The sequence below is a fragment of the Microvirga aerilata genome, from assembly GCF_016743775.1.
GTDB lineage: Bacteria > Pseudomonadota > Alphaproteobacteria > Rhizobiales > Beijerinckiaceae > Microvirga > Microvirga aerilata.
In genome coordinates, this window is sequence record NZ_JAEQMY010000014.1 from 57,672 (window position 1) to 141,388 (window position 83,717).

General features: G+C 64.3%; 80 protein-coding genes and 3 tRNA genes (1 of these 83 only partly in view). 24 read left to right on the forward strand and 59 right to left on the reverse strand.

The window, feature by feature from the left end; translation table 11 throughout:
• Positions 1-2,404, forward strand: partial view of a type ISP restriction/modification enzyme gene (locus JKG68_RS12005; protein ID WP_202059632.1) — the 3' portion only. The gene continues 755 nt to the left of window position 1, outside the view; 2,404 of the gene's 3,159 nt are visible here — the last part of the coding sequence; the start codon falls outside the window, past its left edge; its stop codon occupies positions 2,402-2,404.
• Positions 2,405-2,705: 301 nt separating this feature from the next.
• On the opposite strand, the gene JKG68_RS12010 is transcribed toward JKG68_RS12005, so the two are convergent.
• A tRNA-Ser gene (locus JKG68_RS12010) sits at positions 2,706-2,792 on the reverse strand.
• A 121-nt stretch (positions 2,793-2,913) separates the two neighbouring features.
• On the opposite strand from JKG68_RS12010, the gene JKG68_RS12015 reads away from it, so the two are divergent.
• Both JKG68_RS12015 and JKG68_RS12020 read left to right on the forward strand, forming a co-directional pair.
• A complete protein-coding gene (locus JKG68_RS12015; RefSeq protein ID WP_202059634.1) occupies positions 2,914-4,182 on the forward strand; it encodes a tyrosine-type recombinase/integrase in 1,269 nt (422 codons plus the stop codon).
• A gap of 102 nt (positions 4,183-4,284) precedes the next feature.
• Entirely contained in the window at positions 4,285-4,887 is a 603-nt protein-coding gene (locus JKG68_RS12020) for a hypothetical protein (protein WP_202059636.1), read from the forward strand.
• A gap of 8 nt (positions 4,888-4,895) precedes the next feature.
• On the opposite strand, the gene JKG68_RS12025 is transcribed toward JKG68_RS12020, so the two are convergent.
• The 5 genes from JKG68_RS12025 to JKG68_RS12045 form a co-directional block, all read right to left on the reverse strand.
• Positions 4,896-5,660, reverse strand: a complete 765-nt coding sequence (locus tag JKG68_RS12025; RefSeq protein WP_202059638.1) for a recombinase family protein — start codon at positions 5,658-5,660, stop codon at positions 4,896-4,898.
• A 794-nt stretch (positions 5,661-6,454) separates the two neighbouring features.
• Complete coding sequence (locus tag JKG68_RS12030; RefSeq protein ID WP_202059640.1) at positions 6,455-7,813, reverse strand: AAA family ATPase; 1,359 nt, start codon at positions 7,811-7,813, stop codon at positions 6,455-6,457.
• On the reverse strand, positions 7,806-8,705 hold the full coding sequence (locus tag JKG68_RS12035) for a DUF7146 domain-containing protein (RefSeq protein WP_202059642.1): 900 nt from the start codon (positions 8,703-8,705) through the stop codon (positions 7,806-7,808). The genes JKG68_RS12030 and JKG68_RS12035 overlap by 8 nt, the downstream gene beginning before the upstream one ends.
• Positions 8,706-8,853: 148 nt before the next feature.
• Complete coding sequence (locus JKG68_RS12040) at positions 8,854-9,054, reverse strand: hypothetical protein (RefSeq protein ID WP_202059644.1); 201 nt, start codon at positions 9,052-9,054, stop codon at positions 8,854-8,856.
• Positions 9,055-9,280: 226 nt separating this feature from the next.
• On the reverse strand, positions 9,281-9,772 hold the full coding sequence (locus tag JKG68_RS12045) for a hypothetical protein (protein ID WP_202059646.1): 492 nt from the start codon (positions 9,770-9,772) through the stop codon (positions 9,281-9,283).
• A gap of 80 nt (positions 9,773-9,852) precedes the next feature.
• Here JKG68_RS12045 and JKG68_RS12050 point away from each other — a divergent pair, with 80 nt between their 5' ends.
• From JKG68_RS12050 to JKG68_RS12060, 3 genes are all read left to right on the forward strand, one after another.
• A complete protein-coding gene (locus JKG68_RS12050; protein ID WP_202059648.1) occupies positions 9,853-10,203 on the forward strand; it encodes a hypothetical protein in 351 nt (116 codons plus the stop codon).
• Positions 10,200-10,796 carry a hypothetical protein gene (locus tag JKG68_RS12055; protein WP_202059650.1) on the forward strand — a complete coding sequence of 199 codons (597 nt, stop codon included), beginning with the start codon at positions 10,200-10,202 and terminating at the stop codon, positions 10,794-10,796. The genes JKG68_RS12050 and JKG68_RS12055 overlap by 4 nt, the downstream gene beginning before the upstream one ends.
• Before the next feature lie 300 nt (positions 10,797-11,096).
• Positions 11,097-11,519 carry a terminase small subunit gene (locus JKG68_RS12060; RefSeq protein ID WP_202059652.1) on the forward strand — a complete coding sequence of 141 codons (423 nt, stop codon included), beginning with the start codon at positions 11,097-11,099 and terminating at the stop codon, positions 11,517-11,519.
• A 111-nt stretch (positions 11,520-11,630) separates the two neighbouring features.
• Here the strand turns inward: JKG68_RS12060 and JKG68_RS12065 are convergent, their stop codons facing one another.
• The 4 genes from JKG68_RS12065 to JKG68_RS12080 all read right to left on the reverse strand — a co-directional run bounded on the left by JKG68_RS12065 (position 11,631) and on the right by JKG68_RS12080 (position 14,884).
• The gene (locus JKG68_RS12065; protein ID WP_202059654.1) at positions 11,631-12,140 is read right to left on the reverse strand and encodes a helix-turn-helix domain-containing protein; all 510 of its coding nucleotides are present in this window, start codon (positions 12,138-12,140) and stop codon (positions 11,631-11,633) included.
• An 89-nt stretch (positions 12,141-12,229) separates the two neighbouring features.
• The gene (locus JKG68_RS12070) at positions 12,230-13,495 is read right to left on the reverse strand and encodes a porin (protein ID WP_202059656.1); all 1,266 of its coding nucleotides are present in this window, start codon (positions 13,493-13,495) and stop codon (positions 12,230-12,232) included.
• A gap of 432 nt (positions 13,496-13,927) precedes the next feature.
• Positions 13,928-14,737: a hypothetical protein gene (locus JKG68_RS12075; protein ID WP_202059658.1), complete on the reverse strand. Its 810-nt coding sequence runs from the start codon at positions 14,735-14,737 to the stop codon at positions 13,928-13,930.
• 70 nt (positions 14,738-14,807) lie between these two features.
• Positions 14,808-14,884 (reverse strand) — tRNA-Arg (locus tag JKG68_RS12080).
• A gap of 180 nt (positions 14,885-15,064) precedes the next feature.
• Between JKG68_RS12080 and JKG68_RS12085 the strand changes: the two genes are divergently transcribed.
• The 5 genes from JKG68_RS12085 to JKG68_RS12105 all read left to right on the forward strand — a co-directional run bounded on the left by JKG68_RS12085 (position 15,065) and on the right by JKG68_RS12105 (position 18,140).
• Positions 15,065-15,277, forward strand: coding sequence for a sugar phosphorylase (locus JKG68_RS12085; RefSeq protein ID WP_202059660.1), 213 nt, complete (start codon positions 15,065-15,067; stop codon positions 15,275-15,277).
• Positions 15,278-15,445: 168 nt separating this feature from the next.
• The gene (locus JKG68_RS12090) at positions 15,446-15,592 is read left to right on the forward strand and encodes a hypothetical protein (protein WP_202059662.1); all 147 of its coding nucleotides are present in this window, start codon (positions 15,446-15,448) and stop codon (positions 15,590-15,592) included.
• Positions 15,589-15,810: a hypothetical protein gene (locus JKG68_RS12095; RefSeq protein WP_202059800.1), complete on the forward strand. Its 222-nt coding sequence runs from the start codon at positions 15,589-15,591 to the stop codon at positions 15,808-15,810. The genes JKG68_RS12090 and JKG68_RS12095 overlap by 4 nt, the downstream gene beginning before the upstream one ends.
• Before the next feature lie 64 nt (positions 15,811-15,874).
• Positions 15,875-16,663 (forward strand): thermonuclease family protein, encoded by a 789-nt coding sequence (locus JKG68_RS12100; protein ID WP_202059664.1) that lies wholly within the window; start codon positions 15,875-15,877, stop codon positions 16,661-16,663.
• Between the two features lie 55 nt (positions 16,664-16,718).
• Positions 16,719-18,140 carry a M48 family metalloprotease gene (locus JKG68_RS12105; RefSeq protein ID WP_202059666.1) on the forward strand — a complete coding sequence of 474 codons (1,422 nt, stop codon included), beginning with the start codon at positions 16,719-16,721 and terminating at the stop codon, positions 18,138-18,140.
• Positions 18,141-18,240: 100 nt separating this feature from the next.
• Here JKG68_RS12105 and JKG68_RS12110 read toward each other — a convergent pair whose 3' ends face one another.
• The 6 genes from JKG68_RS12110 to JKG68_RS12135 all read right to left on the reverse strand — a co-directional run bounded on the left by JKG68_RS12110 (position 18,241) and on the right by JKG68_RS12135 (position 25,173).
• Complete coding sequence (locus tag JKG68_RS12110) at positions 18,241-19,113, reverse strand: RNA polymerase factor sigma-32 (RefSeq protein ID WP_202059668.1); 873 nt, start codon at positions 19,111-19,113, stop codon at positions 18,241-18,243.
• 181 nt (positions 19,114-19,294) lie between these two features.
• Positions 19,295-19,879 carry a CarD family transcriptional regulator gene (locus JKG68_RS12115; RefSeq protein ID WP_202059670.1) on the reverse strand — a complete coding sequence of 195 codons (585 nt, stop codon included), beginning with the start codon at positions 19,877-19,879 and terminating at the stop codon, positions 19,295-19,297.
• A 356-nt stretch (positions 19,880-20,235) separates the two neighbouring features.
• Positions 20,236-20,574 (reverse strand): ferredoxin FdxA, encoded by a 339-nt coding sequence (gene fdxA / locus JKG68_RS12120; protein WP_202059672.1) that lies wholly within the window; start codon positions 20,572-20,574, stop codon positions 20,236-20,238.
• A gap of 57 nt (positions 20,575-20,631) precedes the next feature.
• Positions 20,632-20,934: an RNA-binding S4 domain-containing protein gene (locus JKG68_RS12125; RefSeq protein ID WP_202059674.1), complete on the reverse strand. Its 303-nt coding sequence runs from the start codon at positions 20,932-20,934 to the stop codon at positions 20,632-20,634.
• A 12-nt stretch (positions 20,935-20,946) separates the two neighbouring features.
• Positions 20,947-24,126: a helicase-related protein gene (locus tag JKG68_RS12130; protein WP_202059676.1), complete on the reverse strand. Its 3,180-nt coding sequence runs from the start codon at positions 24,124-24,126 to the stop codon at positions 20,947-20,949.
• 195 nt (positions 24,127-24,321) lie between these two features.
• Positions 24,322-25,173: a DUF3108 domain-containing protein gene (locus JKG68_RS12135; RefSeq protein WP_202059678.1), complete on the reverse strand. Its 852-nt coding sequence runs from the start codon at positions 25,171-25,173 to the stop codon at positions 24,322-24,324.
• 233 nt (positions 25,174-25,406) lie between these two features.
• On the opposite strand from JKG68_RS12135, the gene rpmB reads away from it, so the two are divergent.
• Both rpmB and JKG68_RS12145 read left to right on the forward strand, forming a co-directional pair.
• The gene (gene rpmB / locus JKG68_RS12140; protein WP_202059680.1) at positions 25,407-25,697 is read left to right on the forward strand and encodes a 50S ribosomal protein L28; all 291 of its coding nucleotides are present in this window, start codon (positions 25,407-25,409) and stop codon (positions 25,695-25,697) included.
• Positions 25,698-25,791: 94 nt separating this feature from the next.
• Complete coding sequence (locus JKG68_RS12145) at positions 25,792-26,415, forward strand: queuosine precursor transporter (protein ID WP_202059682.1); 624 nt, start codon at positions 25,792-25,794, stop codon at positions 26,413-26,415.
• 21 nt (positions 26,416-26,436) lie between these two features.
• On the opposite strand, the gene JKG68_RS12150 is transcribed toward JKG68_RS12145, so the two are convergent.
• The 8 genes from JKG68_RS12150 to JKG68_RS12185 all read right to left on the reverse strand — a co-directional run bounded on the left by JKG68_RS12150 (position 26,437) and on the right by JKG68_RS12185 (position 35,404).
• Positions 26,437-27,186 (reverse strand): proteasome-type protease, encoded by a 750-nt coding sequence (locus JKG68_RS12150; protein ID WP_202059684.1) that lies wholly within the window; start codon positions 27,184-27,186, stop codon positions 26,437-26,439.
• Positions 27,187-27,239: 53 nt separating this feature from the next.
• Entirely contained in the window at positions 27,240-28,058 is an 819-nt protein-coding gene (locus tag JKG68_RS12155; protein WP_202059686.1) for a transglutaminase family protein, read from the reverse strand.
• A gap of 3 nt (positions 28,059-28,061) precedes the next feature.
• Positions 28,062-29,006, reverse strand: coding sequence for an alpha-E domain-containing protein (locus JKG68_RS12160; protein WP_202059688.1), 945 nt, complete (start codon positions 29,004-29,006; stop codon positions 28,062-28,064).
• A gap of 16 nt (positions 29,007-29,022) precedes the next feature.
• A complete protein-coding gene (locus JKG68_RS12165) occupies positions 29,023-30,420 on the reverse strand; it encodes a circularly permuted type 2 ATP-grasp protein (RefSeq protein ID WP_202059798.1) in 1,398 nt (465 codons plus the stop codon).
• A gap of 206 nt (positions 30,421-30,626) precedes the next feature.
• Positions 30,627-31,631 carry an esterase-like activity of phytase family protein gene (locus JKG68_RS12170; RefSeq protein ID WP_202059690.1) on the reverse strand — a complete coding sequence of 335 codons (1,005 nt, stop codon included), beginning with the start codon at positions 31,629-31,631 and terminating at the stop codon, positions 30,627-30,629.
• Complete coding sequence (gene cobT / locus JKG68_RS12175; protein WP_202059692.1) at positions 31,628-33,529, reverse strand: cobaltochelatase subunit CobT; 1,902 nt, start codon at positions 33,527-33,529, stop codon at positions 31,628-31,630. Before cobT ends, JKG68_RS12170 begins: the two co-directional genes overlap by 4 nt.
• A 140-nt stretch (positions 33,530-33,669) precedes the next feature.
• Positions 33,670-34,659 (reverse strand): cobaltochelatase subunit CobS, encoded by a 990-nt coding sequence (gene cobS / locus JKG68_RS12180; RefSeq protein ID WP_202059694.1) that lies wholly within the window; start codon positions 34,657-34,659, stop codon positions 33,670-33,672.
• A gap of 115 nt (positions 34,660-34,774) precedes the next feature.
• Positions 34,775-35,404, reverse strand: a complete 630-nt coding sequence (locus tag JKG68_RS12185; RefSeq protein WP_202059696.1) for a J domain-containing protein — start codon at positions 35,402-35,404, stop codon at positions 34,775-34,777.
• Between the two features lie 89 nt (positions 35,405-35,493).
• Here JKG68_RS12185 and JKG68_RS12190 point away from each other — a divergent pair, with 89 nt between their 5' ends.
• Entirely contained in the window at positions 35,494-35,760 is a 267-nt protein-coding gene (locus JKG68_RS12190) for a BolA family protein (protein ID WP_202059698.1), read from the forward strand.
• Positions 35,761-35,888: 128 nt separating this feature from the next.
• Here the strand turns inward: JKG68_RS12190 and JKG68_RS12195 are convergent, their stop codons facing one another.
• The gene (locus tag JKG68_RS12195; protein WP_202059700.1) at positions 35,889-37,055 is read right to left on the reverse strand and encodes an acetyl-CoA acetyltransferase; all 1,167 of its coding nucleotides are present in this window, start codon (positions 37,053-37,055) and stop codon (positions 35,889-35,891) included.
• A 210-nt stretch (positions 37,056-37,265) separates the two neighbouring features.
• Here JKG68_RS12195 and JKG68_RS12200 point away from each other — a divergent pair, with 210 nt between their 5' ends.
• Positions 37,266-37,844, forward strand: a complete 579-nt coding sequence (locus JKG68_RS12200; protein WP_202059702.1) for an LOG family protein — start codon at positions 37,266-37,268, stop codon at positions 37,842-37,844.
• Positions 37,845-37,854: 10 nt separating this feature from the next.
• Here JKG68_RS12200 and JKG68_RS12205 read toward each other — a convergent pair whose 3' ends face one another.
• Together JKG68_RS12205 and JKG68_RS12210 are read right to left on the reverse strand one after the other, a co-directional pair.
• Positions 37,855-39,009 carry a redoxin domain-containing protein gene (locus tag JKG68_RS12205; protein WP_202059704.1) on the reverse strand — a complete coding sequence of 385 codons (1,155 nt, stop codon included), beginning with the start codon at positions 39,007-39,009 and terminating at the stop codon, positions 37,855-37,857.
• A gap of 70 nt (positions 39,010-39,079) precedes the next feature.
• The gene (locus JKG68_RS12210; protein ID WP_202059706.1) at positions 39,080-39,982 is read right to left on the reverse strand and encodes an EamA family transporter; all 903 of its coding nucleotides are present in this window, start codon (positions 39,980-39,982) and stop codon (positions 39,080-39,082) included.
• 191 nt (positions 39,983-40,173) lie between these two features.
• Between JKG68_RS12210 and JKG68_RS12215 the strand changes: the two genes are divergently transcribed.
• From JKG68_RS12215 to JKG68_RS12225, 3 genes are all read left to right on the forward strand, one after another.
• Entirely contained in the window at positions 40,174-41,565 is a 1,392-nt protein-coding gene (locus JKG68_RS12215) for a D-alanyl-D-alanine carboxypeptidase family protein (protein WP_202059708.1), read from the forward strand.
• A 121-nt stretch (positions 41,566-41,686) separates the two neighbouring features.
• Positions 41,687-42,592 (forward strand): DMT family transporter, encoded by a 906-nt coding sequence (locus JKG68_RS12220; protein WP_202059709.1) that lies wholly within the window; start codon positions 41,687-41,689, stop codon positions 42,590-42,592.
• 4 nt (positions 42,593-42,596) lie between these two features.
• Positions 42,597-43,739, forward strand: a complete 1,143-nt coding sequence (locus JKG68_RS12225; protein ID WP_202059711.1) for a CobW family GTP-binding protein — start codon at positions 42,597-42,599, stop codon at positions 43,737-43,739.
• A gap of 152 nt (positions 43,740-43,891) precedes the next feature.
• Here the strand turns inward: JKG68_RS12225 and JKG68_RS12230 are convergent, their stop codons facing one another.
• The 3 genes from JKG68_RS12230 to JKG68_RS12240 are packed head-to-tail and all read right to left on the reverse strand — an operon-like array spanning position 43,892 to position 46,552.
• Positions 43,892-44,659: an ABC transporter permease gene (locus tag JKG68_RS12230; protein WP_202059713.1), complete on the reverse strand. Its 768-nt coding sequence runs from the start codon at positions 44,657-44,659 to the stop codon at positions 43,892-43,894.
• A gap of 7 nt (positions 44,660-44,666) precedes the next feature.
• Positions 44,667-45,458, reverse strand: a complete 792-nt coding sequence (locus JKG68_RS12235) for an ABC transporter ATP-binding protein (protein ID WP_202059715.1) — start codon at positions 45,456-45,458, stop codon at positions 44,667-44,669.
• Positions 45,459-45,514: 56 nt separating this feature from the next.
• Positions 45,515-46,552 carry an ABC transporter substrate-binding protein gene (locus JKG68_RS12240; RefSeq protein ID WP_246515368.1) on the reverse strand — a complete coding sequence of 346 codons (1,038 nt, stop codon included), beginning with the start codon at positions 46,550-46,552 and terminating at the stop codon, positions 45,515-45,517.
• Positions 46,553-46,851: 299 nt separating this feature from the next.
• Between JKG68_RS12240 and JKG68_RS12245 the strand changes: the two genes are divergently transcribed.
• Positions 46,852-47,859, forward strand: coding sequence for a TerC family protein (locus JKG68_RS12245; RefSeq protein WP_202059719.1), 1,008 nt, complete (start codon positions 46,852-46,854; stop codon positions 47,857-47,859).
• Between the two features lie 111 nt (positions 47,860-47,970).
• On the opposite strand, the gene JKG68_RS12250 is transcribed toward JKG68_RS12245, so the two are convergent.
• On the reverse strand, positions 47,971-48,432 hold the full coding sequence (locus JKG68_RS12250; RefSeq protein WP_202059721.1) for an Lrp/AsnC ligand binding domain-containing protein: 462 nt from the start codon (positions 48,430-48,432) through the stop codon (positions 47,971-47,973).
• A gap of 112 nt (positions 48,433-48,544) precedes the next feature.
• Here JKG68_RS12250 and putA point away from each other — a divergent pair, with 112 nt between their 5' ends.
• The gene (gene putA / locus JKG68_RS12255; protein WP_202059723.1) at positions 48,545-51,643 is read left to right on the forward strand and encodes a bifunctional proline dehydrogenase/L-glutamate gamma-semialdehyde dehydrogenase PutA; all 3,099 of its coding nucleotides are present in this window, start codon (positions 48,545-48,547) and stop codon (positions 51,641-51,643) included.
• Between the two features lie 169 nt (positions 51,644-51,812).
• Here the strand turns inward: putA and JKG68_RS12260 are convergent, their stop codons facing one another.
• From JKG68_RS12260 to JKG68_RS12305, 10 genes are all read right to left on the reverse strand, one after another.
• Positions 51,813-52,346, reverse strand: a complete 534-nt coding sequence (locus tag JKG68_RS12260) for a 2'-5' RNA ligase family protein (protein ID WP_202059725.1) — start codon at positions 52,344-52,346, stop codon at positions 51,813-51,815.
• Between the two features lie 37 nt (positions 52,347-52,383).
• Entirely contained in the window at positions 52,384-52,785 is a 402-nt protein-coding gene (locus tag JKG68_RS12265) for a F0F1 ATP synthase subunit epsilon (protein WP_202059727.1), read from the reverse strand.
• A gap of 118 nt (positions 52,786-52,903) precedes the next feature.
• Positions 52,904-54,346, reverse strand: coding sequence for a F0F1 ATP synthase subunit beta (atpD, locus tag JKG68_RS12270; protein ID WP_202059729.1), 1,443 nt, complete (start codon positions 54,344-54,346; stop codon positions 52,904-52,906).
• A 23-nt stretch (positions 54,347-54,369) separates the two neighbouring features.
• On the reverse strand, positions 54,370-55,242 hold the full coding sequence (locus JKG68_RS12275) for a F0F1 ATP synthase subunit gamma (protein WP_202059731.1): 873 nt from the start codon (positions 55,240-55,242) through the stop codon (positions 54,370-54,372).
• Positions 55,243-55,296: 54 nt separating this feature from the next.
• A complete protein-coding gene (atpA, locus tag JKG68_RS12280; protein WP_202059733.1) occupies positions 55,297-56,826 on the reverse strand; it encodes a F0F1 ATP synthase subunit alpha in 1,530 nt (509 codons plus the stop codon).
• A complete protein-coding gene (locus JKG68_RS12285) occupies positions 56,826-57,398 on the reverse strand; it encodes a F0F1 ATP synthase subunit delta (protein ID WP_202059735.1) in 573 nt (190 codons plus the stop codon). Before JKG68_RS12285 ends, atpA begins: the two co-directional genes overlap by 1 nt.
• Before the next feature lie 209 nt (positions 57,399-57,607).
• Entirely contained in the window at positions 57,608-58,168 is a 561-nt protein-coding gene (locus JKG68_RS12290; protein WP_202059737.1) for a histidine phosphatase family protein, read from the reverse strand.
• A 47-nt stretch (positions 58,169-58,215) separates the two neighbouring features.
• A complete protein-coding gene (locus JKG68_RS12295; protein WP_202059739.1) occupies positions 58,216-58,716 on the reverse strand; it encodes a hypothetical protein in 501 nt (166 codons plus the stop codon).
• A 240-nt stretch (positions 58,717-58,956) separates the two neighbouring features.
• A complete protein-coding gene (locus tag JKG68_RS12300; protein WP_202059741.1) occupies positions 58,957-61,119 on the reverse strand; it encodes a primosomal protein N' in 2,163 nt (720 codons plus the stop codon).
• 40 nt (positions 61,120-61,159) lie between these two features.
• Positions 61,160-61,780 (reverse strand): class I SAM-dependent methyltransferase, encoded by a 621-nt coding sequence (locus JKG68_RS12305; RefSeq protein ID WP_202059743.1) that lies wholly within the window; start codon positions 61,778-61,780, stop codon positions 61,160-61,162.
• A 99-nt stretch (positions 61,781-61,879) separates the two neighbouring features.
• On the opposite strand from JKG68_RS12305, the gene JKG68_RS12310 reads away from it, so the two are divergent.
• The gene (locus JKG68_RS12310) at positions 61,880-62,860 is read left to right on the forward strand and encodes a tyrosine recombinase XerC (RefSeq protein ID WP_202059745.1); all 981 of its coding nucleotides are present in this window, start codon (positions 61,880-61,882) and stop codon (positions 62,858-62,860) included.
• Between the two features lie 335 nt (positions 62,861-63,195).
• On the opposite strand, the gene JKG68_RS12315 is transcribed toward JKG68_RS12310, so the two are convergent.
• The 15 genes from JKG68_RS12315 to sdhC all read right to left on the reverse strand — a co-directional run bounded on the left by JKG68_RS12315 (position 63,196) and on the right by sdhC (position 79,753).
• The gene (locus JKG68_RS12315) at positions 63,196-63,819 is read right to left on the reverse strand and encodes a thymidine kinase (protein ID WP_202059747.1); all 624 of its coding nucleotides are present in this window, start codon (positions 63,817-63,819) and stop codon (positions 63,196-63,198) included.
• A gap of 9 nt (positions 63,820-63,828) precedes the next feature.
• Positions 63,829-65,226: a dihydrolipoyl dehydrogenase gene (lpdA, locus tag JKG68_RS12320; protein WP_202059749.1), complete on the reverse strand. Its 1,398-nt coding sequence runs from the start codon at positions 65,224-65,226 to the stop codon at positions 63,829-63,831.
• Positions 65,227-65,347: 121 nt separating this feature from the next.
• Positions 65,348-66,592 carry a 2-oxoglutarate dehydrogenase complex dihydrolipoyllysine-residue succinyltransferase gene (gene odhB / locus JKG68_RS12325; protein WP_202059751.1) on the reverse strand — a complete coding sequence of 415 codons (1,245 nt, stop codon included), beginning with the start codon at positions 66,590-66,592 and terminating at the stop codon, positions 65,348-65,350.
• Positions 66,593-66,658: 66 nt separating this feature from the next.
• On the reverse strand, positions 66,659-69,619 hold the full coding sequence (locus tag JKG68_RS12330) for a 2-oxoglutarate dehydrogenase E1 component (protein ID WP_202059753.1): 2,961 nt from the start codon (positions 69,617-69,619) through the stop codon (positions 66,659-66,661).
• Positions 69,620-69,679: 60 nt separating this feature from the next.
• Positions 69,680-70,567, reverse strand: coding sequence for a succinate--CoA ligase subunit alpha (gene sucD / locus JKG68_RS12335; RefSeq protein WP_202059755.1), 888 nt, complete (start codon positions 70,565-70,567; stop codon positions 69,680-69,682).
• Between the two features lie 11 nt (positions 70,568-70,578).
• Positions 70,579-71,778 (reverse strand): ADP-forming succinate--CoA ligase subunit beta, encoded by a 1,200-nt coding sequence (gene sucC / locus JKG68_RS12340; protein ID WP_202059757.1) that lies wholly within the window; start codon positions 71,776-71,778, stop codon positions 70,579-70,581.
• 71 nt (positions 71,779-71,849) lie between these two features.
• Positions 71,850-72,812: a malate dehydrogenase gene (mdh, locus tag JKG68_RS12345; RefSeq protein WP_202059759.1), complete on the reverse strand. Its 963-nt coding sequence runs from the start codon at positions 72,810-72,812 to the stop codon at positions 71,850-71,852.
• 229 nt (positions 72,813-73,041) lie between these two features.
• Positions 73,042-73,671, reverse strand: a complete 630-nt coding sequence (locus JKG68_RS12350) for a TetR/AcrR family transcriptional regulator (protein WP_202059761.1) — start codon at positions 73,669-73,671, stop codon at positions 73,042-73,044.
• The gene (gene zapE, locus JKG68_RS12355) at positions 73,668-74,861 is read right to left on the reverse strand and encodes a cell division protein ZapE (protein ID WP_202059763.1); all 1,194 of its coding nucleotides are present in this window, start codon (positions 74,859-74,861) and stop codon (positions 73,668-73,670) included. Before zapE ends, JKG68_RS12350 begins: the two co-directional genes overlap by 4 nt.
• A gap of 328 nt (positions 74,862-75,189) precedes the next feature.
• Positions 75,190-75,768 carry an AprI/Inh family metalloprotease inhibitor gene (locus JKG68_RS12360; protein WP_202059765.1) on the reverse strand — a complete coding sequence of 193 codons (579 nt, stop codon included), beginning with the start codon at positions 75,766-75,768 and terminating at the stop codon, positions 75,190-75,192.
• 183 nt (positions 75,769-75,951) lie between these two features.
• Complete coding sequence (locus JKG68_RS12365; protein ID WP_202059767.1) at positions 75,952-76,734, reverse strand: succinate dehydrogenase iron-sulfur subunit; 783 nt, start codon at positions 76,732-76,734, stop codon at positions 75,952-75,954.
• Positions 76,735-76,764: 30 nt separating this feature from the next.
• Positions 76,765-77,076 carry a hypothetical protein gene (locus JKG68_RS12370; protein ID WP_202059769.1) on the reverse strand — a complete coding sequence of 104 codons (312 nt, stop codon included), beginning with the start codon at positions 77,074-77,076 and terminating at the stop codon, positions 76,765-76,767.
• A gap of 17 nt (positions 77,077-77,093) precedes the next feature.
• A complete protein-coding gene (gene sdhA / locus JKG68_RS12375; protein WP_202059771.1) occupies positions 77,094-78,917 on the reverse strand; it encodes a succinate dehydrogenase flavoprotein subunit in 1,824 nt (607 codons plus the stop codon).
• A gap of 11 nt (positions 78,918-78,928) precedes the next feature.
• Complete coding sequence (sdhD, locus tag JKG68_RS12380; RefSeq protein ID WP_202059773.1) at positions 78,929-79,345, reverse strand: succinate dehydrogenase, hydrophobic membrane anchor protein; 417 nt, start codon at positions 79,343-79,345, stop codon at positions 78,929-78,931.
• 12 nt (positions 79,346-79,357) lie between these two features.
• Positions 79,358-79,753 (reverse strand): succinate dehydrogenase, cytochrome b556 subunit, encoded by a 396-nt coding sequence (gene sdhC, locus JKG68_RS12385; protein ID WP_202059775.1) that lies wholly within the window; start codon positions 79,751-79,753, stop codon positions 79,358-79,360.
• A 203-nt stretch (positions 79,754-79,956) separates the two neighbouring features.
• Between sdhC and JKG68_RS12390 the strand changes: the two genes are divergently transcribed.
• Both JKG68_RS12390 and JKG68_RS12395 read left to right on the forward strand, forming a co-directional pair.
• Positions 79,957-80,844 (forward strand): LysR family transcriptional regulator, encoded by an 888-nt coding sequence (locus JKG68_RS12390; RefSeq protein ID WP_202059777.1) that lies wholly within the window; start codon positions 79,957-79,959, stop codon positions 80,842-80,844.
• Between the two features lie 132 nt (positions 80,845-80,976).
• Positions 80,977-81,645: a hypothetical protein gene (locus JKG68_RS12395; RefSeq protein WP_202059779.1), complete on the forward strand. Its 669-nt coding sequence runs from the start codon at positions 80,977-80,979 to the stop codon at positions 81,643-81,645.
• Here the strand turns inward: JKG68_RS12395 and folD are convergent, their stop codons facing one another.
• The 3 genes from folD to JKG68_RS12410 are packed head-to-tail and all read right to left on the reverse strand — an operon-like array spanning position 81,646 to position 83,161.
• A complete protein-coding gene (folD, locus tag JKG68_RS12400; protein WP_202059781.1) occupies positions 81,646-82,545 on the reverse strand; it encodes a bifunctional methylenetetrahydrofolate dehydrogenase/methenyltetrahydrofolate cyclohydrolase FolD in 900 nt (299 codons plus the stop codon).
• Entirely contained in the window at positions 82,542-82,856 is a 315-nt protein-coding gene (locus JKG68_RS12405) for a DUF167 family protein (RefSeq protein ID WP_202059783.1), read from the reverse strand. The genes folD and JKG68_RS12405 overlap by 4 nt, the downstream gene beginning before the upstream one ends.
• A gap of 14 nt (positions 82,857-82,870) precedes the next feature.
• Positions 82,871-83,161: a YggT family protein gene (locus JKG68_RS12410; protein ID WP_202059785.1), complete on the reverse strand. Its 291-nt coding sequence runs from the start codon at positions 83,159-83,161 to the stop codon at positions 82,871-82,873.
• A 178-nt stretch (positions 83,162-83,339) separates the two neighbouring features.
• Between JKG68_RS12410 and JKG68_RS12415 the strand changes: the two genes are divergently transcribed.
• Positions 83,340-83,415, forward strand: a tRNA-Ala gene (locus JKG68_RS12415).
• Positions 83,416-83,717 lie beyond the last annotated feature (302 nt).

Genomic DNA, 83,717 nt, shown 5'->3' on the forward strand with positions numbered 1-83,717 from the left:
CACCATCGCGGGCGCCGATCTCGATGAAAGGATCGCCTGGGCGGTCGACGACCTTTCCGGGCTCCTGGCGAAGGCCGACATGGCGGCGATCCTGGAAGACTTCGGCCACGCCACGCAGCAGACGGACCCGGTCGTCCACTTCTACGAATCCTTCCTGAAAGCCTACGACCCTAAGCTCCGTGAGCTGCGCGGGGTCTACTATACTCCTGAACCAGCCGTGGGTTACATCGTGCGCTCGGTGGACGCTCTCCTGAAACGGGAGTTCAAGCTTGCGGACGGCATCGCCGACAGCAGCAAGATCAGGCTGAAGCGCAGAAAAGCAAACGGCAAGGGTGAGGAAGCCTGCGACAGTCACCGTGTGCAGATCCTCGATCCGGCCTGCGGCACCGGAACGTTCCTGCACGCCATCATCGCCAGCATCCATGAACAGTTTTCCGGCAATCCGGGCTTTTGGCCCGGATACGTCGCTCAGCACCTGCTGCCGCGATTGCATGGGTTTGAGCTGCTGATGGCTCCGTATGCGATAGCTCACATGAAGCTTGGGCTGCAATTGAAGGAGAGCGGCTACGACTTCGCGACGGATGAGCGGCTGCGCGTGTTCCTGACCAACACGCTGGAGGAAGCGCATGAGATCGCAGGGCTTCCCCTCTTCACGCAGTGGCTTGCGGAAGAAGCCGCGGCCGCAAGGGACGTCGGGAAGAACGCCCCGATCATGGTTGTGGTCGGCAATCCGCCGTATTCCGGGCACTCCGCGAACAAAGGAGAGTGGATAGAAGGCCTGCTTGAAAGCTACAAACAAAGCCCGGAGCTCAAGAAGCCGGCACAAGCCAAGTGGCTGTCCGACGACTACGTAAAGTTCATCCGGTTCGCCCAATGGAGGATCGAGCAGACGGGCCATGGCATCCTCGCCTTCATCACGAACCACAGCTATCTCGACAACCCCACCTTCCTCGATATGCGCGCGAGCCTGATGTCGAGCTTCGACGACATCTATGTTCTCGACCTCCACGGCAACGGCAAGAAGAAGGAAAAGACCCCGGGCGGCGGCAAGGACGAGAACATCTTCGACATCCAGCAAGGCGTATCGATCGCACTTCTCGTCAGAAGAACCAAGCGGGCGAGCCGCTGCACCGTTCGGCGCGCGGATCTCTGGGGCGGCAGGACCGGGAAGTACGCCTGGCTCGCCGACCACGATGTACTGGATACGGATTGGGAGGACGTAACCCCGTCTGCCGCTCCCTGGCTGTTCGTGAAACAGGACGAGAGGCTCGCCGTCGAATACAATCAGGCCTGGAGCGTCGCCGATATTTTCAAGCCCAACGGCGAGCCGGCTCCTGGCTTTGCCACCCAGCACGATGAATTCGCGATTTCCTTCACCTGTGATGAAGCGCGCCGGAAGGTGGAGCAGCTTCTGGAGACGAGGTCGGAGGCTGAGGCAAGGGAGCTGTTTTCCCTCTGCGCCCAATCCCAATGGTCCTATGACCGGGCGAGGGCTCAACTGCCCCTGGTCGATCTCGATGAGGCCGCCATCGAGGTTCTTTATCGTCCTTTCGACACGCGCTTCAGCGTCTATGATCGAAACGTTCTGGTTCACCGCCGCGAACGGGTCACGGCCCATTTGCTGAGGGACAACCTGGCGCTTTGCATTCCCAAAAATCAGGAATCATCCGGGTCCGCTCACTTTGACGGTGTCTTCTGCGCCGATCGTCCCGTCGAGCTGAACCTGTTCAGGCGCGGCGGCGCTTTCGTCTTGCCGCTGTGGCTGTATCAGGCAGAAGACCTGCGCAATAAGGGCGCAGCCGAGCGCACGGCAAATCTTTCCCCGGCTTATCTCACCGCCTTGAAGGGCGCTGTCGGGAGCATGAGGCTGAAGCCTGAGGACGTATTCGCCTACATCTACGCGGTCCTTTACGCGCCGGGCTACCGTGCGCGTTATGCGGACTTTCTGAAGCGGTCGTTTCCCCGCATTCCAATCCCCCGGAGCGCCGACGCTTTCAAAACCGTTGCGGCCTTGGGGCATGAGCTCATCGCGCTCCACCTGATGCGGGAGACCACCCCGAGCATCACGAAATTCCCAAAAGCCGGAAGCAACAGGGTCGAGAAGGTCGAGTTCGTCCCCGACCCGAAGCACCCCGAGATAGGCCAGGTCGCCATCAACGACGAGCAATTCTTCCAGGGCATGCCCAGGTCTGTCTGGGAGTTCACCGTGGGCGGCTATCCTGTGGCGCACAAGTGGCTCAAAGACCGGAAGGGACGCTTGCTCACCTTCGATGAGTTGAAAGCATACGGACGGATCGTCGGCGCGATCGATGAAACCTTCCGCATCCAGGACAGGATCGACGAAGCCCTTCAAGACACGCTGGGCATCAAAGCACGCGGTGCCCGCCGGGTCGGGGCGCGCTGAAGGAGAAGCTTTGAGGGGGCGGAGGCAGGGCTTTGCCGTCACCTCATGCTTCCAAGCGTAGCCCGGTTTCGGTTCATGGCGAGGAATATGCGACGCATATCGGCCTCTCCCGAGGGGCCGGACCTACAACAGATTCGCAGCCCTATACCCTCTTGCCATTCAGAAAGTTCTGGAGGGGTGGGAGCTTCCAACTTCCGAACCGGCACGGTCAGGGGCCAAGCCAGCCTGAAAACTCAACCCGGAGACTATCGGAGCCCCCTGAATGCATGCTGAAGCACGGCATGCATCCTTCTTGAACCTGTGGCGATCCCGGGAAGACTCGAACTTCCGACCTTCGGTTTAGGAAACCGGTGGTACAGGCTTTCTCGGGATTTCTGACCCTTACATCGCCACCCTGTGAAAGCCTTGTGTCTCCTCGTTTTTGGGCCATTTCCGACCTCGATTCACTTTAACACCATTTCTGGATATAACAGGGCTCTTGTTTACCCCAAGTTTACCCCGAGGCCTCTGTGACCAAGAAACTGACCGCCGCCGCCGTCGAGAAGCTGAAGCCCACAGACAAGAGGCAGGAGATACCCGACACCGGATCGGACGGCTTGCGCCTCATCATCCAGCCTTCGGGTGCGAAGTCCTGGGCCATGCGGTTCCGCCGTCCCGATGGCACGCACGCCAAGCTGACCCTCGGCCCCGTGGATCTCTCAGGCCGCGAGGGAACGGGAACGCCCGTCATGGGAGCGCCCCTTACACTCCGCGAGGCTCGGTGGCTTGCGACAGAGGTCACCCGGAAACGGGCAGCAGGCGTGGACTTCCGCAAGCAGGTCGGAGAGACGTTCATTGAGGTCGCGGCAGACTTCATCAAGGACCACAAGGACCGGAGGACTTGGGCCGACATCGCCCGGATGCTCGGACTGGCCGAGGACCTCTCCCCCGTTCCCGGCGGCTTGGCGGATCGGTGGCGAAACAAGCGCATCGGGGAGATCACGTCCAACGACGTTCACGCGGTCATCGCGGAGTGCATCAAGACAGGAGTTCCCGGGATGGGTGCCGCCCCGCGCACGAGCAACAACCGGGGCAGGAAGATGGGGGATGCCCTCGGGGCTCTCTTCAGGTGGGCCACGAGGCACAGAAGGGACGCGATCCACGTCAACCCGATGGCCGGGGTCTGGCGCCCTGCCCCGCCCTCTCAGCGGCAGCGGGTCCTGAACGCGAGGGGAGAGATCAGACAGGCCGACGAGCTTCGGCAGTTTTGGGCCGCGACCGGGATCATGGGCCAGCCTTTCGGGCCGCTCTTCCGGCTCCTGCTTCTGACCGGGTGTCGCCTCAGCGAGATCGCGGAGATGACCCGCAGTGAGTTGAGCGACGATCTCTCCACGCTCCACTTGCCGGGAAATCGCACGAAGAACGGGCGGCCGCACGTCGTCTATCTCTCACCGCTGGCGCGGGAGGTTCTCAAGAGCGTAAAGCCCATCGAGGGATGCCCCTACGTCTTCTCCACGAACGGCAGGACGCCTGTGTCAGGTTTCAGCAAGGCGAAGGCTCGGCTCGATTCCCTTATGACCGTCCAAGACTGGCGTCTCCACGACCTCAGAAGGACGGCGGCAACCGGAATGGCTGGCCTCGGCGTCCCTCCTCACATCGTCGAGGCGGCGCTCAATCACGTCTCGGGAGCGAAGGCAGGAGTGGCCGGAACTTACAACGTCGAGGCGTACACGGTGGAGAGGAAAGAGGCGCTGGAGAGGTGGTCCTTCCACGTTCATAGCATCGTTTCGAGCAAATGAATTTGTCAGAGACAAGCTATTTACCCGAGAGGATAGTTGCACATTCCTATAAATCTTGATCAGCTTTTGTCTTGTAAATCAGTTCACGTGCATCTGAGGAAAATGATGATCAGAGTATCTACCACTGCCTTATTGGCGAGTGCGTTAATTTTTATGGCACAACATCATGAGGCTCAAGCCCAAGGGGTGATGGACATACTTCGCGACAATGCAAAGAGTGCAACTGATACAGCTGGCTCTCTCGTTCCGTCTCTTCCAAGCATGCCTGTGTTACCCGAAATGGCAGAGATCACAAAACTCGCAACGGGGACACTGGACGAGTTCACCGAACAGGTATCTGCCGCGGCCCCAGTACTTGAGAAGCTAGGATTTGAGATCGCTACATTCCGCGTTCAAATGGCTCTACCGCCCAAAGCGAAACTAAGATTTCGCTCAAAAAATGTCGACTTAGACGAGGCAACCATCTCGGGTATTTCCGCGACAAACCGAGGTGGAGCTCTTAGTACGGCTCTTATTTCCAATGCTGTTCTTGCGAAACGGATGCAAAAAGCGATGGCAATGGGAACAGCGGTCCTCGATGTCACCTTAGGGCTCCCCCCAAAAGTCAAAATGTCATTCCTAAAGGGAGGTAGCGGGGATCTCTCTGATCTAGGCAACAGGTTTGATGACTTAGACCTCGTGTGTGAGCAGGCGCTCGATCCGTGACGACTCGCTTAAAGGCCAGTGTGCACATCGCCTAACCAGATGGCGCTAGTTTCTGACGGTACATCCGCGCCCGTCTGCTTTATGGGAGAGTACCGATCCGGCATGCGGGTTCTCAGGACCCTGCTGACCTGCGTAGCGGTCCACTTCCCGCCGCGTGGGGTCTTATATCCCCTCTCCTCGAACGCAGTAGCAATCCCACGAAGAGAGACGCCCTGTGCCTGTAGGTCCTTGATTTGAGGAGCAAGGTCGCGGGCTCGGGCCTCGGCGTCAGTCTTCCGCCTTTCTACAGCGGTCCTTCGGCCCTCCTGGGCCATGGCTCGAATGTTCCCCCTATCCCCGCCGAGCTTCACCCCTCTAGCCTTCGCTGCGGCAAGAGCGACCCTCGTCCGATCGGAGATCATGTTCCGCTCCTCCTCAGCCAGTACAGCCATAATCCTGACCGTGACCCGGTTCGCAGAGGGTATGTCCGCGGCAACGAAGTCCACGCCCGCCTTCTCCAGGCCCAAGAGGAAGTGCGCGTCTCGGGAGAGGCGGTCCAGCTTTGCGATAATCAGGGTCGCCCTGTAGAGGCGGCAGAGCATCAGCGCCTCCTGGAGCTTCGGGCGGTCGCTGTTCTTTCCACTCTCAACTTCCACGATCTCGGAGCAGAGATCCCAAGCCCCGCCGTTCAGATAGTCTCGAACGGCCTTCTGCTGGGCCTCTAGGCCAAGACCCGAGCGGCCCTGCTTCTCTGTCGAGACGCGGTAGTAAGCGACGAACTTCCCCTCGGTCATAGGTGTCTCTCCACTAGCAAGGTCCCTTGCTCGTGAAGAAACTACCTTAAGTTGTGGAGCGCATCCAGTGGTTAGCCTTCCAAGGCGATCTCCGACGAAGAGTAAGCGTCCAGAGCGTCCTAAACATCCCTAAGCATTGGACCTCTGCCCCACCTCTGCCCCACCTCGCATCTCTGAGTAGGGCAACCCCGGCTCCTGCCCCTCCTCTAACTGCCTCTTTCCCCTATCCGTAAAAAACGGTCACTGGCACACTTTCTGGGCTTCTCGGGTCTACCCCCTCCCGTAGCCCCACAAAGCGTGTCAGCGGCTCGTTTGCTGCGATCCTCGGAGCTTTCCAGATCTCCCACGAGGGCGGGAGGGGCTTTCCACCGCGCTTCGGAATGGTCTTTCTCCTCCCGCGAGGGAGGAAATTTCGGGAGAAACTCCCTTGCCCCACCAGGACCCCCTAAAGGGGGTCTTTCTGGGTAGGGCAGACGAGTGGTCTGTTTGGCTGCCCTACCTTTGCCCCACCTTAAAAGATGTAAGTGGGGCAGAGAAATACGCTAAATATTTCAAAGACTTCTCTCCCTCATAGGAGAGAATTTGCCCCACGTCTGCCCCACCTCAAAAGGATCCGGTGGGGCACCCGTGTCCATTTTTGCGGTGGGGCAGACTGAAAGGTTAACAAACTCAAGGGCTTAGGCACTTTTCGGAGGGAAAGTTGCCCCACCTCTGCCCCACCTGGAAAAGAGAGGTGGGGCAGAAGGGGTTGCCTCACCTCTGCCCCACCTAAAAAGGGTTCGGTGGGGCACCCGTCAGAGGGCGGAGTTCCAGCGGTAGTAGGGGCGCTTGTTCCGGTTCTCGTCCGTGCCCTCGTACTCTTCGAGCTTCTTGTCCTTGACCAGCTCCGCGACGATCTTCTTGACCCGCCCCTTATCCTCCTCGGGGTCGAGCCCGAGGGCCTCTGCGATTGGGACGCCGATCCACTTGTCTTTGGCCTGATCGGACTTCCTCCACGGCCCTCCGGTTCCGACCTCCCGTTCCATGCGCTCCATGTTCTCCTGGGTCAGACCCGCCATGACGGTCGGCATCTCCCAAGGGACCGGGACGCCCACGAAGTCCCCGTTATCCAAGGGGACGGATCGGAAGTAACGCCATGTCGCCTTCTCGGAGGGAGGGGCGAGGTTGGCCTTCCCGTTATCGACGCGGAAGTATCGCCCGCGCTCGTCCGTTATCCCCGCCCTGGTCGCATCGTCCTTGGTCATGGTGTTGACCGTCCGAGCAGACCGGACCGCCGCGAGAAGGGCAGAGGCCCCGCGACCGTCCTCGACCGAGACTTCCTCCCCGCCCGTCTTGCGGGAGTGGTGGACCAGATCGATGGCGCACTTGGTCTGCTCTGCGATGTGAGCCCACTTCTTGACCACCGTCTCGATGGCGTTGTTGTCGTTCTCCGTGACCCTGTGACTGGAGACGAAGGGATCGACGATCACCACATCGATCCGGTTCTCCTCGATCGTCTCGATCATGGATTTGACCGTCACGTCTGCGATCTTCACTCCCTCGCGGGTCTGCTCTGCGATGATCATGGGCGCAGTCCGACCGCTGTCGATGAACAGGCGATCCCCTATGTCCTCGGGCGTGATGCGATACTCCTGCATGGTGGCGACCACGCGCCGCTCGATCTCCTCCATTGGGTCCTCGCCGTTCCAGTACCAGACCCGAAGAGAGTGGGACGGCTTTTCTCCGAGGAGAGGCTTTCCGTTAGCCATAGCTAGAGCCTCCGCGATGGCGAGGGCCGACTTGCCACCGCCGCCGTGACCGATGGTCGTGGACACGAAGCGCCGGATCAGGTGGGTTCCGTAGATGAACTGCCTCCGAGGGATCTCCGACGCAGGCCGGAACACGAAAGCGGATGCCTTGACCTTCTGGGCCTCCGCCTCCTTCTCCAGCTCCTCCTTCCGCTTGACGATCTCCGGGGAGATCTCCCGAGCAGCGACTGGAGCCTGTGGAGCGTTCTCCGCCTTAGCCTGAGGAGTGTCGTCGGCCTTGGGTTTGGCGACGAAACTCTCCTCCTTCGGCTCTGTAGCAACCTGTTCCTTTCGAAGCCTACCGAGTTCCACCTGTCTGTGACGCAGGTAGGCGGGGATGCTGCGCTCTAGTGCCACGTCATCCATCGACGCCTCCCTTTCGGATGAGGTCGTTGAGATCCTCACCTTCGTTCGGAGGAGTGAGCGGATTGACCTCTCTCTCGGCTGCGACCCACCGCTTGAAGAGGCTGGCGACCGCCTTCCTTCCGGCTTCGTCGTTGTCCTCCGCGACCCAGAGGGTCTTGATCCCATCGAGGACAGGGAAGCCTGAGACGCCGTTGGCACTGATGAGGCTCCAGACCGGCATGTCCGCGAGGCCCTTGAAGGCTCGAAGGCTCAGAGTACTCTCCAGGCCCTCTCCGATGCCGAGCGTATCGGTCGGCTTGCCGATCTTGATCGCCCCATCGGAGCCGGAGCCCATGATCATCCGGTCCTGCGGACGCTTCCCGTCCCCGATGGTGTGAAAAGCCTTCTCTCCCTCGTGGGTGATGGCCGTCCGATGGATCCCCAAGGGAATGTCCTCTCGGACGTGCCGAATGAGGCAGACCATCGCCGGGACGAACTTGTCTGGACCGAACGGGCAAGCGGGAACCCACCGGATGGCGGAGTTAGCCTCAGGAGGAAGGGAAAGCCTTCTCCGGTTCAGGTACTTCTCGACAGGCGTTCCCTTGGGATCGAAGCTGTGCGCCCAGATCCTGAGGGCGCGCTGGAGCTTCTTCTGGTCATCTTCTGGGGTCCCGCGAGGGGCAGGCGTGAAGGTAACTTCACCGCCTAGAACCTTCTCGACGTGCCTCTTCAACTCCATGTCCGTCGTGTCCGGACTGTAGCTGTGAACGATGAAGCCCTCTTTCCTCTCAGGGGCAATCATGAACCTAGCCGAGCGATCCTTTGCGGAATGGCCTGGACCGGGGAAAGATACTTGGTCACCCACGATCTCTCCATTGAAGAGATACGCGATGTCGTGGAGGTCATAACTCATGACTGACCTCCTGCCTGGAAAGTGCTGGAGGACTTATCTAAATTACACTCTGCACTTACTCTGCTGCCTTGTTCTGCCGACCAAAGTGAACTTGTTTCCAAGCCCTCGACATCCTGGCCGATGTCGAGGGTTTTCTGTTCCTGACCCATCACACGACCTCCTTGGAGGAGGCCATGCGCTGCTTGAACGCTTCGAGCTCTGAGCGCTTGCGGTAGTTCCTGCCGTTGATCTTGATAGCGGGTGGAAAGCCCAGCTCCTTCTTCTTAGACCAGCGCCATAGGGTAATCAGGCGAACGCCTCCCATTTCCTGGGCGACGCGGGGATCGGGTACGAGGTCATCGGGTTGCATGTTCATCTTCCCGACCGTGCGCGGATGTGCTTGTAGAGCGCACGGCAAAGAGATTCCTCAAACGAGGGATCTTGATTGCTGCGCTCCCTACGACGCCGTTCCAAGGCCGGGAGTTATGGCACCCCACTGTATGTCGGAGGTGTGCCCGCTGTGCGGGGCGGTCAGGGCTTATGCACTTGCGCTGCCTGGAGATCAGAAAGGTATGAACCCTTCTGTAATCACTAATCTAGTACTCGGGACTACTTGTTTCCAGGGGCCTGCCATCACTTGTGGCGGTAGCTTCCTCGTCTTTGAAAGCGCTGATGATGCGGGAGAAGCGAACGACGGTCTTCACGTGGTCGTCTGACTCGCCGGTGAGGGCTTGGATCAAGGCTTCCTCTCCGAAGCATACGCCGAACCTGATCGCTGTTTCGTCCTTTCGTAGGTCCGCAGGCGGCGTGTAGAGGATCAGGAACGGCTCTCCCTCTCCCTCGTCGAAATCCTCGGAGGCGACCGCAGCGGCGTTCGCTGCCCGAGAGATCGGGATGGCGTGTTCCACGAGCCTCGCCGCGACCGTCAGTGCGAAAGCTGTCCTGCGGGTCACGAGACGGATGCCTTCTGCCTTATCCTTCGGCCCCAAGGGAAAGGCCCCTCGGTTGACCCACTGGCGAAGGATGCCGAGATCGATCCTTGCCGCCTTGGCTACGTCGGAGAGGAGAAGGGTTGGAACGTCGATCATCAAAATCTCCTGATATAACATGAACTAAACCTTGCTCATAGGAATTAGTTCATTGTCATAGGACGCACGGAGAGCGAGAGATGAAGACGATGATCAGACTTCGGGATGGAACGGTCATCCCATGGGAGGACGGCAAGCCCCTTCCTGACGGGGCGTTCGCGCACCTGACCTTCCGGTTAAACGACAGGGCCGAAGGCCCTCGCCTCCTGCTGAACGACAGCGAGACGGAGACGCAGAAGATCCTGGCCAGGATGAACGAGCACTACAGAGGGACGCTCGTCTATCTGGAAGGCCAGTTGAACCACCCCGATTCCTTCGTGGTGGAGAACGCCTCTCGAAACCTGATCCAGCTGGCCCAGATGGTCGGCGGGAAGGCTGGCGATTACATCCTCGGGCTGGCGAAAGCCGCACGCGCAGAGGCAAAGAAATGAGCGACCTATTCGAGATCGTCGCCGCCCTGCTTGCGGCCGAGAACCATCCTTCCTCGAAGGTGAGGGAAGTCCTCTCCGGCGTTCGGACCAGGATCTCCGAGGTAGAGGCCATCGTCTCCAAGGCCAACGCTCAGATGCTCGATCCTCGAACGGACACGGCGCTGGCGAGTGATCTGCGGGTCAGCTCGGATAACGCTCTCTTCCTCGTGGAGCGCCTGAAGGCCGGCCTTCCTATGCTGGAAAAGGCTCTAGCCGATGCGGAGTACCGCGAGGAGCAGGAGCGCCGCCTGGAAGCTTATGAGACGGCCTCCCGTCGCATGGATGACGTGATAGCGGCCCTGGAGACGCGCTACCCGCAGTTGGCGAAGGAAATTGCCCTGCTGTTCAAGGTCAGCCTGGAGACGGTTCTGGAAGTCCAGGTGGTCAACGCCAATCGGCCCGATGGAAAGCCCCCCATCGCGATCCCCGCGGCGCTCGCTGGAGATGACCCGCTAACCCTGCGCGTCTCTCTTCCCGGCCACTGGCGGACGAAGAGCCAATCGCTGTTCGAGGGAGGACGGTCGCCTGCCGATCTCCTCTCTCTCAACCGTTGAGGCTCCTTGGTGGCGACGCATCAAGGGATCTCGGGTGCCGGAGGAGTTCTCCCTGTCCTCCTCCGGCCACTCTCTCCCATGAAGGAATAGACCGATGAACGTACGCCAGGAGTGTCCCTGGATCTTGGAGCAGGCGTCAGGAGTGTTTCTGGAACGCTGCCCGAGGAAGAACTGCCATTGCAGCTTCACGCCCATTCCGAAGAACTGGCCGTGGCGCGTCGTTCCTCCCCTCGTGGGAGAGGACAAGAGCGGCTGGACCTATGAAAATGACCCTCCCCGGTTCGTGGAACGAGGGGCACGATGACCCCGAGGCAGGAGAGGTTCGTTCAGGAATACCTGATCGATTTGAACGGCACGCAGGCTGCGATCCGTGCGGGCTACGCAGTGTCAGGCGCTCACACCGAAGCGAACCGCCTGCTCGACGATCCAGAGGTCAAGGCGATGGTGGAGCAAGGGCAGAAGGCCCTCCAAGAGAGGGCGGAAGTCGATCAGGAATATGTGGTCAGGGAGTTAAAGGAGATCGTCAGGCGGTGCACGACGGGAACCGTCTACAACCCGAAGGCCGCGACGAAGGCCCTGGAGCTTCTCGGGAAGCACCTCGGGATGTTCAAGGACGAGCCGACCACGCTGATCCAGAACAACGTCAACGGGGAACCCAAGGTCACGATGATCACCCGACGGATCGTCGATCCCAAGGAGCAAGAGGACGACGAGCACCGCTGAAAAACGGTGGCTGGCAGGATTTCAGGCTCCGGTGGATCCTACCTTACCTGAAGCCTCTTCTTTGCGTTCAATGACCGTTTTTTCGGCTTTCGGCGCTCACTTAGGACCGTTTCACCCGACCCAAAGCAGCTCGGCCTCCTCGGAGGCGATGCCGAAGTATGTATGCTTGGCGAGCAGTTTACAGTTAAGAGTAGCCCCAGGCTTCAAGTTCTCTCGGAACCCGTCGTTTGTCCGGAGCTGGAAATAGCCTCTCAGAAGGATAGCCATCTCATAGCCGTTGCTGGCCGCAATCCTGCTCAGGTCGCGGCGTCTTCCTCCCCGAAGGATCGTGTGTCCTAGCTTTCGGTACTCTACTAACTTTGCAGGTGTGTCGTGCGCCCTGTTGATTTCTCCAACCGCCGGTTCCGTTTTGTAAGGTGTGGATGCAGGGGTAGCGGGTAGCTCTAGGTTCAGCGCCGTCGCCAGCTTTGTCGCAATGTCCAAAGTAGGCGACAAGAGTCCATTCTCGACGCGGGAGATCGTGGACGCCGCAATGCCGGTGATACGCGCGATTTCTCGCAGCGAGAGCCGCATTTCCTTGCGTCGCTGGTAAATCTTCCGCGCAAAGATTGTCTCTGACACTTGGATCCCTCGGTTTACGAAGTTCTAGCGGGCAAAAGAAAACCCCGGTGTTTCCACCGGGGTCTCCTTATCCAATCAGGACAAGCCGATTAGAAGTCGCGCTGGATGCGCAGACGGCCTTCCCAGCGGTCCTCGGCCTCAAGCTCAACACCTTGGACGTCGATGTTCGCGTAGAGAACTTCAACACCGATGTTAAGACCAGAAACCGGGGTCCAGAAGGTGTTGACACCAACGCGCCACTCGTCGAAGTCGGACAGCAGCGTGCCACCGCTGTACTCAACGCTCGCATACGAGCCATGGACGTTCGAACGCACGGTCGGGGTCCAGTAGTGACGCAGACCACCGGCGACCTGCCAGCCGCGGCCCTTCTCGATATCACCATCAACATCGAGATAGGCATCAACGACCGGAACCGAGCGGACGGTGCCGGTAGCGCCGGAGAGACCAACGCCCGTCACATTCGAGCCGAAGCCGAGGTAGCCGAGAGCGCCGTCAGCGTAGGCAGCAGAGAACCAAAGGGCGTCGCCTGCACCGAGAGCCGGCAGGTTGAAGTGGCCCATGACGCCAACGGACCAGCCGAGTTCATCCGAGAAGTCGTCTTCGAAGTCGCCGTCCACGAGAACGTTGGAACGGGTCTGGTGCAGAGCACCGGAGAGCTGCACGGAGCCCCACGTACCAGCGTACTTCACGTTACCAACGAGGTCGGGCCAACGCTGTCCAGCGGCGACGCTTACTGTCGGGTCGAAAGCGCTGGGCCCAGTCAGGCGGTTACCGGCGAAGGCGCCTTCTTCGAGCGACAGGGTGGCCGAGAAGCCGTTGCCGAACGAGAAGGTGTAGGCGAGCAGGTTCACGTCCGGATAGTCGTAGAAGCGGAGCGTGGTGATGTTTTCGTTCGGAATATCGCCGTTCGTGAAGAACGAGGTCGTGCGACCAGCGGTCAGGCCGCCGAACTGGATGTAAGCCTGAGCGATGTTCGGCGAGGTGCCGAAGCCGCCAGCCTGGCCGTTGTACACGCCGGTGTTACGGTCCATTTCCATGCGGATGTAGGTGCGCAGGAGGCCGTAAGCCGTGGCGGTGCGGGCGTCGAGAGCAACACGGGCACGAGCACGGAAGCCGATCGAAGCGTCTTCGCGGAACTGCGGCTCGAGGTACTGGTACTCGGCGCGGACGCGGCCACCGACCTTAAGGCAGGTTTCGGTGCCGGGGATGTAGAAGAAGCCTGCGCCGTAGGTGGAGCAGACGCGAACGTATTCGACGGCAGCAGCCTTGGCCACGGGAAGATCGGCAGCTTGAGCCCCGGCAACAGCCGCGAGACCCGCGACCGATCCGAGGAAGAGGCTCTTAGCGAGCTTCATGGTTAAACCTCCAAAGTGTTGAGACCCTGGGGGGCCGGGTTTTTGTGCCTCGATAGCTTCAACGAAGCCCTAAACACGTCCCTTTTCCCCTAGTACCCGACAAGTCCGCCTTTTCGGCTGAACCCGCCGGATCACGACTGGGGAGCCCCCGTCGCTGCAGCCACATTATCCAGCACGAGTTCGTGATCAAGCGAATAGACGTGCTTCCGTCCCGAGTCGCGTCCGATCTCCGCCCCAGTGTGACCAAAATTCAACACTTCGCCGCGTGGATGGGCAAAGACCTTAAAAAGGGGTTAATGGAAAACCGTCAACATGCAGGGAAAATGAAGAATAAAAGTCCAGATATTCGAACCAAGAAAATAAAGATTCGATCATCTCGTGAAAGGCTCACTGTTTGTGAGGTTCTACGTGGCTGTTAACGATGGCTCATGATCATCTAATAACCTCAAGAAGGTTGTCGCGAGCGGCTTCGAAACTGGGATCCAGAGCATTAACGCTCTCGCCCATAGCTTTTGAGAGCCTTGCCCCTTCATTAAGCGCAGCGACGAGGCTCTCTAAGACCTCTCGATTGTCTATGACATCACGGAGAGGTTGAAAGTTGAACCCTGGCTCCTCGACACTGGCACGACCTTCGGCCAGCGGACGGAGCAAGGCATTACTTATCCGCTCCACTTCGAGGAGCACGATGGTGAACTCGAACCAGTTTGGACGGATCGCGGCCCGCAGGGCATTGTCTAGGACTTTCTCCGCATACGTCTCCTGAAACGCCTTGATGCGCGGGGCTATCTGGAGGTCCATCGAGAAGTAATGCCGCGCTGAGACCAGCATGTTGTCGAAGTCGATCCCATCTGACTCATCGGCCGAAAACTCCTTCAAGATGGTCTCAACGGCATCGCGCATTGAGTTCAGGCCTACTACGGCTCCAAAGAGGGCTCCGCTGATCTGCCGCGCCTCAAGGAGGGTAGCCTCAGCGATGGGGAGGCGAGCGATAGCGGTCTGGCGACGTGCCTCCCTATACTGCCTGTATGCGAACACGGCGGCTACGAACGCTCCAACTACCGCGAGTAGGTTGCCAGCGGCGTTCACCCAATTCCTTGCGCAGACGGCGAGATTGATTCGCTCGTCGGCCCCACAGAGGGCATTGGCGTCGCTCAGGGCCGAGCCCACGAAGAGAAAACTGAGGAAACCGAAGCAGGAGAACAGGAAGATCACCGGCCAGTGATCACGATGGATCTTGTGCAAAGTTTACCCCCAGGTTTACCCCGGAAGCTCGACAAGGTTCGATATGGAGGGGCTAAGCATCTGATTTAACTGGCGATCCCGGGAAGACTCGAACTTCCGACCTTCGGTTTAGGAAACCGCTGCTCTGTCCTGCTGAGCTACGGGACCACACTGGGCTTGAGATAGCACGCTCCATGGCGGTGGACTAGACCCTCTTCGGGGGCCTGCCGGATCTGCCCCTGGAAGCCCGCCCGGCCTTTGCGGGCCAGCAGATTCGGGGGCGGCCTCGCCCCTCCAAAGGAACCCACCGCCACCCGACCGGTTTGTGATTTGAACCGGAGGCATACCATGGCTCAAACGCTTCGAGACTTTCTGAAACAGGTTGAAAATCTCCCCCCCGACACCCTGGTCTGCGTGGCGGAGGTGGACGAGGCGTTCGCCGCCCATGTGGCGGAGGTCGAGATCGTGGAGGATGCGAGGGCGGAGGATCTGAAGGCGGAAGGTACCGAGGCGGTCGAGCTTGGCAACGGCAGTCAGAGGGTGGTGGTGGTTCGCTGGTAGGAGGCCGAGGGCGGCGGGATTTCGCCCGAAAAATCTGCGGATCTTGGCCGCAACGCTTTGTCCTTCCTGCCATTGACTCCCCTGAGAACGGCCACAGGGCATGCCGCGGCATCCCGGGGGCCGCAGTCATTCCTCGATGCCGGCAACGGACATAGTCAGGATTTCACCATGACGAAAAACATCCCAGGCACCCGCACCAACCCGGAAGGCATTCCGCAGGAAGGCCATGGCGGATCGAACACCCGCGGCACCCAAGCTCAGCAGGGCAACGACGGCAACGGCGCCCAGAAGCGGCAGCAAGAGAAAAAGTCATGAGCAGCAAGGGCAACAGAAGCAATCCGAACGATACCCGTATCTCGGGCCATCCGGACAAGCAGGACGATCAGGCCCATGCCAATGCAAGCGGCACCCCCGAGGTCGGCCGCCAGGGCGGCGAGACGCATCAGGAGAGCCGCGACCACAACAAGCACAACGATGCGGGCCAGAGCGGTCACAAGCCGCAGCAGCACAGCCCGGCACAGGAAAAGCATTAAGCCAGGGCATCAGTCCCTGGCTTAAGCATGGCTGTTGCCTGCGGAATGGTTATGATCCTGTCCCATGACGGGATCGGCCATTCGGGTTTTCTGCGCCTTCAGCATCGGGGCTGCGCTGGCGGTCCTGCCCGTGGCAGGCCGGGCGCAGTCCGCTTCCCCCGCCTCCTCCCCGGCAAAGACTAGGCCGGGTTGTGCCATCGAGGCGCAGCCCGACCGCCTCCAGGACATCGGCCCTGAGGGCGATCTGACCTTTGCATCGGGTCGCATGGCCAAGCTGGCAGGAATCAGGCTTCCCGACAGGCCGCCCTACCGGGATCTGGCCTTGGCCTGGCTGCGCGAACAGGCCGGCCGATCCATCCTCGTGCAGGCGAAAGACAGCCGCGACCGCTGGGGCAGGGTATCGGCGCGGGTTCGTATCCTGGCCGCCTCGAACCACCTCGATCTCGGCCACGGCTTGGTCGAGGCCGGGCTGGCCCTGGTCGATCCGGGGCTGGAGCCGGCGTTCTGCCAACCCGAATTGCTGGCTTTAGAGGCAACGGCCCGCGAACGACGCCTTGGTCTTTGGGCGGATGACGGCTATAACCCCATCGATGTTGGTCAAGTCGATCACCTGAAGGACCGGGTCGGCAGCTTTGTGCTGGTCGAAGGCCGCGTCAGGAGCATCGGCGAGCGCGAGCAACGCACTTATTTGAACTTCGGGGGGGCTTTGGGCAGAAGACTTCACGATCATCATTCCCCGAAAGACCTGGAAGCTGATGGCCGATCGCGGCTTGGGCGCCGAGGCGCTCAAGAATCGCTGGATCAGGGCCCGAGGCATTTTGCAGTCTTGGCAAGGGGCAGCTCTTTCCATTGAAGTGCCGGAGATGATCGAACGTCTTGAGGGCAACCGCCCGCCGCGATGAACGAGCATGAGCACAACACGTCAAACAGGTCGCATCCGAATCCTCGGCAGCCTCATGCTCGCAGCCTTTCTGGCAGGCTGCTCCGGGCTGAGCGGGGATGTGTCCCTGCCGCCCAATGCCCCGCGGGTGATCAGCCCCGACCGGGATCGCGATCACGTTCGCCTGGTCAGGGCCTTCGGCGGTGAAGGCCGGGCGCCTCAGCTCCAGCAGATCCTGACCGATGTGACGAACCGGCTCGTCATGGCCACCGACAGGCCGGACGAGGCCTTCCAGGTGACCATTCTCAACTCGCCGGTGGTCAACGCCTTCGCCCTGCCGAACGGACGCCTTTACGTGACTCGTGGCCTGCTTGCCCTCGCGAACGACACCTCCGAGGTTGCGGCGGTGCTCTCGCACGAGATCGCTCACGTGACCCTGCGCCATGCATCCCAGCGCAGCGAGCTTCAGGCCCGCTCGCAGCTGATCGAGCGCGTGGCCGAAAACGTGCTCAACGATGCCGAAGAGGCGGCCATGGTCCAGAGCCAGGCACGCTCGACGCTGGCGAGCTTCTCGCGCGCCCAGGAGCTCGAGGCGGACCAGACTGGCGTCAAGGTTCTGGCCCGGGCGGGCTTCGACCCCTTCGGCGCGCCCCGCTTCCTGACGGCCCTGGGGCGCTCGGGAACGAGCTCGGACAGCTCATCCGCGGATCGAACGGCCTCGCATCCCCGCACCAATGACCGGGTGGCGCGGGCGCTCCAGGCCGCCCGGCGCGCGGAGGTTTCGGGAGGCGAGACGGGACGCCTTGCCTATCTGACGGCCCTCGAAGGCCTCGCCTATGGGGACGATCCGGCCGATGGAGTGGTCAAGGGCCGCCGCTTCATTCATTCGCGTCTTGGTGTGGCGTTCGAGGCGCCCGAGGGCTTTTCCCTGGAAAACACCTCGCAGGCCGTGCTCGGCTCGTCCGCCGATGGGGAACGACGGCTGCTGTTCGACGCCGCCGACACGCCCGATGGGCAGAGCCTGGAAGATGTGCTGCGCTCGACCTGGACCGATACGATCGAGCCGGGAAGCCTCACCACCGGCACGGTGAACGGCCTGCCGTTGGTGACCGCTCTGTCGAACGGCAAGGAGTGGACCTTCCGCCTTTCGGCGATCCGGATCGGCAGCACCACCTATCGGCTGATCATGGCCACCCGCGGCAACAGGGGCGATCTCGAAGGAATTTTCCAGCAGACCCTGAACAGCGTGCGGCAGGTGCAGCCCGAGGAGGCACGGCGGATCAGGCCGTTGAAGCTCCACATCGTAGCAGCCCAGAGGGGCGACACCGCTCAGACCCTGGCCGCCCGCATGCCGGTCGACCGCGCCCTGGAGCGCTTTCTGCTCCTCAACGGGCTCGAAAGGAACGAACCTCTGAAGCCGGGCGAGCGCTACAAGATCGTCGTGGAGTAGCGGCTCGAAACCCAAAGCCCCAATGCAATATCGGCGAAGCATGCTTCGCCGATATGAGAGACTGCCTGAGATTTGAAGGGGATTCCTCCCCGGGGTTGCCTTACACGAAGGCGCCCGAGGCCTGGGGGTAGCGCTCCATCAGGGCGCGCTTGAGCTTTTCCAAGGCGCGGTTCTCGATCTGACGAACACGTTCCTTGGAGATCCCGAGCCTGTCGCCCAGGAATTCCAGGGTGACCTGTTCGTCGTCCAGGCGACGGGCGCGCAGGATGCGCAGTTCACGCTCGTTGAGAACCTCGAGGGCCTGCTGCAGCCAGCGCACGCGGCGTTCCGTGTCGATCACGTCGGTGACGCTTTCGTCCGGCAGGGGGCTGTTGTCGACGAGAAACTCGACCCGCTCTGCGGAATTGGAGGGGTCCGCGTCCAAAACCGGTGCGTTCAGGGAGGTGTCGGGCGCCGAAAGGCGGGCGTCCATGAGGGCAACGTCGGCTTTCGAGACGCCGATGGCCTCCGCGATCTTTGCATGCACCTCAGAGGAGATGCGCTCCTCTCCGCCACGGGTCAGACGGGCACGCAGGCGGCGCAGGTTGAAGAAAAGCGCCTTTTGGGCGGAACTCGTTCCGCCGCGGACGATTGACCAATTACGAAGGATGTAATCCTGTACGGAGGCACGGATCCACCACGTTGCATAGGTCGAGAAGCGAACCTCCCGCTCGGGCTCGAACCGGGCCGCCGCCTCGAGAAGACCCACATGGCCTTCCTGGACGAGATCGGCCATCGGTAGGCCATAGTGACGGAAACGGGCTGCCAGCGCGATGACAAGGCGCATATGAGCAGCAGTCAATTGATGAAGCGCCGCCTCATCGCGGTTCTCTTTCCAGCGCACAGCAAGAAGATGCTCCTCTTCTCTTTCAAGAAAAGGTGCATTCATGGCTGCGCGGACGAACCGGCGGCGAACCCCTGAGATTTCTCCCATTGTGTGCTCTCCCTTGGCAGAGACACAACGAGCGAGGCCGCAAAAAGTTCACTTCTTACAGCCAAGTTCTGCCAAATAGATTTTGGGCACAGGAAAACAAGGCTCTGCGATACAAAAAAGCCCGGCGCGGGGCCGGGCTCTTGAAAGGCTTGGGCGAGTAGCCCGTGCAGGGGTCCCGCGATCAGGCCGCCTCTTCCTGGAGGTCGTCGCCTTCGCCATCGCCTTCCCCTTCGGCGCCCTTGGCGCGGCGCGGGGACTTGGCGAGGCTCTGCTCGATGAGCTTCAGGGCTTCCGTATCGGTGATCTTGTTCACGGCCGCGATCTCGCGAACCACGCGGTCGAGGGCGGATTCGTAGAGCTGGCGCTCGCTGTAGGACTGCTCGGGCTGAGCCTCGGAGCGGTAAAGATCGCGCACGACCTCCGTCACGGCGATCAGATCGCCGGAATTGATCTTGGCCTCATATTCCTGCGCCCGGCGCGACCACATGGTGCGCTTCACCCGTGCCCGGCCCGTCAGCACGTCCAGAGCTTTTTGGATCAGAGCCGGCTCGGCAAGCTTGCGCATGCCGACGCTGGAAGCTTTGCCCGTCGGGACTCGAAGAACCATCTTGTCCTTGTCGAAGGAGACGACGTACAGCTCCAGTTTAAAACCCGCGATTTCCTGCTCTTCGATGGCCGTGATGCGGCCGACGCCGTGAGCGGGATAGACGATCGCTTCGCCGGACTTGAACCCAAGGCGCTGGGCGGACTTCTTGGCGGTTGTCATGCGAGAGAGGCCTCCTTGCATGGTCCTCGCTTGCAGCGAGGGGAGCTGTGGTTCCACTGGGCAGGGTCCCAGGGGAGCGAGATGAGATGAGTGTCACGGAACTTGACTATTCCGCTCGTCTCCCTGATGTAAGCCAGCGGCTAAAAACGCTCATGCCCTTGACCTAGGCAGCGACGCTCCCTTAAGTCAAAGGACGTGAATATCTGCTTCATCGTGTGAACCGCCGGTCTGCGGAGACGGTGCACGGCTTGAGCGCAAGCGACGGCATTCACGGACCCTATCACAGTCCGGCCGAAAAAGCAAAAATATTTCAAGGAATAGCGTAAAGAAGCTTCGTTTCTGGCCGAGCTTGCCGCTTAATCGCCGTCACCCGGATTGGGCGAGAAGTACGCCTCGAACTTGCCGGCCACCCCGTCGAATTCCTTCGCGTCGGCAGGTGCGTCCTTCTTGAGGGTGATGTTGGGCCAGCTCTTGGCCATGTCGGCATTGAGCTTCAGCCATTGCTCGAGGCCCGGCTCCGCATCGGGCTTGATCGCCTCCGCGGGGCATTCCGGCTCGCAGACGCCGCAATCGATGCACTCGTCGGGATGGATGACGAGCATGTTCTCACCCTCGTAGAAGCAATCCACCGGGCATACCTCGACGCAGTCCATGTATTTGCACTTGATGCAATTTTCAGTGACGACGTAAGTCATGAACGGTCCTTCTGAGGGTCTGTTCGAGAGGATGAGCAAAGGCGATGCGCCGCCGCTCTAGCTCTTGTCGGGGTCGCTGACAAGCGCCCCGTTGTCCTGGTTGAGATCCATGTAGAGCTGCCTTGCTTCCGGTGCAGGGCCGCGGCGCTCGCCAAGATCCTCCACCCGGACCACGAGGGTGGTCCGGGGAAGCGCGATGGTGACCACGTCGCCGACGGCCACCGCCTTGGCGGCATTGTCGGTGCGCTGGCCGTTGAGCCGCACGAAACCGCTCGCGACCAGCTTGGCCGCGAGCGTCCGGGTTTTCGCGAAGCGCGCGAACCACAGCCACTTGTCGAGACGCTGCCGGTCCTCACGCATGGGCTCAGGGCCTCACTTCTTGCTGTCCTCAAGCTGGGCCTTGAGGGCCATGAGCTTGGCGAAGGGCGAGTTCGGATCGGGCTGCTTCTCGCGTCGCTCGTGCCCGCCGTCGCGGCGGTTGTCCGGGCGCTTGTCGGGGCGAGGCCCGCGACGGTCGTCGCCACGGCCCGGGCCGCGCGGCGGCCGGTTCTGCGGACGTCCGCCCTCCCCTTGCGCCTCTCGGCGATCCTGGCGCGGGCGACGGTCGCCGCCCTGGTGCTCGCCTTGAGCTTCCCCCTGCCGGGGACGACGGTCGCCGCGGTCTTGCCGCTCGCCGCGATCGGGCCGCTCGCCGCGGTCGGACCGCTCCTGGTGACGGCCTCCGCGGGCATCCCGCTCGCGGCCGTGGCGGGCCTGCCCGCCTTCGTGCTGGCGGCGGCCCTGGCGCCACACCTCGATCATCTCAGGCTCGGCCGGCGCCTCAGTGGGGGCTTCGGCGGCGGTTTCAGCCGGAGCCATGGCCTGGCCCTCGGGCGAGGCAACCGCCTCGGCAGCGCTCGCCTCGATCTCCTGCTCGGATACTGATGCCTCGGGAGCCTCCACGGCAACGGCGCCGATCTCTTCCGAACCGGCCGCCGCATCGGACGCTTCAACCGGCGCCACCTCGGTCTCGGCTGGCGCGGCAGTCTCGGCCTGCGCTGGCATGGGCTGCTCGACGGCTCTCGGCGCCTCGACGAGCGGCACGGTGATGGCAGGGCCGGGGCGGCGGTCCACCACATAGCCCAGGGACTTCAGGATCATGGCGAAATCCTCGCCGGCGCAGCCGACGAGCGATGTCATGGACACGGTCGGAACGAAACCCTCGCCATCGGCGGCGCCCGCCGGCGGCTCGCCGGGGGTGATGCCCGGGCGGTAGGCGATGGCCGGCCGGATCAGGTCGGCCAGCCGCTCCAGGATGTCGACGCGCACGGCCCGGCCGCCGCAGACGCGGAAGCCCGCGGCCCGGTAGAGGCCCGGGGCGATCTCGGGATCGACCGGGATCGAGGTGCGGCCGGACTGGGCCAGATGCGCGATCTCGTCGATGCCCTTCTGGTCGAGGCCGCCGTTCTGGAGCGCCCAGAGCTGCGTTGCCAGAACGCGCGGGGCGGGCTTCAGGAGGGCCGGCAGATAAAGATGGTAGGCGCCGAAGCGGATGCCGGCCTTGCGCAGGGCGCCGCGGGCATCCTGGTCGAGGCTGCGCACCTCGTTGAGAACCTTGGAGCGCTCCAGGACGCCGAGCGCCTCGCCGATCTGGAAGCCGATGCCCCGGGCAAGGCCCGTGAGCTCGGTGCTGTCTTCGAGCTGAAGCAAGGGACCCAGCAGGCGCACCACATAGGCCTTCAGCCAGGCGCGCAGGCGGGTCTCCACCTTGTCGCGGGCCGGACCCGTGAGATGCTCGTCCGAGAGAATGCGCAGGCGCGGATCGAACAGCTTGTCGCCGGCGTCGAGCTTGGCCACCGGGTCGCCCATCCAGCGGATGGTGCCGTCGTTGGACAGCACGAGCATGGCGTCGGGGGTTTCGGCGAACCGGTCCGCCCGCGCCTCGATCTCGCCGGCCAGCGCCTTGCTGGCGGCATTGCGCAGGGTTTTGGTCTCCGCCGTGTCGGCCTGGGGATCAGGCACGAAATGGAAGCCGTGCAGGTGACCGATGTGCTGACCCTCGACGGTGACGTCGCCGGTGGTCGTGATTTCCGCTTCGAGCATCGTTTTCTCTCTCAAGCGCCGCATGAGAACGCTCGTCCGCCGGTCGATAAACCGCTGGGCGAGGCGTTCATGGAGCGCATCCGATAGCTTGTCCTCTACCTGACGCGCAACATCCTGCCAATGCTCTGGATCCTTCAACCAGTCGGGACGGTTAGCGACGAAGGACCAGGTTCTGACCTGGGCGATGCGGTTGGAGAGGGTGTCGATATCGCCGTCCGTACGGTCCATGGCCGACAGATGGCGGGCAAACCAGTCCGCCGGGATGGCTCCGTCCTTCATCAGGAATCGGTAGAGCTGGCCGACGAGATCCGCATGGGTTTGCGGGGAAACTTTCCGGTAGTCCGGCACCTGGCAGATCTGCCAGAGCCGCTCCACGGCATATTGCGAGCGGGCATAGGCCTGAATGTCGTCGTCCCGCACCAGAACCTCGAGGGCCGCAACATCCTCGCCGGTCGGCGCCCGCACGAGGCCGTGCTCCCGGGGCTGCTGGCCCAGCGAATCGCGCAAGCGGGCCAGCGACGAGAAGTCCAGGTCGGGATTGCGCCACTGCAGGATGCGAACGGGGTCGAAGGTGTGGTTTTCAAGCGCCTCGACGGTTTCGGCGTCGAAGGGCGGGCAGCGGCCCGAGGTACCGAAGGTTCCGTCGCGCATGTAGCGGCCGGCGCGGCCGGCGATCTGGGCGAGTTCCGGGTTGTTGAGCTTGCGGAACTGGAAACCGTCGAATTTCTTGTCGGACGCGAAGGCCACATGGTCCACGTCGAGGTTGAGACCCATGCCGATGGCATCGGTGGCGATCAGATAGTCCACGTCGCCGTTCTGGTAGAGCTCGACCTGAGCATTGCGGGTGCGGGGCGAGAGCGCCCCCAGAACAACCGCGGCGCCGCCGCTCTGGCGGCGAATCAGCTCGGCGATGCCGTAGACCTCCTCCGCCGAGAAAGCGACGATGGCCGAGCGGCGGGGCAGGCGCGACACCTTCTTCTCGCCCGCAAAGGAGAGATTCGAGAGACGCGGCCGGGTGACCACGTGAACACCGGGGATCAGCGCCTCGATCAGGGGCCGCATGGTGGCGGAACCGATGAGGAGGGTTTCCTCGCGCCCGCGCTGGTTCAGGAGGCGGTCGGTAAATACGTGGCCCCGGTCGAGGTCGCTCGCGAGCTGGATCTCGTCCACGGCCACAAAGGCGGTATCCAGGTCGCGCGGCATGGCCTCGACGGTGGAGATCCAGTAGCGCGGGCGGTCGGGCTTGATCTTTTCCTCGCCCGTGATCAGGGCGACGTTGTGGTGTCCCGCCTTCTCCACGACCCGCTGATACACCTCGCGGGCAAGCAGGCGCAGGGGCAGGCCGATCATCCCGCTCTCATGGCCGAGCATCCGCTCGATGGCCAGGTGGGTCTTGCCGGTATTGGTGGGGCCGAGCACGGCTGTCACGCCGCGCGCGCGCACTTGCGGAGGAAGGGAACGGCGAGGCATGCCTTGATGTCGGGTGATGCGGAAAGGATCCCGGATTGAGAAATTCGAGACGCTCCAGGACCGGACGCCGGTGCAAGCAGCCTTCTCACAAAGCAGCCGGAGCCAGGGCAACCGGTTGCAGGCTAACCTCTTATATGGGGCGGCCTGTAGCCTTCGCTACCCGGCGGCACGCAGTTTCCTAAGGAATTTCAAGGCTTATTGCGACGCCTCGGCCTTGACGGCCTCCTCCGCCTTCACGGCCCGGCGGGATGCCTTGGCGTCGCCCTCCAGGGACCAGAGCGAGGCATAAAGCTCGCCCATGCCGATCATCGTGCGCACGGAAACCTTGAGGGGAAAGAGCAGGCGCGGGCCCTCCACGGGCGCCAGCCACACGGACATGTCCCGGTTCTCCTGCATGAACTTGGTGGCCGGGCGCTCGCTCCGGTGGCCGGAAATCGGCACGTAGCGGGCGTTGCAGACGAGGACGGGCCCGGAATAGCCGGGCACCTCGACGGTCTTCGTCTCCGCATAGGTGAGGATCACGTTCATGCGGGATGCGCCGTCGAAAACCGGGATCGTGCGGTCGCAATTGGCCGGATCGGTGAGGCTCTTCGACGCCAAGGCCGGCATGAGGAGCGCGCTCATGGGGTCGACGACCCCTCTCTTGTCGGCAGGCTTGACGGGAACGCGGTCGGGCCGGGGCTCGAGGGGCGGATCGATCTCGACCTTGGCCACCCGGCCCCCTTTCAGGCCCATGCGGACGCTGCGCTGGTTGTCGGATGTTTTCGACACGACCTCGAAGTTCGCCGAGCGGGGCGTCGCTCCGGCGAGCGAGCCCGAGGCCGCCGCTTCGCCCTTGCCGCCGGTCAGCACCATGGCGAGCCCCGTCAGCTTCGCCTTCCCGGTCATCTGGTATTTCGAGCCGTTGAAGGACGAGGACAGGTCCGCCGTGCCCAGGGGAAGGCCGGCCAGGGAGATATCGTATGTCACCTTGAGGGTCTGCGCTTGCGCAGGCGAGCCCGCACCGGCAAAAGCCAAGGTTACAAGAGCAGAAGCGATGAGGCGCATTAAGGCTTTCCCGTTAGTCTATTCTGTTGCATCGCATGCGATTCAGAATAAATCATGACCATGATGATGCAAAAAAACGAGGTGCGACGCCGCACTATTCTTGACGCGCTCCCCTTTTTTGGCCTATAGGCTCGCACCTTCCAAGGACTTCTGGTGTCCGGCCCCGTGGGATCTGCGATGAAGCAAACCCGCGAAATCGAGGCCGCGACCCTTTTTGATATAGGATTGAACCCATGTCGCGCCGTTGCGAACTGACCGGCAAGGCCGTGCTGAGTGGCCACCTGGTGAGCCACTCGAACCGCAAGACGAAGCGGAAGTTCCTGCCGAACCTCTGCAACGTCACGCTCCAGTCCGATGCCCTGCAGCGCTCCGTGCGCCTGCGCATCTCCGCCAATGCGCTCCGCTCGGTCGAGCACCGCGGCGGCCTCGACGCCTTCCTGGCCAAGGCCAAGGCGGATGAGCTGTCCTCGACGGCTCTGGGCGTGAAGCGCGAGATCGAGAAGAAGCTCGCTGCCGCGAGCTAATCTCAGGTCTCTGACAAATTCTGCACGGCGGGCGGCCCTGGGGCCGCCCGTTTTGCGTTGCTTTTAAGGCTCAGCTGCAGCCACGAGGGCCGATATGACCAAGCTCGACCGCCGCGACTTCTTCATCGCCCTTGTGGCCATGACCCTGGTCGTTCTCTCGTCGAACATCCTGGTTCAGCATCCCTTCACCCATTGGGGTCTGGGCGACTACCTGACCTGGGGCGCCTTCAGCTATCCTTTCTCGTTCCTGGTCACCGATCTGGCGAACCGGCGCTTCGGCACGCAAGGCGCCCGCCGGATCGTTTATGTCGGCTTCGTGCTGGCCGTGGCGCTGTCCGTGGTTCTGGCCACGCCGCGCATCGCCATCGCGTCGGGAGCGGCCTTCCTGACGGCTCAGCTGATCGACATCGGCATCTTCGCCCACCTGCGCGATAAGGCCTGGTGGATGCCGCCCTTCGTGTCCTCGGTGATCTCGTCAGGCCTCGATACGGCGATCTTCTTCTCGGTCGCCTTCTATTGCGGACCGGTGCCGGGCGTCGGTCTCACGGTCAGCGACATGCTGGGGCAGGCAGGCATCGCGGACGCATGCATCGCCCTGCCCTGGGTCAATCTGGCCGTTGCCGATTACGGGGTGAAGCTGGCGCTCGCCGCGATTGCCATTGCGCCTTATGGAGCCGTCATGGCGCTCATGCGCCCCAGGCTCCAGCGAGCCGCCTGATCGGCGGCTCCTTCTCCCCCGTCAGAGAGCTTCCTCCACATAGGGAGGATGGGGAATGGCCTGATGCGCCGCGCGCAGGGCGGCGGACCAGCGCTCGCGCAGATCCCGGAAATAGGGCTCGTCCTCCTGGATCCGGTAGGTTACGCCGGCCCTGAGGGCATCGCGCTTGGCCATCACGATGTCGATGGGCAGGCCGACGCCGAGATTGGATTTGAGCGTCGAGTCCATGGAGATGAGGCCGAGCTTCAGGGCTTCCACGAGGCTCGTGCCATGGGAGATCGCCCGGTCCAGAATCGGCTTGCCGTATTTCGGCTCCCCGATCTGCAGGAACGGCGTGTCGAGGGTGGCCTCGATGGCATTGCCCGCCGCATAGACCTGATAAAGCCGCATCGGCGTTTCCCCGATCTGGCCGCCGAGCAGCATCGTAACGTCGAAGGTCATGTGGCGCTTTTCCATCTCGACCCCGTCCATCTCATAGACGTGGCGGATCGCCCGGCCCACGAGCTGGGCCGCCTTGTACATGCTGGAAACGGTCAGCAGCGTCTCGGCCTCGCCGGTCTCGGGATTCTCGATCCCCTCGGACAGAAGCGACATGACCGACTGGCTCGCCGACAGATTGCCGGCGGTGGCCAAGGTGATGACGCGCTCGCCCGGCTTCTCGAACAGGTGCAGCTTGCGAAAGGTCGCGATGTTGTCGACGCCCGCATTGGTGCGCGTGTCGGCGACCATGACAAGGCCGTCGCGCACGAGGATGCCGACACAATACGTCATGGGGGTTCCTCCAGGAGCCTTCTGGTCGAGTTGCTGCGTTGTCGAGGCCATACTCACGCCTGTGCTTGACGGGCGCTTTCGATCCTCAAACGAACGTCGAGCGCTTCACGGGTGATCCCGTAATAGCTTCCTCGAACGGGGGCTGCATCAAGATAATCGAGCCCGATGGCCAGCCGGACGTAATGTTCCGTTGCGGAAATGGCGTTGGCAGGGTCGAAACTCACCCATCCCAGCCCTGAAATGTACGCCTCGGCCCAGGCATGGCCCGCCCCCTGCTCGACCTCGCCGGGCTTATGCAGATAGCCGGACACATAGCGTGCCGGGATCCTGAGATGGCGCGCGGCGGCCAGAAAGATATGCGTGAAATCCTGGCAGACCCCGTGCCCCGCCGAGAAGGCATCGCAGGCAACCGTGGTGGCGCTCGTGGCGTCCGTGTCGAAGCGCAGGCGCTCCTGGATTCCGGCCATGAGCGCATGGCTCTGCTCCAGGGGGCTCGTCAGATGGCCGGCCATGGTCTCGGCGAACTCACGGATCGTGGGATCGGCCCGGCTTAGGTGAGTCTCCCGCAGGTAGAAGACCTCCGGAAACCGCTCCACCCCTCCCTGGATGACGCCGGACGTGTCCGTGGTCTCGATCTCGCCTGCGACCTTCAGGACGATCTGGCTGACGGGGCCTGGAACGGAAAGACTGTGGATAATGTTGCCGTACCAGTCCTCCTGGCGCATGAGCCGGGCGTCGCCGTCCATGTCGATGGCCCAGGACAGGACCGTCTGTCCCTCATGGCCGCGGGGCGTGAGACGCAGGAGCTGGATCGCCGACTTGGCGGGCTCGCTGTAGCTGTAGACGGTTTCGTGGGTGATCCGGATGCGCATGGGTCAACACAGGTACTGGCTGGTGATGGCAAGCCCAAGGCGGTTGTTGTCGGCGAGAAACTCCTCCAGGAACTCGTGCAGCCCGTGCTGGAAGATGTCGTCGATGCTGCGGTTCGTCAGGCGGGCATGGGTTGCGCGCGCCTGGCGCTGCGCCGCGCCGGCCTTGCCGTAGCGATGGGAGATGTCGTCCAGGTGGCGGGAGAGCGCGCCGTAGCAGGCGGCGAGCGAGCGCGGCATCTCCTCGCGCAGGATCAGGAGATCCGCCACGAGCCAGGGCCTCAGGTTCTGGTGATAGACCCACTGATAGCTCACCAGCGCCGAGACCGAGCGGAGGATGGCGGCCCATTGGTAATAATCGATGCCGCCGCCCACCGCCGCATCCTGCGGCAGGAGCACGTGGTACTTCACGTCGAGCACACGGGCGGTGTTGTCGGCCCGCTCGATATAGAGGCCGAGCCTTGAGAACCAGTAGGCATCGTTGCGCAGCATGGTCCGCATGGCGGAGCCGTCGTAGCGAAGCGAGGCCTCCTTCACGAGGTTCAGGAACCGGGGCAGGTCCTCCACCTTGATCTTTCGCGCCTTGTAGCGGCGCAGATCGAGCCAGGCGGAGTTGATGGCCTCCCACATCTCCGAGGTGAGCGCGCTGCGCACGGAGCGGGCATTCTGCCGGGCCGTATCGATGCAGTTCTGGATGCTCGACGGGTTGGCCTCGGAAAAGGCCAGGAACTCGATCACGTTCTCGGGACTGACCTCACCGTACACCTCGAGGAACCCATCGAGGGCGCCGGCCGTGATGAGGGCTGATTCCCACTCATTGGTCTCGACGCCGTTATAGGAGATCGGCATGGATGCCATGCGGTAGGCGACATCGAGGATGCGGGCGGTGTTCTCGGCCCGCTCCACATAGCGGGAGAGCCAGAAGAGGCTGTCAGCATCACGGCTCAGCACGACAAAGGCTCCCTGCTCATTCGCTCAACACCCAGGTGTCTTTCGTTCCGCCGCCCTGGCTCGAATTGACCACGAGGGAGCCCTCCGTCAGCGCCACGCGGGTGAGGCCGCCCGGCACGAGCCGAACGCCGTCCCGGCCCGTGAGGACGAAGGGGCGCAGGTCCACATGGCGCGGTGCAAGGCCCTTTTCCGTGAAGACCGGGCTTGTCGAGAGGGCGAGCGTCGGCTGCGCGATGTAGTTGTCGGGAGCTGCCAGGACCCGGGACTTGAACTGCTCGCAGGCCTCCTTCGTCGCATGAGGCCCCACGAGCATGCCGTAGCCGCCCGAGCCGTTGACCTCCTTGACGACGAGCTCGTGCAGGTTGTCGACCACATAGGAAAGCGACTCCCGCTCGCGGCAGCGCCAGGTGGGCACGTTTTTCAGGATCGGCTCCTCGCCCATGTAGAAGCGCACGAAGTCGGGCACGTAGGAGTACATGGCCTTGTCGTCGGCAACCCCCGTCCCCGGCGCATTGGCGATGGCCACATTGCCGGCGCGGTAGGCGGCGATCAGGCCTGGCACCCCAAGAGCCGAATCGGGGCGGAACACCAGGGGGTCGAGGAAGTCGTCGTCGATGCGGCTGTAGATCACGTCGACGCGCTTCGGCCCTTCGGTGGTGCGCATGTAGACCATTTCGTCGCGCACGAAGAGATCCCGCCCCTCGACCAGCTCCACGCCCATGCGGTCGGCCAGGAAGCTGTGCTCGTAATAGGCGGAGTTGAGGGCGCCTGGCGTGAGAAGAACCACGGTCGGGTCCCAGGGGCTGCTCGACGGAGCCACGGATTTGAGGGTGCCCAGCAGCTCGTCCACGTAATTCTCGATCGGCCGGATGCGCTGCATCCCCACGAGCTCGGGGAAGAGGCGCATCATCACCTCCCGGTTCTCCAGCATGTAGGAGACCCCGGAGGGGGTGCGCAGGTTGTCCTCGAGCACGTAGAAGTCCTGGTCGTCGACCCGGACGATGTCGATGCCGGCCACCTGCACGTAGATGTCGCTGTTGAGCGACAGTCCATGCATCTGCGGCCGGTAATAAGGATTGAGATAAACGAGCTCCGGCGGAACGATCCCGGCGCGCAGGATCTCCCGGGGCCCATAAATGTCCTTCAGGAACATGTTCAGCGCCTTGACCCGCTGCTCGAGCCCACGCGAGAGGCGGGCCCATTCCTGTCCCGACAGAATGCGCGGGATGATGTCGAACGGGATCAGCCGTTCCTCGGCTTCCGTGTTGCCGTAGACCGCGAACGTGATTCCCACCCGGCGGAAGAAAAGCTCCGCCTCCTCGCGGCGGTGCTCCAGCAGTTGCGGCGGCGCGGATTTCAGCCAGTCCTGAAGGACCCGGTAGGCATCCCTGCTCTGACCGTCATGGCCGTTCATCTCGTCGAAGATCGCACGTGCCGCCACCGGGTCTCCTCAAGCTTCTTTTAAGCAAACACCCGGTGCAAAGATTTGTGCCAGGCCCGCTTCATGAAAGCTTAGTTGCCTAAAACGTGGGACTTCAAGCGATACCAAGGGATACCGGCGGCAGGTGACGCTGAGAAAAGGGGCAGATGCGCAGGAAAGAGGCAGCCTCGCCCGCAGAGCTATTCGACGAGCGAGAACTCCAGCAACAATGTTCTTTGCAGCGCGCTGAAATTGTTGTCCGAGATCAGGCTGAGAACGATCTCGCTCCCCTCCCGATGAACCGCCAGGCCTTCCATGTTGTCCATCTGATGGGAGGCCTGGCTCTCGTAGATCACCTCGCCGTCCACCCCTGCATTCGGCTTGATCGAGGCGGCCTCGATCCGGCGAAGGCGGCATCCGAAGCCGCCGAACAGCGAGAAGCGGCGCTCCAGGATCACCACGTCGCCCCCGGGCAGGAAGGCCAGATCCGTCGTATCGAAGCCACCGGACCGAACCACCTCGAAGACGCCGGCGCGGGGACCGGTGAGGATGAAGCCGCGGCCGCCTTCCGCAAGCCCGACGAGGGCGCCGGCCAAGGCCGAGCGCTGAGGTGCGATGCCGATGGCCTCCAGGCCGCCATTGCTGGGCAGATCCTTCAGCTTTTCCGGAACCGGAATGGGAACGCCCCGCACCAGGCCGCCTGCTCGGCTGCGCTCGAAGCGGATGATGGCGTGGTTGCGCTCCACGCCGATGAAGGCGGCATTCGCCGAGAGGGCGAGGCTCTCCGTGTCGTAGAAGCGCGAGCGCCGCAAAGGCGTGCCGCTGCTCAACAGCAGGGGCGACAGCACGGCGCCCGAAAGGCCGGCGAGCCGCCCGTCCGCGGTCTCGATCCTTGCCTTCAGCCATTGGGCATTGTCCGCAAGGGCGATGATGTCCCGACCGTCGCCCGACCGCCACAGGCCGGAAAAGCCCCCGAAGGCCGAGACCGGCGATCTCAAGTCGACTCCTGAGCGGAACTGCAGTGCCCCGAAGCGGGTGCGGTCCGGGTCTGTGGTGGAGAGCTGGCTGATCGGCTCCGCCTCGACCTTCACCGCCGTTGCGCTGCCGAAGGCCTGCGGGCGCTGCGCCAGGGCAACCCCCGCGCAGGTGAGGGCGGCGGCGGCGGCACCGCCGCCGATCAGGACGTTGCGCCGGCTGAGCCTCAAGCGTGAACCTTGCGCCGGGGCGCCGCGCCCCGGGTCGGGGGTGCCGCGTTTTCCTCGAAGAGCTCCGCCAGCTTCTCGGTCATGACGCCGCCGAGCTCCTCCGCATCCACGATGGTCACGGCGCGGCGGTAATAGCGCGTCACGTCATGGCCGATGCCGATGGCGATGAGCTCCACGGGCGAGCGGGTCTCGATCTCGTTGATGATGAAGCGCAGATGCCGCTCGAGATAGTTGCCGGGATTGACCGACAGGGTCGAGTCGTCCACCGGCGCGCCGTCCGAGATCACCATCAGGATGCGCCGCTGCTCGGGCCGCGCCAGGAGGCGCTTGTGCGCCCAGTCGAGGGCCTCGCCGTCGATGTTCTCTTTCAGCAGGCCCTCGCGCATCATCAGCCCGAGATTTTTCCGCGCCCGCCGCCAAGGGGCATCCGCCGACTTGTAGATGATGTGGCGCAGATCGTTCAGGCGGCCCGGATTGGCGGGCTTGCCGGCCTGCAGCCAGGTCTCGCGCGCCTGCCCGCCCTTCCAGGCGCGGGTGGTGAAGCCCAGGATCTCCACCTTCACGCCGCAGCGCTCGAGCGTCCTGGCCAGAATGTCGGCGCAGGTGGCCGCCACGGTGATCGGGCGTCCGCGCATGGAGCCCGAATTGTCGAGGAGCAGCGTCACCACCGTATCGCGGAAATTGGTGTCCTGCTCCTGCTTGAAGCTCAGGGGCTGGTATGGATCCATGATGATGCGCGGCAGCCGCACGGGATCGAGCGTGCCTTCCTCGAGGTCGAACTCCCAGGACCGGTTCTGCTGCGCCATCAGGCGGCGCTGCAGGCGATTGGCGAGGCGCCCGACGACGCCCTGGAGATGTGCGAGCTGCTTGTCGAGATAGGCGCGAAGCCGGGTCAGCTCGTCCGCGTCGCAGAGATCCTCCGCATGGATCATCTCGTCGAACTTCTGGCTGAACGCCTTGTAGTCGGGCCCGCGCGCCTCGTTGGATCGGGACGGCGGACGCCAGGACTCGCCGGCATCTTCGGAATCGGCCTCCTCGGACTCCTCGGGCAGCTCCCCGGAGGGGCCGTCGGATTCCTCCGTGGCGCCGTCCTCGATGTCGTCGCTCGCGTCCTCGCTGACTTCCACCTCGGCGCGGTCGCCCTGGCTCTCCTGCTCCGATTCGCCCTCGCCCTGCTGCTCCTGCTGCTCGGATTCGTTTTCGTCCTCGTTCTCCTCGTCCTCCGAGTCGAGGGCTGCATCGTCGGCCATGTCGAGGGAGGAGAGCAGCTCACGGATGGAGCGGGCAAAGCTGCGCTGGTTCTCGATGTTCTTGAGCAGTCCATCGAGGTCGCGCCCGGCGCGGTCCTCGATGAAGTCGCGCCAGAGATCGACGATCTTGGCGGCGGCCGCCGGCGGCCTGGCGCCGGTCAGGCGCTCGCGCACCATGAGGGCGAGCGCGTCTTCGAGCGGCGCATCGGCCCGGTCCGTGATGTCCTCGTACTTGCCGCCGCGATGGTAGCGGTCCTCCAGCATCGCCGAGATGTTGGACGAGATGCCGGCCATCCGCCGCGAGCCGATAGATTCCACACGCGCCTGCTCGACCGCGTCGAACACGGCGCGGGCGGCCTGGCCTTCGGGGGCGAGCTTGCGGTGAAGGGTGGTGTCGTGGCAGGCGAGCCGCAGGGCCATGGCGTCGGCATTGCCGCGCAGGATCGCCACGTCCTGCGCGGTGAGCCGCCGCGGCGGCTCCGGCAGGCGGGCCTTGTCCTGGCCCATGAGCACCGGACGGTCGGACGCGAAGGCCACCTCGAGGTCGGGCTTGCGGGCGATCGCCTTCATGGTGCCGGCGATGGAGCGCTTCAGCGGCTCCGCCGGCGCTTCCTTCTTCTCACCTGGCTTGCGGTTCGAGATGGACATCTCACCTCTCCTGTCATTCCCGCTTTGTCATCCCCGCGAAGGCGGGGATCCATAAACACGGGCCGTATTCCAGCCCTTCGGCGTTAGCGGTTATGGATTCCGGGCTCGGCTTTCGCCGCCCCGGAATGACAGGGTTCGTGCTACGACAGCACCATGTTCACGGCGCTCTCCGGCAGTTCCTTGCCGAAGGAGCGCTGGTAGAACTCGGCCACCAGAGCGCGCTCGAGCTCATCGCACTTGTTGAGGAAGGTGACCCGGAAGGCAAAGCCCGTGTCGCCGAAGATCTCGGCGTTCTCGGCCCAGGTGATCACCGTGCGCGGGCTCATGACGGTGGAGAGATCCCCGTTCATGAAGGCCGAGCGGGTGAGATCCGCCACGCGCACCATCTTGTTGACGATGTCGCGGCCCGCCGGATCCTCCTGGTAGTGCCGGGCCTTGGAGAGGACGATGTCCACCTCCTTGTCGTGCGGCAGGTAGTTCAGGGTGGTGACGATGGACCAGCGGTCCATCTGGCCCTGGTTGATCTGCTGGGTGCCGTGATAAAGGCCCGAGGTGTCGCCGAGACCCACCGTGTTGGCGGTGGCGAACAGCCGGAAGGCCGGGTGGGGCCGGATCACGCGCTTCTGGTCGAGAAGGGTGAGCTTGCCCGACTGCTCCAGCACGCGCTGGATCACGAACATCACGTCGGGGCGGCCGGCATCGTACTCGTCGAACACGAGGGCCACGTTGTTCTGGAGCGCCCAGGGCAGGATGCCGTCCTGGAAGGCGGTGACCTGCTTGCCCTCCTGGAGAACGATGGCGTCCTTGCCGACGAGGTCGATGCGGGAGACGTGGCTGTCCAGGTTCACGCGCACGCAGGGCCAGTTCAGGCGGGCGGCCACCTGCTCGATATGGGTCGACTTGCCGGTGCCGTGGTAGCCCGTGATCATCACGCGGCGGTTGCGGGCGAAGCCCGCCAGAATGGCCAGGGTCGTGTCCCGGTCGAACAGGTAGTCGGGATCGAGATCGGGCACATGCTGTTCGGCTTGCGAAAAGGCCGGGACCTCCAGATCCGAGTCGATGCCGAAGACCTGTCGCACGGACACCTTCATGTCCGGCGTAAGGGTCGCAGTCTCGGTATGTGCCGTCATAGGGGCCTCTCGGTCTTGTTCAGTGTCGTGACGATGTCATGGGCTTCTTAAACCCCATGACTAGATGGTGCAATTTCCTAATAAGCCTAGCGAGCCTGTCTGAAAGGATATGCTTTCAGCACAGGCCGGCGCTTTTGAGGGTGTCGTGCGCCTTGATGATGTCGCGCAGGCGCTCCTCGAAGGAGCGGTCGCCCCCGTTGGCATCGGGATGGAACCGCTTCACCAGGGACTTGTACTGGGCCTTGATGGCCGGCCCGTCGGCGGTCTCGTCGAGGCCGAGGATGTCGAGGGCGCGGCGCACCGCTCCCGTGTAGCGCGGACGCTTCGGCTCGGCCGGCGCCCGGCGCGCCTTGGCCTGGGTGAAGTCCTCGCCTTTGAGAATGCCCAAAGGATCCACATAGGCCCAGTCCCGGGTCTCCTGCTGGGCGCTCTGCCCCTCGCCGTTCCCGGCGGCGTTCACGCCCATGGCCCAGGTCGGACGATGGCCGATGATGGCATCCTTCTGGTAGGCCGCCACGGCCGAGTCTGACATGCCGGTGAAATAGTTGTAGGAGGCGTTGTACTCGCGCACGTGCTGCAGGCAGAAGCGCCAGTACTGGCCCTCCCGGTCCCGCCCCTTGGGCGCGCGGTATTCGCCCGCGGCCTTGCAGGAGGGGTGCTCGCAGACGGGTCCCTTGGCTTCCTGCGGCTCGTCCGAGGAAGGCTTGATGCGGATGCTGTCGAAAAGAGGCGAGTTGAGATCCATGATTCAGCGATTATGAGTGGCTTGAGGCCTTGCGCCAAGGCCTGAGAGCTTTTCGCCGCAGACCCGTTCAAAAAGGTTTACAAATCAGCATGACCCTCGCCCGCTGGATCACACAAACATTGCAGGAGCGCCTGCAGCCGACAGAGCTGACCGTCACCGACGAATCAGAGCAGCATCACGGCCATTCAGGATGGCGGGAGGGCGGTGAAACTCACTTCCACGTTTATATCGTGTCCGAGGCCTTCTCCGGCAAGAGCCGGGTCGCCCGTCACCGCCTCGTGAACGAGGTGTTGAAGGAGACTTTCGACAAGGGCCTGCACGCCCTGGCGATCCAGGCCAAGGCGCCGGGGGAGTAGAGGCGAAGGCCGGTGTCATTCCCGGAAGGACGCGCAGCGGAGCGGAAGGGAATCCACTCACACGCGCAGCAGCATGGATCCCCTTCCCGGTCCTGCGGACCGCCGGGGATGACCAAGCCCCTGCCTGGTCACTTGATCCGCTCAAGCACGCTCACGTAGTTCGCCACCGCGGCACCACCCATGTTGAAGATGCCGCCGAGCACCGGGTTCCTCACCTGGATGCCGCCGGCCTCCTCGCAGAGCTGCATGGCGGAGAGCGCGTGCATGGAGACGCCTGTGGCTCCGATGGGATGACCCTTGGCCTTGAGGCCGCCCGACGGGTTGACCGGCAGCCTGCCGTCGCGGTTGGTCCAGCCTTCCTTTACGGCAATCGCACCCTGCCCCCGAGGGGTCAGGCCCATCGCTTCGTACTCGATGAGTTCGGCGATGGTGAAGCAGTCATGGGTTTCGACGAAGGAGAGGTCGGAGAGCTGGATGCCGGCCTGGGCCAAAGCCCGCTGCCAGGCTTCCGCGCAGCCTTCGAATTCGATGATGTCGCGCTTCGACATGGGCAGGAAGTCCTGCGCATGGGCCGAGGCCCGGAACGCCACCGCGCGGGGCATGCGCAGCGCCGTCTCGGTGTCCGTCAGCACCAGGGCGGCGGCACCGTCGGACACCAGGGAGCAATCGGTGCGCTTCAGGGGACCTGCCACGAAGGGGTTTTTCTCGCTCTCGGCCCGGCAGAACTCGAAACCCAGATCCTTGCGCATCTGCGCGTAAGGGTTGTCGACCCCGTTCTTGTGGTTCTTGGCTGCGATGAGGGCGAGCGCATCGGATTGGTCGCCGTAGCGCTGAAAGTAGGTTCCGGCGATCTTGCCGAACACGCCGGCAAAGCCGCCCGGGGTCTCGCCATCCTCCGGAAGGTAGGAGGCCTTCAGCAGGTTCTTGCCGATCTCGGCCCCCGGCGTGCGGGTCATCTGCTCGACGCCCACCACCAGCACGGTCCTGGCGCGCTTGGCCTCGATGGTCTTGATCGCCTGATGCACGGCAGCCGAACCGGTCGCGCAGGCATTCTCGACCCGGGTCGCCGGCTTGAAGCGGAACCGGTCGCTGGCCTGGAAGACCAGGGAGGCGGTGAAGTCCTGGGCCGAGAAGCCGGCGTTGAAATGGCCGAGCACCACCTCGTCCACATCCTCAGGCCCGATGCCGGCATGCTCCAGGGCCTCGGCCGTGACGCGGACGATCAAGCTCTCGACGGTCTCGTTCTCGAGCTTGCCAAAGGGGGTGTGAGCCCAGCCGACGATGCAGGCGGTCATGGATGTCTCCTCGAAGATATGTTGTTGACCTTAAGGTGGCCCTCTTTTGGGCATTCAGCAAGCCGCACCAGCGCAGGTCAGGCACGCTTTAAAGGCGTGGGGCCAAAGGCTTGAGCTTAGGGCTTGAGCTTGGGGGTTGAGCTTGGGGCTTGAGCCCGACCTCGTCCTGTCGTTCATCGATGGATGACGCGAATCACGAAGGATCCCCCCATGCGCCTGTGTGTCTTCTGCGGCTCGAATGCCGGCCAGGATCCCGTCTATCTCCAGATGGCGCGGTCCCTGGGCGAGATCATGGCCGGCCAGGGCATCGAACTGGTCTATGGCGGCGCCTCGGTCGGCCTCATGGGAGCGGTGGCCGATGCGGCTCTCGCGAAGGGCGGGCACGTGATCGGCGTGATGCCGCAGGCGCTCGTCGAGAAGGAGATCGCCCATCGTGGATTGAGCGACCTGCGGGTGGTGGGCTCCATGCACGAGCGCAAGGCCCTCATGGCCGAGCTCGCGGACGGGTTCATCGCCCTGCCCGGGGGCCTGGGCACCTTCGAGGAACTGTTCGAGGTCTGGACCTGGGCGCAGCTCGGCTATCACCGCAAGCCCTGCGCCCTGCTCAACGCGGGCGGCTTCTACGACAAGCTCACGGACTTCCTCGACGACGTGGTCGAGCGCGGCTTCGTCAAGTCGATGCACCGGGCCATGCTGATCGTCGAGAAGGAGCCTGCCGCGCTGATCGAGGCGATTCGCGTCTACGAGCCGCCCAAGGTCGACAAGTGGATCAAAGCAGGCGAGCGCTGATCCGGTCCCGTCAGGCCTTATAGGCTCCGACACCTTCTCCAAGATTGGGGTTGTTCGCCTCCCGGATCTTGGCGGCCTCCTCGTCGTAGAGGAACGGCAGGAAGGCAAAGCGCCGGCCCGCCGTCACCCGCGAGACCGCATGGAGAAGCGGGCACGAGAACACGATCGCGCCGCCGGCCGGAGCCTTGTAGCCCCGTGGCCCGTATTCCGGGAAGCTCACCTCCCTGCCCTCGAACTCGCTGTTGAGGTTGATCGAGACGGCAAAGCGGCGATGGGCCGTGCCGCTCGTGGTGTTGTCCCGGTGCGCACGGAAGTGGCCGCCATCCTCCGCCGCGTAGCAGGAGACGATGTAGCGCTCCATGCGCGAAGGCTTGAAGAAATGCACCCGCTCGATCTCGGGATTGATGCGGCGGATGATGCGGTGCTGCACCTGCCGGATCAGGTTCGGGTCCGTGATCGTGTAATCCTTGCGCCGCTTATGGTTCGGATCGTGCGCCGCAACGGTCTTGCCGTTGACCTCCCGCATGAAGCCCGATTCCTCTCCGCCATGCTGCTCGTAGAGGCCGATGAGGTGCCGGCGGAATTCGGGCTCGAACACATCGGGGATCACCAGAACGGGAGCCGGAATCTCGAAGCCCGCAAAGTGGCTGACCGGCGGCAGAGCCCGCAGATAGGCCATGACCTCCTCACGATCGCCGCCATCGTCCCTGAACGGGAAGACGGCCCGCACGCGCAGGGTGGGATTGAGCACCATCCAGAAGCGCCGGATGGGAACCGATCCCTGGCCGGGCGAGATGTTGCGAGGCAGCGCGCCATAAAGGCGCCCCACGCTTCCGTCGAAATCCCAGAAATGGCGGATGCCGGGGATGATCTCCCTGGCGCGCATCTCCGACCTGTCTGAAGGATCGACGCTTACGCCGAACAGCGCGATCTTGTCGTCGTCGAACAGGGAACGGTGCTGCTCCTGGAACGACGCAAGGGTCGCGCGCCCAACCTCATCCGAGCCCATTCCGTAGAAGCACAGCACCACATAGCGGCCCGCCACCGTGTCGAAGCTGAACTGCGGGTTGCTGGTTGAAGCCTGCTTGAACCAGGGAACCGGATCGCCAACCTGAAGAACACGGTAGGCAGGTTGCATGGATGCAGGGGCAGCAGCGTCTGTCATGGGAGCGGGTCCGAAACACGTTCATGTTATGTAACGTTGTTCGTTATCATGTGACTGCCGCAGCGACAAGCTAACGTTGCGCCAGCAGCAACAGGCCCACTCCGGCCAGGATCAGGAGCATTCCAGCAAGCTCGCGCCGGCTCGTCGCCTGCGCCAGGAACCGATGGGAGACCGCCTGCGCCATCAGCACCTCCACGAGCGCGAGGGTGCGCACATTGGCGGCCGTCGTGAGGGCAAAGCCGATGAACCAGAACTGGGACGCGAGGGCTCCAAGAAAGCCTGCCCCGAGAGACGGACGCCAGGCCGCAAGGCTTGCCATCAAGGCTCTCCGGTCGAACGCGCCAAGCCAGACGAGCAGGATTGCGGTCTGCAGGCCCAGCCCCCAGACCAGGGTGGTGGAGGCCCGGATCAGGGGCGAGCCCTCCTCGAGCGACAGGATCGCGCCGCGAAACCCGATCGCCGCCAGGGCGAAGAAAGCGCCGGACAGGAGGCCGAAAACGACGGGCCGGATCCCCGAGGCTGCCAGGCTCGTGCCGGGCTTCACCGACATGAGCAGCACGCCCGAGGTGGCAACCGCGATGGCCAATCCCATGGCGGGCGTCAGGGGATCGCCCAGAAGCGCCAGCCCGAACAGGGCCACCTGCACCGGTTCGGTCTTGGTATAGGCTGTGACCACCGAAAAGGCGCGCTCCCGCATGGCTGAGAGCATGAGGGCCGTGGCGAGGATCTGCGTGACGGCGCCGATCAGAACATAGACGAGGAACGTTGCATTAGGCCCAGGGATTGCTTCCTGGGTGACAAGGCTCATGCCGGCCAAAGCCAGGAGCGCGAAAGGAAAGCCGTACAGGAACCGCACCTGGGTTGCCCCCACGGTCCCGATGGTTTCCGTCAGCCGGCGCTGGGTAGCATTGCGGGCGGTCTGAGCCGCTGCGGCCGCCAGAGTGACTGGAATCCAGAGGAGAGATGCACCCATGACCGATCTTTAATCCGCGCGGCTCTTGCCACTCTATTGCCACGGATTTCCTTAAGAAGGGTGGCTTCGATAAGCAATAAGTTGCCGAACCTAGCCAAGGCCAAGGTTCTGGGATAACAATATGGCCCAGCTGACCGGCGGGCTTTCGAGATCCCCTCCGATCGTCGAACGAAGACAAGGAGTCGTTCCGTATGAACGTTAGCCGAGCCCTCCGCGTGACAGCCTTTGCCCTTGCCGCCTTGACGAGCGGTTCGGCTTGGGCCGCTGGCGGTCCTGCTCTTGTGGTCGAACTCGAGTCCGGCCGTGTCCTGCACGCGGAGCGGGCGACCGACCCCTGGTTCCCGGCTTCCATCACCAAGCTGTTGACCGCTTACGTGGCGCTCGACAAGGTGCGCTCCGGCCAGATGTCCATGGACACGCTGCTCATCGTGTCCGAGTCCGCGACCGCCCTGCCCCCGTCCAAGATGGGCTTCAAGCCCGGCACGGAGATCCGGCTCGACAATGCTCTCAAGATGATGCTGGTCAAATCGGCCAACGACATGGCAGCGGTCATTGCGGAGAACATCGGCGGCTCGATCGATGGCTTCTCGGAGCTGATGAACGCCCATGCCCAGCGCCTCGGCATGGTCAGCAGCCGCTTTGCCAACCCACATGGCCTGCCCGACGAGCGCAATCAGACCACGGCCCGCGACATGGCAATCCTCGCCCGCGCGCTGCTGACGGAGTTCCCGGACCACAAGGACCTGTTCGACATCGGCGCCGTCCAGCTCGGTCGCCGCATCATGCGCAACACCAACGGCCTCATCGGCCGTTACCCCGGCGCCGACGGCATGAAGACCGGCTTCATCTGCTCGTCCGGCTTCAACGTGGTGGCCACCGCCACCCGCAACGGCCGCCATCTGATCACCGTCGTGTTCGGCGCCCAGTCGCCCAATGAGCGGACGATCAAGGCCGCCGAACTCTTCGATCGCGGCTTCAACAGCAAGGTGAACTTCACCAATCCGGAACTCGCTGCCCTGCCGGCCTCGTCCAACGTGACCCCGCCGGACATGCGTCCCGTCATCTGCGACCGGCGCGGACCGATGCCGCAGGAAGAGGACGCCCCGGCCGTTGCCGAAACGGACAGCAACATCCCCAACCTTTTCTCCTCCGAGGTCATGGCCTTTGCGGGCGACGCCCAGAAGCCCGTGCGCACCGTTCTCGGCCCCCGCACCGCCGTCGAGCCGGAGCGGGTCTGGGTTGGCCTGAATCCTCCCTCGGAAGCGGAAATCGCAGCCGCGGCTGCGGCGGAAGCCGCAGCCGAAGAGGCGCGCCGGGCCAAGAGCAAGAAGGCCGTGGCTCCCAAGAAGGCCAATAAGCCGGCCGCCAAGCAGGCCGAGCCCAAGGAGCCCGCCGTCACCCCGGTGATCGAGAAGGAAGCCGAAAAGGCCGCGCCGAAGGGCAAGGCTCAGCCGCGGGTCAGCGTTACCGTCAAGCCGGTGACCAGCACGCCCAAACCTGCCGCAAAAGCCCCGGCCGACGCCAAGGCGAAGGCGCCTCAGAAGGCCGAAGCGGCGGGAAAGCCCAAATCCGTCGCGAACTGATCCGAAGAACGGTTCGATCTCCTACAGCGCCCGGTCACCGACCGGGCGTTTTGCTTGCTCCCTTGCATTCGCAGGCGATCCGGGCGAACGGTGCGGCGTCCCGCAAATCACCTCTGTCGCAATGACCCGCTCCTCTCCTGCCACCGGCCTGCTCTTCGCCCTCGGATCGGCAAGCCTTTACGGCTTCAACATCGTCTATGCCCGCATCGCGTCCTTCGCCGGGGCCAGCGGGTCGGCCATCGTGGTCTACCGGGTGTTCCTGATGCTGGTGCTCGTGGGCATCGTGGCGGCCCTGGCCCGGCGCTCCCTGGCCATGGCGCGGGAGGAGCGGGGCACCCTGGTCCTCCTCGGCGTCGCCACCGCTTTCGTGGGCATCTGCTATCTCTCGTCGGTAGCCTTCATTCCCGTCACCGTGGCGGCGGTGGTGTTCTACACCTTTCCCATCCTCATCGTCCTCGCGAGCCCCTTCGTGGAGGGCACGAGGCTCACGCCGGCCCTGCTCGGCGTGGTGGCGGTGGCAACCCTCGGCGTCGCCCTCGTGGTCGGCCCGGCCTTCGGGGATCTCGACTGGCGGGGCCTGGCCCTGGCGTTCGGCGCAAGCGTTGCGACGGCGATCCAGTTCTTTGCCGCCGCGCGCTGCCGCAGGACCGGCGTGATGGCGAAGACGTTCTGGATCCACCTTCTTGTCCTCCCGACAGCAGTGCTGATCAGCCTGGCCGCAGGACAGCTCGTGCCGCCTTCGGCCCTGGTCGTTGCGCCGTTCGCGGTCGCCATAACGGTTGGAGGCTACATTTTCGGCTTCGTGCTCCAGTTCCTGGCGCTCGGGCGGATCACGGCCGTTGCCGCGGGCATCGTCTATTGCACCGAGCCGGTGGTGGCGGCGATCTCATCGGCCCTGATCCTGAACGAGACCCTGGCGCCCTTGCAAATCACAGGCGGTGCTCTTGTGCTGGCGGCCATCCTCGCCAACGTTCTGATGGAACAGCGCCGCCCGAAGGACGCTCCCCTGGTGCCGATTGCGGATTGACGAGATGACCAACAGCCCGACGACCCCACCCGCCCCCATCCCGCTCACCATCCTCACCGGCTTTCTCGGATCGGGCAAAACCACCCTGCTCAACCGCCTCCTCCAGGACCCGGCCCTGCAGGACACGGTGGTGATCATCAACGAGTTCGGCGAGATCGGCCTCGATCACCTGCTGGTGGAGACCATCGACGAGGGCATGGTGCTCCTCTCCGCCGGCTGCCTCTGCTGCACCGTGCGGGGCGATCTCATCGCAACCCTCGAAGACCTCCTGCGCAAGCGCGACAACGACCGCATCATGCCCTTCCGGCGCGTGGTGATCGAGACCACGGGCCTCGCCGATCCGGCCCCGATCCTTCATGCGGTGCTCTACCATCCGTATCTGTCCATGCGCTACGCCGTGGAAGGGGTGGTGACGGTGGTCGATGCGGTGAACGGCGCGGCCACCCTCGATGCGCATCGGGAGGCCGTGAAGCAGGCGGCCGTCGCCGAACGCATCGTCATCACCAAGACCGATCTCGTCGAGGACGAGGCCAGCCTCGAGGCCCTGCGCGCGAGGCTGCGCCAGCTCAATCCCGGGGCGGCGCTCCTGGACCCGGAGGCCCCCGCCGGGACGATCATTGCCGGCGGGCTCTTCGACCTCGACGGCAAGATCGCCGACGTGGCCGAATGGCTGAAGACGGAGGCCGTCGAGGAGGCCGAGCACCGCAGCCACGCCCATCGGCACGGGCACGATCATCACCATCATGGGCACGATCATCACCACCATGACGTGAACCGGCACGACGAGCGCATCCGCGCCTTCTGCCTCACCAGCGACCAGCCGATCCGCCAGGGCACCCTCGACATGTTCCTCGACCTCCTGCGCTCGTCGCAAGGGGCAAAGCTCCTGCGCGTGAAGGGCCTCGTGGCCCTGGCCGAGGACCCGGAGCACCCGGTGGTCATTCACGGCGTGCAGCATGTGATCCATGTGCCGGCCGTGCTGCCACGCTGGCCCAGCGAGGACCGGCGCAGCCGCATCGTCTTCATCGTGGACGATCTGGAACGGGACACCGTGGAGAAGCTCTGGAACGCCTTTCTGGGCAAGCCTGCCGTCGATCAACCCGACGCGGCGGCGCTGGCGGATAATCCGCTGTCGTTGAGGCGGTAAACGCCTCTAGCTGTCCTTGCCGGGAAGAAGCAGGAACGGTGTCATCCCCGGCGGCCGTAGGCCGGGAAGGGGATCCGCTCCCAGACGTGGCGCTATGGATTCCCTTCCCCTCCGCTGCGCTCCGGCCGGGAATGACACGTTGGATCCTATTTTTATGCCGCCATCTGCGAGCGCTGCGCCCAGCCGGTCATGGACTGCTCCACGTAGGCCGTGGCCGCGTACATGACGACGCCGAGCACGGCGAGCACCACGAGGGCGGCCCAGACCAGGGGCACCTCGAAAGCGGCGGACGCGCGGGTCAGCAGGTTGCCGATGCCCACATTCGAGGCGTTCTGCTCGCCTATGACGGAGCCCACATAGGCGAGCGTGATCGCCACCTTGAGGGAGCCGAAGAAATACGGCATGGCGCGGGGCACGCCCACTTTGAAGACGATGTCGCGCTTCGAGGCGCCCAGCGCCCGCAGCACATCCTCCATCTCCGGCTCGACGGTGGCGATGCCGGTCGCGACGTTCACCACGATGGGGAAGAACGAAATCAGGAAGGCCGTCAGCACCGGCGGCACCCAACCGACCCCGAACCAGAACACCAGGATCGGCACCACGGCCACCTTCGGGATCGAGTTGAAGCCCACGAGCAGAGGATAGCTGCCCGCATTGATGAGCCGCGAGGAGCCGAGCACCATGCCGAGCAGAAGGCCGAAACCGACCGCCAGACCAAACCCCGCCAGGGTCATCCAGAGCGTATGCATGGCGTGATAGGCGAGCTGGTTGCGGTATTCCCATACGGCCAGAAGGATCGTGGAAGGCGCAGGCAGGATGAAGCTCGACACCTTCAGGGCGCGGCAGACCACCTCCCACAGAATGAAGAACCCGACGGTAAAAACCCAGGGCGCGAGAGCAAGCTGATTTTTGGTTTTCATGGGTGTCTCAAGCGGCGTTGCGCGCCTGCGCGATATGACCGCGCAATTCATGAACCAGAGCGGCGAATTCCGGCGTGTAGGTGATTTCGAGATCGCGCGGGCGGGGGAACTCCACCTCGCGCTCGGCGACGATGCGGCCGGGACGCGCGCTCATGCAGAAGATGCGGTCCGACAGGAAGGCCGCCTCGCGCAGGTCGTGCGTGACGAGAATGATCGTCACCTTCTGCGCCGCGTGAAGATCGCGCATCACGCACCACAACTCCTCGCGGGTGAAGCTGTCCAGCGCCCCGAAGGGCTCGTCGAGCATCAGGAGCTTCGGCTCGTGGATGAGCGCGCGGCACAGGGAGGCGCGCTGCTGCATGCCGCCGGACAACTGCCAGGGAAACTTGTCGCCCTGCCCCTTCAGGCCGACCTGGGCCAGAAGTCCCTCGGCCTTGGCCACATACTCCGCCTTGTGCCGGCGCAGCCGGGAGCGATGCGGCTCCACGATCTCCAGCGGCAGCAGGATGTTGTCGAGGGTGGTGCGCCAGGGCAGCATGGTCGGGTTCTGGAAGGCCATGCCGGCCAGTTTGACGGGAGCGCCGACCTCCTTGCCGTCGACGATCACGGTTCCCTCCCGGGGAAACTGCAACCCGGTCGCAAGCTTCATGAGGGTGGACTTGCCGCAGCCCGAGGGGCCGACGATGGCGGCGAACTCGCCCTCGTTCACCTTCAGGTTCAGGTTCCTGACGGCAGGCAGGCCGTCCTCGGCCCGCGCATAGACGTGGGTGACGTCGTGAATGTCGACGAAGGGTTTCATGGGATGCCGTTCGAAAAAGAAAAAGCCCGGCTGCCGATGGAGCCGGGCCTGTGGGATCAGTTCACCTTGCGCTGGTCGGCGGCCGGGAGGAACTCCTCCGTGAACACCGCCTCCAGAGTGGGCTTCGCCTTGTAGGTGAAGGTCAGGCCGATCTGGTCGAGAGCCCGGGCAAAGCGCTCCTTGTCGATGCCGCCGAAGCCGTTCTGCTTCACCCAGGGCGTGATCATGTTCTGGTCCAGCACCATCCTGAGGCGCTCCAGCTCCACGTCCTTCTTGGCGACGTCGTTGCGCTTGATGACCGCGTCCACGGCGCTCGACGGGTCCTTCACGGTATCCTGCACGCCTTTCATGATGGCGCGCAGCAGGCCCTTCACGGCCTCCGGCTTTTCCTGCGCGAACTTCTGCGACACGATGATGGTGTTGCCGTAGAGATCGACCCCGTAATCGCTCATGAGCATCACCACGATGTCGTCGGCCGGGACGCCGCGGGACTTCAGGTTGATGTAGGACGACATGGAGAAGCCGAAGACCGCATCGACCTCGCCTTGCGCCAGCATCGGCTCACGGACCGGAAAGCCCACATTCTCGAACTTCATGCCGGCATCGTCGATCTTGTTCACGGCCTTGAAGATCGGCCATTGCGCATAAGCCCCGTCGGCGGCCGGTGCGCCGATGGTTCTCCCCTTCAGGCTCGACACCTCCTTGGTGACGCCCCGGCTCTTGCGGCCGATGATGGCAAAGGGCGGCCGGTCGTAGATCACCATCACGGCCTTGATTTCGGTGCCGGGGTTCTCGTCCCGGAAGCGCACGAGGGAGTTCACGTCGCCGAAGCCCACGTCATAGGTGCCGGACGCCACCCGGGAGATCGGCTCGCGGGAGCCTGCGGCCGGATCGATCGTAACGTCGAGCCCTTCCGCCTTGAAGTAGCCCTTGTCGAGGGCAACCGCGAAGGGGGCGGCTGGCCCTTCCCAGCGCCAGTCCAGGGAAAACCGCACCGGCGTCTGGGCCTGGGCGGCAGCGGATCCGAGAAGCACGGCAGCACCCGCCAGCATCCCCTTGATCCACCGCACCTTCGTCGAACGATCCGCAAACATCACCGTCACCTCTGTTTTTATGCTCCGGAGCCTCGTGGCACTCTTTCTGCCGTCTGCCCTGTTCTCGACCATGCAAGCAGATCGGTGCGGCGGGTCAAGTCTCTTGCCCGGGCATCCCTGCCATCTCAGCCGGCATTTGACGCAAAATTGAGCAGAAATTCTCAACGGGAAGACTCTTGACGGGGCTGAGAGCTCTCCCCACGTTGATTCCCATCGGCGACCGGGCCCCTCTGGCAGGACGCATAAGCGACTGCGATGTCGGAGCCGATGCTTGAACATAAGCAATCAAAGGTCCGGTTATGCCAGAATTCCTTCTCATGGAATGGCTGGGAAAGCCCGTCTGGATGTGGACGGCTTTCTTGAGCCTTGTCGTTTTTCTCCTCGCTTTCGATCTCGGTGTCCTGAACAGGAAGGACAAAGAACTCGGCGTGAAGGAGAGCCTTCTCCTGTCTGCCTTCTACATCGGCATCGCAGTTCTCTTCGGTGCCTATATCTGGTGGTCGTTCGAGACCGGCCTCCTGGTGACCCAGGACGGCAGCCACGCGGGGATTTCCTACTTCACGGGCTTCTTCATCGAGAAGTCCCTGTCCATCGACAATGTTTTCGTGATCTCGCTGATCTTCAGCTATTTCGCGATCCCTCGACGCTTCCAGTACCGTGCTCTCGTCTGGGGCATTATCGGCGTCATCGTTCTGCGCGGCATCATGATCGCTCTGGGTGCGGCTTTGGTGCAGGAATATGCCTGGATGCTCTACATCTTCGGCGCGTTCCTCATCGCGACCGGCATCAAGATGCTGATCGTGCCCGAGAGCGATCCCGACATCGAGAAGAACCCGCTCGTCCGCTTCCTGCGCAAACACATGCGGGTGACGCATCAGCTTCACGACCAGCACTTCTTCGTGCGAGAGCCCGATCCCAAGACAGGCAAACTCGTCTCCTGGGCGACGCCCCTCTTTCTGGCACTCGTGGTGATTAACGTCGCCGATCTGATCTTTGCAGTGGACTCGGTGCCGGCCATCTTCGCCATCACCACGGATACCTTCGTGGTCTACACGGCCAACATCATGGCGATCCTGGGCTTAAGGGCGCTCTACTTCGCCTTGGCCGCCATGGTGCACAGGTTCCATTACCTGAAGTACGCCCTGGCGCTGGTGCTCGTGTTCATCGGCGGCAAGATCTTCTGGAACCAGCTCGTGGGCAAGCTCGATCCCACCATCTCGCTGGGCGTGACTCTCGCCCTGATCGCAGGCGGCGTGGTCTTCTCCCTGTGGAAGACGAGGGATGAGCAGCAGGCTGTTTCCGGCTAACGATCCCTCCCCTTGATCACCGGCTCATGCCGGTGATCTCACTTTGAAGAGCGCATCGCTTCTCATGATCGGCATGGCCGGGACGAGCCCGGCCATGCCCCGGTGAGGAGATTACACCGGCAGCATCCCGTCGCTCTTGACCTCCTCCATCACCGCATAGGTGCGCGTCTCCTTCACGCCCGGCAGAGCCAGAAGGGTCTCGCCGAGGAAGCGGCGGTAGGCGGCCATGTCGGCCACCCGGGTCTTCACCAGATAATCGAATCCGCCCGCCACCATGTGGCACTCGAGAACCTCAGGCGCCCGCTTCACGGCCTCGGCAAATTTCTCGAAAACGTCCGGCGTGGTCTTGTCGAGGGAGACCTCCACGAACACCAGGAGCTCGAGGCCGAGCCGGTGCGGATCGAGCCGGGCGCCGAACCCGGCGATATAGCCCTCCCGCTGCAGGCGTTTGACCCGGTCGCCCGTCGATGTGGGCGACAGGCCGATCTTTTCGGCCAGTTCCACGGTGGCGATGCGGCCATCGCTCTGGAGGTTCTTGAGGATCTTGCGATCGATCTTGTCCAAATCCGTCATTATCGGGGTTCTGATGCTGCTTCACCGGATATCCTAAGCCCGTCACGCCAATAATGCCATCGAAACGCGGCTCGTTCTTTCATATATTCGAGGAAACCCCAGAGGATTCCCGATGCACCCTGCCCCAAGCCATCCTATGCCCTTCAACCCTCCCTATGCGGAAGACGACAAGGCCATGGCGTCCCGTCTGCTGGCCGGTTCGCGGCTGACGCCGGAGCGGGAGAAACGGGTGGACGAGCAGGCGACCCGCCTGATCGAGGCCATCCGCGCCAAGGGCGGCGGGCTCGGCGGCGTGGAGGAGATGCTGCGCGAATACGCGCTTTCCACCAAGGAGGGCCTTGCCCTCATGGTGCTGGCCGAAGCCCTGCTGCGGGTGCCGGATGCTGCCACCGCCGACTGGCTCATCGAGGACAAGCTGGGACAGGCCGACTTCGCCAGCCATGAGTCGAAGTCGGACGCCTTCCTGGTCTCCGCATCGGCCTGGGCGCTCGGGATCACGGCACGGGTCATCCAGCCGGGCGAGACCCCGGAAGGCATCCTGCGCCAGGTAACCAAGCGCCTCGGCCTTCCGGCCGTGCGCACGGCCACCCGGCAGGCCATGCGGGTGATGGGCAATCACTTCGTGCTCGGCCAGACCATCGAGGATGCCTTGAAGCGTGCGGGTTCCGCCAAGGGCCGGGTCTACCGCTATTCCTTCGACATGCTGGGCGAAGGCGCCCGCACGGCCGACGACGCCCGCCGCTATTTCGAATCCTATGCCTCCGCCATCGACGCCATCGGCCGCTCGGCCGGCAATGAGCCGCTGCCGAATCGCCCCGGCATTTCGGTGAAGCTCTCCGCGCTCCATCCGCGCTACGAGGCCACGAGCCGCGAGCGGGTCATGCGCGAGCTGGTGCCCCTCGTGATCGAGCTGGCGCAAAAGGCAAAATCCTACGACCTCAACTTCACCGTCGACGCGGAGGAAGCCGACCGCCTCGAACTTTCCCTCGAGGTGATCGACGCCGTGCTCGCCGATCCGTCGCTTGCCGACTGGAAAGGCTTCGGGCTTGCCATCCAGGCCTATCAGAAGCGCGCCGGCTCGGTGATCGACGCCATCGCCGCAATGGCCGAGCGCTACGACCGGCAGCTGATGGTGCGCCTCGTGAAGGGCGCCTATTGGGACACGGAGGTCAAGCGCGCCCAGGAGCGCGGCCTCGACGATTATCCGGTCTTCACCCGCAAGGCGATGACGGACCTGCATTATGTCGCCTGCGCCGAGAAGATGCTCAGCTTACGTCCGCGCATCTACCCGCAATTTGCCACCCACAATGCGCTCACCGTCGCGTCGATCATCGAGCGCGCCGGCGGCACGGAGGGTTACGAGTTCCAGCGCCTGCACGGCATGGGCGAGGCGCTCTACGCCCGCCTGATCGAGGACAAGCCGGGGCTGGCCTGCCGCGCCTATGCGCCGGTGGGCGGCCACCGCGATCTCCTGGCCTATCTCGTGCGGCGCCTGCTGGAAAACGGCGCGAACTCCTCCTTCGTTTCCGTGGCGGCCGATCCGAACGTTCCGGTCGAGGCGCTCCTGAAGCGGCCGGCCGACATCATCGTGTCCGCCGACAAGGCGCGCCATCCCAAGCTCCCCCTGCCGCGGGATCTCTACGGGCCGGAGCGGCCCAATTCCAAGGGCGTGGAATTCGGCCATCAGGCCACGCTCGATGGACTTCTTGCCGAAATCAAACGGAGCGCGCAGCAGCGCTACAAGGCGGAGGTGCTGATCGACGGCAAGCCCGCGTCCGGCGAGACCCGCCCTGTCGTCAGCCCCATCGACGGCACGACCGTCGCAGGCTCCGTCACCGAGGCTTCGCCCGAGGTTGCCGACCATGCCATGGCGGCAGCCCGCGCAGGCTTTGGGGCCTGGAGCCGAACGGACGCGGACACGCGCGCCAAGGCGCTGGAGCGCGCAGCCGGTCTGCTGGAGGAGCGACGCGGCGCGCTGCTGCACCTGCTGCAAATCGAAGCCGGCAAGACCTTGGACGATGCCTTGTCGGAGGTGCGCGAGGCGGTCGATTTCCTGCGCTATTACGCCGTGCAGGGTCGTGGTCTCTTTGACAACGGCGACCTCATGCCGGGCCCCACGGGTGAAAGCAACGTGCTGCGCCTGCGTGGCCGCGGCGTGTTCGTGGCGATCTCGCCCTGGAACTTCCCGCTGGCCATCTTCCTCGGCCAGGTGAGCGCTGCGCTCATGGCCGGCAACGCGGTCGTGGCGAAGCCTGCCGAGCAGACGCCACTAATCGCCGATCTTGCGGTGCGCATCCTGCATGAAGGCGGTGTGCCGAAGACGGCCCTTCACCTCGTGCCGGGCGACGGGCGCGTCGGCGCGCGGCTCGTGGAGCACAAGGACGTGGCGGGCGTGGTCTTCACCGGCTCGACCGAGGTGGCCCGCATCATCAACCGGACGCTCGCGAACAAGGATGCGGCCATCGTGCCGCTGATCGCCGAGACCGGCGGCATCAACGCCATGATCGTGGACGCCACGGCTCTGCCCGAACAGGTCGCCGACGATGTGGTGACCTCCGCTTTCCGCTCGGCCGGCCAGCGCTGCTCGGCTCTTCGCCTGCTCTGCGTGCAGGAGGACGTGGCCGACCGCATGATCGAGATGATCGCCGGCAATGCCCAGGAGCTGAAGCTTGCCGATCCGCGCGAGATTGCGGCCCATGTGGGCCCGGTGATCGACCGGGAGGCCAAAGACAAGCTCGACGCGCACATCCAGGCGATGAAGCGCCAGGCCAAAGTGCACTATGCGGGTGAGGCGCCCACCACGGGCACCTATGTTGCGCCGCACATCTTCGAGCTGAACAAGCCGCACGATCTGGCCCAGGAAGTCTTCGGCCCCGTCCTGCACGTGGTGCGCTACAGGGCCGACCGGCTGGAGGAGGTGCTGCGGGCGATCGAGGGCACTGGATATGGCCTGACGCTCGGCGTGCATTCCCGCATCGATTCCACCGTCGAGCGGATCGTGGAGAGCTTGTCGGTGGGCAACGTCTATGTGAACCGCAACATGATCGGCGCGGTGGTGGGCGTGCAGCCCTTCGGCGGCCATGGCCTGTCCGGCACGGGCCCGAAGGCAGGCGGGCCGCACTACCTCCTGCGCTTTGCCACCGAGCAGACCGTGACGATCAACACGGCGGCGGCCGGCGGCAATGCTAATCTTATCGCTATGGGGGAGTAGGCGGGCGGAGCTCTCTCCCCGTTCGAGCGGAGCACGTAGTAGGCCGTGCATGTCATTCCCCTTGCCAAGGGCCGTGAATGACACTCCCCTCGTCATCATCGGCCTTGTGCCGGTGCTTCTGATCGAAGGCGTTGCGGCCTCATGTTCGTTATGGCCGCAACAGGCCCTGCTATGACTTAGCGGGTTGGATTTCGTCTGCGAAAAGGGAGCTGCTCACCTTCTCCCATGGCCCGCCGCGATACCACCACAGGTCCAGCCCGATGGCTGTAGCCTGGAAAGGTTGGAAGCCTTCCGTCAGTTCCTCCAGCAAGGCCCTGGCCTGGGTAGGATCAGCCTTGTTCTGCACCGTCACGTGGGGTTGATGCTTCTGCCGGTCCTGAGGCTTGAGCCAGTCATTCCATAGCTGCGCAAGATGACGGCGCAGCCCGCTGAGTTCTGGTGATGCAAGGTTGTAGGCAACGCCTCGCCCGAGGGAGCGCAGGCTCACGACCTCCAGAGGAAAAGGCTTCTGGCGTGAGGCGCTGGCTGCGATGTCACGCTGGATTTCAATGAGATGTTCGCCCGGCAGATGATGGAACAGCGTTAGATGCGCCGGGATGAAGTTCCGCTCCGGCGGAAAGTAGCGTTTCCTCTGCTCGTTGAAAAACGCGAAGGAACGCTCGTCGAATCGGAGCGTGAGAATGAGCGGCGCTATCTGGTCCATAAATGAAAAACCCGGCTCGGGGCCGGGTTGTTTCACATCAGAAGTTCAAGGCCGCCTTGGCTTCGCGCAGTTGCGCGACGGCTGACTCCGCCGCATGCTTCGCGGCCGGCTCGTTGGTGGCGTCATAGGCCATCTCGGCCTGGAGGATCTCGCGGTCGAGAATATCCTGCGTCAGTTCCTCGGCCGGGAGAGCACGCTCGGCCAGGACCGTGAGGCCGTTCTGGTTCACGTCGGCAAAACCGCCGCGCACCAGGATCCGCCGACCATTGCCGGGGTTGCTGGTGATGACGAGAAAGCCGGTCTTGAGGGCCGTCATGGTGGGCGCGTGGCCTGCCAGGATGGTCATGTCGCCTTCCGTGGCGGGCAGGACCACCGCATCGACGGCGCCCGAGAACAGCACCCGCTCGGGAGAGACGAGTTCGAAGGTGAAGGTAGCCATTGGAGCTCCTCGTCATCCCGGTCGCCGCAGCAGGGCGGCTGGGAGTCGTTTGGGAGATACGCTCGACAGAAGTTCCGGAGCATGGACGCCCATGCTCCGGGACCCTTGTTGATCTTGATTAAGCCGCTTCGGCCGCGAGGCGCTGGGCCTTCTCGATCGCTTCCTCGATGCTGCCGACCATGTAGAAGGCTGCTTCGGGCAGGTGGTCGTACTGGCCTTCCACGAGACCCTTGAAGCCCTTGATGGTATCCTCAAGAGCCACGAGTTTGCCGGGCGAGCCGGTGAAGACTTCGGCCACGAAGAAGGGCTGCGACAGGAAGCGCTCGATCTTGCGGGCGCGGGCCACGGTCAGCTTGTCCTCTTCCGAGAGCTCGTCCATGCCCAGGATCGCGATGATGTCCTGAAGCGACTTGTATCGCTGCAGGATCTGCTGGACGGAACGGGCCACATTGTAGTGCTCCTCGCCGAGGATGGCGGCCGAGAGCATGCGCGAGGTCGAGTCGAGCGGGTCCACCGCCGGGTAGATGCCCTTCTCGGCGATCGAGCGCGACAGAACGGTCGTGGCGTCGAGGTGGGCGAAGGAAGCGGCCGGAGCAGGGTCGGTGAGATCGTCGGCGGGCACGTAGATCGCCTGCACCGAGGTGATCGATCCCTTGTTGGTGGTGGTGATGCGCTCCTGCAGCATGCCCATGTCGGTGGAGAGCGTCGGCTGGTATCCCACCGCGGAAGGAATACGGCCGAGAAGCGCCGACACCTCGGAGCCCGCCTGCGTGAAGCGGAAGATGTTGTCGACGAAGAACAGCACGTCCTGTCCCTGGTCGCGGAAGTTCTCGGCGACCGTCAGGCCGGTGAGCGCAACGCGGGCGCGGGCGCCCGGGGGCTCGTTCATCTGGCCGTACACGAGGGCGCACTTGGAGCCTTCGCCGCCGCCATGCTTGTTCACGCCCGATTCGATCATCTCGTGATAGAGGTCGTTGCCCTCGCGGGTGCGCTCGCCGACGCCGGCGAACACGGAGTAACCGCCGTGCGCCTTCGCAACGTTGTTGATGAGCTCCATGATGAGCACGGTCTTGCCGACGCCTGCACCGCCGAAGAGACCGATCTTGCCGCCCTTTGCGTAAGGAGCCAGCAGGTCCACGACCTTGATGCCCGTCACGAGAATCTGGGCCTCGGTGGCCTGCTCGGCGTAGGTCGGTGCTGCCTGGTGGATGGCGCGGATGCCTTCCGACGGGATCGGTCCGGCTTCGTCCACCGGCTCGCCGATGACGTTCATGATGCGGCCGAGCGTACCGGGGCCGACCGGCACAGAGATCGGCGCGCCGGTATCGGTGACCGGCTGACCGCGCACGAGGCCTTCGGATGTGTCCATGGCGATGCAGCGCACGGTGCTCTCGCCGAGCTGCTGGGCCACTTCGAGCACCAGGCGGTTGCCGCCGTTGGTTGTCTCGAGGGCATTGAGGATCTCCGGCAGGTGGCCTTCGAACTGCACGTCGACGACGGCGCCGATAACCTGCGTGATGTGACCGGTCGCAGTGCGCGGGGTAGTGGCGGTATTGGCCATAGGTGGCTCCTCTCGGATGCTTGTCAGAGCGCCTCGGCGCCCGAAATGATTTCGATCAGTTCCTTGGTGATCATCGCCTGACGGGACCGGTTGTAGGTCATCGTCTGCTTCTTGATCATCTCGCCCGCGTTACGGGTCGCATTGTCCATGGCGCTCATGCGGGCGCCCTGTTCGGAGGCGGCGTTCTCCAGCAGCGCGCGGAAGATCTGCACGGTGAGATTACGCGGCAGGAGCGTGGTGAGGATCTCGCCTTCCTCGGGCTCGTAGTCGTAAACCGCATCGGACGAGCCGGTGCTGGCTTCGATCTGGGCCGGGATGATCTGCTGCGCCGTCGGGATCTGGGCGATCACCGAGCGGAAGCGCGAGTAGAACAGGGTCGCCACGTCGAATTCGCCCGCCTCGAAGCGAGCGAGCACTTTCTGGGCGATCATGTCGCCCTGCTCGAAGCTGAGCTGGCGCACGGAGCGCAGATCGATGAGTTCGATGATCTGCTCGGCGAACTGGCGGCGAAGGACATCGTAGCCCTTCTTGCCCACGCAGATGATCTTGACGGTCTTGCCCTCGGCCATGAGCCTGTTGGCATGGTCGCGGGCAAGCCGCGCGATGGACGAGTTGAACGCACCGCACAGGCCACGCTCGGCAGTGCAGACGATCAGCAGGTGTACGCGGTCCGATCCGGTGCCGGCCAGGAGACGGGGCGTCTCGGGCCCGACAGTGATGCCGGACGCGAGATTGCCGAGCACCACGGACATGCGCTCCGCATAAGGACGCGCGGCCTCCGCCGCGGTCTGCGCGCGGCGCAGCTTCGCGGCGGCCACCATCTGCATGGCCTTGGTGATCTTCTGCGTCGCCTTGACAGAGGCGATGCGGTTACGAAGGTCTTTTAAGCTCGGCATCGAGCGGCCCTACCCTCTCCGGAAATCCGGCTGGATCTTTAACAGTACGCAGTCTTACGAGAACGACTTGGCGAAGTTCTGGACGACGTCCTTCAGCTTCGCTTCCGTGTCGCTCGCAAGGTCCTTGGAGGCGCGGATGGCGCCCAGGATGTCGGCGTGCTTGCCGCGCAGGAGCGAGAGCAGCCCGTCCTCGAACGCCCGCACCCGGTTGAGGGGCAGGTTGTCGAGGTAGCCGTTCACGCCGGCATAGATCACGGCAACCTGCTCTTCCATCTTCAGCGGCGAGAACTGCGGCTGCTTCAGGAGCTCGGTGAGACGTGAGCCACGGTTCAGGAGGCGCTGGGTCGTGGCATCGAGATCGGAGCCGAACTGGGCGAAGGCCGCCATCTCGCGATACTGCGCCAGCTCGCCCTTGATCTTGCCCGCGACCTTCTTCATCGCCTTCGTCTGGGCCGAGGAACCCACGCGAGACACGGAGAGGCCGACGTTCACGGCCGGACGAATGCCCTGGTAGAACAGGTCCGTCTCGAGGAAGATCTGACCGTCGGTGATCGAGATCACATTGGTCGGGATGTAGGCCGACACGTCGTTGGCCTGCGTCTCGATGACCGGCAGAGCGGTGAGCGAACCCGCGCCCTGGCTGTCGTTGAGCTTCGCGGCGCGCTCGAGCAGACGCGAATGCAGGTAGAACACGTCGCCCGGGTAAGCCTCGCGGCCCGGCGGACGGCGCAGCAGCAGCGACATCTGGCGGTAGGCGACGGCCTGCTTGGACAGATCGTCGTAAGTGATCACGGCATGCATGCCGTTGTCGCGGAAGTACTCGCCCATGGCGCAGCCGGCAAACGGCGCCAGGAACTGCATCGGAGCGGGATCCGAGGCGGTCGCAGCGACGATGATGGAGTATTCCAGCGCGCCGTTCTCTTCCAGAACCTTCACGAACTGCGCAACCGTGGAGCGCTTCTGGCCCACCGCGACGTAGACGCAGTAGAGCTTCTGGCTCTCGTCGTCGCCCTGGTTCAGGGGCTTCTGGTTGAGGATCGTGTCGAGGATGATCGCGGTCTTGCCGGTCTGGCGGTCGCCGATGATCAGCTCGCGCTGGCCGCGGCCGACCGGGATGAGGGCGTCGATGGACTTGAGGCCCGTCGCCATCGGCTCGTGCACGGACTTGCGCGGGATGATGCCCGGCGCCTTCACGTCCACGCGGCGGCGCTCGGTGGCCACGATCGGGCCCTTGCCGTCGATGGGATTGCCGAGCGCGTCGACGACGCGGCCGAGCAGGCCCTTGCCGACCGGCACGTCCACGATGGAGCCGGTCCGCTTCACGGTCTGGCCTTCGGCGATCTCACGGTCGGAGCCGAACACCACGACGCCGACATTGTCGGTCTCGAGGTTGAGGGCCATGCCCTGCACGCCCGACTCGAATTGCACCATCTCGCCGGCCTGGACATTGTCGAGGCCGTAGCAACGGGCAATGCCGTCGCCGACGGACAGCACCTGACCGACTTCGGTGACTTCAGCCTCGGTGCCGAAGTTCTTGATCTGCTCTTTGAGGATCGCGGAGATCTCAGCGGCTCGAATGTCCATTATCGGACCTCTTTCATCGCTAGACGAATGGAATTGAGTTTGGTGCGCACCGAGGCATCCACCATGCGGGAGCCCATCTTCACGATGAGACCGCCGATGAGGCTCGGGTCGATTTTGACGTCGACGGAGACGTCAGCCTTAGCGACGTCGCGCAGCGCCGCCTTGATTTCGTTCATTACGGTGTCGGAAGGCGTTTCCGCCAGGGTCACCTGCGCCCGGACGATGCCCTTCGCATCAGACACGAGGTTCTGATAGGCGCGGATCATGTCGGGCAAGGCGAAGAGCCGGCGCTTGGATGCCACGAGGCGGATGAAATTGCCCGCAAGGCCCGAAAGGTCCGCCTTGTCGAGAATCGCACCGATCGCGTTCGACTGCTCCTCGGCCGTGAAAATGGGGTTGCGGATCAGGCGCTGCAAGTCCTCGCTGCCCCGGATCATCTGATCGAAGCGATCGAGATCGCCGGCAACGGCGTCCACGGCATTCGCTTCCCGAGCGAGCTCGAACAGCGCCGAAGCATAGCGCAACGCTACGCCCGACAGGAGGGGTCCTTCATGCGAACCGCTTTGCGCCACGTAACCGTCTCTCTCGTGTCTTAACGGGCCTCGGACCGGGAGAGCCTTCGAAGGCTCTCGGGAAACCCGTGAGGTGTGGAAATGAGCCTGGGACGAAAGCCTTCTCCGCCCGTCAGGCGAGGGTGCACTAGCATGGGTTTTTCCGAGGCGCAAGGCGAGCAAGCCCCTGCTTGGCCAGGAAAAACGGGCAAGCTGGTTAAGGCGACGGCTCAGAGCTCCAAGGCGGCGACCTCGCAGTTGTTCAGGAAGCGGCCGACGAGCCTGCTGAAGAAGGTGCCGTGCCCCACGACCGCAATCATGGTCTCGGGCCGCTCGGCCAGCCAAGCCCGGAACCGGTCGACCCGCTCCTCGAACACGTGGGCCGGCTCGTAGACGAAGCCCCGCTCGTTCACCTCGCCCTCGTTGTGCCACCAGACCTCTTCGAGATGGCCGAAATGCAGGTGGGGGAAGTCCTGAGCCAGGTGGGAGACGGCACGGCCCACGTCGCAGCTGCTCTCCAGGTGCTCGCGATGGAGGCATTCCACGAGGATCGCAGGCGAGGCGGGATGGTCCCCGAACAGCCCCATGGTGGTCTGGATCGCCCGGGTCAGCGGCGAGGTCACGACCAGCTCATAGGGGTGCTGGCGCAATTCCGGGGCGCGCTCGGCGACCTGCTGTCGGCCGAGTTCCGTCAGGGGCGCATCGATATGCCCCGGGTCCTCCCCGTGCTCGGCCCAGTGGGCATTGAAGGTGGATTGGCCGTGGCGGATGCAATGGACGATTTTGGGCATGGGGCCTTTTGGACCGGCCTGACGTGGTTCGCAAGGGGTGACGGACGCTACCGTTTGTCGAACGGAGGCTGAGACTGATCCTTTTCAGATCCCGCGAACGTCTCCTTCAGACGGCAGCCATATGAGGTGAGATCCGCCCTCACGATCTCGACCCGAAATTCCTGGCTTTCCAACACATAGCCTAGGGAGCCCTTGGGAAATCGTGCGCCCTGCCGACCGATGCTGCTCAAATTCTCGTCAGATGTCCCCACGGAGATCGGGCCATGAGGCGTATTCAGTTGCCGCACATTCGCGGCAGACTGGTCCTCAGGGTTGAGTTTGCCCATGCGCAGACTGACGCTGTAATCACATATCAGATCGTGATTGAGACTGTTATTGCCAATCACGAGAAGCCTTCGACCCTCCGCTTTAGTAGAGATGGAAAAGCGCGCATCCTCGGAAGCGGTGGGCAAGATCGAGGGAAGCAGCAGCAGAGCAGCTAGAAGGAGAAGCAGAGCAGCCAGAAGGAGAACCGAGTAGCGAGCCGGGATCAGCAGAACAGAGGCCATTTTGCAACCTGGTAAAAACGCAGAAGTGGCAGGCCACGCCTGCCTTACTGTTACAACATGTTAATTCTGCTCAAGTTTCAGGACCCTGGTAGCTCTAATTGAGAATAAACTCTTACGATTACACCATCTCGATAAAACTTAGGTTCCAGACACGCCAAACCTCTTTGGAGGGCGGCTAAGCACCCCCAGCTGGATAGGAGCATTCTCCAGAGAAGCCCAGGATGAGCTTGAAAATCACACTTAGAGAAAGCTCTGCGGATCCACGTCGATGGACACCCGCGTGTTTCCCCGGATCTTGGGGCAGCGGGCCATCCAACCCCGCAGATAGGCCTGGAGGTCCACCTCCCGCTCGGTTTTCACCAGGAGCCGGTAGCGGTAGCGGCCGCGGATGAGAGCCAGCGGCGCCTCGGCGGGGCCGAGCACGGTGACGCCGGGGGGCGGCTCGGCCACCTGCGCCATAGCACGGGCATGAGCCTCAGCCGCCTCGCGGTCGGCGGCCGAGACGATGAGGGAGGCCAAGCGCCCAAAGGGGGGCAGGCCCGCCATCTCGCGAACCCGGGTCTCCTCCTCGTAGAAGCGCTCCGCGTCGCCCGACACCAGGGCCGCGATCACGGGGTGGTCCGGCTGCCAGGTCTGGACCAGGGCTCGCCCGGGCTTCTCGAACCGCCCGGCCCGGCCCGTCACCTGCTGCAGCATCTGGAAGGTGCGCTCGGCGGCGCGCGGATCGCCGGAGGTGAGGCCGATATCGGCGTCGAGCACGCCCACCAGGGTCATCAGCGGGAAATTGTGGCCCTTGGCCACGAGCTGGGTGCCGATCACGATGTCGAACTCGCCCGCCGCGATGGCGGCGAGCTCCGCCCGCAGCCGCTCCGTGCCGCCGGGAAAGTCGCTGGACAGCACGATGCAGCGCTTGTCCGGGAACAGCGCCGCCGCCTCTTCGGCGATTCGCTCGACGCCGGGGCCGCAGGGCACCAGCGAATCGATGCTGCCGCATTCGACGCAGGCCTGCGGCGTGCGCTCCACATGGCCGCAATGGTGGCACACGAGGGAGCGCCGGAACCGGTGCTCCACGAGCCAGGAGGAGCAGTTCGGGCACTCGTAGCGATGGGCACAAGCCCGGCAGAGGGTCAGGGGCGCATAGCCGCGCCGGTTGAGGAAGAGCAGCGCCTGCTCGCCGCGGGCCACCGTGTCCTCCACCGACAGCACCAGGGTCGGCGACAGCCAGCGCCCTTTGGGGATCTCCTCCCGGCGCAGGTCCACGGCCCGGATCTTCGGCATGGAGCGCCCGCCGAATCGCTCAGGCAGCTTCACATGGCGGTAGCGCCCGCGCTCCACATTGACCCGGCTCTCGATGGACGGGGTCGCAGACGCAAGCAGCACCGGAGCGTGCTCGATCTTGCCGCGCACCACAGCCATGTCGCGGGCGTGATAATGCACCCCGTCCTCCTGCTTGTAGGCGGTCTCGTGCTCCTCATCGACGACGATGAGGCCGAGATCCGCATAGGGCAGGAACAGGGCCGAGCGGGCGCCGGCCACCACCTTCACCTCGCCGGACGCGATGCCCGCATAGAGCCGCTCGCGCCGGCGGCCCGTGACCCCCGAATGCCAGGTGGCGGGCTTCACGCCGAAGCGGGCGGCGAACCGGTCGAGGAACTGGGCCGTGAGCGCGATCTCCGGCATGAGGATCAGCGCCTGCCGCCCGGTGCGGACGGCCTCGGCCACGGCCTCGAAATACACCTCCGTCTTGCCAGAGCCCGTGACGCCCTCGAGCAGGATCACGGGGGGATGCTCCTCGCCCATGCTGGCCACGATCTCGTTTGCCGCGTCGCGCTGGCCGTCGGAGAGGCCGGTTTGGCCGAAGCCCGCATCCGGCATCTCGGCCACGGGCTCGGCCAGGAGAGCCACTGTCTCCAGCGTCCCTTCGTCGATGAGGCCGTCGATCACGCCGTTGCTGACCCCTGCCGCATGGGCCAGCTCGCTTTTGAGCCGAACGGCCCCGTCCTGGGCAACCTCGATCACCTTCTGCCGCGCCGGCGTCATGCGCTTGGGCAATGCGCCTGCGAGCTTCACGCCGACCCGGGCCACCTCCTGCCGATCCATGTCGGGAATCTTGAGACCCATGGCGAGCGCCGAGCCCTTGGGCGCAAGCGTATACCAGGCGATCCAGTCCAGGAACTTGCGCATCTTCGGCGACAGGTTCGGCGCGTCGATGACTCCCGTCACCTTCTTCAGGTTGCCGCCCTGCCCCTCCCGCATGCTCCAGACGACGCCCGCCACCTCACGATTGGCGAGCGGCACCTGCACCACGTCGCCCTCCTCGAGGGCGAGGCCGTCCGGCACGGCGTAGGAATAGGCCGTGTCCAGCGCCAGCGGGATGAGGACATCGGCGATCTTGGCGACCATCAGGAAACAGACATGAACAAAGACAGCATGAACATAACGCTTAGACCCGATTTTCCCTCTCGAACGCAAGCATGGTCCAGCTCACGTCCCTGCGGCCAAGCATATCGGCGAATTCATATCTTCGCAGGAGCTTTAGCCCAACATCCTGCGCCTGTGCCACCAGAGGATCGATGAGCACTTCGAACATCCGTCTACCGGCAGGCACCGGTCCTTTCCGGACCGTCATGAAGATCCTGCCCCGGACAGCCAGCAACCGCGCGATCCGGGACAAGGCACGGTTTCGCTCGCTCTCGTCGAGGTGCATCCACACGGCCGTCATGAGAATGAGGTCGAACCGTTCGCCGCTGGCGTGAACCTGCGGCAGGTCAGGCAGGGAATCGTCGATCCAGACGATATTCGGATCAGGATGAAGACGCTGGGCATGGGCTCGCAGCTCGGCGGTCGGCTCAACGGCATGAACCCGAAAGCCGCGTCGCGCCAGGGCAGCCGCATCGCGGCCTGTGCCGGCGCCCACATCCATGGCCTTGCCGCCCTCCGGCAGCAGCTCGATCAGAGGCCGGTAGAGATCGTCGAAAATCACGCTCTCGTACGACTCGACGAGATCATCGGCCTGCTCGGCGTAACCCGCCGTTCCCGGAACGCTGCCCTTGCCCTGGCTCATCCTGCTTCTCCGCTTGCTCTTTCATGTCCTGAATATCGTCTCATCGCCTTGCAAGCCACAGTTCACAATTTGGCAACGCCGTGCGCCGATAGTGGATCTGTGGCAGATGCAAAGACTCCATCCTCGATCTTGGATCTCGTTCTTCCCGGCGCGGACGACACGCGCCGGGAGGCGAAGGCATGGCTCGCCTCGCTCGCCAAGGAGCGGCGGCTGTCGGCCAAGACGGTGGAGGCCTATGCGCGGGACCTGCGCCAATTCCTGGCCTTTCTGACGAACCATCTCGGGGAGCCGCCGAGCGTCAAAGGGATCCTGGATCTGAAGCCCATGGACATCCGCGCGTTCCTGGCAGCGCGGCGCATGGATTCGGTGGGAAGCCGCTCCCTCATGCGCCAGCTTGCGGCGCTTCGCTCCTTCGCCCGTCACCTGGAGCGGGAGGGGCATGGCACGGCTTCCGCCTTTGCGGCGATTCGCACCCCCAAGGTGGACAGGAACCTGCCGCGTCCGCTGTCCGCCTCCTCGGCCGTCGCGGTGACGGATGCGGAAACGAGGGCGTCGGAGAACCGCAAGCCCTGGATCCTGGCCCGGGACGCCGCCGTGCTGTCGCTGCTCTATGGGGCGGGCCTGCGCATTTCCGAAGCGCTCGGCCTGCAGCGGCGGGATGCGCCCATCAACGGGCTCGACACGATCACCGTGACCGGCAAGGGCGGCAAGATGCGCAGCGTGCCGGTGATCCCGGCAGCCCAACGGGCTGTGGAGGAGTATCTGGCGCTCTGCCCCTATGCGATCCCGCCGGAGGGCCCGCTCTTCGTCGGCGCCCGCGGCGGACCGCTCTCGCCCCGCATCATCCAGCTCGCGGTCGAGGAACTGCGCGGGGCGCTTGGCCTGCCCGACAGCGCCACCCCCCATGCCCTGCGCCATTCCTTCGCCACCCATCTGCTCGCCCGGGGCGGCGACCTGCGGGGCATCCAGGAACTTCTGGGCCACGCCTCGCTTTCGACCACGCAGCTCTACACCAAGGTGGACGCGGCCCGGTTGATGGATGCGTTCAACGCGGCGCATCCACGGGCGCGGGTCAAGTAAAGCGTCAGGCATCATCCTGGACGGCGGAGCCGATCCGTGATCGCGTACAGGATAAAGCGCTGCTGCCTCGACGGTGTCATTCCCGCGCAGGCGGGATCCAGAACCACGACGGTCGGAGGAAATGCGCGGCGGCATGCGCTGCTCTTGCTCTGCACCGTCCGCGGGTATGGATCCCCTTCCCTCGCTTCGCTCGCCGGGGATGACTGCGTGGTGCTCCCTGCCGTGTCATTGTCGGCCGCAGCGTCAGCGGAGGGGAAGGGGATCCACTCACACGCTCAGCGCCATGGATCCCTGTCCCGGCCCTCACGGACCGCCGGGATGACACCTGCCGTTGTTTATTCCGCCGCCACCGGCTGAGCCAGCAGCTGCCGCGCCGCGGGTCCGATGTCGCCCTTGGTCCAGTGCGGACGGCAAACCGAAACGTAGCGGCCCTCGCCGCCGATCTCGACCACCGGACCCGAGCGCACAGCCTCGCCGTTGCGGTCGTATTTCAGGATCATCGTGGCCTTGCGGCCGCAATGGCAGAGCTGCTTGATCTCCTGAAAATCCTGCGCCAGCGCCATCATGGCGATGATCGCGTCGCTGAACAGGGTGCCGTAGACGTTGTTCTTGAGCCCATAGGCCATCACGGGCACGTTCAGCTCGTCGACGATCCAGGCGAGCTGGCGGACCTGATCGGCGGTCATGAACTGGACTTCATCGACCAGCACCACCGTGACCGGCTTCTTCGCATGCTCGGCCGCCACGATGGCGCCGATGTCGTCGATCTTCCGCAAGGGGATCGCATCGGCCTCGAGGCCGATGCGGGATTTCACCTTGCCCACGCCGAAACGGTCGTCGATCAGGCTCGTGAACAGCAGCACGTTGCCGCCGTTCTCGATGTAGTTGTAGCGAACCTGCAGGAGATGGGTTGTCTTGCCTGCGTTCATCACAGAGTAGATGAAGTGGAGCTTTGCCATCTCACCATCTTACATGTGAATGGCGCGCTTCTCCACTGCGAGTGCTGCTTCCTTCACAGCCTCCGCGAGCGTCGGGTGCGCATGGCAGGTGCGGGCCATGTCCTCGGAGGAGGCGCCGAACTCCATGGCGATGGCCGCCTCGTGGATGAGGTTGCCGGCTTCCGGGCCGACGATATGGACGCCGAGCACCTTGTCGGTCGAGGCATCGGCCAGGATCTTCACGAAGCCGTCCGTGGTGCGGTTCACCTTGGCGCGGCCGTTGGCCGTGAACGGGAACTTGCCCGCGTTGTAGGCGATGCCCGCAGCCTTCAACTCCTCCTCGGTCTTGCCCACGGAGGCGACCTCCGGGAAGGTGTAGACCACGCTCGGGATCACGTCGTAGTTCACGTGGCCCGCCTTGCCGGCGATGATCTCGGCCACCGCTACACCCTCGTCCTCGGCCTTGTGGGCCAGCATGGGGCCGGCAATCACGTCGCCGATGGCGTAGATGCCGGTGATGTTGGTGGAGAAATGCGCGTCCGTCTGGATGCGGCCGCGGTTGTCGAGCTGGACGCCCACATGGTCGAGGCCGAGACCCTGCGTGTAAGGCACGCGGCCGATGGCGACCAGCACCACGTCGGCTTCGATGGTCTCGGGCGTCCCACCGGCGGCAGGCTCGACGGTCAGCGTCGCGCCGTTGGCGGTTCTCTCGACGCCCGTCACCTTGGAGCCGAGCTTGAACTGGAAGCCCTGCTTGCCCAGGATGCGCTGGAAGTTCTTGGCGACCTCGCCGTCCATGCCAGGCAGGATGCGGTCGAGATATTCCACCACGGTGACCTCCGCGCCCAGGCGCCGCCACACGGAGCCGAGCTCCAGGCCGATGACGCCGGCGCCGATCACCACGAGGCGCTTCGGCACGCTCTCCAGCTCCAGCGCTCCGGTGGAGGACACGATCACCTTCTCGTCGATCTCGATGCCGGGCAGGCGCGTCACGTCGGAGCCGGTGGCGATGACGATGTTCTTCGTCTCCAGCATCTGGTTCGAGCCGTCCTCGCCGGTCACCTCGACCTGGCCCACGGCGGCGATGCGAGCATGGCCGATGAAGGCGTCGATCTTGTTCTTCTTGAGCAGGAACTCGACACCCTTGGTGTTGCCCTCGACGCCCTCCTGCTTGAAGGACAGCATCTTCGCGAGATCGAGCGTCGGCGCGCTGACGCCGATGCCCATGTCGGCGAAGTGCTGCGCATCCTGGAACATGTGCGAGGCATGCAGCAGGGCCTTGGACGGAATGCAGCCGATGTTCAGGCAGGTGCCGCCATGGGTCTTGCGCTTTTCGACGACGGCGGTCTTCAGGCCGAGTTGGGCTGCCCGGATGGCGGCCACGTAGCCGCCGGGGCCGGTGCCGATGACGATGAGATCGTAGGACATTGATTGAACCCTCGCTTCGTCATCACCGGCCTTGTGCCGGTGATCCCGATGCGGTGAAGCACGATGCCTCTCCGATCGAGATGGCCGGCACAAGGCCGGCCATGACAGGAATGATGAAAACTTACAGATCGAGCACGAGACGCGCCGGATCCTCCAGCGCCTCCTTGACCCGCACCAGGAAGGTCACGGCTTCCTTGCCGTCGACGATGCGGTGATCGTAGGACAGCGCGAGATACATCATCGGGCGCACCACCACCTGGCCGTTGCGCACGACCGGACGGTCCTCGATGCGGTGCATGCCGAGAATGCCCGATTGCGGCGCGTTGAGGATCGGCGTGGACATGAGCGAGCCGTAGATGCCGCCGTTGGTGATGGTGAAGGTGCCGCCCTGCATCTCGTCGATGGAAAGCTTGCCGTCACGGGCACGGCGGCCGAAATCGGAAATGCTCTTCTCGATGCCGGCTACCGACAGCAGGTCCGCGTTGCGCACCACGGGAACCACGAGGCCCTTCTCGGTGCCGACCGCGATGCCGATGTGGTAGTAGTTCTTGTAGACGAGGTCTCCGCCGTCGATCTCGGCGTTCACCGCCGGGACGTCGCGCAAGGCCTGGATCACCGCCTTGGTGAAGAAGCCCATGAAGCCGAGCTTGGTGCCGTGCTTCTTCTCGAACACGTCCTTGTACTGACTGCGCAACTGCATCACGGCGCTCATGTCCACGTCGTTGAACGTGGTCAGCATGGCGGCGGTGTTCTGGGCGTCCTTGAGGCGGCGCGCGATGGTCTGGCGCAGCTTGGTCATCTTCACGCGCTCTTCGCGCTCGGCATCGACCGGAGCGGACGGGGCCCGCATCTGGACCGGGGCGCTCGGCGCAGCAGCCTGGGCGCCGCCCGTGGCGATGGCCGCAAGCATGTCGCCCTTGGTCACGCGGCCGTCCTTGCCGGAGCCTGTCACGTTGGCGGGGCTCACGCCGCTCTCGGCAGCCAAGCGGCTGACGGCAGGTCCATTGTCACGGGAGGCTGCAGCAGCAGGAGCCGCGGCAGGCGCAGGCGCCGCTGCGGGAGCCGGTGCCGGTGCAGCCTTCGGAGCTTCGGCCTTGGGAGCAGGTGCGGCAGCCGACGCAGCGCCGTTGCCTTCGACGATTGAGCCGAGCACCGCGCCGGGGCTCACCGTCTCGCCGTCCTTGGCGACGATGTCGCCCAGCGTGCCGCTCGCCGGAGCGTTGACCTCGAGGGTCACCTTATCGGTTTCGAGCTCCAGCACGGGCTCGTCGGCCTTAACCGGGTCGCCGGGCTTCTTGAACCAGCGGCCGATGGTGGCCTCTGAAACGGATTCGCCAAGGGTGGGTACGCGGATTTCGGTTGCCATGATCGTCTTTTGGTCTTTGCGGGGCTCGGACGAGCCCCTCGGAATCGGGTGAGAGCTCTCGCGGTGTTACCCCGCGAAAGCCTCGTCGAGGAATGCCTGCAATTGGGCCATGTGCTTGGACATGAGGCCGGTGGCGGTGGCGGCAGAAGCGGGGCGGCCCACATAACGGGGACGATCCACCTTGGAGCCTGCCGTCTTGAGCACCCATTCGAGGTAAGGCTCGACGAAGCCCCAGGAGCCCATGTTCTTGGGTTCTTCCTGGCACCACACCACATCGGCCTTCTTGAAGCGGGAGATCTCGGCCGCCAACGACTTCGCCGGGAACGGATAGAGCTGCTCGACGCGCAGCAGGTACACGTCGTCGATGCCCCGCTTCTCGCGCTCCTCCAGCAGGTCGTAATAGACCTTGCCGGTGCAGATCACCACGCGCCGGATCTTGTCGTCCTTTACCAGCTTGACCACGTCGCGCCCGAGCTGCGCATCGTCCTGCAGAACCCGGTGGAAGTACGTGCCTTCCGAGATGTCACTGAGCGAGGACGTGCAGCGCTTGTGGCGCAGCAGGCTCTTCGGCGTCATCAGGATCAGCGGCTTGCGGAAGTCGCGCTTGAGCTGACGGCGCAGGATGTGGAAGTAGTTCGACGGGGTCGAGCAGTATCCCACCTGCATGTTGTCCTCGGCGCACATCTGCAGCCAACGCTCAAGCCGGGCCGAGGAATGCTCCGGTCCCTGGCCCTCGTAGCCGTGCGGCAACAGGCAGACGAGGCCCGACATGCGCAGCCACTTGCGCTCGCCCGACGAGATGAACTGGTCGAACACAACTTGAGCGCCGTTGGCGAAGTCGCCGAACTGGGCTTCCCACAGGGTCAGCGCGTTCGGCTCGGACAAGGTGTAGCCGTACTCGAAGCCGAGCACCGCCTCCTCCGAGAGCATCGAGTTGATGACCTCGTAGCGGGCCTGGTTCTCGGCAATGTGGTTGAGGTTGGTGTAACGCTCCTCGTTCTCCTGGTCGGTGAGAACCGAGTGGCGCTGCGAGAAGGTGCCGCGTTCCACGTCCTGGCCGGACAGGCGCACCCGGTGGCCCTCCAGCAGGAGCGAGCCGAAGGCCAAAGCCTCGGCCATGGCCCAGTCGAAGCCTTCGCCGGTTTCCAGCATCTTCTTGCGGTTGTCGAGGAAGCGCTGGATCGTGCGGTGGAGGTGGAAGCCCTCGGGAATCGAGGTGAGCGCCTTGCCGATCTGCTGCAGGGTCTCGACCGCGACGCCGGTCTGCCCGCGGCGCGGATCGTCCTGATCCTCGCGCACGGCCTTCATGCCCGACCAGCGGCCGTCGAGCCAGTCGGCCTTATTGGGCTTGTAGTTCGAAGCGATGTCGAACTCGGCATCGAGCTTGGAGCGCCAGCTCGACTTCATCTCGTCGACCTCGGCCTCGGTGACGATGCCCTCGGCGATCAGCTTCTTGGAGTAGAGCTCCACGATGGCCGGATGCGACCGGATCTTGCGGTACATGAGCGGCTGGGTGAACGACGGCTCGTCGCCCTCGTTGTGGCCGAAGCGGCGGTAGCAGAACATGTCGATGACGACAGGCTTCTGGAAGCGCTGGCGGTACTCGGCCGAAACTTTCGCCGCGAACACCACGGCCTCCGGATCGTCGCCGTTCACGTGGAAGATCGGCGCCTCCACCATCTTGGCCACGTCCGACGGATAGGGCGAGGAGCGCGAGAAGCGCGGATCGGTGGTGAAGCCGATCTGGTTGTTGATGATGAAGTGGATCGAGCCGCCGGTGCGGTGACCGCGCAGGCCGGACAGGCCGAGGCACTCCGCCACCACGCCCTGGCCCGCGAAGGCCGCGTCGCCGTGGATGAGGAGCGGCATGACGGCCACGCGGTTCTCCGGCGTGCAGCCGTGCTGGTCCTGCTTGGCGCGCACCTTGCCGAGCACCACGGGATCGACGATCTCCAGGTGCGACGGGTTGGCGGTGAGCGACAAGTGGACGTTGTTGCCGTCGAAGGTGCGATCCGAGGACGCGCCGAGATGGTACTTCACGTCGCCCGAGCCCTCCACGTCGTCGGGGGCGAAGGAGCCGCCCTTGAACTCGTGGAACAGGGCGCGATGCGGCTTGCCCATCACCTGGGTGAGCACGTTGAGGCGGCCGCGATGGGCCATGCCGAGCACGATTTCCTTCACGCCCAGATTGCCGCCGCGCTTGATGATCTGCTCGAGCGCCGGAATGAGCGACTCGCCGCCATCGAGGCCGAAGCGCTTGGTGCCGGTGTAGCGGACATCCAGGAACTTCTCGAAGCCTTCCGCCTCGACGAGCTTGTTGAGGATGGCGATCTTGCCTTCCTTGGTGAAGGTGATTTCCTTGTCCGGCCCCTCGATGCGCTCCTGGATCCAGGCCTTCTCGGCCGGATCGGAGATGTGCATGAACTCGACGCCCAGCGTCTGGCAGTAGGTGCGCTCCAGGAGCGTGACGATCTCGCGGACCGTTCCGAATTCCAGGCCGAGCACATTGTCGAGGAAGATCTTGCGGTCCCAGTCGGCTTCCGTGAAGCCGTAATGCGACGGGTGCAGTTCCTGGTCGCTCGGACGCGGGTTGATGTCGAGGGGATCGAGCTTGGCGTGCAGGTGGCCGCGCACGCGATAGGCGCGGATCAGCATGATGGCGCGCACGGAATCGCGGGTCGCCTGCTGCACGTCGGCCTGGCTGATCTCGGCGCCCTTGGCTTGGGCCTTCGCCTTGATCTTGTCGCCCACCGCCTTCTCGACCTGGGCCCAGTTGCCGTCGAGCGCAGAGACGAGATCGCCGTTGGCGTGGATCGGCCAGTTCGGCTTTTCCCAGGACGGTCCGTTGGCGGCCTTCTCGACAGCCTGCTTGTCGTCCTTCAAGGCGCCGAAGAAAGCCTGCCACTCGGCGTCGACCGAGGAGGGATCCTTTTCATAACGGGCATGAAGATCCTCGATATAGGACGCGTTGGCCCCATAGAGGAAAGCGGTGTTCAGAAAGTTTTCGTTGGCGTCCTGGCGTGCCATGGCAATACTCAATCCAAATGCAGGATAGGCCGCCCCAGGTTCGGGGCGACCTCTCGTCGGTTACTTGCCCTTGAGGACCTCGACCAAGGTCTTTCCAAGGCGCGCCGGCGACGGCGACACGCGGATGCCCGCGGCCTCCATGGCGGCGATCTTGTCTTCCGCGCCGCCCTTGCCGCCGGAGATGATCGCGCCGGCATGGCCCATGCGGCGTCCGGGAGGAGCCGTGCGGCCGGCGATGAAGCCGACCATCGGCTTCTTGCGGCCCTTCTTGGCCTCGCGGGCGATGAACTCGGCCGCCTCTTCCTCGGCCGAGCCGCCGATCTCACCGATCATGACGATGGACTCGGTCTTCGGGTCGGACAGGAACATGTCGAGCATCTCGATGAACTCGGTGCCCTTCACCGGGTCGCCGCCGATGCCCACCGCCGTGGTCTGGCCGAGGCCCTCGTTGGTGGTCTGGAACACGGCCTCGTAGGTGAGCGTGCCGGAGCGCGACACGATGCCCACCGAGCCGGGCTTGAAGATGTTGGCCGGCATGATGCCGATCTTCGACTCGCCCGCCGTCACGATGCCCGGGCAGTTGGGGCCGATGAGGCGCGACTTGGAGCCCTGGAGCGAGCGCTTTACGCGCACCATGTCCTGCACCGGAATGCCCTCCGTGATGCAGACGATGAGCGGGATCTCGGCCGCGATGGCCTCGCAAATGGCATCGGCCGCGCCCGGAGGCGGCACGTAGACCACCGAGGCGTCGGCGCCGGTGGCCTCGCGGGCTTCCATGACCGTGTCGAACACGGGCAGGTTCAGGTGCGTAGAGCCGCCTTTGCCGGGCGAGGTGCCGCCGACCATCTTGGTGCCGTAGGCGATGGCCTGCTCGGAGTGAAAGGTCCCGTTCTTGCCGGTGAAGCCCTGGCAGATGACCTTGGTGTTCTTGTCGATGAGAATGGACATCAGCCTGAACCTTACTTTCCGCCGCGCACGGCGTTGACGATCTTCTGGGCGGCGTCGTCGAGGTCGTCCGCCGGGATCACGTTGAGGCCGGACTCGCGGATGATCTGCTTGCCCTCTTCCACGTTGGTGCCCTCGAGGCGCACTACCAGCGGAACCTGCAGGCCCACCGTCTTCACCGCAGCGATCACGCCGCGGGCGATCACGTCGCACTTCATGATGCCGCCGAAGATGTTGACCAGGATGCCCTTCACGTTAGGGTCAGCCGTGATGATCTTGAACGCCGCCGTCACCTTTTCCTCGGAGGCGCCGCCGCCGACATCGAGGAAGTTCGCTGGCTCTTCGCCGTAGAGCTTGATGATGTCGAGCGTCGCCATGGCAAGGCCCGCGCCGTTGACCATGCAGCCGATGGTGCCGTCCAGCGCGATGTAGGCGAGATCGTACTTGGAGGCCTCGATTTCCTTGTCGTCTTCTTCCGTGATGTCGCGCAGCTGCACCACGTCGGCGTGACGGTAGAGGGCATTGCCGTCGAAGGAGATCTTGGCGTCGAGGCACTTGAGGTGCCCGTCCTTGGTGACGATGAGCGGGTTGATCTCCAGCATCTCCATGTCCTTCGCCGTGAAGGCTTTATAGAGCTTGGCGACCACGTCCTCGGCTTCCTTGGCGAGCGGACCTTTGAGGCCCAGCGCCTTGGCGACGGTGCGGCCGTGGTGCGGCATCACGCCGGTCGCGGGATCGACCGAGAAGGTGAGGATCTTCTCGGGGGTGTCGTGAGCCACCTGCTCGATATCCATGCCGCCTTCCGTCGAGACGACGAAGGCCACCTGGCCCGTGGCGCGGTCGACCAGCATGGAGAGGTAGAACTCGCTCTCGATGTCTGAGCCGTCCTCGATATAGAGACGGTTGACCTGCTTGCCGGCCTCGCCGGTCTGGATCGTCACCAGGGTCTTGCCGAGCATTTCTTTCGCGAATTGCTTCACCTCGTCAACCGACTTGGCAAGGCGCACGCCGCCCTTCTCGCCGGCTTCCGATTCCTTGAACTTGCCCTTGCCGCGGCCGCCCGCATGGATCTGGGACTTCACGACCCAGAGCGGGCCTCCGAGTTCCTTGGCGGCGGCCTCGGCCTCGTCGGCGGAGAAGATGGCGACGCCGCGGGAGACCGGCAGACCGAACTCCTTCAGAACGGCTTTGCCTTGATATTCATGGATGTTCATTCGTTTCTCTCCGCAGCAGCGGTTGAAAGGCGAGAAGGCCGGGACATGCCCGGCCTAGCGTCTTTTGATGTTTAGGCCAGGGCCGGGTTGATCTGCTTGCAGGCGTCGACGAGGCCCTGCACCGAGGCGACGGACTTCTCGAACATGCCCTTCTCGTCGGCGGAGAACGCGACCTCGACGATGCGCTCGACGCCGTTCTCGCCGATCACGATCGGAACGCCCACGAACATGTCGTTTACGCCGTACTGACCCGAGAGATAGGCCGCACAGGGCAGGACGCGCTTCTTGTCCTTGAGGTAGCTCTCGGCCATGGCGATGGCCGACGCCGCCGGCGCGTAGAAGGCAGAGCCGGTCTTGAGCAGGTTCACGATCTCGCCGCCGCCTTTGCGGGTGCGCTCGACCATGGCGTCGAGCTTCTCCTGGGTGGTCCAGCCCATCTTCACGAGATCGGGCAGCGGGACGCCGGCCACCGTGGAGTAGCGCACCAGCGGCACCATGTCGTCGCCGTGGCCGCCGAGCACGAAGGCGGTCACGTCCTCGACCGACACGTTGAACTCCTCGGCCAGGAAGTGGCGGAAGCGGGCCGAGTCCAGCACGCCGGCCATGCCGACGATCTTTTCAGGGGGAAGGCCGGAGAACTTCTGCAGCGCCCACACCATGGCGTCGAGCGGGTTGGTGATGCAGATCACGAAGGCGTTCGGGGCATATTGCTTGATGCCGTTGCCGACAGCTTCCATGACCTTCAGGTTGATGCCGATGAGGTCGTCGCGGCTCATGCCGGGCTTGCGCGGCACGCCGGCGGTGACGATGATCACGTCGGCGCCTGCAATATCGGCGTAATCGTTCGCGCCCTTGTACTTGGCGTCGAACCCGTCGACCGGCGCGGATTCGGCGATGTCGAGACCTTTGCCCTGGGGGATGCCTTCTGCGATGTCGAAGAGAACGACGTCGCCGAGTTCCTTCAAGCCTACGAGATGGGCGAGCGTACCGCCGATCTGGCCTGCACCGATGAGCGCGATCTTTTTCCGGGCCATGGTCTGTCCTTGGGTTTTGAGAAGGCAAAAGCCTTTTATAAGGTGGCGCTGTTTGACATGAGAGATGGGGTAGCTTCAAGCCAGCAAAAGGTTAACAGGCAAGGCTTTGCGGCTGCGACCCAGACAGAACAAGCTTATCCTTAAGGATTTCCTTCACGGCTCCAACAACTTAGCCGAACGGCCATGTTCCTCAATTTCATGTTACAATTTTGGGAATTTGTAATTTGCCCTATACGCTGCCGTTGCCCAGCGCCCGCAGAATGACCCGGATCATGGTGGCGAGGCGCTGGTCCAGCACGTCCTGGGGCACGTCGGCATCCAGGCGGACGGTGAGCGGATTGATGAAGCGGTAGACTGCATCGCTGATGAAGGCGATGGCCCTTTCCCGGTCCCGGGGCTCGAACTTGCCTGTGGCGATGCCCTCGTCCAGCACCCTCTCGATCAGCTTGCGCATCCGCGACCGGTGCTTGCGGATAAGGGGCCGGGCGGTTTCGGTGGCCATGCAATAAACGTCGAAGAGATGCCGGTTGTCGTGCAGGAGCTCCCGGTGAGCGCCGGCCCAGGCCTGGATCAGGCGCTCGAGCTTGTCGTCGGCAGGATCGGGGGAGTCCGCGATGTCGGCGATGGTCGCCTCCATGCCCCGCAGCCACTGCCCGGCAACCGCATCGATAAGGGCGGCCTTGTTGGCGAAGTAGCGGTAGACATTGGCATGGGTCATGCCCGCCGCATCGGCGATGCCCACGACCGTGATCTGCTTCGGCCCAACCTCTCTCAGCTGGTCGGCCGCGATGGCGAGAAGCCGGGTGTCGGCCGGAGCGGCCTCGGCGATCCGGAAGGAGCCGCCGCTGGGCCGCCTCATGTTTCGGCAAGCCCGGTCGAATGCCCCCGGTCGGCGGAGTCGGCCCGGCCATGGGGCAGGGAGAGGTATCCTTGAGAGCGCATCTCGATCAGCCGCGACACGGTGCGGTCGAACTCGAAGGCCTCCCGGCCGGAATCCGCCTGATAGAGTTCCGGCGCCTCGGTCTCGGCAGAGGCCAGCAGCTTCACATGGGCGTCGTAGAAGGCATCGATCAGCATGATGAAGCGCTTCGCCTCGTTGCGGAGCTCCACGGTCATCGCCGGAATGTTCTCCAGGATGACCGTGTGGAAGTGTTCGGCGACCGCCAGATAGTCGGCGGCCCCCAGGGGCTTGGAGCACAGATCCTCGAAGGAGAACCGCGCCACGCCGCCGGCCGCCTGCGGCACCTCCACCGGGTGGCCCTTGACGGTCAGGGTGAGTGGCTTGCCCTGGTCGCGCCCTGTGAGGCTCCTGAAGGCCCGGCTCAGGGCCGCGTGGGAGTCCTCATCGGCCGGCGTGTAGAACACCGGGCTGCCGGCAAGCTTCTCCAGCCGGAAGTCGGTGCGGGCGTCGAGCTTCGCCACCGACATCCGCTCCTGCAGCAGGCCGATGAAGGGCAGGAACAGCGAACGGTTGAGCCCGCCCTCGTAGAGCCGGTCCGGCTCCACATTGGAGGTGGCGACCACCACGACGCCGTGAGCGAAGAGGGCCGTGAACAGGCGGCCGAGGATCATGGCGTCGGCGATGTCCGTAACGGTGAACTCGTCGAAGCAGAGCACCCAGGCTTCCTCGGCCAGGGCCTCGGCCACGGGCCCGATGGGATCGTCGCCGAAGACCTCGCCGTTTTTCAGCCTCTGCCGGTAGGCGTGGATGCGCTCATGCACGTCCGCCATGAAGGCGTGGAAATGGACCCGGCGCTTTCGCCTGACGGGCAGCGCCTCGTAGAACAGGTCCATGAGCATGGTCTTGCCGCGCCCGACCGAGCCCCAGACATATAGCCCCTTGGGCGGCGCCGGGCTCTTCTTGCCGAAGAGCCAGCCGAGCGCGCTGGGCTTGCGGGCCAGGCGATAGGAGCCGAGAGCCTCCGCCAGCCCTTCGAGCCGCTTGAGCAGCGCCACCTGCGCCGGGTCGCGCTCGATGGCGCCGGCCTTGACCAGGGCGCCGTAGCGGGACGTGATGGATTGGGGCGAGGAAAATGAGGTGTCGTTCACGGCTCAATCGATACCTTCCTCAAGGGTCCAGCGCAAACGTCTTCAGGCCGCTTTCGCGGAAAGCCTTCCGTTCCCAGGGGCCGGCCCCTCGAAAGCCCCGCGCTGCTTTTGCCCTTCCCCTCGTGGGGAGGGTGCAAGAGAGGTGCGACCGGGTGAGACCTTCACATCATGGCTGGCCTTGTGCCGGCCATCCCGATCCGGAGAGGCGCGGTGCTCCACATCGTCATCATCACCGGCTCCGTGCCGGTGATGATGACGGAGGGTGCAATGACGCGCAGCGCTTCGGCTTTTCACCCCACCCTCGACCCCGCGAGGAGGACAGACGCCATCAGCGAGCGAGCGTCAGCGGGGCTCCGGACTTGGCCAGCACGCCGCTGAGCGACGCGGAGGAGCCGCGCAGGCGCGCAGCCACGGCGCCACCGGTCTGGTAGAGATAGACCTCGCCGTCGCGGTAATCCCAGGCATTGACCTTCGACAGATCCTGGTTGGAGCAGCCGGAGGCCGAGGCCCGGTAGAGGTCGAGCGCGGGGGAGCTCGAGAGCTGGATGCGGCAGCTCCCGCCGGAGGTCTGGGCGCTCCAGTTGCCAACCATGGCGGTACGGCTCGAGGGAGCGGGCGCCGGCGCGGGGGCCGCCACGGTCGGCGGCGGAGGCGCGGGCGGCAGGCCGGCGACGTCCGCGCCGGGCGCCGGAGCCATGGGATCGCCTGCCAAAGGCGCGCCCGCGATGGGCGGCAAGGGAGCCGCCTCGATGGCCCCCGACGGCACGGCCTCGACCGGTGCCGGCTCCACCACCGGAGCAGCCGCAGCACCCCGGACGGGACCGCCGCCCAGACGGGTCGAGGTGCAGGCGCCGAGCGCCAGAGCGGAGCACATCACCGCGGTGGTGAGCCAGATGGAGTTCGTCATCGTGGTCCTCTCATGCGTTGCCGTCCTCTTGGGCCGGCATTCTACGCAGTCTAACGCTACCGGAAGGAATATGAACCTAGGTCAACATCGTTCTGGCTTCGAGATATGGGATCGCGCGGCGCAAAAAAAGGCGCTCGCGGCGCCTTTTCATGGAGATGTTGCAAGGAGGCGTCACCGGCGGGATCAGACCGCCCGCGCGATCATCATCTTCTTGACCTCGGCGATGGCCTTGGCCGGGTTCAGCCCCTTGGGGCAGGTGTTGGCGCAGTTCATGATCGTGTGGCAGCGGTAGAGCCGGAACGGGTCGTGCAGGTTGTCCAGGCGCTCGCCGGTGGCCTCGTCGCGGCTGTCGATGAGCCAGCGATAGGCCTGAAGCAGGGCTGCGGGTCCTAGGAACCGGTCGCCATTCCACCAGTAGCTCGGGCACGAGGTGGTGCAGCAGGCGCAGAGAATGCACTCGTAGAGCCCGTCGAGCTTGGAGCGCTCCTCCGGCGTCTGGCGCCACTCGGTCTCGGGCTCCGCCGTCTGCGTCTGGAGCCAGGGCTCGATGGCTGCGTGCTGGGCGAAGAAGCTGGTGAGATCGGGCACCAGATCCTTGAGCACCGGCATGTGCGGCAGCGGATAGATCTTGATGGTGTCGCTGTCGCAATCATCGATGCCCAGCGTGCAGGCCAGCGTGTTCTTGCCCATGATGTTCATGGAGCAGGACCCGCAGATGCCCTCGCGGCAGGAGCGGCGGAAGACCAGCGTTGAGTCGACGTTGTTCTTGATCCACAAAAGCGCGTCGAGAACCATCGGGCCGCAATCGTCCCGGTCGACGTAGAAGGTGTCGATGCGCGGGTTCTGCCCGTCGTCCGGGTTCCAGCGGTAGATGCGGAACGCCTGAAGGTTCGCCCCCTCGGCCGGCTTCGGCCAGGTCTTGCCTTCGGTGTACTGGGAATTCTTGGGAAGCGTGAACTGGGCCATGGGCGACTTCTCACTAATCCTTCAAATCACTCACGCGCGGATCGCGTCGAGATCCGACAGGTGGGTGTCATAAACTTCAACGGACTGATCGCCTGTCAGGAAGCCTGTGGCGATAATCTTCGAAACCGTGTCGCGATAGGCGGACGATGCGTCGAGTGCCGCAATGGCGTCGTCATTCTCCCAAAGGGTGATGACGATCCGATCCGGGCCGTCGCCCCCCATCATCACACCCCGATAACCAGCTTGGGACTGGAACATCGGCAGCGAGATCTCGCGGGCGAACCGTTCGTATTCCGCGAACCGTCCTTGAACGACTTGGGTACGCCAGATGCGGCACTTCATGCGCGTCTTCAACCCGATCAGTACACGCGAGCCTTCGGCTCGATGTACTGGATCTCGTTCGACATGGTGTAGGTGTGCACCGGCCGGTAATCGAGGGTCACCTTGTGGGAGGTGTCGTCGAGCCAGGCGAGCGTGTGCTTCATCCAATTCTTGTCGTCGCGGTCCGAGAAGTCCTCGCGGGCGTGCGCGCCGCGGGATTCCTGGCGGTTGGCCGCGCCTTCCATGGTCACCACGGCCTGACCGATCAGGTTGTCGAACTCCAGGGTCTCCAGGAGGTCGGTGTTCCAGATCAGCGAGCGGTCCGTGACCTTGATGTCGGCGGCGGCAGACCAGACCTGGTGGATGAGCTGCTTGCCCTCCTCCAGCACCTCGCCGGTGCGGAACACCGCGCAGTTGTTCTGCATGGTCTTCTGCATCTGGAGGCGCAGCTCCGCGGTCGAGGTGGAGCCGTTGGCGTAGCGGAACTTGTCGAGGCGCGAGAGCGCGAGCTCATCGGCCGACTTCGGCAGCTCGGCATGCCTGGCGTTGGGCTCGAGGATCTCGGCGCAGCGCAGCCCGGCCGCGCGGCCGAACACCACGAGGTCGATGAGCGAGTTGGAGCCGAGACGGTTCGCGCCGTGCACGGACACGCAGGCGGCTTCGCCCAGCGCCATCAGGCCCGGCACCACCGTGTCCGGGTTGCCGTTCTTCAGGGTCAGCACCTCGCCGTGATAGTTCGTCGGGATGCCGCCCATGTTGTAGTGCACGGTCGGCAGGACCGGGATCGGCTCCTTGGTCACGTCCACGCCCGCGAAGATCTTGGCGCTTTCCGAGATGCCGGGCAGGCGCTCGTGCAGGATCTTCGGGTCGAGATGGTCGAGGTGCAGGTAGATGTGGTCCTTGTTCTTGCCCACGCCGCGGCCGGCGCGGATCTCCATGGTCATGGCGCGGGAGACCACGTCACGGGACGCGAGGTCCTTGGCGGAAGGCGCATAGCGCTCCATGAAGCGCTCGCCTTCCGAGTTCGTGAGGTACCCGCCCTCGCCGCGCGCCCCCTCGGTGATGAGGCAGCCCGCGCCGTAGATGCCGGTGGGGTGGAACTGCACGAACTCCATGTCCTGCAGCGGCAGGCCTGCGCGCAGCACCATGGCGTTGCCGTCGCCCGTGCACGTATGCGCGGAGGTGGCCGAGAAATAGGCGCGCCCGTAGCCGCCGGTGGCCAGGATCGTCATGTGGGCGCGGAAGCGGTGGATCTCGCCGGTGGACTGGTTGAGGGCCACGACGCCGATGCAGCGGCCTTCGTCGTTCATCATCAGGTCGAGGGCGAAGTACTCGATGAAGAAGTTGGTCTGGTTGCGCACCGCCTGCCCGTAGAGGGTGTGCAGGATCGCGTGGCCCGTGCGGTCGGCGGCGGCACACGTGCGCTGCGCCGTGCCCTTGCCGTATTCGGTGGTCATGCCGCCGAAGGGCCGCTGGTAGATCTTGCCCTCGGCCGTGCGGGAGAAGGGAACGCCCCAATGCTCCAGCTCGTAGACGGCGGCCGGCGCGTTGCGGCACAGATACTCGATGGCGTCCTGGTCGCCGAGCCAGTCCGACCCCTTCACGGTATCGTACATGTGCCAGCGCCAGTCGTCCGGGCCCATATTGCCCAGGGACGCGGAAATGCCGCCCTGCGCCGCGACCGTGTGGGAGCGGGTGGGGAACACCTTGGTGATGCAGGCGGTGCGAAGCCCTGCCTGCGAGCAGCCGACGGTGGCGCGAAGACCCGCGCCGCCCGCGCCCACCACCACCACGTCGAAGCTGTGGTCGACGATGGTGTAGGCCTTGCCGTTGACGGCGGCGCCGTTCGTTGCTTGAGCCATGAGTTTTGTCCTTAAACCAGGATGCGGCCGAGGCTGACCTTGAGGATGGCGTAGAGGCAGGCGACCGCGATGATCACCGCATAGAAGTTGTTGGCGATGATCGCCGCGATCTTCAGCTCCTTGGCGTGGACATAGTCCTCGATGACGATCTGCATGCCGAGCCGCATGTGGTTCGTCACCGAGATGACCGCCAGGATGAGGATGATCGCGACGAGCGGGTGCGAGATGATCGCAATGGCATCCTGGTAGGAGGAGCCGGCAAGCGCCGCCACGACGATCACGAAGGCGATAATGAGCGGGATGTTGGACACCGCCGTCATCCGGTGGAGCCACCAATGCTCGACCCCGTGCCCGGAGGCGCCGAGGCCCTTCACGCGGGCAAGCGGGGTGCGCATGGAAACGCGGGTGTCAGCCCTGTTGTCGGCCATGGTCCGGTCTCCTTAGAAAAACAGGAAGGCAACAGCCCAGATCGCCAGCGTGAGCGCGATCGAGCCGACGAGGGTGAAGCGGGCCATGTTGATGCGCTGGACCGTTTCCATGCCGTAGCCGAAGTCCCATACCAGGTGGCGCACGCCGCCGAGCATGTGGTGCATGAGGATCCAGGTGTAGCCGAACAGGATCAGGTAGCCCACCGGCGAGCCGAAGAACCACTGCACCGTGTCGAAGGCATCGGGGCCGGAGGCGAGCGCCACGAGCCAGATCGCGAACATCGCGATGCCGCCATACAGGGCGACGCCGGTGATGCGGTGGGCGACGGACATCGCCATCGTCCAGCTCCACCGGTAGATCTGAAGATGCGGGGACAGGGGCCTGGGAGCCACTTTCGCCTCAGCCATAGGTTTCACTCCTGGTCGGCGACGGCTAAGTCGCGCGTCGTTTGGAATGGTTCGTATCGGATGCGCGGCAACACCGCAATGCGCCTTCTGCCCAACGGGGCAACAGCAGGACACACTTCGTCAGTCGCGAAGAATGCTTCAGGCTCGCCCAAAGCACAATTTTTAATTATTCTTATCTCCCTTCGCCGATGACGAAGGAAACCATGCAATTCGATCTGACCGATCTGAGCCTCTTTCGCCATGTGGTCGAGGCGGGAAGCATCACCCACGGGGCGGAGCGGGCCCACCTGGCGCTCGCTGCCGCCAGCACCCGCATCCGCAACATGGAAAAGTCCCTCGGCGCCCCCCTCCTCCTGCGGACCCGGGCCGGAGTGACCCCCACCCCGGCCGGCCGGACCCTGCTCCAGCATGCCCGCACCCTGCTGGCGCAGGCCGAACGCCTGCGGGAGGACCTGGGATCCTACACGGGCGGCCTCACGGGGCAGATCCGGATCCTCTCCAACACCAATGCCCTGACCGAGTTCCTTCCCGAGGCGCTCGGGGCGTTTCTCGCCGGGCACCCGCAGGTGTCCATCGACCTGGAGGAGCGCCTCAGCGACGAGATCGTGGGGCTGATCGCGGAGGGCGTCGGCGATCTCGGCATCGTGGCCGGCACCGTCGATACGGGGCGGCTCGAAACCTACCCGTTCCGCAGCGACCGCTTCGTGCTCGTCGTTTCCAAGGGCCACCCCCTCGCGGCCAGGGCCGACATCTCCTTCGCCGAGGTGCTGGAGCACGACTTCGTCGGCCTCGACCGGGCAAGCGCCCTCCAGCGCTTCCTGGCCGGCAAGGCCACCCGGATCGGCAGGCCCATCAGGCTCAGGGTCCAGCTGCGCAGCTTCGACGCGGTCTGCCGCATGGTGGAAGCGGGCGTGGGCCTCGGCATCGTGCCGGAAACCACGGCGCGCCGCGCCGCCCGCACCATGGCGATCGCCGCGGTCGATCTCGAGGACCCCTGGGCCGCCCGCGACCTGACCCTGTGCATCCGCTCGCTCAAGGACCTCGCCCCCTCGGCGCGGCAGCTCGTGGAGCACCTGCGGCGGGGGGCGTGACGCCGCGACCGTGCTCCGGCCAGGAGCGGACGGGGCCCCTTACCCTCAAATCGCCGTGAGGAGGGAATAATTGCGCTCTCGGAAGCGTCCGTCTTGAGCGAGGATGATCGTCATTCCATCCGGGAGGAAACAATGCGCGGAACGAGCACCCTATCGATCATGGCTTCCATCGGGGTCGTTGCCCTGGCGTCCGTTGGGTCGGCGGGGGCACAGACGGCCCCAGGCGACACCACCTTCTTCGTGACCAGCGTCGGCTCCGGCAAGGGCGCGGATCTCGGCGGCCTCGACGGTGCGGACCGGCATTGCGAGACCCTGGCGGAAGCCGCCGGCATTCGCGGCAAGATGTGGCGGGCCTATCTCTCGACCCAAGGCGCGACGGCCGTCAATGCCCGGGATCGCATCGGGCGCGGGCCGTGGCAGAACGCCAAGGGCGCGGTCATCGCCAAGGACGTGGCGGATCTGCACGGCCCCGGCAACAATCTCACCAAGCAGACGGCGCTTACCGAGAAGGGCGAGATGGTGAAGGGCCGTGGCGACCAGCCGAACCAGCACGACATCCTCACAGGCTCCCAGCCCGACGGGACGGCATTTGCCGGCAACCAGGACATGACCTGCGGCAACTGGACGAAGAGCGGCGCCGAAGGGGCGGCCATGACGGGCCATCACGACCGCATGGGCCTGGACGAGTCGCCGCCCGCCAAATCCTGGAACTCGTCGCACGCGACCCGCGGCGGGTGCAGCCAGGACGCCTTGCGGGGCACCGGCGGCGCGGGCCTGTTCTACTGCTTTGCAGCCAACTGATCAGGCGAAATCCACCGCCGGCACGGTGAGCCCGCGCCGCAGGCATGCGGCCTCTAGGGTGTTGCGCAACAGGCACGCGATGGTCATGGGACCGACGCCGCCCGGCACCGGCGTGATGGCGGAGGCGACTTCGGCCGCCTCCCCGTAGGCCACGTCGCCCACCACCCTGGTCTTGCCCTCGCCGGCCGCCGGGTTCGGCACCCGGTTGATGCCCACATCGATCACGATGGCGCCGGGCTTCACCCAATCGCCGCGCACCATCTCGGGCCGGCCGACGGCGGCGACGAGAAGGTCCGCGCTGCGGCAAACCTCCGGGAGATCGCGGGTCCTGGAATGGGCGACCGTCACGGTGCAGCTCTGGGCGACGAGGAGCTGCGCCATGGGCTTGCCCACGATATTGGAGCGCCCGACCACCACGGCGTTGAGGCCGGAGAGATCACGGCGCACCGACTGTGCCAGCAGCAGGCACCCCAAGGGCGTGCAGGAGACGAGGCCCGGCACGCCGGTCATGAGGCGCCCAGCATTGATCGGATGAAAGCCGTCCACGTCCTTTGCCGGATCGATGGTCTCGATCACCTTCTGGGCATCGATCTGCCCCGGCAGCGGCAGCTGCACCAGGATGCCGTCCACGGCCGGGTCGGCATTGAGCCGGGCGACGAGGCCCAAAAGCTCCGCCTCGGAGGTGGAGGCCGGCAGCACGTGCTCGAAGGAGCGCATACCCACCTCGACGGTCTGGCGGGCCTTGTTCTTCACATAAAGCTGGCTTGCCGGATCCTCGCCGACGATGACGACGGCGAGCCCGGGCGTCACGCCCTGCCCGGCCAGGGTTCCGACCGCCCCGGCGATGCGCCCGCGCAGGCCCGCCGCATAGGCTTTTCCGTCGATGATCGTGGCGCTCATGGGCTCCGTCCTGTCAATTTCGCGAGGGCAGCCGCCAGCCTTTCCGGCTCGCCCATGATCAAAAACGTCTTCAGCCGGGCGGTTGCGCCCGCCTCGAGGCTCACCGCCGAGGCCGGGAGCCCCAACGCCTTGGCGAGCAGGCGCCGCACGCCCTCGTTCGCCGCCCCGTCCTCCGGCACCGCCCTGACCCGAACCTTCGGGACAGCCCTGCCGTCCGAGAGGCTCTCCACCCCGTCGAGCGAATCCCGCCCTCCCCGGGGCGTCACGCGAACCCTGATCTCCAGGCCGTCGGGGCGAACGCGCCAGGGCAAGGCTAAGGGCCCGCTCAGAAGGCGATGGGCATCAGATAGTCGACGATTAGATTCTGGATGAAAATGATCAGCAGGATCAGGATGATGGGGGAAATGTCGACCCCGCCCAGATTGGGCAGGATGTTCCGGATCGGCCGCAGGACCGGCTCGGTCACGGCATCGAGGAAGTTCCAGATCGAGCGGACGAAGTCGTTGCGGGTATTGACCACGTTGAAGGCCACCAGCCAGCTCAGGATCGCCGAGGCGACGATCAGGTAGGTATAGAGCTGCAGGGCCAGCAGGATGACGTTGAGAAGGGCGCGCATGGGAAACCTGTCAGGGATCGGCGTTGCTCATGTAACGATTGAAGCGGGGCTGAACAACCCATAACCGTTTCACGAGACGGCAGTTCGCGCCCCAAACGGCCCGAAAGCCCTTCTCCGGCCGATTGACAGACCGAAGCGAGCGGGCCTAAAACTTGCGCCACTTGGTCTCCATGTGACCGGGGCTGTAGCTCAGATGGGAGAGCGCTGCAATCGCACTGCAGAGGTCAGGGGTTCGAATCCCCTCAGCTCCACCAAGCTTCCTCCAAGCCATTGATTTTCTTGAGAGTCGCTTCTTTTTTGCACCCGGGTGCAAAGCCCGACCGGCGAAACTGCCGCGAATGTCTGGAACAGGTTCGGCAGCAAGCCTTCTCAAGGCTGCGCTCCAAGGTTGAGTTTGACCCTGAGCTGACCTTCGAGAGTTCTGACAGGTTTGCTCCCCCTGCCCGCTTCGCCTGAGGGACCGCGCCCGCATATGGGGTTGAGGAAGAAGCAGGGTGAGGCTGGTGTGTCGCGCGGGCGGCAGCGATGATGCGAACCGGCAACAAGGCTGGCGCCA

Bases quoted from the DNA above. Each gene is read 5' to 3' on its own strand.
- JKG68_RS12020 (WP_202059636.1), top strand. From the start codon at position 4,285: ATGATGATCAGAGTATCTACCACTGCCTTATTGGCGAGTGCGTTAATT.
- JKG68_RS12025 (WP_202059638.1), bottom strand. From the start codon at position 5,660: ATGACCGAGGGGAAGTTCGTCGCTTACTACCGCGTCTCGACAGAGAAG.
- JKG68_RS12030 (WP_202059640.1), bottom strand. From the start codon at position 7,813: ATGGATGACGTGGCACTAGAGCGCAGCATCCCCGCCTACCTGCGTCAC.
- JKG68_RS12035 (WP_202059642.1), bottom strand. From the start codon at position 8,705: ATGAGTTATGACCTCCACGACATCGCGTATCTCTTCAATGGAGAGATC.
- JKG68_RS12040 (WP_202059644.1), bottom strand. From the start codon at position 9,054: ATGCAACCCGATGACCTCGTACCCGATCCCCGCGTCGCCCAGGAAATG.
- JKG68_RS12045 (WP_202059646.1), bottom strand. From the start codon at position 9,772: ATGATCGACGTTCCAACCCTTCTCCTCTCCGACGTAGCCAAGGCGGCA.
- JKG68_RS12050 (WP_202059648.1), top strand. From the start codon at position 9,853: ATGAAGACGATGATCAGACTTCGGGATGGAACGGTCATCCCATGGGAG.
- JKG68_RS12055 (WP_202059650.1), top strand. From the start codon at position 10,200: ATGAGCGACCTATTCGAGATCGTCGCCGCCCTGCTTGCGGCCGAGAAC.
- JKG68_RS12060 (WP_202059652.1), top strand. From the start codon at position 11,097: ATGACCCCGAGGCAGGAGAGGTTCGTTCAGGAATACCTGATCGATTTG.
- JKG68_RS12070 (WP_202059656.1), bottom strand. From the start codon at position 13,495: ATGAAGCTCGCTAAGAGCCTCTTCCTCGGATCGGTCGCGGGTCTCGCG.
- JKG68_RS12085 (WP_202059660.1), top strand. From the start codon at position 15,065: ATGGCTCAAACGCTTCGAGACTTTCTGAAACAGGTTGAAAATCTCCCC.
- JKG68_RS12090 (WP_202059662.1), top strand. From the start codon at position 15,446: ATGACGAAAAACATCCCAGGCACCCGCACCAACCCGGAAGGCATTCCG.
- JKG68_RS12095 (WP_202059800.1), top strand. From the start codon at position 15,589: ATGAGCAGCAAGGGCAACAGAAGCAATCCGAACGATACCCGTATCTCG.
- JKG68_RS12100 (WP_202059664.1), top strand. From the start codon at position 15,875: ATGACGGGATCGGCCATTCGGGTTTTCTGCGCCTTCAGCATCGGGGCT.
- JKG68_RS12105 (WP_202059666.1), top strand. From the start codon at position 16,719: ATGAGCACAACACGTCAAACAGGTCGCATCCGAATCCTCGGCAGCCTC.
- JKG68_RS12110 (WP_202059668.1), bottom strand. From the start codon at position 19,113: ATGGGAGAAATCTCAGGGGTTCGCCGCCGGTTCGTCCGCGCAGCCATG.
- JKG68_RS12115 (WP_202059670.1), bottom strand. From the start codon at position 19,879: ATGACAACCGCCAAGAAGTCCGCCCAGCGCCTTGGGTTCAAGTCCGGC.
- fdxA (WP_202059672.1), bottom strand. From the start codon at position 20,574: ATGACTTACGTCGTCACTGAAAATTGCATCAAGTGCAAATACATGGAC.
- JKG68_RS12125 (WP_202059674.1), bottom strand. From the start codon at position 20,934: ATGCGTGAGGACCGGCAGCGTCTCGACAAGTGGCTGTGGTTCGCGCGC.
- JKG68_RS12130 (WP_202059676.1), bottom strand. From the start codon at position 24,126: ATGCCTCGCCGTTCCCTTCCTCCGCAAGTGCGCGCGCGCGGCGTGACA.
- JKG68_RS12135 (WP_202059678.1), bottom strand. From the start codon at position 25,173: ATGCGCCTCATCGCTTCTGCTCTTGTAACCTTGGCTTTTGCCGGTGCG.
- rpmB (WP_202059680.1), top strand. From the start codon at position 25,407: ATGTCGCGCCGTTGCGAACTGACCGGCAAGGCCGTGCTGAGTGGCCAC.
- JKG68_RS12145 (WP_202059682.1), top strand. From the start codon at position 25,792: ATGACCAAGCTCGACCGCCGCGACTTCTTCATCGCCCTTGTGGCCATG.
- JKG68_RS12150 (WP_202059684.1), bottom strand. From the start codon at position 27,186: ATGACGTATTGTGTCGGCATCCTCGTGCGCGACGGCCTTGTCATGGTC.
- JKG68_RS12155 (WP_202059686.1), bottom strand. From the start codon at position 28,058: ATGCGCATCCGGATCACCCACGAAACCGTCTACAGCTACAGCGAGCCC.
- JKG68_RS12165 (WP_202059798.1), bottom strand. From the start codon at position 30,420: ATGAACGGCCATGACGGTCAGAGCAGGGATGCCTACCGGGTCCTTCAG.
- cobT (WP_202059692.1), bottom strand. From the start codon at position 33,529: ATGTCCATCTCGAACCGCAAGCCAGGTGAGAAGAAGGAAGCGCCGGCG.
- cobS (WP_202059694.1), bottom strand. From the start codon at position 34,659: ATGACGGCACATACCGAGACTGCGACCCTTACGCCGGACATGAAGGTG.
- JKG68_RS12185 (WP_202059696.1), bottom strand. From the start codon at position 35,404: ATGGATCTCAACTCGCCTCTTTTCGACAGCATCCGCATCAAGCCTTCC.
- JKG68_RS12190 (WP_202059698.1), top strand. From the start codon at position 35,494: ATGACCCTCGCCCGCTGGATCACACAAACATTGCAGGAGCGCCTGCAG.
- JKG68_RS12195 (WP_202059700.1), bottom strand. From the start codon at position 37,055: ATGACCGCCTGCATCGTCGGCTGGGCTCACACCCCCTTTGGCAAGCTC.
- JKG68_RS12200 (WP_202059702.1), top strand. From the start codon at position 37,266: ATGCGCCTGTGTGTCTTCTGCGGCTCGAATGCCGGCCAGGATCCCGTC.
- JKG68_RS12205 (WP_202059704.1), bottom strand. From the start codon at position 39,009: ATGACAGACGCTGCTGCCCCTGCATCCATGCAACCTGCCTACCGTGTT.
- JKG68_RS12210 (WP_202059706.1), bottom strand. From the start codon at position 39,982: ATGGGTGCATCTCTCCTCTGGATTCCAGTCACTCTGGCGGCCGCAGCG.
- JKG68_RS12215 (WP_202059708.1), top strand. From the start codon at position 40,174: ATGAACGTTAGCCGAGCCCTCCGCGTGACAGCCTTTGCCCTTGCCGCC.
- JKG68_RS12220 (WP_202059709.1), top strand. From the start codon at position 41,687: ATGACCCGCTCCTCTCCTGCCACCGGCCTGCTCTTCGCCCTCGGATCG.
- JKG68_RS12225 (WP_202059711.1), top strand. From the start codon at position 42,597: ATGACCAACAGCCCGACGACCCCACCCGCCCCCATCCCGCTCACCATC.
- JKG68_RS12230 (WP_202059713.1), bottom strand. From the start codon at position 44,659: ATGAAAACCAAAAATCAGCTTGCTCTCGCGCCCTGGGTTTTTACCGTC.
- JKG68_RS12235 (WP_202059715.1), bottom strand. From the start codon at position 45,458: ATGAAACCCTTCGTCGACATTCACGACGTCACCCACGTCTATGCGCGG.
- JKG68_RS12240 (WP_246515368.1), bottom strand. From the start codon at position 46,552: ATGTTTGCGGATCGTTCGACGAAGGTGCGGTGGATCAAGGGGATGCTG.
- JKG68_RS12245 (WP_202059719.1), top strand. From the start codon at position 46,852: ATGCCAGAATTCCTTCTCATGGAATGGCTGGGAAAGCCCGTCTGGATG.
- JKG68_RS12250 (WP_202059721.1), bottom strand. From the start codon at position 48,432: ATGACGGATTTGGACAAGATCGATCGCAAGATCCTCAAGAACCTCCAG.
- putA (WP_202059723.1), top strand. From the start codon at position 48,545: ATGCACCCTGCCCCAAGCCATCCTATGCCCTTCAACCCTCCCTATGCG.
- JKG68_RS12260 (WP_202059725.1), bottom strand. From the start codon at position 52,346: ATGGACCAGATAGCGCCGCTCATTCTCACGCTCCGATTCGACGAGCGT.
- JKG68_RS12265 (WP_202059727.1), bottom strand. From the start codon at position 52,785: ATGGCTACCTTCACCTTCGAACTCGTCTCTCCCGAGCGGGTGCTGTTC.
- atpD (WP_202059729.1), bottom strand. From the start codon at position 54,346: ATGGCCAATACCGCCACTACCCCGCGCACTGCGACCGGTCACATCACG.
- JKG68_RS12275 (WP_202059731.1), bottom strand. From the start codon at position 55,242: ATGCCGAGCTTAAAAGACCTTCGTAACCGCATCGCCTCTGTCAAGGCG.
- atpA (WP_202059733.1), bottom strand. From the start codon at position 56,826: ATGGACATTCGAGCCGCTGAGATCTCCGCGATCCTCAAAGAGCAGATC.
- JKG68_RS12290 (WP_202059737.1), bottom strand. From the start codon at position 58,168: ATGCCCAAAATCGTCCATTGCATCCGCCACGGCCAATCCACCTTCAAT.
- JKG68_RS12295 (WP_202059739.1), bottom strand. From the start codon at position 58,716: ATGGCCTCTGTTCTGCTGATCCCGGCTCGCTACTCGGTTCTCCTTCTG.
- JKG68_RS12300 (WP_202059741.1), bottom strand. From the start codon at position 61,119: ATGGTCGCCAAGATCGCCGATGTCCTCATCCCGCTGGCGCTGGACACG.
- JKG68_RS12305 (WP_202059743.1), bottom strand. From the start codon at position 61,780: ATGAGCCAGGGCAAGGGCAGCGTTCCGGGAACGGCGGGTTACGCCGAG.
- JKG68_RS12315 (WP_202059747.1), bottom strand. From the start codon at position 63,819: ATGGCAAAGCTCCACTTCATCTACTCTGTGATGAACGCAGGCAAGACA.
- lpdA (WP_202059749.1), bottom strand. From the start codon at position 65,226: ATGTCCTACGATCTCATCGTCATCGGCACCGGCCCCGGCGGCTACGTG.
- odhB (WP_202059751.1), bottom strand. From the start codon at position 66,592: ATGGCAACCGAAATCCGCGTACCCACCCTTGGCGAATCCGTTTCAGAG.
- JKG68_RS12330 (WP_202059753.1), bottom strand. From the start codon at position 69,619: ATGGCACGCCAGGACGCCAACGAAAACTTTCTGAACACCGCTTTCCTC.
- sucD (WP_202059755.1), bottom strand. From the start codon at position 70,567: ATGTCCATTCTCATCGACAAGAACACCAAGGTCATCTGCCAGGGCTTC.
- sucC (WP_202059757.1), bottom strand. From the start codon at position 71,778: ATGAACATCCATGAATATCAAGGCAAAGCCGTTCTGAAGGAGTTCGGT.
- mdh (WP_202059759.1), bottom strand. From the start codon at position 72,812: ATGGCCCGGAAAAAGATCGCGCTCATCGGTGCAGGCCAGATCGGCGGT.
- JKG68_RS12350 (WP_202059761.1), bottom strand. From the start codon at position 73,671: ATGAGGCGGCCCAGCGGCGGCTCCTTCCGGATCGCCGAGGCCGCTCCG.
- JKG68_RS12360 (WP_202059765.1), bottom strand. From the start codon at position 75,768: ATGACGAACTCCATCTGGCTCACCACCGCGGTGATGTGCTCCGCTCTG.
- JKG68_RS12365 (WP_202059767.1), bottom strand. From the start codon at position 76,734: ATGGCCCAGTTCACGCTTCCCAAGAATTCCCAGTACACCGAAGGCAAG.
- JKG68_RS12370 (WP_202059769.1), bottom strand. From the start codon at position 77,076: ATGAAGTGCCGCATCTGGCGTACCCAAGTCGTTCAAGGACGGTTCGCG.
- sdhA (WP_202059771.1), bottom strand. From the start codon at position 78,917: ATGGCTCAAGCAACGAACGGCGCCGCCGTCAACGGCAAGGCCTACACC.
- sdhD (WP_202059773.1), bottom strand. From the start codon at position 79,345: ATGGCCGACAACAGGGCTGACACCCGCGTTTCCATGCGCACCCCGCTT.
- sdhC (WP_202059775.1), bottom strand. From the start codon at position 79,753: ATGGCTGAGGCGAAAGTGGCTCCCAGGCCCCTGTCCCCGCATCTTCAG.
- JKG68_RS12390 (WP_202059777.1), top strand. From the start codon at position 79,957: ATGCAATTCGATCTGACCGATCTGAGCCTCTTTCGCCATGTGGTCGAG.
- JKG68_RS12395 (WP_202059779.1), top strand. From the start codon at position 80,977: ATGCGCGGAACGAGCACCCTATCGATCATGGCTTCCATCGGGGTCGTT.
- folD (WP_202059781.1), bottom strand. From the start codon at position 82,545: ATGAGCGCCACGATCATCGACGGAAAAGCCTATGCGGCGGGCCTGCGC.
- JKG68_RS12410 (WP_202059785.1), bottom strand. From the start codon at position 83,161: ATGCGCGCCCTTCTCAACGTCATCCTGCTGGCCCTGCAGCTCTATACC.